The following is a 115,343-nucleotide window of genomic DNA, read 5'->3' as shown; positions in this document are numbered from 1 at the left end:
CGGCTTGTTGCGGAAAACCGACTGGCACATCAGCAGCTTGTAGAAGTCCGTGTCGATCAGGGACCGCACGATCGGGTCGATCTTCCACTTGTGGTTATAGACCCGGGTCGCGATGTCCACCATCGTCAGGGCTCCAGCACGATGGTGGCGTCCAGCATGGTGGCGCGCGCATCCTCAAGCGAGCCGTTGAGGTCGATGCCGCGGCAGGCGCCCTCCAGCACGGTGACGCCATAGCCCAGGCGGACCGCGTCCAGCGCCGAGTAGAGCACGCAGAAATCCATCGCCAGCCCGACCATGGTCAGCTTGTCGATGCCGCGGGCCGACAGGTGGTCGTCCAGCCCCGTGGGGGTTTCGTGGTCGTTCTCGAAGAAGGCCGAGTAGCTGTCGATTTCCGGGCGAAAGCCCTTGCGCACGATATGGTCGGCCTTGGCCACGTCCAGATCGGGGTGGAACGCCGCGCCGGGGGTGTCCTGAACGCAATGCACCGGCCACAGGATCTGCGGGCCGTAGGGCATGTCGATCACCTCGTGCGGGTTGCGCCCGTCGTGGTTGGCGGCGAAAGAGGCGTGATCGGCCGGGTGCCAGTCCTGGGTAAAGACGCGGGTCTGAAACTCGCCCAGCAGGGCGTTGATGCGGGGCACGATCGCGTCCCCGTCGGGAACGGCCAGAGCCCCGCCGGGGCAGAAATCGTTCTGCACGTCGATCACGATCAGGGCTTCGTTGGCGGGTCGCATGGGCGGTCCTCCGGTCTGGGTCGTGTCCGGGTTACGCACCCGCACCCCTCAGGTCAATGGCCGCCCCTGTCGCGGCGGGCTGGACGGCGGGGCGCCCGGGCCTAGGTCAAGGGGACGTTTTCGCCTGTTTTCGGGGGCTGCCCATGTTGCATGTCATAACGCCGTCGACGGTATCCAACCGCTCTGCCCTGCGGATTCGCAAGGTGCCGCGCGGGCTGTTCGGATTCGGGCAGGGGATGCTGCCGGCGGGGTCGATGGGCGGCAAGATGTACTGGCGGATGCTGATGGAGATCAACTTTCTGCGCTACTGCGCGGCGCTGATCCCCTTTCCGGTGCTGATGATGTTCTTTCCCGAAAAGGCGTTGCTGATCGGGCAGGCGCCAGCGCTGATGTTCCTGGCCGTGTTCCTGGTGGAATCGCGGGTTTTGTCGGTGGACAACCCCGAACGCCGCCGCCGCCTGATGGACCCCGAAGAGGCCGAGCGCGGCGCCGATACCCTGGCGGTGCGCGGACGCGAGGTGCTGACCCGGATCGCGGCGAAGCGCGGCTTGGCGGCCGGAGAGTTGCACCTGGTGGTCGAGCAATCCGCGCTGGCGCGGCTGGCGCCGGTCACCTTTGTTTCGGTCCAGCGCGCCGAGCCGGAACCCGAGGTGCTGGACCTGTCCGAGGAAGAGCGCGCGATCATCGAGAGCGACCTGTTCGACGCCACCTTGACCGAAAAGCACATGCATACCTGTAGCCTGGCGCTGAACCGTTTCCTGCATGACGTGACGCTGGAGGCGCGCAGCGTTTCCGCCCACGCACGGCTGGCCGCGCTGGCCACTGCCTGAGCCGGGACGTTCCGCCCCAGCCGCCCCTTGCGGGGGGCATGTTACCCTTTCGCCGTGCAATCAGCGGGAGGGCAGGATGAGCGACACCAACGCCGCGGCCGCAGCCGCCTATTACGACACGGGCGAGGTCGCGGATTTTTACCGGCTGGTCTGGGGCGGGGCCGACATTCATATCGGGCGCTATGAGACCGGGCAGGAAAGCATCGCCCAGGCGTCCGCCGCGATGACGGCGCATCTGCTGGATCTTGCGGCGCTGAAACCGGGCGACCGGGTGCTGGATATCGCCTGCGGCTATGGCGGGACGCTGCGCATGCTGGCCGAACGGGGCTGCCGGCCCGCGGGGATCGACATATCCCGTGTCTGTGTCGAGGAGGCGCGCCGCGCGAATGCGGCGGCGGGGCTGGGCGACAGGATCACGGTCAGCCTGGGCGATTTCCACGCGCTGGACAGCGACGCCGCGACATGGGACGCGGTGATCTGCCAAGAGGCTATCATTCACTCCACCGACCGCCCGCAAGTCTTTGCCGAGGCGTTTCGCGTGCTGAAACCGGACGGCACCTTTGCCTTTTCTGACATCCTGACGGCGCAGGGGGCCGATCTGGACCTGGTCGATGCGGCCTTTGCCCGGCTGGGTGTGCGGGGCGGTGCCACCCCGCGCGACTATATCGACATGGCCACTGCCGCGGGGTTCAACGTGACCGTGGTTCAGGAACGCCCCGCGGACATCGCCACCCATTACGACAAGCTGGCCGAACGGTTGTCCCGCCCCGTGCCGGGGCTGGACCCGCAGGCCGCCGCACGCATCGCGGACAGCATCGCGCGCTGGCAAAAGGCGCTGGCCGGGGCAAACATCACCTGGGCCTGTTTCGTCGCGCACAAGCCGGGCTGAATGCGAATTAGGCCGCCAGGCTGAGGACGCGGCCATAGGGCGGGCCGTTTGCGGGCGGATCGCCGGGCACGGCCCACAGCACGGGCAACCCCTTGGGCGGTGGCGGGCCGAACGGGCCCTGCAAATCGGTCAGGATCACGATGGCAGAGGGCGTCAGGGCCAGTGCCTCTTCCATCACGGGGATAAAGGATGTGCCGCCCTGACGGGTGAACAGGATGTCGGTGATCTGGCGTTCCCACAGCCCGCCCGCGCCCAGCACGGCCCGGTTGCGTACCGCCGTGTCAAAGACCAGCAGATGGGTTTCCGCCCCGGTGCGCTTGGCGATTCCGGCGACCTCGGCCGCGAACCTGGCCAGCAGCATGGTTTCAACGGAGCCGGAACTGTCTACGCCGACGACGATACGCGGAATCTCGCGCTGGCGTTGCCAGCCGGATTCAAAGGCGGGGGTCGGTTCGCCCGCCAGGCGCGCCGCGCTGTCGCGCGCGATCCAGCGGCGGGCGGGGCGGGTGGCCTGCGGCTGGGGGGCTTGCAGCACCGCGCGCGACACCAACCCGCGCAGGGCGGTTTCCCAGGGCGTGCGCACCTTGGGTAGGTCGGCCAGCCGATGGCCCAACATGCCCAGCCCGTGCCCGGCCAGGCGCCCGGCCTCCAGCGCGCGGGCCAGGCGCTGGCGCCACTCGGCCTCTTCCTCGCCGCTGGCGTCCTGTCCCTGCGCTTTGCCGCTGTCGATATCGGGGGCAAAGCGTTGTTGTTCGGCGTAATCGCGTGCGGCCTGGGCCAAGTCGCCGCCGGGGCGGGGGCGGTCGCCGCCTGCGCCGCACTGCCCGGTGGCCTTGCCCGCGCCGCCCCTGTCCGATCCGCCCGCGCGGCCGGGCTGGCGCCGGGGGGGCGGGTCGTCCTGCAACAGGCGGATATACAGCCGTTCCGCGTCGTAGCGGGTTACCGCCTCTTCGCCGGTCATGTCCTCGCGCGTGGTGGATTTCAGCAGGCCCGTCAGCCGCACCGCGGGGCGGGGCAGGATATGGCCGGTCAGCATCAGGGTTTCGTTGACGATGGCATCGGTCGCCAGGTTGAACAGTTCGTCGTCATAACGATCCCCGAACCGCACATGCATCGCCTGCGCCCGGTTGGCGTGGCGAAAGGCGATGTGCAGGATGTGATGCGCGGCCAGCCCCACCTGTTCGGGCAGGCTGAGGCCCTCGAACGCGGGGCCGTAATGGATCGCCCGCCCATCGGTCCAGGCCGGGCCATCGCGCAAATCGCTGTCGGCATGGCGGCACCACAGGGCCAGCGCGGCAAAGGCCGGGTCCTGTTCGGCCAGCTTTTGCAGCGCGCGGGTGGCGCGGGCAGAGTGGCGAAGGGGGATCACGCCAGCCCGGCCTCTTGCCGTTCCTTGGCGTAGGTCTTGTAGGCGTCATGGGACAGGAAGCGTTCGCCCAGCCCCAGATCCAGCCCCTTGCGGATCAGCCCCTCAAAGCCATAGGTCGTCAACTCGCCCAGGGGCATGCGCTTGAACTCCGGTTCCTCGCGCAGGCGGGCCAGGTCGCGGATATCGGCCATCACCTCGATCACGCCGTTCACGTTGCGCGCGTCCAGGATGCCGATCAGCCCGTAGATCAAGGCGTTCAGCCCGTGCATGGATGCCGGGTACAGCGCGATGCGCGCCTTGCGGTCGGCCTCTAGCATATCCTGCACCTGCACGGTGGCGGCGATGTCGTCGGCGATCATGGCAAACTCGGCGGCCACGGCCTCGCCCACGGTGCCGGCGATCAACACGTTGCGGGTGCGCCGGTCGGGCACGGCGGCCATGATCTGGCTGACCCTTTCCCAACTGCGGGGCGTGGTGGCAATCAACTGCCCCTCTGCCAGGGCGCGTTCGGTGGTGTCCAGCAGGTCGGCCCGCGTGCGGATGAAGGCCACCACCGTCGGGTGCAGCCCGCGTGGTACCGCGAAATTGTCCAGCCAGTCGGCGGCGGCGGCGCGCACATGCAAATGGATCAGCCGGTCCGACAGGGCGGTGTTCATCTGATAGGCGATTGCGCCGTCCTCTACGGTGTTGCCCGCGGCCACGACGAACACGTTATCGGGCAGGCAGTGGCGCCCCACCCGGCGTTCCTGCAACAGGCCATAGACCGTGGGTTGCAGCATCGGCGATGCGGCGGTCAATTCGTCCAGGAACAGGATCGCGGGATGCGCGATGTCGTCGGGCAGATCCTCGGGGCGGTACCACTTGGTTTTCTGGGTGTCGTGGTCGTAATAGGGCAGGCCGCGCAGATCCTGCGGCTCGATCGTGGTCAGGCGCAGGTCGAACAGTCGCGCGCCGATCTCGTTTGCCAATTGCTCGACCACCTGGGTTTTGCCCACGCCGGGGCGCCCGTGCATCATGTAGGACGCCAGCATGTGCCCGGCCGCTTGCGCCTGCCACCCGGCGCGCAGCACCTCCAGCGCCTCGCCGGCCGATACGGTCATCGCGTTTACGCTCATCCTGCCTCCTGCATCGTTGTCTGCCTGCCCGGGCAACCTAGGGCGGGTTGGCGGCGGATCACGGGGGGGTGACGGGCCAATACATCCCAAGTGAAACAATCAGGCTTTACAAGTCCGACTAAATAAATCAGGTTTGAGGAAGAGATTCCCAGCCAGCCGCATGGCACAGCCCGGAAACCTTCGAACCGCGATGGAGGTGAGAATGCGACAGCACCGGACAACCGCAGAGCCTGCGACCCAAGCCCGATCCACGACGCCCATGTTGCGCGATTTCTGGAACGAAATGATCGCCACCGGCCTGTTCGAGGTGTCCACCGGCGAACGGTTCGTCGAGCACATGATCGACCGTATCGAACGACGCCCCTGATCGACCATGACCCAGGACACCCAATCCAGCCAGGCCCCCGCCCATGACGCCCGCGACCTGACGGGCGGCGGGGTCTGTGCCCAGATCGTGCTGGACGGCACGGCCTATACGCTGCGCATCACGCGCGCGGGCAAGCTGATTCTCACGAAATAGTCAGATCGCGCCCGGATGCGCGCCCTGCGACAATCGCTGCATTGCCGCCACGCGATTCAAACCTAACTAAAGAACTAATGTTTACCGCGACCCCCGCCGCACCGCTGCGCGGGCGGTCTTTTTCGTTCGAGAGATCGCCTATGCCCGAGAAGAAATATGAACCCCGCCCCCTTGCCGTGCCCAGCGGGCGCCTGTCGCGCCTGGCCCGTTTCGGCGGCATGGCCTCAAACATCGCGGGCTCCATGGCCGTGGACGGCGCGCGCCATCTGGCCCAGGGCAAGCGGCCCCGCGCCAGCGACCTGCTGCTGACGCCTGCCAACGCGCGCAAGGTGGCCGACCAGCTGTCCCACATGCGCGGGGCGGCGATGAAGGTGGGGCAGCTGATTTCGATGGATGCGGGCGACATGCTGCCGCCTGAACTGTCGGAAATCCTGGGCCGCCTGCGCGCGGATGCCCATTACATGCCCGGCGGCCAGCTGAAAAAGGTGCTGAACGAGAATTGGGGCGAGGGCTGGCTGGGCAAGTTCCAGAAATTCAACGCCCGGCCCATCGCAGCGGCCTCTATCGGGCAGGTGCATCGCGCACTGACCAAGGACGGGCGCGACCTGGCGATCAAGGTGCAGTACCCCGGCGTGCGCAAGAGCATCGACAGCGACGTGAACAACGTTGCGGCCCTGCTGCGTTACTCGGGCGCGATCCCCAAGGAACTGGACGTCGCCCCCATGCTGGACGAGGCCAAGCGCCAGTTGCACGAAGAGGCGGACTATGAGCTGGAGGGCAGCCACCTGCGCCGCTTTGGGGACTTGCTGGCAGCGGACGACGCCTATGTCGTGCCGGAATTGCAGGACGACCTGACCACCAAGAACGTGCTGGCCATGACCTTTATCGAGGGTGTGGCGGTGGAATCCCTGGTTGATGCCCCGCAAGAGGTGCGCAACCGGGTGATGGAATTGCTGATCGACCTGCTGTTCCGCGAACTGTTCGAGTTCAAGGTGATGCAGACCGACCCGAATTTCGCCAACTACCGCTACAACCCGGAAACCGGCCAGGTGATCCTGCTGGATTTCGGTGCGACGCGGGAATTCAGCGACCAGATGGCCGAAGATTTCCGCCGCCTGATGCGCGCGGGCCTGGATCAGGACCGCGACGCGGTGCGCCGGGCGATCCTGGATATCGGCTTCTTCGCAGAGGATACCCAGGACAAGCACCAGAAGGCGATGATCGACATGTTCGAAATGTCGATGGAACCGCTGCACCGCGAGGGTGCGTTCGATTTCGCCAATAACGACGTGGCGCTGCGGATGCGCGATGCGGGCATGCAGATCGGGCAGGATCGCGATTTCTGGCACATCCCGCCGATGGACACGCTGTTCATGCAGCGCAAGTTCGGCGGCGTCTACCTGCTGGCCAGCCGGCTGAAGGCGCAGGTGGATATCCGGGCGATCATGATGAAGCACATGTAGGCGGGCACGGTGGGTGGAACCCGCCGCCCGAAATCGGGGATCACCCGCCCCGTGCCAGCCTGGGGCGGGGCCGTGCCCCAGCCCCCGTTGCAACATGGCCCCCCTTTCTCTATGCCCACATCCCAAGCTGAGCCGTGACGAAAGGCATCCCCTTGGCCAATACCCTTTACAAGCGTGACCTGCCCGACGGGCTGGACTTGGGCCCCGTGGTGGCCATCGATTGCGAAACCATGGGTCTGAACCCGCATCGCGACCGGCTGTGCCTGGTGCAGATGTCGGGCGGCGACGGCAACGCGCATCTGGTGCAGATCGAGCAGGGCCAGACCGAGGCCCCCAACCTGGCGCGGATGCTGGCCGATCCCAATGTGCTGAAGCTGTTCCATTTCGGCCGGTTCGACATCGCCGCGCTGTACCACACCTTCGGCGTGCTGACCGCCCCGGTCTATTGCACCAAGATCGCGTCCAAGCTGGTGCGCACCTATACCGACCGGCACGGGCTGAAATACCTGCTGTCGGAAATGCTGGACGTGGATATTTCCAAACAGCAGCAAAGTTCCGACTGGGGGGCACCCGATCTGACCGATGCACAGATCGCCTATGCTGCCTCTGACGTGCTGTATCTGCACCGGCTGCGCGACGCGCTGGACGAACGGCTGGCGCGCGAGGGCCGGACCGAGATCGCGCAGGCGTGTTTCGACTTCCTGCCGACCCGTGCAAAGCTGGACCTTGCCGGCTGGCCAGAGATCGACATTTTCGCCCATTGAGGCCGCACATGAACCGCGACACATATATCACCATCGGCCGCCGCGTCCTGACCCGCGAGGCCGAGGCGCTGACCATGCAGGCCGAGGCGCTGGACGACAGCTTTGCCCAGGCGGTGGAACTGATCCTGTCGGCGACGGGCCGCGTGATCGTGTCGGGCATGGGCAAATCGGGCCATATCGCGCGCAAGATCGCGGCGACCTTTGCCTCGACCGGGACGCCCGCGCATTTCGTCCACCCCGCCGAGGCCAGCCACGGCGACCTGGGCATGCTGGGGCGCGGCGATGTCTGCCTGGTGCTGTCGAATTCCGGGGAAACGCCCGAACTGGCCGACATCATCGCCTATACCCGCCGCTTCGGCATTCCGCTGATCGGGGTGGCCGGGCGCGCGGGCAGCACCCTGTTGCGGCAGGCGGATGTGGCGCTGCTGCTGCCCCCGGCCGAGGAGGTGTGCCCGATGGGGCTGGCGCCGACGACCTCTACTACCATGACGCTGGCCCTGGGCGATGCGCTGGCCGTGGCGCTGATGGAACACCGCCAGTTCACGCCTGAACATTACCGTGCCTTCCACCCCGGCGGAAAACTGGGCGCGCGTTTGTCCAAGGTCGGCGACCTGATGCATGCCGGGGACCAGATGCCGCTGGTCGCCGCGGGCACGCCCATGTCAGAGGCGCTGCTGGTCATCAGTCAGCGCGGGTTCGGCGTGGTGGGCGTGACCGACGCCGATGGCCGGCTGGCCGGGATCGTCACCGATGGCGATTTGCGCCGCCACATGGAGGGGCTGCTGGACCGCACCGTGGATCAGGTTATGACCGCCAATCCCCGCACCATCGGCGCCGACGCACTGGCCGAGGCGGCGTTGGGCATCATGAACGACCGGCAGATCACCTGCCTGTTCGCGGTCGATGCGCAGGGCTGCCCGCAGGGCATCCTGCATATCCACGACTGCCTGCGCGCCGGGGTCGCCTGAGGTCATGGCCTCTTACGACAACGCCTATTCCCGCTTTGTCGCACTTGCGCGGATCGTGCTGCCGTTGGCCGCATTGGGGCTGTTGTCCACGCTGTTTCTGGTCTCGCGCGGCGAGGAAGAGGGCCCCAGCCTGCCCTTTGCCCGCGTCGATGTCGAGGAGATGGCCCGCGAACAGCGTGTCGGTGCGCCGGAATACGCGGGCCTGACCGATGACGGGTCCGCCATCGCCCTGACCGCCGACGCGGCACGCCCCGATCCCGTGCAGGCGGGCCGGGCCAGCGCCGAAACCCTGCACCTGCGGCTGGACATGCCCGATGGCGGCCATGCGGAACTGACCGCTGCGTCGGGCCTGCTGGACATGCAGGCCGGGCATACCGTGCTGGAGGGCGGCGTGCATATCGAAAGCTCGGCCGGGTACACCCTGGATACCGAACGCGCCACCGCCGCGCTGGACCGCACCGAAATCGTCACCGACGGCCCTGTCGAGGGCCTGTCGCCGGTGGGCCGAATCAGTGCCGGGCACATGCGGATCACCGAGCAGGCAGAGGCGCCGGGGCAGTATCTTCTGGTTTTCAAGGACGGTGTCCGGCTGGTATATGACCCCGAGGGTTAAGGAGGATTGGCAGTGTTGCTTCGTGTCGTCATGGTCGCGCTGGCCATCGCCCTTGCCCCCGCGGCGGCGCCCGCGCAGGGCACGCAGATCGCCCTGGGCCTGTCGGATCACGATCGCAGCCAGCCGGTAGAGGTGACAGCGGAAACGCTGCGGGTGGACCAGGGCGCGGGCACCGCGCAGTTCCTGGGCGATGTGCTGGTCCAGCAGGGCGCGCTGCGCCTGTCGGCCCGCCAGGTGACCGTCATCTACGGCCCGGCCCAAGAGGACGCCCCCCGCCGTATCGCCCGGCTGGAGGCAGAGGGCGACGTTCTGATGACCCTGCAGGCCGAGGCCGCCGAGGCCGACCGCGCGGTCTATACCGTCGACGATGCGCAGGTGGTGATGACCGGCAACGTACTGCTGACCCAGGGCGACGGTGCGGTGGCCGGGCAGCGTCTGGTGGCCGACCTGGCCCGCGGCACCGGCACGATGGAGGGTCGCGTGCGCACCGTGTTGCAGCCCGCGACCGGGGCGCAGTGATGCGTGCCGAGCCTGCGCCAGTTACCGCCGCCCACTCGGCACAGGGCCTGTCGGTGCAGAACCTGCGCAAGAGCTATCGCCGCCGCCCGGTGATCCGCGATGTCAGCCTGTCGCTGGACCGGGGCGAGGTGGTGGCCCTGCTGGGGCCGAACGGGTCGGGCAAGACCACCTGCTTTTACGCTGTGGCCGGGCTGGTGATGCCCGAGGGCGGGCATGTCCTGCTGGACGGGCGGGACGTGACCGGGTTGCCGATGTATCGCCGCGCGCGGCTGGGGCTGGGGTATCTGCCGCAAGAGGTCAGCATCTTTCGCGGCCTCAGCGTCGAGGACAATATCCTTGCGATCCTCGAAATCTCGGTTTCCGACCGGCACCGCCGCCGCGAACGGCTGGAAGAGCTGTTGTCGGAATTCGCCATCGAGCATCTGCGCCGCGCGCCCGCGCTGTCGCTGTCGGGCGGGGAACGGCGGCGCGTCGAGATCGCGCGCTGCCTGGCGGCGGAACCGGCCTACCTGCTGCTGGACGAACCCTTTGCCGGGGTCGATCCCATCGCCGTGGGCGAGATCCGCGCCCTGGTGGCCGAGTTGAAGACGCGCGGCATCGGGGTTCTGATAACAGACCATAACGTGCGGGAAACGCTGGAAATCGTGGACCGCGCCTATATCCTGCACGACGGCCAGGTGCTGATGAGCGGCACCGCCCAGGAGGTCATCCATGACGAGAATGTGCGCCGTGTCTACCTGGGCCAGTCCTTTCGGATTTCGTGATCGCGCGTGTGGCGATGCGGGCGTTGACAGTGGGGGCCGGTTGGATGCCAACTTGGCCGGTGATGTATCGGGGGCGAGTCGTTTCCCGTGTTGACCAAGGGGCACGCCGCGATGCGCCGCCATCCGAACCCCGTTGACCCCGGCGCCCCCCTTCTTTAACGGGGGGCAACCCTGCCGTCGCAGGCAATTCTAGGAGTCAAGATGCAGTACCAGATCAGCGGAAAACAGATCGACATCGGCGAAGCCCTGCAAACGCATGTGCGCGAGGAACTGGACGCGGCCGTGGCCAAGTATGCCGAACGCCCGACCGATGCCACCGTCGTCTTTTCGCGCAACGCGCATGAATACGTGTGCGAGGCCACCGTGCACCTGTCCACCGGCCTGACCGCCCAGGCCAAGGCGCATGCGACCGAGATCTATGCCGCGTTCGACAGCTGCTGCGACAAGATGGAAAAACAGCTGCGCCGCTACAAGCGTCGGCTGAAGGACCACCACCGCGACCGCAGCGAGCCGGTCGAGCTGATGGGTGCCTCTGCCTACGTGATCGCCGCGTCCGAGGAATCCGAAGACGATACCGCGGAAGCCTGGCAGCCCATGATCATCGCCGAGATGGAAACCCAGATTCCCACCGTTTCCGTCGGCGAGGCCGTGATGCAGATGGAACTGGCCGGCAAGGACGTGCTGGTCTTCCGCAACGAGAAGAACGGCAAGATCAACGTCGTGCACGCCCGCGAGGATGGGAACGTGGGCTGGATCGACACCTGACGCAAAGCGGATCCGACGCGAAAGCGAGAGGCCCATGCAGCTGTCCACCCTTCTGAAGCCAGAGGCCGTGCGCGTCTTTGGCAAGATGTCCAGCAAGAAACGCCTGTTCCAGGAACTGGGCGAGATCGCGGCGGGCGCCTACGGGCTGTCCGCCAGCGAGGCCGTCGAGGCGTTGCAGGACCGCGAAAGCCTGGGGCCGACCGGCGTCGGCCATGGCGTGGCCCTGCCGCATGCGCGGCTGGCCGGGCTGGAGCATGTGCGCGCCGCCTTTGTGCGGCTGGAAAAGCCGATCGATTTCGATGCCGTGGACCGTCAGCCGGTGGATCTGGTCCTGGCGCTGTTCGCGCCGCTGAACTCGGGCGTCGACCACCTGAAGGCCCTGGCGCTTGTGTCGCGCACGCTGCGCGATGCCACCGTCTGCGAAAAGCTGCGCGCCAATACCGATCCGGCGACATTGCACGCCGTCCTGACAGAGGCGCAGGCCTCCAGCCAGGCGGCGTGATCTAGCCGCGCCAGGCGCGATAGCCGAAAGCCAGGTAATCGCGCCTGTACGCCTCGTGCGCGGCGTCCTCTATCTCTTCGTCATAGATGTCGGCCAGGGGCATTGGTCCCGGTTCCGCGCATGGCGCGGGCGCCGCTGCCGCCTTGCCCATTTCGGCGGCCAGGAAGGCCAGTTCCTCGGCCAGCCGCTCCTCGCGCAGGATCATGTCGGGCAGGACCACCTGTGCCATCCCCTGCAGGATGGCGGACTGGCTGGCCCAACTGCCATCCACGCGCAGCGCCGTCTGCCCGCCAAGGTTGCCCTTGAGAAACCGCAAGAAGCCCAGGAACGCCGCGCGGTGCGCCGCCGCGTCGTAATCGGGGCCGGCCGCCTGTTGGGGCAGGGGCAGCTTGTAGCTGCCGCGCAGGGTTTCGCGGATGCGGGGAAAACCGTCGGGGCCCGTGGGCAGGATATGCCTGCAAAAGGCCCGGTGCGCGCGGGTCAGCGGGTGCGTCACGACCGAAAAGCAGCGATGCCCGGGATGCGACCGCTGCCACTGGCGCAGCGTCTTTTGGGTGAACCCGCGCCGCAGCGCGCCCGGATCCGCCCCGTCCAGTGCGGCCAGCCAGGATTCGACGGTTTCGACCGGCCCGCCCTTGACCGGCAGATACAGCAGCCCGCTGTCGGGCGCGGCGACATGGCCGGGCACGGCGGGCCCGCGGCGCGGTTCGAAATTCGGCGTGCGCGACAGGTCGAAGCGGTCCATCTCGGCCAGGGCCCGCTGCATTTCCTCGAAATTCGTCACCTTCTGGGACAGGGGTTCGGGGTTCTGCTTCTTCAGCCGGGCGGATACCGCGTCCAGCCGCGCCCCGACGCCCAGAAAGGCCAGCAGGCCGTTCAGAACCGCCAGTTCGTTGATATCGTCGTAGCCGATATAAAAGGCCGTCTGCCCACTGGTTTGCAGCGCGCGCAGCAGGGTCAGTTGAAACCCCTGGATACGGTCGAGGAAGGCGGCGAATTCCCCGGCGTCGAAATCCACCGCCGCGCGGCGGGCGTGTTTCATGTCGGTCAGCCGCCATTGCCCGGTTTCGCCCGCGATCTTGCGCGAGATGTACGAATCTACCGGATTGCGGGTCAGCACGATCTTGGCGCAGCGCCGGTCGTCCAGCACCCGGTCCAGCACACGCGCATCGTGGTCGTGGAAAAAGCGAAAGCCGGGTAGCCCGTCGGTTTCCCGGCGCATCGCCGCCAGCAGGCAATCGGGGTCGCGGTCGCGGTCCTGCTGCGACACGCCCAGCATCGCGGTCTTGTCCTTGTGGCCGACGAAATGCGGGTTGAACGCCTCGCCATAGCAATGCACGCCCGGCACCGCGTTCAGGTTTTCCTCCAGGAAATTGGAGCCGGTGCGCATTTCGGCGAAGATCACGAAACTGTCGAAAGGGGGCTGGGCGGGCACGTCACTTCACCAGATAGGGTTTGTGGGGCGCGCGTGTGGGCGGCAACGGGTCCGCGCCGACCGGGAAATCGCCCATCAGGTAGGGCTGCATCCCCTGGTTTTTCAGGTTTTGCAGGAACTGGCCGAACCCGTCCAGGTTAACCATCGTCGGGGCCTCGCTCAGCCGTCTTTGGGTGCGCGGGGCGATCTCGTCGATGATGGTTTGCAGGGGTTCCATCGGGTTCTGCACGAAATCGGCCATCGACCAGATGCGCACCCGCGCCCGCGTGTGGGGCGAACGCAGAATATCCAGGTGGCCCTGTTCCACCCGTTGCAGATGCGCGGCGCGCTTGCGCAGGTCGACAAAGCTTTGCCGGGAATGGAACAGCGGCACGGCCCAGGCGCCGGTGATGACGGAAATCTGCGCGTTGGGATCGCCCGCGATGAACCAGCTGATATCCTGCCGGTCGCGCGGGCCGAACTGGAAACACTGCCGCTCGCCCCGCGTCGCCCAGATCAGGTTCGTCAGAAAGGCGCGCGGGTTGTAGTCGCGCAAGGGCGCGCTGTCGCACAGCGCGCCGTTATAGATCGTCTCGCCGCCCGCGAATTCCACCCTGTCGGGGTGATACAGGTGCCCGTGCACCCGGGTGCCCAGCGTCTTGCCCAGCCAGGTTTCGAAATTCACGAACAGTTCTGCGAACCCCTCAAAGACCGAGTAGCGCGAACAGGTCCGGCCGTTTTCCCACCCCTCGTTCGGAAAGCGGCTTTGCATGTACAGCCCCGCCCGCCCGCGCGTGCGCCGGTCCACCGCCTTGGAAAACAGCCGGTCGATCTTGCCGGGGTTGGGTTCGGCGCGGTTCTTGATCCCCGCATCGGGCGCCAGGAACGCATCGTACAGCCGGTCCGCGCGCGGCCATATCTTGCGCGCCACGAAACAATCGGACCGGCGCAGCAATTGCAGGTGGTCGTCGTAAAAGATGTGCGGCTTGCCCTGGAAATCGAACTTGGACAGGGTCAGCGAGCGGCTTTCGATCTGGCCGCTATGCTTGCGCACCAGCGTCTGGAAATAGCTTTCGTCGGGAATCCAGACACGGCTGAAATAGCGTTCATAGATGTCCCGGTCCGGGTCTTTCAGGATCGTTTCCAGCGTGCGGCGGGTCAGGCACCACCATTGCGACCCCAGGTGCGGTTCCAGCCCGTCGGGAATGCGTCGGCGCACCTTCAGCCGCCGTTGCAAGGCGACGTAGCGGTCGAACAGCTTGCGATGGCGTTTCCACGAAAACGGAAAACGCAGGGTAAAACGTTCGTGGTCCAGCCCGCCGATGGTCCAGGGGACATCCTCGGTGGTGACGGATTCGATGAAATCGGTGCGCGGGCGCTCTGCCAGGTAGGCGCGCAATTCCTCGACCGGGCGCAGGGGCAGGCAGGCGCCAGAGGCCAGGTAGACATGGTTGATTTCGGGAAACTCGGTCAGCGCGGTCTGAACCCCCGCGATGGCGGCCTGCGCGATCGACCAGGTGCCCCATTCGCAGCGGTAGCGCCGACAAAAGCGCACGTTTTCCAGATCGGCCAGCCCCGCGCGGAATTTCTGGACCTGGTCGCGCTTGACCCGCCGGTCGACATGGATGACCACCGGGCAGTCATGGGTCGCCCAGTGCCGCGCGACCGAGGCCGCCCGGTCCAGCGCGGTATGCGCCAGCATGACGAAGCCCACGCTCATGCCCAGTTCCCCTTGGACATCAGGCCCAGAATTTCCAGTTGCCGCCAGTTGATGTATTTTTCGGACCACTTGCACCACAGGTCCGGGTCGTCCTTCAGCACCGCGTTATAGGCGCGGTATTCGTGGCTGTTGGCGTAATGCTGGCGGCGGGTCATCTCCTCTGCGGATTTTTCCACGAAGGTATGCAGGAACTTGGCATGCAGCAGCGCGCCGCTGGCCTTTTCGCCGCCCCATTCGTCATAGACCAGGTTCAGGCCCCGCGGCAGCAATTCGTGCGTGGATTTCACATAGGTATAGCCGGGCCGCCATTTCACCAGCGGGATCTTGTTCAGCGCGGGCGCCCGTTCCGGCCGGTCGGCAAAGAACGCCCGTGCGCGCGGGCCGCCCTGGATCCACAGGTTGCCGAAGCGCTTGTTCTTTTTGATGGTGTAGTTGCCGCTGTCGAACCAGTTTGCGATCTCGAACGGGCTTTGCCCCTCGCGGTAGGGCACCGCGTCGATGGGGCCCTTGGGATACATGTCGATCAGCATCGCCCCGAACGACTTGATCGAGGAGGCATCCAGCCAGTCGGTCAGCGCGTTGATCGGGCGCGTGTCGCAGAACGGGTAGATGAAGAATTCGTCCACATCGACGGTCAGGCACCAATGCCCCTTGCCATACCAGCGGGTCAGCCAGTTCAGCCAATCGACGCCGAAACGGGCGCGCTTGTAGCTGCGGTCGGTGGTCCACAGCGACACGTCGGGCTGTTCGGCCAGGTATTCGCGGGTGCCGTCGTCGGATCCGTTATCGACCATCAGGAAATGGCCCACACCCATGTCGCGGTAGTATTTCAGGAAATAGGGCAGGCGGATGCGTTCGTTGCGCAGGGTGGTAAAGCACAGCACATCATCGGGCCGGATCGCGTCGGTGCGCTGCGCGACCTTGCGCAACTCGCGCCGCTTGCGAAAGGCGCGGATGCGCCATCTCTGGCGTTGCAGGCGCAGCCGATAGGCAGACACGACACCCATTCACACGCCCCCCCATGCCAGGGGGGCTGGGGTGGCCCGGTCTAGCCGCCGGTGCTGAACAGGGTGTCGAAATGCGCCTGCCATGTCGGAATGTCCGGTCCCGCTCTGTCCTTGTCGCCGGGCCGGCCCCGGCCTTGCGCGAATTCAAGGATCGCTTGGCGCCAAGGATAGGCGTCCCGTCCGCTTAGGTAAACGGGGAAGGCCCCCAAAGTCTCGCGGTAGATGGGTAAATCGGTACAAATGACAGGGGTTCCCTGGGCTGCGGCCTCTAGCGGGGGCAGGCCGTAGCCCTCTGCCAGGCTGGGCTGCAACAGGGCCGCGGCACCGTCCAGCAGCGCAGCGATGGCGCCGTCGGACAGGTCCGCACGCTCGATAATCGGCAGGCCGCGCGCGCGGGCGGCGTCCAGCCGGGCAAAGGTCCGTTCGTTGCGCCAGCCGCGCCGCCCGGCGATGACCAGGGTCGGTACGCCGCCCGGCGGCAGGTCGTCGGCGAAGCCCTCCCATACATCCAGCAGCAGGGCGTGGTTCTTGCGCGGCTCTATCGTGCCCAGGGCGATGAAATAGGGCGCGGTCGGCGGCAGGTCCGGGGGCAGGGCGGCCGGGTCGGGCCGGGGCGGATCGATGCCCAGGGGCGCAACCAGGCCGGGGGGCACGCGGCCCATCCGTGCCATGTGCGCCTGTGCCCGCGCGCGCGTGTCGGCGGAATTATAGATGACCATGTCGGCGCGGGCGGATACCCGCGCCAGCTTGGCGGCAAAGGCCTGCGGCACGCCCGCGCGCGCATAGTCGGGGTAATCCAGTGGGATCGTGTCGTGGATCATCACCGCAAGCCGCCCGCCCGGCACCGCCGCCAGCCCGCGCAAGGTGCGCGCGGTCAGGTTGGCATGCCCGACATTGTAACAGGCGGTGCCCGGCGGCAGGTGACGGCGCAGCATTCGGGCCAGCCCCGGTGTCAGGCAACGCCCGACCGCGTGGCGGCGCAGCAGACCCTCTGCCCGCGCGCGATCCGGGTGCTGCGGGCGCAGGGCGCGGTCGAACGGGCGGGCAGGCGGCCAGGCCCCGGCGCGCAAGGCTACGGCCAGCGCGACCATCCCCGCGCGCGTCACAAGAACGTACCCGCCCCGCGTCCGGGCCAGTGCGAAAACCGGCGTATCAAGGCCGCACAGCCAGTCCAGATAGGCCAGTTCGACCCGGTCGATGCCTGTCAGCGCGCCCGGGCGCCCTGCGCGCGAGATCAGGCGCGTGACATCCAGCAGCCGTGCCGGGGGCGGCCTATCGCGAATAGGGGCCGCGTTGGTGCCATCTCCAGGCATCGGCGATCATGGTCTCCAGATCTGAGCGTTCGGGCCGCCAGCCCAGGTCGCGTTCGGCCCGGACGCTGCCCGACACCAGGCGCATCGCGTCGCCGCCCCGGCGCGGGCCTTCCACATGGGGCACCTGGCGGCCCGTCACCGCGCGGCAGGCGTCGATCACCTGGCGGACCGAGTATCCCGTGCCCGAGCCCAGGTTGAACACCCGGCTTTCGCGCCCCTCTTGCAGCCATTTCACGCCCTGAACATGGGCGGCGACCAGGTCCATCACATGGACATAATCGCGGATGCAGGTGCCATCGGGCGTGTCGTAATCGGTGCCAAAGACCGTTAGCGCCGGGCGCTGGCCGTCCAGCGCCTGCAGCATCACCGGGATCAGGTGGGTTTCGGGGCGGTGGCATTCACCCACCTGCGCATCCGGGTCGGCGCCGGCCACGTTGAAATAGCGGAAGATCACCGATTTCAGGCCGTGGCTGGCCTGAAAATCGCGCAGCATGTCCTCGATCGCGCGCTTTGAGGCGCCGTAGGCGTTCAGGGGGGCCTGGGCGCTGTCCTCGTCCAGGGTCACGCCGTCCTGATCGCCATAGACCGCGCAGGTCGAGGAAAAGACCATGTTCAGGCAGCCGGCCGCGACCGCGGCCTCGACCAGGGTCAGCGAGCCGCAGACGTTGTTGCGCCAGTATTTGCCGGGGTCGGTCATTGCCTCGCCAACCTGGCTGAACGCGGCGAAATGCATCACGGCCACGGGGGCGTATTGCGCGAACACCGCGTCCAGCCGGGCGCGATCCATCAGATCGCCCTGTTCGAAGGGGCCGAATTGCACGGCCTCTTGCCAGCCGGTGGACAGGTTGTCGTAGGTGACGGGGGTGTATCCTGCTGCCGCCAGCACCTTGCAGGCGTGCGAGCCGATATAGCCCGCACCGCCCGTCACCAGAACATGCGTCATCCCGGCGCCCTTGTTACTGCGCCGCCTCCGAGGTCGCGACGACCTCGCGCAGGTAGGTGAGCAGTTCGTCGTGCAGTTCCTCGCGTTCCAGCGCGAAGGACACGGTGGCCTGCAGATAGCCCGCCTTGGACCCGCAGTCGAAGCGCCGCCCGTCGAAGCGCAGGCCATAGACGCCTTCGCCGTCGATCTCTTCGGCGATGGCATCGGTCAACTGGATCTCGCCGCCCGCGCCCTGCTTCTTCTTGTTGAGGTTGGACAAGATCCGGGGCGTCAGGATATAGCGCCCGATCACCGCCAGGTTCGAGGGGGCCTGGTCAAGGGGCGGTTTTTCCACCATGCCGCCGACCTTGACCCGGTTTCCCATATCCTCGGCGATGTCGAGTATACCGTAGGCGCTGGCCTTTTCGCGGGGCACCTCCATGGCGGCGACCATGTTGCCGCCGGTTTCCTGATACGCCTCGACCATCTGTTGCAGGCAGGGCGTTTCGCCCGCGATCACGTCGTCGGGCAGGATCACCGCAAAGGGTTCGTCCGCGATCAGGCGCCGGGCGCACCAGACCGCATGGCCCAGCCCCAGGGCCTTGTGCTGGCGGATATAGGCGATCGCGCCGCTTTCCATGTTGGTGGCCTTCAAAAGCTCCAGCAACTGGTCCTTGCCGGACTTGCGCAGCGACGACTCCAGCACCGGGGCGGTGTCGAAGTAATCCTCCAGCGCGCCCTTGCCGCGCGAGGTCACGAAGATGAATTCCTTGATGCCGGCGGCCCGCGCCTCGTCGATGGCGTACTGGATCAGCGGGCGGTCGACCAGGGTCATGATCTCTTTCGGGATCGACTTGGTCGCCGGAAGGAACCGCGTACCCAGACCTGCCACCGGGAAGATTGCCTTAGTCACTTGCCGTTTCATGAATGCCTCGCTTGTCTAATCGCCAACTGTTGAAGAAGCGCCCCGCCGCGCTGGAAAAGCCTAAAGCAAATCCCGGTTATCGCAAAGGCAAAGCCGCCGCGTTTACCGCCCGGGGGCGCGCAGCGGGCGGACGGGTCGCAGGCGCGCGCATTCGTGGCGCAGGCGCGCGGGCAACGTGTACCAGCGGATCAGCGGGCCAGTGCGCTCGGATCGGCCGAACAGCCCGCCCGATTGCACCCAGTAGCCCGCCGGGGAAAAGCCCATCCGGTGGTAGCGCGCGGTATGGGTGAACAGAAACAGCGTTACCGGGTGGCCCTGCGCGGCCAGCCGGCGCGCCCGGCGGCGCAGCCATGGACGCCACCAGCCGCGCCCGGCCAGCACCTTTTGCGGGCGCGGCGGGGTGTCTGCAAAGGGCAGTAACGCGCTGTGGGTCGGGTGCACCGGGGCCGGGTCCGTTATCGTGTCGGCCAGGCCCGCGGCGATGCCATCCTCAAGCGTGCGCAACAGGCGCGTCAGGTCGCGCGGCTCTATCCGGCCGTCCACCAGGCGGGCCACCAGCGCGGCGTGCTGGCCCGCGCGCAGCTCTGCCAGGGCGGCGGGGTGCGCCTGGTCTGGGGCGAACTTGCGCAGGAACCGGACAGAGGACCGGCCGATATCGTACAGCGTGCGCGGGGTCCGGCAGGGACGGCGAAAGGGGCCGGGGGCAAAACCGTGATGCACCTGCGCGCAGGGTGCGATGGCCGTCACGGCACCCGCGCGCGCCAGCCGCATGTTCACGTCGGTTTCATCCAGGAAAAAGCGGTAGCCGGGGTCGAACCCGCCCAGCCCCAGCAGCGTATCGCGGCGATAGGCCATGTTCGTGCCCTCGGTCCGGATCGCGCGGTCGCGGTCGCCCCGGTGCAGGCTGGGCCGGTCGTCGGGCACATCCAGCGGAAAGTGCCGCGCGCAGTCATCGGTCCAGCGGGCCCGCCACTGAAAGGAAATGCCGTTGCGCCCCCGCACAAAGCCGCCCGCCGCCGCCACGCGGGCCTCGGCAAAGGGGGCGGTCAGTTCGCGCAGCCAGGTCGGTTCGGCCACCGCGTCGTCGTCGATGAAGGCCACGATATCGCCGGCTGCCAGGGCCAGCCCGGCATTGCGGGCCGCGGCGACGCCGGTTTCCTCGACATGCACGGTCTTGACGCGCGCGGCGAGGTCCAGTTCGGCCACCGCGTCCAGCCCGGCGCGGTCGGCGGCGACGATCACCTCGAACGGGCGGTAGTCCTGGAAACGCAGCGCGGTCAGGCAGAGTTTCAGCGCCGCGGGCCGCCGGTGGCTGGCAATCACCACCGAGACCGGCGGCGCGGCGCTCATTTTATCCCCATCTCGGCCATCATCGCCTCGATCCGGGCCACGTCGCTGGGGTTGTTCAGTTCCCAGAACTGGCGGCCGCGGGCCTCTACCTCGACGCATAGAACCGGGCGTTCGCGTTCCAGAAAGCGCAGTTGTTCCAGCCCCTCCAGCCCCTCCAGCGGGCCGGGCTGCCAGCGGGGATAGGCGGCCAGCGCCGAGGGGCGGTAGGCATAGACGCCGACATGGTGAAACACGGGTGTTTCCGCCTCGGGCGCGTAGTCCTGCCCGGTATAGGGGATCACCTCTTTGGAAAAATACAGCGCCCGGCGGTCCCAGCCGAAAACGGCCGTGGTGCCGCCCACCCGGCCCGCGCGGCGATCGTCCAGCAGCGCGGCCAGCGCGCGCCCGTCGCAGCGCAGCACGGGGGTTGCGACCTCTGCCACCGGGTCGGCGCGCAGGCCCTTGACCAGATCTTCGACGAACCAGGCGGGGGTCAGCGGTGCGTCGCCCTGCAAGTTGACGACGATGTCATACCCGCCCCCCAGGCGGTCGAACGCCTCGGCCACCCGCTCGGTCCCGTTGGCGCAGGATTCAGAGGTCATCACGACCTCGGCGCCAAAGGATTCCGCAGTGGTGCGAATGCGGTCGTCATCCGTGGCGACCACCACCCGGTCCACGCCCGCGACTGCCTGCGCGGCCTGCCACGAGCGCTGGATCAGCGTGCGCGCCTGTCCGCCCGCGCCCGTCAGCGCGACCAGCGGCTTGCCCGGATAGCGGGAAGAGGCATAGCGGGCGGGGATGACGACCAGGACGGACATCAGCCGGCCTTCAGCTCCACGCCCGGGGCATGGACGATGAAGAACGGGTTCTCATAGCCCGGCTTGCCATAGTCCAGCGGTGTGTGATCGTCGAAGCGCACGACCTGACCGCCCGCGCCGGTCACCACCGCGTGGCCCGCAGCGGTATCCCATTCCATGGTGCGGCCCAGGCGCGGGTAAAGGTCGGCCTCGCCGGTGGCGATCAGGCAGAATTTCAGCGAAGACCCGGCGCTGGTCATGTCCTTGACCGCGTATTTCGCGATGTAATCGTCGGTGGCCTGGTCGCGGTGCGATTTCGAGGCCACGACCATCAGCGCGCCGTTGTCGGGCGCGGACACCCCGATCGGTGCAACCGTCCCCACCGTGTCCAGTACCAGGTCGCCGGTTTCCTCTACGCTGCTGCCATCGGCGCGGGTGTAGAATAGCCGCCCCTTGGCCGGCGCATAGACCACGCCGCGCACCGGCTGTCCGTCCTCGACCCAGGCGATGTTGACGGTGAATTCGCCCCGGCGCTTGATGAATTCCTTGGTCCCGTCCAGCGGATCGACGATCAGGAAGTTCCGCGCGCTTTCGGCGTGGCTGTCGGCCTGTTCCTCGGTCACGATCAGCACGTCGGGGAAGGCCGCGGCCAGTTCGGCCGAGATCAGCGCATCGGCGGCCTCGTCGGCGGCGGTGACGGGGCTGTCGTCGGACTTGGCGCGCACGTCAAAGTCGTCGGCCTCGTAAATCTCCATGATCTTGGCTCCGGCCATCAGGGCGGTGCGGCGCATCACGGTCTCAAGCTTTCCGTAATCCAAATCGGCTCTCCTCAAGGGCGCGCGTTGTCAGCTTCGGTGAAATCCCTTATCGTGAGAGGGGGGCGAACGGCAAGAACGGGCAGGGCAGACCCGTAAAGGGCGGCATATATGTTTCAGCCGACACGACCTAAAACCGCCGTCGGCGGATTGTTCCAGATACTGGGCCTGATCTTTCACGCGACCGTGCGCAACCTGCGCATGGCCCACGGGAACGCGGTGATCGGGCTGTTGATGAACATCATGCAGGCCGCGGTGTTCGTGCTGGCCTTTTATATCATGTTCGCGGTGCTTGGGCTGCGCGGCTCTGCCTTGCGGGGCGATTTCGTCGTCTACCTGATGTCTGGGATCTTCCTCTACCTCACCCACATCAAGAGTGTGGGCGCCATCGTCGGGGCAGAGGGGTCGACCTCGGCGATGATGCTGCACGCGCCGATGAACACGATGATCACGATTACATCGGCGGCGCTGGGCGTGTTGTACATGCAGACGCTGTCGATGGTGGTGATCCTGTTCGTCTATCACGCGGCGTTCGGGCCGATCACGATACACGACCCGGTCGGGGCCTATGGTATGTTCCTGCTGGCGTGGCTGTCCGGTGTCGCCGTCGGGCTGGTGTTGTTGGCGTTGAAGCCGTGGTTGCCTGGCTTTGTCGACATGGCCAAGATGATCTACCAGCGGATGAACATGATCGCCTCGGGCAAGATGTTCGTTGCCAACACGATGCCGGGGTATGTGCTGGCCTTTTTCGACTGGAACCCGCTGTTTCACACGATCGACCAGGCGCGCGGCTTTGCCTTCATCAACTACAACCCGCATTTCAGTTCGATCAGCTACCCGATCTATGTCAGCCTGGCGCTGATCATGATCGGGTTGATGGGGGAATTCTACACGCGCAAATACGCGTCGAAAAGCTGGATGGCCGGGCGTTAATCCACCACCCGCAGCGTCAGGTTCAGCCGTCCGCCCTGTGTCAGCAGGCCCGACGATCCGGGCCGCAGCCGGTCGATGCCGTGATGCACCAGGCGTGCCGCGCCGCCCATGACCAGCACGTCGCCCGATGTCAGCCACAGGCTTTCGGTCTTGCCGCCGCGCTCCAGGTTGCCGATGCGGAACAGCGCGTCGTCGCCCAGGGAAATCGACAGCACCGGCCATTGGAAATCGGCCTCGTCCCGGTCCTGGTGCATGCCCATCCGGGCGCCTTCGGCATAGTAGTTTATCAGGCAGCAATCGGGGCGGCGGTCCAGTCCGGTGATCGCGTCCCACACCGCCAGCACCGAGGCTGGGATCGGCGGCCACGCCACGCCCGAGGGGTGCCGGGCGTCGTAGCGATAGCCGCGCCGGTCCGACACCCAGCCATAGCGCCCGGCCGAGGTCATGCGCACGCTCATCTTGCGGCCAAAGCGGGTTTCGGGCTGGAACAGGGGGGCGGCGGCGACCGCCGCGCGCAGGTCATCCACCATCGCGGCCTGTGCGGCGGGGGCCAGCCAACCCTTGTAGACCGCGACGCCGCGAACGGTCAGGTCGGGGGGTGGGGCGGTGTCGGGCATTGGAAAACCTCCTCACATTTCTGTCATGTGCTGCGCTTGCACGGTCTGGGGCCCCTCCTTATATACCCCGCAGACACGGGGTCCGGGGATGACCGGGCCTCTCTGGGATCGGGGGCAGGGGCCGCTGACGGGCCTGTTCCCACAACATCGCCGAAGAAGAGGTAACACAACATGGCCAAAGTCATCGGGATCGACCTTGGGACCACCAACTCTTGCGTCGCCATCATGGACGGTGCGCAACCCCGCGTGATCGAGAATGCCGAGGGCGCGCGTACCACGCCCTCTATCGTCGCCTTCACCGACAACGAACGCCTTGTCGGCCAGCCGGCCAAGCGCCAGGCGGTCACCAACCCCGACAACACCGTCTTTGCGGTCAAGCGCCTGATCGGGCGCCGCGCCGATGATGCCGAGGTGGAAAAGGACAAGAAGCACGTCCCCTATTCCATCGTCGACGGCGGCAATGGCGACGCCTGGGTCGAGGTGAAGGGCGACAAGTACAGCCCCAGCCAGATCTCTGCCTTCATCCTGCAGAAGATGAAGGAAACCGCCGAGAGCTATCTGGGCGAAACGGTCGAGCAGGCGGTCATCACCGTGCCGGCCTATTTCAACGACGCCCAGCGTCAGGCCACCAAGGATGCCGGCAAGATCGCCGGCCTGGAGGTTCTGCGCATCATCAACGAACCGACCGCGGCCGCGCTGGCCTATGGCCTGGACAAGAAGGACAGCAAGACCATCGCGGTCTATGACCTTGGCGGCGGTACCTTCGACATCACCATCCTGGAAATCGACGACGGCCTGTTCGAGGTGAAATCCACCAACGGCGATACCTTCCTGGGCGGCGAAGATTTCGACATGCGCATCGTCGCCTATCTGGCGGATGAGTTCAAAAAGGAACACGGCGTCGATCTGTCCAAGGACAAGATGGCCCTGCAACGCCTGAAAGAGGCGGCGGAAAAGGCCAAGATCGAGCTGTCCTCGTCCAGCCAGACCGAGATCAACCAGCCGTTCATCTCTATGGATGCCAATACCGGCACGCCGCTGCACATGGTGATGAAGCTGACCCGCGCCAAGCTGGAAAGCCTGGTCAGCGACCTCATCAAGAATTCGATCAAGCCGTGCCAGGCCGCGCTGAAGGATGCGGGCCTGTCCACCAGCGACATCGATGAGGTCGTTCTGGTCGGCGGCATGACCCGCATGCCCCGCGTGATCGAAGAGGTGACCAAGTTCTTTGGCAAGGAACCGCACAAGGGCGTGAACCCGGACGAGGTCGTCGCCATGGGCGCCGCGATCCAGGCCGGCGTGCTGCAGGGTGACGTCAAGGATGTCGTGCTGCTGGACGTGACGCCGCTGTCGCTGGGCATCGAAACGCTGGGCGGTGTGTTCACCCGCCTGATCGACCGCAACACCACGATCCCGACCAAGAAGAGCCAGATCTTCTCGACCGCCGAGGACAACCAGAACGCGGTGACGATCCGGGTTTTCCAGGGTGAACGGGAAATGGCCGCCGACAACAAGCTGTTGGGCCAGTTCAACCTTGAGGACATCCCGCCCGCGCCCCGCGGCATGCCGCAGATCGAGGTGACCTTCGACATCGACGCCAACGGCATCGTGAACGTGTCGGCCAAGGACAAGGGCACCGGCAAGGAACAGAAGATCACGATTCAGGCGTCGGGCGGTCTGTCGGACGACGAGATCGACCAGATGGTCAAGGACGCCGAGGCCAATGCCGAGGCCGACAAGACCCGCAAGGAACTGGTCGAGACCAAGAACCAGGCCGAAAGCCTGATCCACGCGACCGAAAAGTCGATCCAGGATCATGGCGACAAGGTCGATCCCTCCACGGTCGAGGCGATCGAACTGGCCGTGGCCGCGCTGAAGGACACGCTGGAAACCGAGGATGCCGGCAAGATCAAGGGCGGCATCCAGAACGTGACCGAGGCCTCGATGCGGCTGGGCGAAGCGATCTACAAGGCCCAGCAGGAAGAATCCGGCGAGGCCGATGCCGATGACGCCGACGAGCCCAGCAGCGTTGACGACGATATCGTCGATGCCGAGTTCGAGGATCTCGACGACGACAAGAAGCGTTCGTAAGGGCGCGCGACGCCGAATATGGCCGGCCCGGACCCCGGGCCGGTCGCGTGTTTCCGACAATAAGGACAGCTGATGGCAAAGCGCGATTATTACGAGGTTCTGGGCATCTCCCGCGGCGCCACGGCCGAAGAGATCAAGAAGGCCTACCGCCGCAAGGCCAAGGAGCTGCACCCCGACCGCAACGCCGACAACCCCGACGCCGAGGCCCAGTTCAAGGAAGTCAACGAGGCGCATGACGTTCTGAAAGACCCCGAGAGGAAAGCCACCTACGACCGCTTCGGTCATGCGGCCTTTGAGGGGGGCATGGGCGGTGGGCCGCGCGGCCCCGGTGGCATGGGCGGTATGGGGCAGGGCGATTTCGCCTCTGCCTTTTCCAACGTGTTCGACGACCTGTTCGGCGATTTCATGGGCGGCGCCCAGGGCGGGCGGCAGCGCGCCACGCGCGGGTCCGACCTGCGCTATAATCTGCGGATCACGCTGGAAGAGGCGCACCAGGGCCTGCACAAGACGATCAACGTTCCCGGCTCTATTCCGTGCGACGTATGCAACGGCACCGGGGCAGAGGGCGGCGCGGAACCGACCACCTGCCCGACCTGTTCGGGCATGGGCAAGGTGCGCGCGCAGCAGGGCTTCTTTACCGTGGAACGGACCTGCCCCACCTGCGGCGGCCTGGGCCAGATCATCAAGAACCCGTGCAAGGCCTGCGGCGGTGCAGGCCGGGTGGAAAAGGACCGCGCGCTGAGCGTGAATATCCCCGCGGGCGTGGAAACCGGCACCCGTATCCGCCTGGCCGGCGAGGGCGAGGCCGGGCTGCGCGGCGGACCGCCGGGCGATCTGTATATCTTCATCGAGGTGGCCCAGCACCCGCTGTTCGAACGCGACGGGCTGAACCTGTTCTGCCGCGTGCCGGTGCCGATGGCGACCGCCGCCCTGGGCGGCGAGATCGAGGTGCCCACCATCGACGGCGGCCGGTCGCGCGTGAAAATCCCCGCCGGCAGCCAGTCCGGCCGCCAGATGCGCCTGCGCAGCAAGGGCATGCCGCCGCTGCGCGGGACGGGGGCGGGCGACATGTTCATCGAACTGGCGGTGGAAACCCCCGTCAACCTGACCGCGCGCCAGAAAGAACTGCTGCGCGAGTTCGAGGAACTGAGCGAGGAAAACAACCCCGAGGGTTCGTCCTTCTTCAAGAAGGTCAAAAGCTTCTGGGACGGGATGAAGAGCTGACGCAGCCGCGTTAACCGTCTGTTCATCCCGCTGCGGCACCCTGCGGGGCATGTGCCCTGGCCCCGATACCGATTTTGGCGAACCGCCCCTGCCGCTTTTCGCGGTGGGGGCGGCGCCGGTTCAGGCTGGGGGATCGCGTCTGCCATCCTACATCCGCGATCATCGCAAGCGGCTGCGCGACCGTTTCATGCAGGGCGGCGCCGCGGCCCTGCCCGATTACGAATTGCTGGAACTGGTGCTGTTCCGTGCCATGCCGCGCCAGGATGTCAAACCGCTGGCCCGCGCGTTGCTGGATCGGTTCGGGGATTTCAACGGCGTGCTGTCCGCCCCCGCCCCCCGCCTGGAAGAGGTGCCGGGCCTTGGCCCCGCCGTTCTGGTGGAATTGAAGCTGGTGGAGGCCGCCGCGCACCGCCTGGCGCGCAGCTGGGTGATGCAGCGCCCGGTGATCTCTGGCTGGGACGCGCTGATCGATTACTGTCGTGCCGCGATGGCACATCGCGAAACCGAACAGTTCCGCATCCTGTTCCTGGACCGCAAGAATGTGCTGATCGCCGACGAGGAACAGGCGCGCGGCACGGTGGATCACGTCCCCGTCTACCCGCGCGAGGTGGTCAAGCGCGCGCTGGAACTGAACGCCTCGGCGTTGATCCTGGTGCACAACCATCCCTCTGGCGATCCCACGCCGTCGCAGGCCGATATCGCCGTGACCGGGCAGGTGCGCGATGCCTGCGGCGTGCTGGCGCTGACCCTGCACGACCATATCATCGTGGGCCGGGCGGATGTTCTCAGCTTTCGGGCAGAGGGGTATCTGTAGGCGGCGCCTCAGCGCAGCCAGACCTCGACCCGGCGGTTTATCAGGCCGCCCCAGTCGCTTTGATCGCAGGCGATCGGCAGCGCCTCGCCAAAGGCGGCGACCCGCAGGGCCACGGCCGCAGGGTCGGCCGCCGTGGCCCGCGCGCGCACCGCGTCGCGCACCGCCTCGGCCCGGTCGCGGGCGATCCGGCGGTTCACCGTGGCCGCCCCGGCCCCGTCGGTGAACCCCACGAAGATCAGCGTACGCCCGTTGAACAGCCCCGCCTCCAGCGCGCGGGCCAGGGCCGCGACATTGGCATGGGACTGCGCGTCCAGTTCCGTGGCCCCGTTGCGAAAGCGAAAGGTGCTGGTCAACCGCTCTGCCCCGTCAAGGATGCGCACCAGCCGCTTCAATTCGGACAGCGGAACCTCTGTCCCGGCGGTGGAAATGGCCTGGGCCAGGCGGTCGCCCTGCTGGCGCAGCGGGATACGGTCGCGCATCAGATCGACGAACCCCGCGCGGCGCACGACCAGCTGCGCGGTCGGGCTTTGCAGGTAGTCCAGGAACTCGCGGGCGAACAGCGGTAGGCGGCGGGCGGGCGTATACAGAAACAGCGGCGCGACGAAGGGGTAATCCTCGGTCTTGATCGTTTCGCGGGTGGCCAGCAGGCGCATGCCGCAGCCCCCGATCAGCGGCAATTGCCGCGCCGCGCGCGTGGCGGAATGGCGTGTCAGTCCCAGCCCCAGTGGATCGCGGGCCACGGCCCTGTCCAGTGTGCGGGCGTCGGGGTGGCGCCGGGCGCCCTCTGCCGGCGGTGTGTCGCCCAGCAAGCGGCGTGCCGCGGCCTGTTGCAGCCCGTCCCGCGCACCCAGCAGGTGTACGGATACCGGCGCCTCGGGGCCGTTCAGCGCGGACCAGTCGGTGATGTCGCCGCGCAGCAGGGCGATCATGTCGGCGATTTCCAGCGCCTGCACCGGGTGGCCGGGGGCAACCACCGGCACGATGGCATCCAGGGCCACGACATGGCGCCGCTCTGGCTGGGACAGATCGCCCAGCCCGGCCTCGCGCGCGCGGCGCAGTTCCTGGGCAAAGGGTTCGCGCGCGGCCATGACGATATCGGCCTCTTCGGCCACCAGATCGGCAAAGCCCTCGTCGGTGCTGCCCAGCCGCAGGCCGATTTCCGCGACCAGGTGGCCGTGTTCGCGATCGCTGAGGCGGAATAGCGTCAGCCCCTTGCCCGCGGCTGTGCGGGTCAGTTGCAGGCCGCGGCGGGCGGCGTGTGCCTCGATCAGGGCGGGCATCAGCACGGCGCCCAGGGCAGGGCTGCCCGACAGGGTAAAGCGGGCGACATAGGCCTCCATGTCGGGGCAGCCGGGGCCGGTGCAGATCACGCCCTGGCTGTCCAGGGTCAGGGGGCCGTAAACCGTGTCGACCCGGTAGAATTCGCCGTCAAAGCTGAGAAGCGTGCCGCTGACCGCGAACGCGCCATCGCGCGAGGTCAGGGTGACATCCTGCGCGGGGGCCATGGCGGGCAGCCCAAGATGAAACAGCGCGGCGAGAACCGCCGCGCGAATGAGAAACCGCATCCTGCACCGAACCGGGTGACGTTACCGTGCGGCGAGTGTCCAGTCTGGCGAGAGGTTTTTCAACACCAGAAATTCGCCCACTGCGCCGCAGTCCGGAACGGTCAGGTTCAGCGGATGCGCGGTCAGGGTATCGCCGGTGCCGGGCAGGGCGATCATGGCCGTCACGTCGCGCCCGCAATTGGCCGGTGTGATCTCCATCTCTATCGACAGGCGGGCGGTGGGCGCTGTCGCGCGGGTGGCATAGAGCTGGGCAATGCCGGTGCCGGGCAGGTCCATGCTATGGATGCGTCCGGTGCCGGTGGCCTTGCCGGGTCGCAGATGATCCACCGCGCCGCTCGCGGTGTCACCCTCGTGGACATGCAGTTGCACCCCGGCATCCGCCGGCGCGATCAGCCCGGCGCGCAGGTGCAGGGCGTCGGGGCCGGTCGGGGCGGGCAGGTCCACGCCTGTATCGTCGGCAAAGGCGATGCGCGTGGCGGGCCCGGCCAGGGACGGCAGTGTCAGCATCAGGCGTCCCAGATGATCCGTGCGGGCGGACAGGCGCAGTGCGCCCAGCGTGATGTCCGCCCTCTGGTTCAGGTGGCAGGGCGCGGCCAGCGTCAGGTGCAGGCCCTGCCTGTCGGCAGGGGCAAGGATAAGGTCCGGATCGCAGGGCAGGCCGAACGGCCCAAGCCGGGGCAGGGGGGGCGCGGCCGCTTGATCGGCCGGCAGGCGCGGCGCGGCGGGAACGCGCAACTGTCCACGTGTCCGGGTCGGGTCCGGCGCCTGGGGCAGACGGGGCATCCCGGCATCGGCGGGGGGCAGCGATACGATCGGGCTGAGGCGGGGCGTTGCGGGGCCGGGGGCTGGCGCCGGGGCCAGAAGGCCGATCAGGCTCTTGGTGCCGAACACGATGACCATGCTCAGCCCGATGGCCACCAGCCTCTGATGCCTTGGGTGCAGCTTCACCCGATCCTCCGAAAATACCGTTTCACCGTCCAGCGATAGCGCCCGATTTGGGCAGTGGTATGGCATCGAGGCGCCCTCCATGTGCGCGGCGGCGGTTGCATGCGGCGGCCCGAAAGTGTGACACTCGGGCCATGGCCCGCCCGGCCCCAGACCCGCAACACCGGAGAGCGACGTGACCGACCGGCCGATCCATGCCCAGAGTGCCGAGGATGTCCTGCGCATCGCGGGGGACAATCCATGGCGCAAATACCCCGCGCCCCAGTCGCAGGGCGACCGGCTGTATCCCATCGCCCGCCCGCGCCCGCGCCCGAGCTTTGCCATCGCGCCGGGGGACAGCATCTATGCGATGGGCTCGTGCTTTGCCCGCAACCTGGAGGGGGCGCTGGATCAGCTTGGCCTGGAGGTGCTGAGCCGCAGGCTGAACTATGCCGACATGGTGCCCGAGGACCGGCTGGCGGCGAATTTCCTGAACAAGTATTCCATCCACTCGATGCTGAACGACCTGGAATGGGCGCTGGACCCGTCCAGCTATCCGGGCGAAACGGCAGTATTCCACCTGCCGCGCGGCGCGAACATGATCTTCGACCCCCAGTTGGGCATTCCCAAGCTGCCGGGGCCGGTGGCCGATGTTCTGGCCTTCAAGGAGCGGTATTTCGCGTCGGTCGGCCAGATCTTTCAGGCCGACGTCATCATTCTGACGCTGGGCTATGTGGAAACCTGGTTCGATATCGGCCTGGGGCGCTACCTGAACCTTGCGCCGCCCCGGCAGGTGGTCGAGGCCCATCCGGGCCGGTTCGAGTTTCGCGTGCTCAGCTACGAGGATGTGCTGGCGGGCTTGCGCCGGTTCCACGCGTTGCTGGTGGCCCACCGCGACCGGCCGCTGCGGTTGCTGGCGACGGTCTCGCCTGTGCCGATGGCGGCAACCTTTCGCGATTGCGATGTGCTGACCGCGAACGCCTATTCCAAGGCCGTGCAGCGGGCCGCGCTGGAACAGTTCGCCGCCGAAACAGAGGGCGTCGATTACTTTCCCTCTTACGAAAGCGTTGCCCTGTCGGACCCGGCGGTGGCCTGGCGGGCGGATGATTACCGGCATGTCTCTGGCGACATGGTCATGCAGATCATGGACAGCGTGCTGCGCGCCTATATGGGCGAAGAGGTGGCCGCGCAGACCCGCGAGGACACCCATCCCGACGCGACCATTCTGGCCGAGGCCCGCCTGCTGAGCCGTGCCGAGAACTGGACCGAACTGGCCGCGCTGCTGGATGCGGACCCTGCGGTGATGGACCGCCACCCCAACCTGATCGGCATGCGGGCCACCGCCTGCAAGGCCCTGGGCGATCTGGACGGCTGCTATGCGATCCTGCATCGCGGCCACAGCATCGCCCCGGAGCAGCCCGGTTTCGTGGAACGGATGGTCTGGGTGTCGGTGCATGCGGGCGAAACCCTGCGGGCGCAGCAGTGGTTCCGCTATCACCGCGACAATTTCCCTGACCGGCACGCCGATTTCCGGGCGCAGATCGGTGCATCGCTGGATGTGGCGTAGGCGCCCGCGCGCAATCGGCGCGAGCGCCCGCGTTCAGGTGCGGAAGATGCGGTAGATCGCGGGGATCACCAGCACCGTCAGCGCGGTGGAGGATGCCAGCCCGAACAGCAGCGAGATCGCCAGCCCCTGGAAGATCGGATCGGCCAGGATGACCGAGGCCCCGATCATCGCTGCCAGTGCGGTCAGCAGGATCGGCTTGAACCGGGTCGCCCCGGCCTCGACCAGCGTGTCGACCGTCACCTTGCCGTCCGGGTCGGCGTTTCGGATGAAATCTACCAGCAGGATCGAGTTGCGCACGATGATACCGGCCAGCGCGATGAAGCCGATCATCGACGTGGCCGAAAAGGGGGCCGAGAACAGCCAGTGCCCCAGCATGATCCCGAGGAAGGTCAGCGGCACCGGCGTCAGCACCACCAGCGGCAGCCGGAACGATCCGAACTGCGCCACCACCAGGATGTAGATCCCCACCAGTGCCACGCCAAAGGCCGCGCCCATGTCGCGGAAGGTGATATAGGTCACCTCCCATTCGCCATCCCACAAGAGCACGCTGTCCTCGGATGACAGGGGTTGGCCGTGCAGCTTGATCTGGGGCTTGGGCAGATCTGCCCAGTCCATTTCGTCGATCCGGTCCTGGACGGCCAGCATGCCGTAAAGCGGGGCCTCGAATTCACCGGCCAGTTCGGCCGTCACCATCTCGGTATAGCGGCCGTTGTGGCGGAAGATCGGGTAGGACGCGTGTTCCTCGGTGATCTGCACCACGTCGCCCAGTTCCACCACGCCGCGCCCGCCGGGCAGGGCGTTTGCCGGGACCGGGGTGGACAGGACGCGTTCGTCGATCACCCGGTCGGACTGGTCCCGCGCCACCACGATGGGGATCGGCACGCGCCCCTCGCCCCGGTGGGAATAGCCCACGGTGGTTTCGCCGTTCAGCAGGCGCATCGTGTCCAGCGCGTCCGCCTCTTGCACGTCGAAAAAGGCCAGGTCCGAGGGGCTGAGTTCCGCGCGCAACCGCCGCGGCTGCACGCCAAAGCTGTCATCCACATCCACGATGAAGGGCGTATCCTCGAACGCCTGGCGCACCTTGGCGGCCACCGCACGGCGGGTTTCGGCGTCGGGGCCATAGATTTCGGCCAGCAGCGTGGCGATCACCGGCGGGCCGGGGGGCGGCTCGACCACCTTCAGCGAACTGCCGGGTGGCAGGTCCAGGGGGCGCAGCCGCTCGCGCAGGTCCAGCGCGATGTCGTGGCTGTCGCGCTCGCGGTCATGTTTGGGGGCCAGGTTGACCTGCACATCGCCCTGTTCGGGGTATTCACGCAGGAAGTAGTGCCGCACCAGCCCGTTGAAGTTGAAGGGCGCCGCCGTGCCCGCATGGGTCTGCGCCGAGATCACCTCGGGCATGTCCAGCGCGATATGGGCGACCGATTGGGCGACCGCATCCGTTGCCTCGACCGACGATCCCTCGGGCAGGTCGATGACCACCGACAGCTCCGACTTGTTGTCGAAGGGCAGCAGTTTCACCGTCACGTCCTTGGTATAAAGCGCGGCCATCGACCCGAAGGAGACCACCACCACGGCCAGCAGGAAGGTCAGGCTGATCCATTTGCGCGACAGGATCGGGCGGACCACGGCGGCATAGATGCGCCCCAGCGTGCCGCCGGGATGGGCGGCGTCGCCCTCGTGGTCATGTGTGGGGGCGCGGCCTGCGATTTTCACCATCAGCCAGGGCGTGATCATCACCGCCACGAAGAAGGAGAAGATCATCGCCGCCGAGGCATTGGCGGGAATGGGGCTCATATACGGGCCCATCAGGCCGGACACGAACAGCATTGGCAGCAGGGCCACGACCACGGTCAGGGTCGCGACGATGGTCGGGTTGCCGACCTCGGCCACGGCCTCGATCGCGGCCTGAACGCGGGTTCTGCCGGTGCCCTTCATGGCCCAGTGGCGGGCGATGTTTTCAATGACGACGATGGCGTCGTCCACCAGAATTCCGATGGAGAAGATCAGCGCGAACAACGACACCCGGTTCAGCGTGTAGCCCATGATATGGGCGGCAAACAGGGTCAGCAGGATCGTCACCGGGATCACGATGGCCACGACGATGGCCTCGCGCCAGCCGATGGCGAACAGCACCAGTGCCACGATGGAAATCGTCGCTAGGCCCAGGTGGAACAGCAGTTCGTTGGCCTTTTCGCTGGCGGTTTCGCCGTAATCGCGGGTGGTTTCCACCTCGATGGAATCGGGGATGATGCGCCCCTCCATCTCGTGCAGGCGATGCAGGACGTGTTCGGCCACGACCACCGCGTTGGCGCCCGCGCGCTTGGCCAGGGCCAGGGTCACGGCGGGGCGGCGGATGACCTCGCCATCCTGGCCCTTGATCAGGCTGGCGACGTGGTGTTCGTCCAGATCGTGGACAAAGGCCACCTCGGCCACGTCGCGGACATAGACGGTGCGCCCGTCGCGCGCGGTCAGTTCCAGATTGCCGATTTCCTCGGGGGTGGACAGGGTCTGGCCCAGCACCAGCGCGATCTGTTGCCCGCTGTCGCGCACCCGCCCCGCTGGCGCGGCGGAGTTCGCGCTTTCGACCTTGGCGACAAGCTGTTGCAGGGTGATCCCGTAAAGCGCCAGCTTTTCCGGATCGGGGGCCACGCGCAGGGCCTCTTCGGTTTCGCCGACCAGGTAGGTCAGGCCGACATCCTCGATCTTGGTCAGTTCGACCTCGACCTCGCGGGCGACGCGGGTCAGGTCGGCGGCGGTCAGGGCTGTCTGCCCCGCCGCGGGGCTGAAGGTCAGCGCCACGATGGCCACGTCGTTGATGCCCCGGCCCACGACCAGCGGTTCGGGAATGCCCGTGGGAATGCGGTCCAGGTTGGCAAGTATCTTGTCGCGGACGCGCAGGATCGCGGTGTCCTGGCTCAGCCCCACCTCAAAGCGGGCGGTGACCATCACCTGATCGTCGCCGGTCTGGGAATAGACGTGCTCGACCTCGTCGATGCCCTTGACGATGGTTTCCAGCGGTTCGGTCACCAGCTTGACCGCGTCCACCGCGCGCAACCCGTCGGCGCGGACATGGATATCGACCAGCGGCACGGAAATCTGCGGCTCTTCCTCACGCGGCAGGGCCATCAGCGCGATCAGGCCCACGGCCAGCGCGGCCAGCAGCAGCAGCGGCGTCAGCGGCGAGCGGATAAAGCCGCGGGTCAGGTTGCCGGCGATGCCCAGCGGTGTCTTGCGCGGGGTGTCCCCGCCAGCCTGCGGTTCAGTCATTTTCGGTCACCACACGGTCGCCGGCAAACAGGCCGGACAGGATTTCGCGCCATTCCTGGCCGTCGTGGCGGACCAGTTCGCCCGGCACCACGCTGCGTTCCATCATGCCCTGGGGTGTGCGGACGGTGACGAAGTCCAGCCCCGCGCGGCGGGTCAGGGCGCTGTCAGGCACCAGCAGGGCGCTGCGCGACCCCACCGGCAGGCGCACGGGCACCCGCCGCCCGACAAAGCGGCCATCCAGCCCCGCAACCTCGACATCGGCCAGAACGCGGCCGCCCTCGATCTGCGGATAGACCTTGGCCAGCCGTCCGGTCGTGCCCTCCATCCCCGATCCGGCGCCCAGGGTGATCTCTCCGCCCTGTTGCAGGGTGGTGGCGTGGCGTTCGGGGATGGACAGGCGCAGGAACACGCCGCCGCCGCCGATCTCGGCCACGGTTTCGCCGGGGTTGATGACCGAGCCCAAGGAGATCGGCACCGACAGCACGACGCCATTATCGGGCGACAGGACCGCGCCCTCGGTCACCTGCTGTTCGATCACGCGGCGTTCGGCGCGGGTGCTTTCGATCTGGCCCTGCAATACCTCGACCTGGGTGCGCAACTGGTCCAGCCGCTGCTGGGTGATGACCCCGCGTTCGCGCAGGGCCGCGCCCCGGTCCAGATCGGTCTGGGCGGTGTCCAGCTGATTTTCCAGCGAGGTCAGCTGCGCATCGAGCGCCCGAAGCTGAAATGCCAGCTTGTCATCCTCGACCCGGGCGATCTGCTGGCCGGCCTCGACCCGGTCGCCCTCGGTCACGGTCAGTTCTACGACGGTGCCACCGATGCGGGCGCGGGCGGGGACGCGGTCGCGGGTTTCCACCTCGCCATAGACGGCTTTCCATTCGGTGATTTCGACGGGTTCCAGAACCAGCGTCTCGGCCGTGGCCGGCAGCGCCGCAAGGGCGGCCAGCAGCATGAGGATCGGTCTCAACATCTCTCGCTCCTTCTAGGGGTGGCCCCGATGATGCCCTGTCGCCCCTTTTCTGTGACACGATTCTGCGTGTGGGACGAACAAATGCAAATTTTTGAATGTATGGCCGTGAATCACCTGTTTGGCAAGGGGCAAGGACGATCGCCAAACAGGGGGGCGTGGTCAGCCAGTTCGGCGGGTCGGCCAATCGGTGCCGGATGCGCGCGCCGATCCTGCCCTTGGCGGCTGGGTCGAATCCGTGGCGCGATCGGACGCGCTGCCCAATTCGTGGGCGTGGGCCGTTGCCATGGCGCCCCACTGGGCGAAAACCGGCGGGAAACCCTTTGCAATTGCAGCAAGGGGGCCGCATCTTCGGGGCGCTGATACAGCCTTTAGCGCTACTGCGACCAAGCTATTTTGCCGTTATTTCCCTCTGGGAGTCCGCAACCCTGATGCCCATAACCGGTTTTTTCCGTTTCGATCCGCAGCTTTTGCACCTGTCCCCCGAGGTTTGGGCGCTTTTGCTGATCTCGGCGCTGGCAACGGTCATCGTGGCCCTTGCGGTTGTCGCGAATCGCCGCCCCCTGTCTCGCCTTATGCGGGAGCGCGATGACGCGCAGGCGGTGCAAAGTTCCCATACAGGCAATCCTCTGCGGTTGGGCGGGGTCGCGATCTTTGCGGGGCTGGGCGCCGGGATCCTGATCGGCGATTGGGAGGATGCGACCTTGCCCGCGCTGCTGTTGATGTCGGCGCTGCCTGCCCTGCTGGCGGGCCTGTGGGAGGATCTGGGCCATCGGGTTTCGCCGTTTCGCCGCCTGCTGGCCTCGTTCGTGGCGGGCGCGGTGGCGGTTGCGGCCCTGGGGTCCTGGGTGATGCGGGCGGATCTCCCCGGGCTTGACGGACTTATGGCATTTGCGCCGTTGGCGATCCTTTTGACGGTGTTCGTTTCGGCGGGGTTCTGCCACGCCACGAACCTGGTGGACGGGATGAACGGTCTGGCCGGGGTCATCATCATTTCGGCCAGCATTGCACTGGCCTTGCTGGCGCAGGGCGCCGGGCAGGGGGATCTGGCGCTGATGGCGGCCCTGCTGGGCGCGGCAATGGTCGGGTTCTTTCTGTTGAACTGGCCTTTCGGGACCATTTTCATGGGCGATGCGGGATCCTATGGCGTGGGGCATACGCTGATCTGGATCGCCTTTCTGTTGGCAGCCCGTGAACCGGACATCGCCGTTCCCGCGCTGTTGCTGATCCTGTTCTGGCCCTTTGCGGACACGCTGCATTCCATCGCGCGGCGCCTGTCCAGCCGCGCCCCGGTGTTCGCGCCTGACCGGATGCACCTGCACCAGAAGATGCGCCGCTTCATCGAGATCGTGTGGCTGGGCGGTGCGCATCGCCAACGGTCCAATCCGATGGCGACGCTGGCCCTGGCGCCGATGATCGTGATGCCTGTGATCGCAGGGGTACTGCTGTCCCATGACGCCCGGGCTGCGTGGATTGCGCTGGCCGTGTTCGGCGGGTTGTTCGCGGTGACCAATGTCGCGATCACCCGCATGGCCGTGCGGCGGCGGCGCAAGTTCCGGCAGGAAACGGAGACCGTGGCGCAGACCTCGGAATGTTCGCCCCTGTCGCATACATATACCGGCTATGGCCGCACCATGCTGGTGCGGATCTACCGCAAGACGGGCGAAAAGGACTGGCGGCTAGCGATCATAGACCGCGACAATGCCCCGGTTGAGTGGGCCAATACCTTTGCCACCGATGCCGCGGCCGCGGCCGAATTCCAGGCAACGGTGGAAAATGGCATGATCGGTGGGCTGCTGACCGACAACCCGCCACCGCGGAAGGACGCTCAGCCCATCAGCGCGGACAGGTAGCGGCCATATTCGTTCTTGGCGAACTGGGCGGCGCGCTTGGCCAGATCCTCGGCGGTGATCCACCCCTTGGCAAAGGCGATCTCGTCCAGGCAGCCGGTTTGCAGGCCCTGCCGCTGTTGTAGTGTGCGCACGAAATTGCCCGCGTCCAGCAGGCTGGCATGGGTGCCGGTATCCAGCCAGGCATACCCCCGGCCCATCCGTTCCACCTGCAACTTGCCCGCGGCCAGGTACATTTCCAGCAGCGTGGTAATCTCCAGCTCGCCGCGGGGCGAGGGCTGCACCTCACGCGCCAGGCGCGGTGCGTCGCCATCCAGGAAATACAGCCCCGTCACCGCGTAGCGCGAGGGGGGAACCGTCGGTTTTTCCACGATCTCGCGCACCTTGCCATCCGCGTCGAAGCCGACCACGCCATAGCGTTCGGGATCCGAAACATGGTAGCCGAACACCGTGCCGCCGCTATCCTGCGCATCCGCCTGGGCCAGCATGTCGGGCAACCCGTGCCCAAAGAAGATGTTGTCGCCCAGCACCATGGCCGAGGGGGCGCCGTCCAGGAAATCCTCTGTCAGGGTATAGGCCTGGGCCAGCCCGTCCGGGCTGGGCTGAACCACGTAATGCAGCGCAAGGCCCCATTGGCTGCCATCGCCCAGCACGCGGCGGAACTGGTCCTGATCCTGGGGGGTGGTGATGATCGCGATTTCCCGGATACCGGCCAGCATCAGCACGCTGAGCGGGTAATAGATCATCGGTTTGTCATAGACGGGCAGCAACTGCTTGGACACGCCCATGGTGATCGGATACAGCCGTGTGCCCGAGCCACCGGCCAGGATGATGCCCTTGCGCGTGGTCATGGTCCGTCCTTTCCAACGTCTGCGATGATGTCCGGCAGGGCGGCGCGCCAGTCCGGCCGGGCAATGCCAAAGGCCCGTTCCGTCGCGCTGCAATCCAGCCGGGAATTCAGCGGCCGCGCCGCCGGGGTGGGGTAATCGCGGGTCGGGATGCCGTGCACCGCGACATCGCGCCCTGCCGCGGCAAAGATCGCCTGGGCAAAGCCTTTCCAACTGGTGTCGGGTGTGCCGGAAAAGTGGTAGGTTCCCGCCTTGTCCGGGGATCTGGCCAATTCCTCGGCGATGGTCAGGCAGGCCGCGGCGATGGCCCCGGCGGGGGTGGGGCCGCCGATCTGGTCGTCCACGATGCGCAGGCTGTCGCGGGTTTCCGACAGGGTCAGCATCGTTTTCAGAAAATTCCGCCCGTGGGCTGACACCACCCAAGAGGTGCGCAGGATCGCAAAACGCCCGCCCGCTGCGGCAATGCCGCGTTCGCCGGCCAGCTTGGTCCGGCCATAGGCGTTGCAGGGGGCGGGCCCCTCTTCGGGGTGGCGGGGCAGGGTGCCGCTGCCATCGAACACGTAATCGGTGGAAATATGGACAAATGGTACGTCCAGCGCCGCGGCCGCGCGGGCCATCGCGGCGGGGGCATCACCATTGATGCGCAGGGCCAGGGGTTCATCCGCTTCGGCGGCATCGACGGCGGTATAGGCCGCAGCGTTGATAATGGCCGAGGGGGCGGCCTGGCGGATCAGCGCCGCGCAGGCGTCAGGATCGGACAGGTCGGCCTGATCCCGCGACAGGTAGCGGGCCAGCGGCGCCCGGCGCTGCAATTCCGTGGCGACCTGCCCGGTCGCGCCAAAGACCAGCATGCTCATCCGCCCAGCCCCACGCGCGTTTCGACACCGCCCTCGGCCAGAAGCGGATGCCACCACTCGTCATTGTTCAGGAACCAGTCCAGCGTGCGGGCCAGCCCCTCCTCGACCGAGACCGAAGGCTGCCAGTCCAGTTCGCGCTGGATACGCGCCGGATCGATCGCATAGCGCGCATCGTGGCCGGGCCGGTCGGCGACGAATTCCACCAGGTCACGATGCGGCCCCGCCGCCCGCGGGCGGCGGTCGTCCAGCAGATCGCAGATCGTGTGCACCAGGTCGATGTTGCGCCGTTCGTTATGGCCGCCGATGTTATAGCTGCGGCCCACCTGGCCCTTTTCCAGCGCCAGCAGCAGCGCCTCGGCGTGGTCCTCGACATACAGCCAGTCGCGCACGTTTTCACCGCGCCCGTAGACCGGGATCGGGCGACCGGCCAGCCCGTTCAGGATCACCTTGGGGATCAGTTTTTCGGGGAACTGGAAGGGGCCGTAATTGTTGGAACAGTTGGTCAGCACAACCGGCAGGCCATAGGTTTCGTGCCAGGCCCGCACCAGGTGGTCCGAGGCCGCCTTGGACGCCGAATAGGGGCTGCGCGGATCGTAGGGGGTGTCCTCGGTGAACAGGCCGGTCGCCCCCAGGCTGCCGTAAACCTCGTCGGTGGAGATGTGGTGAAAGCGGAAGCTGTCCGGCCGACCCTGCGCCTGCCAGTGGGTGCGGGCGGCCTCCAGCAGATTACAGGTGCCGGTGACGTTGGTTTCCACGAAATCCAGCGGCCCGTCGATGGATCTGTCCACATGGCTTTCGGCGGCCAGGTGCATGATTGCGTCCGGCGCGTGCGCGGCGATGATCCGGTCCAGCGCGGGGCGGTCGCGCAGGTCGGCATGTTCGAAACGGTAAAGCGGGCTGTCGGCGACGCTGGCCACGTTTTCCGGCCGCCCGGCATAGGTCAGCGCGTCGAGATTGATGATCTCATGCCCGCGCGCGATGGCCAGGCGCACCACCGCAGAGCCGATGAAACCGCAGCCGCCGGTTACGAGAATGCGCATCAGGCCCCACCCCACGCAAAGGGGGTGTCGATGTCGCGCAGCCAGGGGGCGGCGGCATCCTTGTCCGACAGCACGGCCGGGCCGGTCAGGCCCCAGTCGATGCCGATATCCGGGTCGTCATGGCGCACCGCACCTTCGCAGTCCGGGGCATAGTAGTCGGAACACTTGTAGATGATTTCGGTTTCCTCGCTGCGGGTGGCAAAGCCATGCAGGAAACCCGCCGGGATCAAGAGCTGGCGACCATTTTCAAAGCTCAGCTCGGCCCCGACCCATTGGCCATAGGTCGGGCTGCCGCGGCGAATGTCGACGGCCACGTCGAACAGCACCCCGCGCCCGCAGCGCACCAGCTTGGCCTGGGCGTGCGGCGGGGCCTGAAAATGCAGCCCACGCACCGTGTTCGCGCGGACCGAGAAGGAGTGATTGTCCTGCACGAAATCCAGGTCGATACCATGATCGGCAAAGCGCTGGCGGTTCCAGCTTTCGCAAAAGAATCCGCGCGCATCGCCGAACCGCGCGGGTTCGATCAGCAGCACACCCGGAAGGGCGGTTTCGGTTACCTGCACGACCTTGCCTCCGCTTTAATTCGCCCTTGCCATAGCAAGAGGCAGGGGCGTTGTCACGGGAAAGGGGGGTGCGTGATCGGGCCGTTCTGCACCCAGGTAAAACTGATGCACGCAGACATCCTGGGGGGCGCATCAAGACATTGAAAAAGTGCCTTTCCCAACGGCATTGTATTACGATGGGCGATATGTCCTCCTCGGGGTGGGTCGATCGCTGAGGAAAGAGTGCGACCACAAACGGTGGAACCAGCCGAGGAAGGATCGACGACCAGATGAAAAAGGCACTGATCACGGGCATCACCGGGCAGGATGGCAGCTACCTGGCAGAGCTTTTGCTGGAAAAGGGCTATGAGGTGCACGGGATCAAGCGCCGGGCGTCGCTGTTCAACACCCAGCGGATCGACCATGTGTACCAGGATCCGCACAGCAATCACCAAAGGCTAAAGCTGCATTACGGCGATCTGACAGACAGTTCCAACCTGACCCGCATCCTGCGCGAGGTTCGGCCGGACGAGGTCTACAACCTCGGCGCGCAGTCCCATGTCGCCGTCAGCTTTGAATCGCCCGAATACACCGCCGACGTGGACGCCATCGGCACCCTGCGCCTGCTGGAGGCGATCCGCTTTCTGGGGCTGGAAAAAAGCACGCGGTTCTATCAGGCCTCCACCTCCGAGCTGTACGGACTGGTGCAAGAGGTGCCGCAGCGCGAAACCACGCCGTTCCACCCGCGCAGCCCCTATGCGGTGGCCAAGCTTTATGCCTACTGGATCACCGTGAACTATCGCGAGGCCTACGGGATGTATGCCTGCAACGGGATCCTCTTCAATCACGAAAGCCCGCGCCGCGGCGAAACCTTCGTCACCCGCAAGATCACCCGCGGCCTGTCCAACATCGCCCAGGGGCTGGAGGATTGCCTGTACATGGGCAATATCGACGCGCTGCGCGACTGGGGGCATGCCAAGGATTACGTCCGCATGCAGTGGATGATGCTACAGCAGGACGCGCCAGAGGATTACGTGATCGCCACCGGCAAGCAGTATTCGGTGCGCGACTTCATCCGCTGGACGGCCGAGGATCTGGGCATCACCCTGCGGTTTCAGGGCGAAGGCACCGACGAGGTCGGCATCGTCGAAACCGTGACCGGCGACCGGGCGCCTGCGCTGAAACAGGGCGATATCGTGCTGCGGATCGATCCGCGCTATTTCCGCCCCGCCGAGGTGGAAACCCTGCTGGGCGATCCCACGAAGGCCCGCGAGAAACTGGGATGGCAGCCCGAGATTACCGCCCGCCAGATGTGCGCCGAGATGGTTGCCGAAGACCTGCAAACCGCCCGCCGCCATGCGTTGCTGCGTGAACACGGCATGGATTTCCCCGTCAGCCTGGAGGGCTGAGCCATGAAATACTACGTCGCCGGCCATCGCGGCATGGTGGGCAGCGCGATCCTGCGCCAGTTGCAGGCCCTGCAGGCCCAGGGCGCGGCGCTGGATCTGCTGACCCGTACCCATGCGGAACTGGACCTGACCGATCAGGCCGCCGTGCGCGCCTTCATGCAGGCCGAACGGCCGGACGTGGTGATCCTGGCCGCCGCCCGCGTGGGCGGCATCCACGCCAACAACACCTATCCGGCCGATTTCATCTACGACAACCTGATGATCCAGGCGAACGTCATCCACCAGGCCCATGCCGCCGGGGTGGAACGGCTGTTGTTTCTGGGGTCTTCCTGCATCTACCCGCGGGCCGCGGTCCAGCCGATGGCCGAGGATGCGCTGCTGACCGGGGTGCTGGAGCCCACGAACGAGCCCTACGCGATTGCCAAGATCGCCGGGATAAAGCTGTGCGAAAGCTACAACCGGCAACACGGGGTGGATTACCGGTCGGTCATGCCCACGAACCTGTATGGGCCGGGCGACAATTTCCACCCGGAAAACAGCCATGTTCTGCCCGCCCTGATCCGCCGCTTTCACGAGGCGGCACAGGCCGGTGCGTCAGAGGTGACGATCTGGGGCACTGGCACGCCCCGGCGCGAATTCCTGCATGTCGACGACATGGCCGAGGCCAGCCTGTTCGTGCTGGACCTGCCCCATGACACCTACGAGGCCAACACCCAACCGATGCTGAGCCATATCAACGTGGGCACCGGGCAGGACATCTCGATCCTGGAGCTGGCCCAGATCGTGGCAGAGGTGACCGGGTTCACGGGCCGCATCGGCACCGATCCGACGAAACCGGACGGCACCGCGCGCAAGCTGATGAACGTGGACCGCCTGGCCGCGATGGGCTGGCGGGCCAGGATCGGCCTGCGCGAGGGGATCGAAGGGGCCTATCGCTGGTTCCTGGACAACCGAGAAAATCTGCGCGGCTGAGCGCCCGCCATTCCCGCCATTCAGGAGTGTTTCGACCATGATCCATCCCGTCCTACTCTGCGGAGGGTCCGGCACCCGGCTCTGGCCGTTGTCACGCAAAAGCTATCCCAAGCAATTCACCCGGCTGGTGGGCGAGGAAAGCCTGTTCCAGGCCTCTGCCCGCCGCCTGACCGGCGAGGGTTTTGCCGCCCCGCTGATCGTGACGGGCGATCCGTTCCGCTTTATCGTGACCGAACAGCTGGCCGCCATCGAACAGGCGCCGCAGGCCGTCCTGATCGAGCCCGAGGGGCGCAACACCGCCCCCGCGATCCTGGCCGCCGCGCTGTATCTGGAACGGACCGATCCCGATGCCCTGATGCTGGTCGCGCCCTCGGACCATGTCATCCCCGACCCCGTGGCGTTCCGCGCCGCCGTGGCCACGGCCACGGATCGCGCGCGGGCGGGCCTGATGGTGACCTTTGGCATCACGCCCAAGCACCCTGAAACCGGCTATGGCTATCTGGAACTTGCCGCAGGCAGCGATCCCAAGGCCCAGACACCGCAACCCCTGGCCCGCTTTGTCGAAAAACCGGATGCCGCGCGCGCGGCCGCGATGCTGACCGCGGGCAACTACCTGTGGAACGCCGGTATCTTCCTGTTCTCGGCCCGCACGGTGCGCGCCGCGTTCGAGCAGCACGCCCCCGATCTGGTCGCGGGCGTCACCGCCGCGCTTGACGGCGCGGAGCTCGACCTCGGCTTTACCCGGCTGGCACCGGAGCCCTGGGCCGGGCTTGCTGACATCTCGGTCGATTACGCGGTGATGGAAAAGGCCACGAACCTGGAGGTGATGCCCTATCACGGGCACTGGTCCGATCTGGGCGGGTGGGATGCCGTCTGGCAAGAGGCAGGGCCAGACGCCGATGGCAATGTCTGTTCAGAGCGCGCCTCGGCCATCGATTGCCGCGATACCCTGCTGCGCTCGGAAACCGAGGACCAGCAGATCGTCGGCATCGGCCTGTCCGACACCATCGCCATCGCGATGGGCGATGCGGTTCTGGTTGCCCACAAGACCGACGCCCAACGCGTGAAAGAGGCCGTCGCGATCCTGAAGGAAAAGGGCGCCAGGCAGGCCACGGAATTTCCCCGCGACCACCGCCCCTGGGGCTGGTTCGAAAGCCTGGCCATGGGCGCCCGCTTTCAGGTGAAACGGATCGTCGTCCATCCCGGCGCATCGCTGTCGCTGCAATCCCACCATCACCGCTCGGAACACTGGATCGTGGTGCAGGGCACCGCGCGGGTCACCATTGATGACGAGGTGAAACTGGTGGCCGAGAACCAGTCCGTTTACATCCCCCTTGGCGCCGTACATCGCATGGAAAACCCGGGCAAACTGCCGATGGTCCTGATCGAGGTTCAGACCGGCAGCTATTTGGGCGAGGACGATATCATCCGCTACGAGGATCTGTACGCGCGCCGCTAGAGGGGTCCGCAGCGGCCCCTACCGCGGCGGCGACAGGACGGGATCGGGCGCGCCGTCTGAACGTGGGTGCGCGTCTGCGATCATGTATTGCGATTGGGGGGGGGGCGGGGTTCGGCGCTGCGGCGCCCGTGCGTTCCGCCGCGCTGCCCGGCAGATTGGCGGGATGGCGCCGGGCCGGTGTTTCGCACACCGGTCCGGCGCTGTTCATCAATCGTTGAAGTTCCTTGCGACGTCACGCGCCCGCAACAGGCCCGTGGCCGGCAGCAGCACACGACCCACAGTGTCGGACCAGCGGGTAACCGGATCCTTGGTCACGAAGATGATGTCCTGCGGCATGATCGGGAAGGATTTCATCATGATCAGCGTCGAGGCGTCTGTCAGGTCGAACTGAAAGACCACGTCGAACCCGCCGCTGCTGGCGTTGGTGCGGCGGAACACGAACACGCCCCTGGCGTTGGCGCGCTGGCGATCGATCCCGCCGACCTTGGCCAGGATCTCGGTCAGCGACTGCTTGCCGTTTTCCAGTTGCAGCGACCTGGTCGCGATCTCGCCGAAGATATAGACTTGGTTGCCGCGCAGTTCGGGCACATGCACGGTGTCGCCGGGCAGCAGCACCGGGTTATGCTGAAGCTGACCCTGTTCCAGGAACAGCCGCGCATTGATGGTGTATTCAACGCCGCGGCGGCGCAGCTTGATCCGTGACAGGTCGGATTCATTGCCCACGCCCGACGAGTTCAGCAGGTCGACCAGATGCAGCGGGACGTTGGTCAGGACGGTCGGCCCCGGATTGCCGATCGCGCCGGTGATCATGACGCTGTGCGCGCGAAACTTTTCCACGGCGACCTCGACCTGTGGGTCGCGCAGATAGGCCTGCAAACGTTCCGTCAGTTCGGCCCGGATTTCACGCAGGGTGCGGCCACGGCCGCGCACCTCTCCGACGAAGGGATAGAAGAACATGCCGGTTTCGTCGACGATCGGTCCCTCGCCCTGCGGCAGGCTGGGTTCGCCGCCGGTGGTGGTGCGCTCGGGCGTGGTCCAGACCTGAACGCGCAACTGGTCGCCGACCCCCACGCGGTAGGTATAGCGCGCCGGGCTGGGCGGCGGCGAGCCGATGTATTCCGCGCGCGGGCTGTAATACATCCCGACCGCATGTTCGATGTTTTCCGGCGTGACGCGCAGGACTGTCAGATTCGAGGGCAGTTTTTCCTGCGCGTTGCGGCTTACGGGGAACCGCATGTGCTCTCCACAACTGGCCAGGACCAGAAGGCAGCCAAGCATGAACGGGGCAAATTTCATTCCGGGTATGTCTCTGCTCTGTCGCTTTGCAAATTCCCCGGCCGCAAATGCCGGGCCGGTAGTTGGACGCACTCTAAGCGGGCATGTGCCCCGTTCCAAGGCCAACCTTCCCCCCGGTGCGGGATTTTCCGGCACGGTGTTGCATCAAAGGGTCGGGCGGCGAAAACGCCGCCATAGTGGCCCGATCACAACGATCAGGCCGCAGCACGCGCGGGCGACGCATTTTTCGTCTACCTACAGGCGTGCGAACGGGGTAGACGAGAGACATGTTGCACCGTCGCGCAGGACAGGCCGGGATTGTTGCGCTTGCCGCGCTTGTGGCAGGGGCATTGCCCGCGCCGTGGCCCGCCGCGCGGGCCCAACCGGTCATCACCACCGGGTTCAACACCTACGGCTATCCCGGTCTGATCGACATGCCCACGGCGCACAGCCGGCCTGATGGGGAACTGGCCTTCACTTCCAGCTTCTTTGCGGGGCAGTTGCGCAATACGGCGACCTTCCAGTTGTTGCCGCGTCTTTCGGGCAGCTTCCGCTACTCCAGCATGAAGGACATCCGCCCCAATGTCGGGGGCGCTGTGGTGAATTCCTATTTCGACCGCAGCTTCTCTTTGCATTACCGGCTGATGGATGAAACGCCGTCGCGTCCGGCGGTGGCGGTGGGCCTGAACGATTTCCTGGGTACGGGGCTGTATGCCTCTGAATACCTGGTGGCCAGCAAGACACTGAACGACAGACTGCGCCTGACCGGCGGGATCGGCTGGGGGCGGCTGGCCGGGGTGGGCGGCTTTGACAATCCGCTGGGGGTGTTTTCCGACAGTTTACGCACCCGTTCCGCCAAGGCGAAACCGCTGGGCGGGCGGGTCAATACCGGGAACTGGTTCCAGGGCGACGCGGCGCTGTTCGGCGGGGTCGAGTGGCAGGCCACCGAGCGGCTGTCTTTCGCGGTGGAATATTCCTCGGACGCGAACCCGAATGAATCGCCCTCGGCGTTCAAGCGTGAATCGCCCTTCAATTTTGGCGCGACTTACGCCCTGCGCCCCGGTGTCGCGCTGTCGGCGCATTATCTGTACGGCTCGGAACTGGGCGCGCAACTGACCATGACACTGAACCCCAAGTCGCCGCCGGCCTATGGGGGACGTGACAATGCCCCGCCGCCAGTGGTGCCGCGCGACAGCCTGGCCGCACTGGGATGGCCCGACGATGTGGTGGCCGAGGGTGGATTGCGGCAGAAGGTGGCCTCTGCCCTGGCGGCGCAGGGGATCGGCCTGCACGCCATGCAGTTGCAGGGCGACGCAGTGCGGCTGGAGATCGAGAACAACACCTACCCGCGCGAGGCGCAGGCGATCGGGCGCACCGCCCGCGCGCTGACCGGCCTTATGCCGCCGGGGGTGGAACGTTTTGTGATCGTGCCCGTTACCGCAGGGATGGCCGCGTCCGAGGTCGAGATCGCCCGCGGCGACCTGGAAACGCTGGAACACGACCTGCAAAACGGTTGGCGCAGCTACCAGCGCAGCCAGATCGGGGCCGCCGCTGCGGGGGCGCCGCCCGCCGTGCCCGGCCGATACCCGGCGTTCCAGTGGTCGCTGAAGCCCTACATCACGCCAAGCCTGTTCGACCCCGACAACCCGCTGCGCGCCGATCTGGGCGCCGAAGTGTCGGCGATGTTCCAGCCGATGCGCGGGGTCGAGGTTTCGGGCACCTTCCGCAAGAAGATCGTCGGCAACCTCGACCAGTCCACCCGGGCGTCTACCTCGGTGCTGCCGCGTGTGCGCAGCGATTTCAACCTGTATGACCGCGCCGGCGACCCCGAGGTCACCAGCCTGACCGGGGCCTATTATTTCAAGCCCGGCCAGGACATCTATGGCCGCGTGACCGCCGGTTACCTGGAACCGATGTTCGGCGGCGTCTCGGCGGAACTGCTATGGAAACCCGTCGACAGCCGCATGGCTCTGGGCGTGGAGGTCAACTATGCCAAGCAGCGCGATTTCAATCAGCTGTTCGGGTTTCAGGACTACGATGTGATGACCGGGCATGTGTCCGCCTACTGGGATATCGGCAACGGTTTCCATACGCAGGTAGATGCGGGGCGTTACCTGGCCGGGGACTGGGGGGCGACCTTTTCGCTGGACCGGGAATTCGAGAATGGCTGGCGGGTCGGGGCCTTTGCCACGCTGACCGATGTGCCCTTCAGCGATTTCGGCGAGGGATCCTTTGACAAGGGGATCCGCGTGACGGTGCCGATTTCGTGGCTGTCGGGTCAACCGACCAAGGACGCCTATACCGCCACCCTGCGCCCGGTCACGCGCGACGGCGGTGCCCGGCTGAACGTGGACGGGCGCCTGTATGACCGGGTGCGTCCGCTGCACCAACCGGAACTGAGCGACGGCTGGGGGCGTTTCTGGCGATGAGACATCCAGCCCCCAAGGCCGCCATCGCCGCGGCACTGTCCCTGGCCCTGGCCGGGTGTTCCAGCCTGCCCTTGCCGCGCTCTGCCGGCCCCGCACCCGACGCGCGGGCGCAACTGACGCGCGCCGCGTTGCAGGAACAGGGCCACCCGGTGATGTATGTCGCACTGCCCGCCATGGGCACCTCGGCGCTGCTTGCACCCAGCGGGCGCAACGGCGATGTCACGACCTGGAGCCAGGCAAACACCGTTTCGCTGTCCTTCGAGGCCGGGATACTGACCGCCACGCGGGGGCTGGGCGCAGACATGATGAGTGCCGAGTTGTCGGGCACCCGCGCCATGATGAACGGGGCCAGCCCCGAACGCGGCTATCCCCGACATATCGGCTATCTGGACGGCGAGTATCGCCAGCGGTTCCGTGGCTACCTGTGCAAGCCGGGCACACGGGCCGGCGAAACGATCACGATCATGGACCAGCCCCACCGCGTTACCCGCATCGAAGAGCGCTGCACCTCGCCCGAGGGCGGGTTCACCAATGTCTACTGGCGCGGCGCCAACGGCACGACGTGGAAATCGCGCCAATGGATCAGCCCTGAAATCGGCTATCTGGAGACTGAGTTGCTGGTTCGCTGAAACAGCGCTGCGAACTCCGGCAACTCTCGTCACCGCTGTAAATGCGCTGGACATCGGACGCCCTGAAGGGGGGCGCAGCCCCCCCCACATTGCACGGGCGGCGTTTATTTCCCGTAATACTCGCGGAACCAGGCGACGAATTGCGCGATCCCGTCGCGGTAATCAGTGCGCGGGGAATACCCTGTCAGCCCCTGCAACAGGCTGGCATCGGCCCAGGTGGCGGGCACGTCCCCCATCTGCATAGGCATGTAGTTGCGTTGTGCGCGAATACCCAGCGTGTCCTCGATCGCGTCGATGAAATCCAGCAGCCGGATCTTTTCCGAGTTGCCGATATTCACCACGCGCCACGGCGCCACCGGCGACAGGCTGTCGCCCTCGGGCACCTCGGCTGAGGAGGCCGGGCGCACCGGCACCGCGTCCATCAGCAGGCGGATACCGCGCACAAGATCGTCCACATAGGTGAAATCGCGGTACATGTCGCCGTTATTGTAGATGTCGATCGGGCGACCATCCAGGATAGCGTCGGTGAACTTGAACAATGCCAGGTCCGGCCGCCCCCAGGGGCCATAGACCGTGAAGAAGCGGAACATCGTCGTTGGCAGGTTCCACAGATGCGCATAGGCATGGCCCATGCTTTCGTTTGCCTTCTTGGTGGCCGCGTAGATCGTCAGTTGCGTATCGGCCTTCTCGGTCTCGGTGAACGGCATGTCCTCGTTCGCGCCATAGACCGACGAGGTGGAGGCCATCAGCAGGTGGCGCACCTTCAGGCGGCGCGCGGCCTCCATCACGTTGAAGGTGCCAATCACGTTCGCGTCGATATAGGCACGGGGGTTTTCAAGGCTGTAGCGTACGCCGGCCTGGGCGGCCAGGTGCACGATTTCCTGCGGGTCGCAAGCCTCGATCGCGGCGTCCAGCGCGGGTTGATCCTCCAGCATGGCCTCGGTCGCGGTAAAGCCGGGGTAGCCTTTCAGGATTTCGTGCCGTTTCTGTTTCAGACCGACATCGTAATAATCGGTCATCCCGTCGAACCCGTGGACGGTCACGCCCTCTTCCAGCAGCAGCCGGGCGAGATGAAAGCCGATGAACCCGGCTGTGCCGGTGATGAATACCCGTCGCGTCATGCGGAATTGCCCTAATTGTAGTGGTATTTGTAGCCGCCGTAGTAACCGTATTTGTGGCCGTAATGGCCATAGCGGCTGGCCGAGGCATCGAACTGGGTGAGGATGGCGCCGGACAGCGTCACGCCGCTATTGGCCAGGATTTTGCGTGAGGATTGAATCTCGGCCTTGGTGGTTTCCAGGTGTTTGATCACCAACAGCGACATGCCCGTCGCCTGGCCGATAATGCCCGGATCGGTCACCGCCAGCACGGGCGGGCAATCGACGACGACAAGGTCGTAATAGCCTGTTGCCTCTTCCATCAGTTTCTTGAACTGCGGGGCGGTCAGCAGGTCGGCGGGGTTGGGCGGGTAGCTGCCGGTGGGGATGAAATCCATCCCCGTTTCGGGGTCGGTGACCAGCACCTCTTCGATCCCGGCGCGACCGGACAGCAGGTCCGACAGGCCGGCGTGCCTGCGGGGCAGGCCGAACTGTTTGCGCAGCTTGCCCTTGCGCAGGTCCGCGTCAATCAACAGCACGCGGTTGCCCGCCTGTGCCGATACGATCGACAGGTTGAGCGAGATGAAGGATTTCCCCAGGCTCGGCGCGGGCGAGGTGATCATCAGGCTTTTGTTGGGGGCCGTCGCAAGCGAGAATTGCAACCCCGTGCGCAGCCCGCGCAGGGATTCAACCACGATGTCGTTGGGCTGCGTGCGGGCCAGCGAATACAGTGCGGTGTTGGTGTCGTCCGTGCGCAGCCCCTCGACACGATTGACCGTTGCGAACAGGGGCAGGCCCAACTCCTCGATAGAGCGGCTGTCGTCGATGCCCCGGCGCATGAAGTTCAGGCCAAGCACGGCCAGAACGCCCAGAAACAGCCCCCCCAGCAGCCCGGCCACGATCGGCGTGCGGCGATCCGGCCCGATGCGCCGGGACCGGACGGCCGGTTCCAGAAGGTTGATGTTGCTGACGGCGCTGGCGCGCACGATGTTCAACTGCTCGGCCCGGCTGGACAACTGGCGCTCGATCTCGATCGAGCGTTCAAGCTTTTGTTGAAGCGCCAGGAGCTGCTGTTCGATGGGCGGCAGTTCGGCGGACTCTGCGCGCAGCTCTTCCAGCCGTTCCTCCAGCCGTGCCTTGCGGTCCAGCAAGGTGCGGTATTCGGGGTGGTTGGGGGTCAGCCGCTTGGCCAGATCCTCCTCGCGGAAGCGCAATTCCTCCAGATCGGCCTCGATGCCGACGATGCGTTGCAGCAATTGCTGCGACCCGACGGTCAGGTCGCTGACATCGTTTTCCTGCCGAAAATCGGCCAGTTCGGCCGCGGCGGCGGCGGTCTGGGCGCGCACTTCGGGCAACTGGGTTTCGATGAAGGCAATCGATCGGTCGATTTCCGCCGCACGGCGGTTCAGCGTCTGCCGCTGATAGGATCGGACGACGCCGTTGACGATCATGATCGTCAAATCGGAATCCGTGCCCTGGTAGGAAAAATCTGCGATCCCGCTATTGCGCGGCGGGCGCTCTCGCACGCTCAGCCCAGAGCGCGCGGCGGCGACGGCTTGCAGCTTGTTGCTGCGCCAAAGGGTGAATTCCCGCCCCGGCGGCACGTCCAGCTGTGACAGCCGGAAACGAAAGCCGGGGGCCAGTTCAACGATTTCGCCGACCCTGCCGCTGACCGGTTCTCGCTTGGGAAGGTTGGCGCTGAACGCGCCCTCGCCGGTGACGACAATCCTGGCCCTGCGGTTGATAAGGTGATCGTCCACCTCCAGCAGGTCCAGTTCGTAGGCGTCGCCGTGGCGCGTATAGCCGGGCAGGATCCAGTTGGGCACCTGCGGCCAGGACCGCCGCACCACCATATGCCCGATCACCGGAAAGCGCTGCGGCTCCAGCCGCCAGTCCAGGTTCAGTTCATCCGCCACCGGCCCCAGCGTGAAGCTGGATCGGATGATGTGGGTTTCGGTGGTGATCTGCGCCAGTGACAGATTGCCAAAGCGCTCGCCGACCAGGATTTCGGGCAGTTCGATGCCCTGCGACCGACGCTCGATATGAACAAGCGCGCTGGCGGAATACTTATCCGGGGGCAGTTGCCCGCTAAGCGTACCCAGGGCCAACCCGACCAGCGCGCAAGAGGCCACCAGCCATTTCCGGGCCAGAATCTGGGTTCCCAGATCGGCCAGGTGGAATTCGTTGCCGTCGTCCTCGTCGGGGATGGTGGGGTTGGGAGTGTTCGTCATGCGGTCATCTGCTTCAGGTGCCGAGTCCAGGACTGGGTGCACTGGGCGATGATTTCCACCGCGCGCTCATGCATGCCGATCGGTTGGCGATAGGGGTCGGGCACCTCGCGCGTGCTGTCGAAATGGCCCAGCAGGAAGGTTTTGCCCAGGAATTGCGGCCAGCGCGCTGCAATTTCCTGCCTGTGATGCGTTTCCATGACCAGGATCAGATCTGCGCCGCGCCCGATGACCTCGTCGAACTGGCGGGCGGAATGGGGGGCCATCACGATGCCCTGCCGCGTGGCTGCCGCGGCGCTGTCGGGATCGGTGTCCTGCCCCACCAGCGCATGCAGCCCGGCCGACCCGATGGTCATGCCGGGCAGTTCCATGCGCAGCGCCGCCTCGGCGACGGGCGAGCGGCAGATGTTTCCGGTGCAGACCGTCAGAACGCTTTTGACCATGTCATGTCCCGCTGCGCGTGCCCGGCGCCCCTTGGTCGTGGGCTTGCCGTGCGCGTTTCCTGTTCCGTTCGGGCGTGTGCAGCGCCCGGTTGCTTGTCACTGCCCGCAATGCATCCGAACGGTATTCCGGCCTCCGTTCCGCAGCAAGCATGCTATGTTCGGTATCCGTTACGGCCCGGTGCGGCAAGCCCTCTGTGGGTGCGTGGCCAGCCCGGCGCAGGTTTCGCAATAGGTGTTGCGCGTGCGGCGCGTTCGCGTGACCGGCGCGGCAATCTCACCCCCCTTTTTTGCGTTGACCGGGCCGGGCTGGAACACGGCTGTATGTCTGGCACGCTGCCGCGTTCGCGTTGTGTTATTGCCCGGTTAAATCGCGCATCCGGTCCAGCGCCGCGCTGAATCCCCACAGCGAGATCGGGATGGCAAAGCTCTCGCCGGTGCGGGTGATGCCGCGCACCTCGCCTTCGGCCCCGGCGCGCATCTTTCGCAGTTGCTTTTCGTCGAACCGCGCAAGAACGATACAGCCGTTCGACAGGCAGGTTTCAAAGGGGTAGGTCCCGATCTCGGTATCCTCGATCACGACGGTGACGCCCTCGGGCAGGCGCAGCCCGAAGGGGGTGATCATCACGCTGACCGCGTTGCCCTCGGCGTCGAAGCTGAGCGTGAAGACCAGGATGCTGCTGCGGCTTTCCTCGTGATTGACACGCTGGAGCATTTCGCAGACGCGCCCCTGCTCTTTGCGGGTTTCACATTGCACGGTCCAGTCCCGAAAGGTTTCGCGCAGGGCGTCGGGCGCGGTGTCCTGTTGGGCGGTGGCGGGTCCGGGCAGGGCGCCAGCCAGCCCCAGGGCAAGGGTCAGGGCGGGGATCGGGTGACGTGTCATGGGAACCTCTGTCTTGGCGTGGGACCGGCCCCGGCGGGACGAACCGGCTGTGCGCATGGTGGTCAATCGCGCGCGCCATGGCAATGGTCCGGTGACCTAGTCCGCGGCACCGTGGGGGAACAGGTTGCAATCGTGGCGCGGCAGGAAAAGCTGTGCCTTGTCGCGATCCGCGGCGCAGATGTCGCGCGGCTCGACGTTAAAGGCAAACGCGACGCCGTTGTCGCGCAGCGCCTTCAGCGTGGCGGCGTCGAAGGAATGAAAGCCGCCATAGGGGTGGGCATAGCTGCGTGTCCCGCTGCCGCAGATCGCGTCCAGGCAGGCGAAGCAATCGCCGATCTCGCGCTGCTGCTGGGCGGGGTCCAGTTTGCTCATGACCGGGTGGCTGACCGTGTGTGCGCCGATGGCCATACCGGCGGCGGCCATCTCGCGCAGCTGGTCGGGGGTGACGTAGAAACTGTTGCAATCGAAGGCGACGCCGAAATCGCGGCCCAGCGTGTCGATCACCTGGCTGCGGCAGTTTTCGTCGATGAAGTAGTTCAGCAGGCGCTTGACCTCGGTCACGCCGGGCCGGTTGGTCTGGCTGGTATAGGTTTCCTGGCGAAAGGCGGCGCGCCGGGCATGGGGGATCATGTCCTCGCTGACCAGGGCGCGCGTGCGGGCATAAAGTTCGGTGCCCTCGACCGTGCCGCACAGCAGGTGAATCCGGTGCACGTCCAACATCCGGCCTGTCGCGTAAGGCTGCGTCGACACGTAGAACAGCCCCCACAGGCCACGCGCGGCCAGTTCTGGAAAGACATGGGTATAATGGCACGACATCGCGTCGTCGAAGGTCAGGATCACCTTGCCGGGGATGTCCGGCATGCGCCCGTGCGCCAGGAAATCGTCCCATTCCGCGCGGGTGACGAAGCCGCCCTCTTGCGCGAAAAGGTCCAGTTGCCGGCGGAAATTGGCGATGTTGAGAAAGCGGAAATGGGGCCGTGCGGGATCGAACTCTCGCACATAATGATACATGATCGCCCTCATGTCCGCGGCTCCAGTGCGGGATTGACCACCAGGGGCGGGATGTCCGCGGCAAGCTGCCCGGCCATATAATCCTCGATCATGCCGTCGCGAAAGTTGCGGTACATCCGCGCGCAGGCCGCAGCGTCGAAATCCTTTTGCAGGTAAAGCCGCCCCGCCGCCGGATCGGGTTGGGGCATCTCTGCCAGGTCGTCGAAACGGGCCACAAGGTCGGCATAGACGCCGGTCATCTTGCGGATCACGCGGTTGCCGATGCTGTGCGGGCTGTCGCCCAGAACGATATCGGCGCGGATCTGGTGCAGGATGCGGCCGGTGTCGATCCCGGCGTCGATATGCATAAAGGTGGCGCCCACCATCTGCGGCCTGCCCTCGATCAGGGGCCAGACATTCGTGCCGCTGCCACGATACCACGGCGACAGGCCCAGGTGCACGTTCAGGAACCGCCCGTCAAAATGGTCCAGCAACGCCCCCTTGATCAGCGAGGCGCCGTAGCAGACCAGCAGGTCGGGTTGCAGGTCGATGATGCGCGCGGCCTCTTGGGGGGTGTTGATCGCGCCCTTGGCAATCCGGTGCGGGTGGGAACGATCCTCCAGCCCGGCTGCGATCTCTCCGAAGAAATCGGCCTCGGCCTGATCGCGTGCGGCGACGTGCCAGCGTTCCAGGTCGCTGGCATCCGGCCGCGCCTGCGTGCGGGCGGCCAGGCTCTTTTCCGTTCCCTCACACACCGAGGAAACCACTGTGAAACGGGGATCCTGCGCCATGCGCAGCCGAAAGTAGCGATGGCGCAACTCGTCCCCGGTCAGGATGACGATCCGCTTCATGCGTCAAGCCCGGACAATGCGGTGCGTGCCGGGCCACGGGTCGGCGATAAATCTTGGAAACGCAGCGTGGGCCGTGTCATGGATCCGGATAGCGACCTGTTTCTGAAATACACGCAACCCATGCCATAGTTCGAAAAGCGATACCACCACGTCGTGACAAGGCACGGTTGCGTTTACAGCGTTGCGGTGGTCGATGCTGATGCGCGGCGACGGCGCGGATGCCCCATGTCACCGGCAAGACCGGGGGGGGCGATCCGCAACAGGCGCTGGTGGCGAAATACATGATCTGCGGCGCGGCGGATGACATTGCGCAGAATTCGCAGCGGGCGCCTGGCCCCGGCAACGCATCACGCCAGCGCCGGGTGTATATCTGTCAGGGAAGGGATCTGGTGGAGCCGAGGGGAATCGAACCCCTGACCTCGTCATTGCGAACGACGCGCTCTCCCAACTGAGCTACGGCCCCGGTGCGCGCTGATGTGGCCCATGCGCGGTGCGATGTCAAGCGCCCAACGTTACGTTCTGGCGCACGAATGCCTCGATATCCGCGGCGGGGCGGGCGCCGGTTAGGCGGGCAACCTCGCGCCCCTTGTGGAACAGGATCAGCAGCGGAATGCCACGGATGTTATAGCGCACAGTGGCGTCGGGGTTGGACTGGGTATCCACCTTGGCAAGGCGGGCGTGGGGGGCCAGGGCCTTGGCAGCCTGGGCGAATTGCGGGGCCATCATCCGGCACGGCCCGCACCACGCGGCCCAGAAATCGACCAGCAGGGGCAGGTCGTCGGACTTGGCGCTTTTCTCCATCGTTCTGAAATCGATGTCGCGGACCTTGCCGTCGGTCAGCTTGGCCCCGCAGGTGCCGCATTTGGGGGCGGCGCCTAGCTTTTCGGGGGGCACGCGGTTGGTGCTGCCGCAATCGTGGCAAACAAGCTTCAGTCCGGCGGTCATGGCGCCCTCCAAGTATTCGTGTGTTTGAATATATTGTCTTGCGGGCGTCACCTTGCAAGGGCAAATTGTGCCCATGACCAACGCTGACACCGATCACCTGCGCCCCTGGGCCAGCCTTGACCCGGCCGAGCAGACGCGCCTGCGCGAAGCCTATGCCGCCGATCCGTTCTGCCTGACCGGCACCTGTTCGCTGGAGGCCAAGACCGCCCATTTCACCGCCTGGCTGGTCGAACGCGGCGTCGCGTTTACGCCCGAGGATCTGCACCCGAGCCGGGCGCGCTAGGGTTTTCCATGTGCGCTGCCGTGCTAGGCTGACCCTGACCGTCAAGGGGAACGCCGATGCAATCGAAACGCCTGTGGACCCTGATCCGCCTGTCCCGGCGCCTGTGGGTGCGGGCGGCGCTGATCGCGCTGCTGGCGATCCTGGCTGCCGTTGCCGCCGCGCTGTTCGACCCGATCATTCCCGCCGCCCTGGCCGCGCGGATCGGGGAAAACGCGGTGATGCCGGTGCTGAACGTGCTGGCCTCGTCCATGCTGGCGGTCACGACCTTTTCGCTGTCGGTCATGGTGTCCGCGCATCAGCAGGCCTCCAGCCAGGTGACGCCGCGTTCGCATCGGTTGTTGCTGGAGGATACGACGACCCAGACGGTGCTGGCGACCTTTCTGGGGGCGTTCATCTTTGCGCTGGTGTCCATCATCCTGTTCCGGGCAGAGCTGTATACAGGCGCCGGGCCGGTGGTGTTGTTCCTGTTCACGGTGCTGGTGGTGGGTCTGGTCGTGCTGGCGATCCTGCGCTGGATCGACCACCTGTCCCGGCTGGGCAGCGTGGATCAGACCATCGCGCAGCTGGAGGGGCGGGCGCGCGCAACCCTGGCGCAGACCCGTGCCGCCCCCAGCCTGGGCGCGCGGCCCCTGTCCGGCGCCGATGCGATCCCGCCTGCGGCCCGGCCGGTGCCCGCGCCGCGCGGCGGGCATGTGCAGTTCATCGACATGGGCGCGCTGTCCACAATTGCAGAGCGGGAAGGCGCGGAAATCTACATCGCCGCCCTGCCGGGGGATTTCATCGTGGCGGGCATGCCGCTGGTCCATGTCCTGTCTGCCGGATCGCCCGAGGCAGAGCCGATCCAGGCGGCCTTTGGCGTGCAGGCGCTGCGCAGCTTCGATCAGGACGCGCGGTTTGCCCTGATGGTGCTGGCCGAGATCGCCTCGCGCGCATTGTCGCCGGGGCTGAACGATCCGGGCACCGCGATCGATGTGATCGGCCGGTTGGAACGGCTGTTGGCCGAATGCGACCCGCCGGCGGACGAGGTGCGCTATCCCCGGCTATGGGCGCGCGCCATCACGGCGGATGAACTGGTGCAGGGGGCCTTTGCCGCCATTGCGCGGGACGGGGCCGGGCTGGCCGAGGTCGCGCAGCGGCTGGTCGCGGCGCTGCACACCCTGCGCGCGGGCGACGATCCGGGGCTGGCCCGCGCGGCGCAGGCGATGACGTCCCGCGCCCTGGCCCACGCCGAACAGGCCCTGGTGCTGGAGGAAGACCGCGCCGCCCTGCGGGCGCAGGCGCGGCTGCCCGCAGGGCAGGGGGCCTAGCCGACCACCCGCAGGCTGGGGCGCGTGCCGCGCTGGCCCAGCATCGCGGCGACCAGTTCGCGGCCATTGCGCGTCGGTTGGCCCTGTGCATCCAGCCAGCCACGCCGCCGGGCGGTGGCGATGGGGTTTGTCGGGTCGCCTTCGTGCCGGGCAATGGCGATCAGGCGGCGGGACAGCTCGCGATGGGTCATGGATTTCCTCCCTTTGATGATCCTACGCGGAAACGGTCTGCGCGGTTCTGTCGCAGTGCTCACAGCTGCGTGAGGGTCGCAAGGGTTGCACGAGGGGCGCGCATACAGCCGAATGCAGGGCTTGCCGGGGGCGGGGCGCGGCGTAGACTGGCCCCATGACCGCGCAAGAGATCATCCAGGCGCTGAACCTGTCGCCGCATCCAGAGGGCGGCTGGTATCGCGAAACATGGCGTGCGCCCGCCGAAAACGGTGCCCGGCCCGCGGGCACGGCAATCCACTATTTGCTGGAGGCCGGGCAGCGCAGCCACTGGCACCGGGTCGATGCGGATGAAATCTGGCATTTCCACGCGGGCGGCCCGCTGGAACTGCGCATCGCCGCCGATGCGGCGGGACCGGCGCGCGCGCATCTGCTGGGGGCGGATCTGGGCGCGGGTCAGCACCCGCAACTGATCGTGCCCGCCCATCATTGGCAGGCGGCGCGCCCCCTGGGCGACTGGGTGCTGGTCGGCTGCACCGTCAGCCCCGGTTTCCTGTTCGAGGGGTTCGAGATGGCGCCGCCCGGTTTCGATATCCCCGGACCTGCCGACGGCTGAGGCGCCGCCGGCGCGCACCTTATTCCGCGGCCGCGGCCATGTCCTCGACCGGGGGGCAGGTGCAGACCAGGTTGCGGTCGCCAAAGGCGTTGTCCACCCGCCCCACCGGCGGCCAATACTTGTCCACCCGGAAAGCGCCCGGCGGGAAACAGCCCTGTTCGCGGCTATAGGGGCGGTCCCAGTCGGCGACCAGATCCTCGACCGTATGCGGGGCCTTCTTCAGGGGATTGTTGCCCTTGTCGATCTTGCCCTCGGCGATCTGGCGGATCTCTTCGCGGATGCCCAGCATCGCGGCGATGAAACGGTCCAGTTCGGCCTTGGTCTCGCTTTCGGTGGGTTCGATCATCAGGGTGCCCGCGACGGGCCAGCTCATCGTTGGGGCATGAAAGCCGCAATCGATCAGCCGCTTGGCGATGTCGTCCACGGTCACGCCCGCGGTATCGACGAAATGGCGCGTGTCCAGGATGCATTCATGGGCGATGCGCCCGTTCTGCCCCGTGAACAGCACATCATAGGCGCCCTCCAGCCGCTTGGCGATGTAGTTGGCGTTCAGGATTGCCACCTTGGTCGCCTGGGTCAGGCCCGCGCCGCCCATCAGCAGGATATAGGCATAGCTGATCGGCAGGATCGAGCCCGAGCCATACCGCGCCCCGCTGACCGCGCCGCTTTCCCCTTGCGCCGGATCGCCGGGCAGGTGGGGCGCCAGGTGCGCCTTGACCCCGATCGGTCCCATGCCGGGCCCGCCGCCGCCATGGGGAATGGCAAAGGTCTTGTGCAGGTTCAGGTGGCTGACATCGGCGCCGATCTCGCCCGGTTTGACCAGCCCCACCAGGGCATTCAGGTTCGCCCCGTCCAGGTAGACCTGGCCGCCGAATTCGTGGGTGATCGCGCAGACCTCGCGCACCGTCTCCTCGAACACGCCGTGGGTCGAGGGGTAGGTAATCATGCAGGCGGCCAGGTTTTCACCCGCCTTTTCGGCCTTGGCGCGGAAATCGTCCAGGTCGATATCGCCGTTTTCCGCCGATTTCACCGCCACCACCTTCATCCCGACCATATGGGCCGAGGCGGGGTTGGTGCCGTGGGCAGAGGTCGGGATCAGGCAGATGTTGCGGTGCCCCTGACCCTGTGCCTTGTGATAGGCGCGGATCGTCAAAAGGCCCGCATATTCGCCCTGCGCGCCGGAATTGGGCTGCATCGACATCGCGTCATAGCCGGTGATCTGGCACAGCTTTTCCGACAGGTCGGTCAGCATCTTGGCGTACCCCTCCACCTGGTCGGCGGGGGCCAGCGGGTGGATGTTGGCGAATTCCGGCCAGGTGATCGGCATCATCTCGACCGCGGCGTTCAGCTTCATCGTACACGACCCCAAGGGGATCATCGCGCGATCCAGTGCCAGGTCGCGGTCGGCCAGACGGCGCATGTAGCGCATCATTTCCGTTTCCGCCCGGTTCATGTGGAACACCGGATGGGTCAGGAAATCGCTGGTCCGAACCATCCCGTCGGGCAGGCGGTACTGTCCATCGCCGCCGGTATCCTTGCGGTCGATGCCAAAGGCGCGCCAAAGCCCCTCGATGCTGGCGGGCCGGGTGGTTTCGTCCAGCGAAATTCCCAGCTTGGTCGTGCCGATCTTGCGCAGGTTGATCCGTTCGGCCAGCGCGGCCTTGTAGATGACGCCCTGCATCGGGCCGACATCCACGGTGAAGGTGTCGAAGAATTCCGCCGGTTCCACCTTGAACCCGGCCTCTTCCAGGCCTCGGGCGGTGCGCACGGCCTTGCGGTGGATGCGCTGTGCGATGGCGCGCAGGCCCTTTGGCCCATGGAACACCGCGTAGAAACTGGCGATCACCGCCAGCAGCGCCTGCGCCGTGCAGACGTTGGAGGTCGCCTTTTCCCGGCGGATATGCTGTTCGCGGGTTTGCAGCGACAGGCGATAGGCCTTGTTCCCGCGCGAATCCACGGACACCCCGACGATGCGGCCGGGCATTGCGCGTTTATACAGGTCGCGGCAGGCCATGTAGGCGGCGTGCGGCCCGCCATAGCCCATTGGCACGCCGAACCGCTGGGTCGAGCCCACGGCGATATCGGCGCCCATCGCGCCCGGTTCCTTCAGCACGACCAGCGCCATCGGGTCGGCCACGACGATGCCCAGGGCCTGCGCCTCGTGCAGGGCGGCGATGGGGGCGGTGAAATCGCGGATATGCCCGTAGGTGCCGGGATACTGGAACAGCGCGGCAAAGACCTTCTCGGGTTCCAGATCCTCGAACGGATCGCCCACGATCACCTCGATCCCCAGGGGTTCGGCCCGGGTGCGCACCACCGCGATATTCTGGGGGTGGCAGTTTTCATCGACGAAGACGGCCTTAGCCTTCGATTTCGCCACCCGCTGGGCCATGGTTACCGCCTCGGCGCAGGCGGTGGATTCATCCAGCAGCGAGGCATTGGCAATCTCCAGCCCGGTCAGGTCGCTGACCATGGTCTGAAAGTTCAGCAGCGCCTCTAGCCGGCCCTGGCTGATTTCCGGCTGATAGGGGGTATAGGCCGTGTACCAGGCTGGGTTTTCCAGGATGTTGCGCTGAATCGCCGGGGGCGTGACCGTGCCGTGATAGCCCTGCCCGATCAGCGTGGTGAAGGGTTTGTTCTTCTTGGCGATCTGCCGCATGAACCACAGCATCTCGCGTTCTGATTTCGGTGCGCCGAAATCCAGCGCCTCGGCCTGGCGGATGCTGGCGGGTGCGGTTTCGTCGATCAGTTCTTCAAGGGTGGTCAGCCCCAGCACCTCCAGCATCTCGACCATTTCCTCGGGCGAGGGGCCGATATGGCGCCGGTTGGCGAAATCGTAGGGCAGGTAGGTGCTGGGGGTGTAAGGCATGTGTCGATCCGTTTACCCGATGAATTTCTTGTAGGCGCTTTCGTCCATGAACTCGTCCAGGGCGGCCATGTCCTCGATCTTCATCTTGAAGAACCAGGCCTCGCCCAGGGGGTCGTCGTTCACCTGACCGGGATTGTCGGGCAGCGCCTCGTTCACCTCGATGATCTCGCCGTCCAGCGGGGCCAGGATGTCGGACGCGGCCTTGACGCTTTCGATCACCACGACCTCGTCATCCTTGGAAACGGTCGTGCCCGCCTCGGGCAGTTCGACAAAGACGATATCGCCTAACTGCTCGGCCGCGTGTTCGGTGATGCCGACGATGACCAGATCGTCCTCGACCCGCAGCCATTCATGTTCTTCGGTGAATTTCATGTCGATGTCCCTCAACGTTTGTAGCCCTGTTTCACGAATGGCAGGGCGCAGACCGTGACGGCCAGGCGCTTGCCCCGCAATTCGCCCCAAAGTGTGCGCCCATTTCCCGCCAGATCAACCGGCACGTAGCCCATGGCGACCGGGCCGCCCACGCTGGGGCCGAACCCGCCAGAGGTGACCGTGCCCACCGGCGCGCCGCCGGTTTCGCTGGCATAAAGTGGCGTGCCCGCCCGCATGGGCGCCCGCCCCTCGGGGCGCAGCCCCACGCGCAGGCGGTCCGGCCCCTTTTCCAACTCGCCCAGGATGCGGTCGGCGCCGGGGAACCCGCCCGCCCGGTCGCCACCGTCGCGGCGGACCTTTTGGATGGCCCATTGCAAACCGGCCTCTACCGGGGTGGTGCCGGTGTCGATGTCGTTGCCGTACAGGCACAGCCCCGCCTCCAACCGCAGGCTGTCGCGCGCGCCCAGGCCGATGGGTTCGACGGCCTCATCGGTCAGCAATGCGCGAGCCAGATCGGCGGCGCGGTCGTTCGTTACCGAAATTTCGAACCCGTCCTCACCCGTATAGCCAGAGCGTGAAACCCACAGCGGCCCGAAATCGCTGTCCAGAACCGCCACGTCCATGAACCGCATCGCCGCCGCGCCGGGGGCCAGCGTCTGTAGCACGCGCTCGGCCTCGGGGCCTTGCAGGGCCAGCAGGCCGCGATCGGTGATTTCCTCGATCTCGCAGATGTCGGACAGGTGGGCGCGCAGATGGGCGATGTCGTCTGCCTTGCAGGCGGCGTTGACCACCAGGAACAGGTCGTCGCAGCGGCGCGCGACCATCAGGTCGTCCAGGATGCCGCCATCGTCAGCGGTGAACATCGCATAGCGCTGCCGCCCCTCTGCCAGCCCGGCGATGCTGACCGGCACCAGCGTTTCCAGCGCCAGCGCGGCCTGCGCCGGAGCGCCCGATTTTGCCCGGATCGTGACCTGTCCCATGTGCCCGACATCGAACAGCCCGGCCCGCGCGCGGCAGTGCAGGTGTTCCTTGAGCACGCCCAACGGGTATTGCACGGGCATTTCGTATCCCGCGAAGGGCACCATTTTCGCGCCCAGTTCACAATGCAGATCGTATAGCGCGGTGCGCTTCAGTTCCGGCATGCCGCCCCCCTGCGCCGGACGCTGCTGCGCCCTGGCATCGTTTCCACGGCGGCACGATGCCGCCAGACCGATGCCCCCTCTGTCCTTTCGCCTGAGATCGCTATCCCTTCGGCGGGCGCGCCTGCGCCTCTCTCCAGAGTCTGTCACACGTCCGCGGTCCTGTGGCCTGAGAGTTTACCGGGGCGGTTGCTCCTTCGGCACCGGCTTGCGCCGGATTCTCCCGTGAACGTGCGCCGACACATAGGCCAAGCCCGCGCGTGCGGCAAGGGCTTGCAATCGGAGCCGTGGGCCGCGATTTGTGATGCCATGCAGGATCCGTTCTTTTTCGGCTATGGCTCGCTGGTGAATCGCGCGACCCATGCCTTTCCGCGCGCCATGCGCGCGCGCATCACCGGCTGGCGCCGGGCCTGGCGGCATACCCATCTGCGCGAGGTCGCCTATCTGACCGCCGAACCCGCGCCGGGTACGGTGATCGAGGGGCTGATCGCCGCGGTGCCGGGGCATGACTGGGATGCGCTGGATGCCCGCGAACACGCCTATGACCGGCACGCGGTGGGCCATGCGGTCCAGCACGCGGCGCCCGCCGCGCTGGACGTTCATATCTATGCCGTGCCCGACAGCCATTCCGCACCGCCGGATGTGACCCACCCGATCCTGCTGAGCTATATCGACGTGGTGGTGCAGGGCTATCTGCGGGAATTCGGCCCCGAGGGCGCACGCCGGTTTTTCGAGACGACCCACGGGTGGGAAGCGCCGATCCTGAACGACCGCGCCGCCCCACGCTATCCGCGCCACCAGGCCCTGAGCGGGGAAGAGCGCCGGTTTGTCGATCACGAGCTGGGCAAGCGCGCGGTCAACGTGATCGAACGGGCCTGACGCGCCCAATCCGGGCGGGGCGCGACGGGGACCGTTCCGACATGGGTATTTTTCCCAAGAATAAGGGAAAGCGCGCGCGATTTCCCGGCCGCGCGCGCTGGTCTGCGTGGTGTCAGCCCAGCATGAACTGATAGCTGGCCGGTACATAGCGGTAGCCGCTATCGCGCGCCTCGACAAAGCCGATGCCGGGGAAGGGCATGTGGTAGCCGATAAAGGGCACCTTGTCGGCGGCCATCATGCCCAGCATGCGCTTGCGCGTGGCCGCGGCCATTTCCTTGTCCCGGTCGTACAGTACCTCCCATTCGGGGTGGGCCAGCGACCAAACGTAATGGTTGGCGAAATCGGCGCCCAGCACCAGCTGCGCGCCATCGCTTTCCAGCATGTAGGCCATGTGGCCCGGCGTATGCCCGAAGGCCGCCATCGCGGTTACGCCAGAGGCCACCGCGCCGCCATCGTCCAGGAAGGTGGTCTTGTCGGCCAGCGGGCGAACCTTGGCCTCGAACCCCTCGTTGCCGGACATGTCCCAGGCGTCGAATTCCGTGGCGCCCGTGTAATAGGCCGCATTGGCGAAGGTTTCCCCAGCCTCGCCCGACAGCCCGCCGATATGGTCGCCGTGCATGTGGGTGATGACCACCTTGTCCACCTGGTCGGGGCTGTAGCCGGCGGCGGCCAGCGCATCGGTGATGCCGGCCGGGTTCAGGCCGGTGTCGAACAGGATCAGATCAGACCCGGTGTTCACAACCGTCGGTGTAAAGAAGAATTGCGCCTTGTCGGTGGGGATCATCGCCGCCGCGGACGCCGCGGCGAAGGTTTCGGGCGTCACGTTCAGGCCAAAGATCTTTTGCGGCTCTGGCACGGTGCGGGTGCCTGCCAGCAGTGTCGTCACCTCGAACCCGCCCAGGCGGAAGCGGTGATAGGGGGCCATCCCGGCGCCCATCATCGGGGCGGCGGCGCGGGCGGGGCTGCCCATGGCGGCGGCCAGCGGCACGGCGGCACCCGCCGCCAGCGCCTGGCGGCGCGTCAGCTTGGTCATCGGTTCTCTCCCTGTTAGTTCCCGGCGAAAATGGTAGCCGACGGCGCGCCGCTTTCCATTTCACGTCCCTGCGAGGATGCGCAGACGGTGTGCGTCTATTCCCACCAGCGGTCCACGCTGGCGATATCGGCGTCCGACCAGCCGAAGTGATGGGCGAATTCATGCACCAGCACATGGGCCACCAGTTCGGGCAGCGGCACATCCTCGCGTTCCACCCATTCGTCCAGGATCGGGCGGCGGAACAGCCAGATTGTATCGGGGCGGTCGGGCTGATCCAGGACCGAGCGTTCGGTCAGCGGGATACCATCGTAAAGGCCCGTCAACTCGAACGCGTTGTCGATGCCCATCTCTGTCAGGATGTCGTCGGGGGCGAAATCCTCTACCCGGATCGCCACGGCGCGGGCGGGGCCGCGGAACGGCTCTGGCAGGGCCTCGCGCGCCTCATGCGCCATGGCGGCGATCTGGTCCAGGCTGGGCGGCAGAGGGGCGGCATCGGCGCGTGTCATGCCCCCCATATGGACAAAACCGTGCGTCTGTGAAAGAGCGTCCCGCGAATAGGAGGCATCCCATGACCACCGTCACCCGTTTCGCGCCCTCGCCCACCGGCTATCTGCATGTCGGCAACCTGCGCACCGCGCTGTTCAACTTTCTGATCGCCCGCAAGGCCGGCGGCACGTTCATCCTGCGGCTGGACGATACCGACCCGGAGCGGTCGAAACAGGAATATGTGGACGCCATCAAGGAAGACCTGGACTGGCTGGGCCTGACCTGGGATCGGGTGGAGCGTCAGTCGGAACGGCTGGACCGCTATGCCGCGGCCGCCGACACGCTGCGCGACAAGGGGCGGTTCTACGAATGCTTTGAAACGCCGACCGAACTGGACCTGAAACGCAAGAAGCAGCTGAACATGGGGCGCCCCCCGGTCTATGACCGCGCGGCCCTGGCCCTGTCAGAGGCGGAAAAGGACGCGCTGCGCGCCGAGCGGCCGGGGCATTGGCGGTTCCTGCTGGATCAGGAGCGGATCGAGTGGGCCGATGGCATCCTGGGCGATGTGTCGATCGACGCGGCCAGCGTGTCAGACCCGGTGTTGATCCGGGGTGACGGGCAGGTGCTGTATACCCTGGCCTCGGTCGTGGACGACACGGAAATGGGTGTGACCCATGTCGTGCGCGGGTCCGACCACGTCACCAACACCGCGACCCAGATCCAGATCATCCGCGCATTGGGCGGCAGCGTGCCGGATTTTGCGCACCATTCACTGCTGACCGGCCCGCAGGGCGAGGCGCTGTCGAAACGGTTGGGCACCCTGTCCCTGCGCGACCTGCGCGCACGGGGGGTAGAGCCAATGGCGCTGCTGTCGCTGATGGCGCGGCTGGGATCGTCCCGGCCGGTGGAACTGGCCGCCGACATCGACGAGTTGGCCGAGGGCTTTGACATCGACAGCTTTGGCGCGGCGCCGACCAAGTTAGACGAAAACGATCTGATGCCGCTGACCGCCCGTCACCTGCATGGCCTGCCGCTGGACGCGGTAAAGGGTGAAATCGCCGCCCTGGGCGTGCCCGATGAACTGGCCGAGCGTTTCTGGTCGGTGGTGCGCGAGAATATCGAGACGCGCGCCGACATGGCCGACTGGTGGGCGCTGTGCCGTGACGGCGCAACGCCCGAGATCGACGAGGCCGACCGCGATTTCGTGGCCGAGGCGCTGACCCTGCTGCCCGAGCCGCCCTATACGGATGCGACCTGGGGCGAATGGACCGCCGCCGTCAAGGAAAAGACTGGGCGCAAGGGCAAGGGCCTGTTCATGCCGCTGCGCAAGGCGCTGACCGGGCGTGCGCGCGGCCCCGAGATGGGCGACCTGATGCCGCTGTTGCAGAAGAAGCCGGGCTGAGGCGCCGCCACCCCGGCGGCCCGCCGGGGACCAGCCGTTTCAAATGGGTATTTTGACCAAGAAGAAGTGGCATCGCGCCGTTCCGGTGCGACGCCTGGACACTGCGGTCGTGTTTGGCGCGTCGCGGGGCGGGGTTTGAACGGGCTTGGCCTCGGCGCGCGGGGGTGGCACTCTGCCCCGCGCGAGACAAGAGCCAGAGGCCCGATGCAGGATATCCTGACCGTCACCCTGAACCCGACCGTCGATCTGTCGACCGGGGTCGGCCATGTCGTGCCCAACGAAAAGCTGCGCTGTGATGCGCCGGTGACCGATCCGGGCGGCGGCGGGATCAACGTGTCGCGCGCGATCCGCCTGCTGGGCGGCGAAAGCCGCGCGCTGGTCGCCCTGGGCGGGCATAACGGCGACAAGCTGCGCGCCCTGCTGGAGGGTGAGGGCATCCGCCTGATCCCGCTGATGGCGCCGGGGGAAACCCGGCTGAGCCTGGCGGTCACCGATGGCGCCAGCGGTCAGCAGTATCGTTTTGTGCTGCCGGGGCCGGAATGGAACGCCGCCGGGTTGCGGGCGATCCTGGCGGCGATCACCACGGCGGTTCCGCATACGGGTTATGTCGTGATCTCGGGCAGTGTGCCCCGGGGGCTGCCGGACGATTTCACCGAACGGGCCTGTGCCAAGCTGGGCGCGCGGGGGGCGCGGGTGGTGGTCGATACCTCGGGGCCGGCGCTGGCGCGGGTGGCGCGCGGGTCCGATTGCCCGCCCTTTGCGCTGCGGATGGACCAGCGCGAGGCCGAGGTCATGGCCGGGCGCCCGCTTGCGGATCGGGCCGACAGCGCGGCCTATGCGGGCGAACTGGTGGCCGCGGGCGTGGCTGACGTGGTGATTGTTGCGCGGGGCGCCGATGGATCGGTGCTGGCGGCAGAGGGGGTGCGGCTGCATGCCGCGGCCGCGCAGGTGCCCGTGCGATCCAAGGTGGGGGCGGGCGACAGTTTCGTGGGCGCCTTTACCCTGGCCCTGGCGCGTGGGGCCGATCTGGCGCGCGCGTTGCAGTGGGGCGTGGCGGCGGCCAGCTCTGCGGTAATGACCGATGCGACGGCGCTGTGCACGTTGTCGCAAACAGAGGCGCTGTTCGATCGCTGCCCCGTCACAGAGCTGAACTGAAGGGGCTCAAACCCCTTTCTGGCATGCCCCGGCGGCGGTCTTGGCCCGGGGTTCGGGGTGGTCTGAGGGGCGGGAAATAGCCCTTCTTTTCGTGCTGGCGTTATGCAATTATCCGCCCAAAGTTGTTGTTGCCGAGAGAGCGCCATGAAAGACCAATCGCATTACTCCGAGAGCGCAGCCACGGGGTTCGTGGCACGTCGTGTGACTGTGGCGACCGATGCGGATCGCCGGGCGCATGTCGTTCAGTGGATTTCCAAGCATCAGAAGAAACTGGCCGCGGGCCTGGGGTCGGTCGTGATGGCGCTGCCTCTTGTCGCGCAGGCGCAGGGCACCGGCGAGTTGGTGAACGTTTCCGATATTGCCGGTGTCCAGGGGGCAGAGTTGATGGCTGATGGCAGCCTGCAACTCACCCTGGAGAACGGCCGTGTCCTTTCGATCGCCGCGCAGGATGTCGTGGTCGGTGCGGGGGGGCGCGCTGCAGATCAGCGCCGCCGCCGCCGAGATCGTGGCAGAGATGGCCGCCCTTGGGGCGGCGGGCGCGGGGGCTGGGGCCGGTGCGGCCGCGGCCGCAGGCGCCGCCGGTCTGGGCATCGCGGCTGTGGCCGGGGGCGGCAGTGACGGCGGGGGGCAGCCGCCGCTTGTCGTGCTGAATGCCGCCGATGTGGATGGTGGCCCGCTGCTGGAGGATATCTTTGGCGAAAACCCCGACCCCGATGCCGACCGGGTCATCGTCACCCTGGGCGAGGATGAGGATGCCGTCGATGTCGAGGCCGTGAAGGATCTGGATGGCAACTGGTCGCTGCCCGCGGACTTCACCGATCGGGAGGGTGAATATAACGTCACCTACACCGCGCTGGATGACGGTGGCGACGAGATCGAGACGGGCGATGGCCGCGTCCTGCTGGACCAGACGCCGCCGACGATCACGATCGACGGCCCGCTGGCCGTGGATGACGTTCTGAACGCCGCCGAGCAGGGCGAAGACCTGACCCTGACCGGCACCACCGATGCCGAGGACGGGCAAGAGGTCACCGTTACCCTGAACGGCGTGACCTACACCACCACCGCCGAGGGGGGCACCTGGGAAATCACCGTGCCCGCCGCCGATCTGGCTGCGCTGCCCGATGGGGATACCCTTGGCGTGACCGCCGATGTGTCCGATGCCGCAGGTAACCCGGCCGCCACGGCGCTGGATTTCCTGGATGCGGATTTCACCGCGCCGACCGTCGCCATCGACACCGTGTCCGGCGACGACAAGCTGACCAAGGCCGATGAGGCCACCGGCTTCGACATCACCGGCACCACGGATGCCGAGGATGGGCAGGTCGTTACCGTCACCTTCAACGGCAGCACCTACACCACCGCTGCTGCTGGCGGGGCGTGGACGGTGACCGTTCCGGCCGCGGATTTCGCCGGGCTGGACACCGGCGATACGCCCCAGGTGACCGCCGCCGTCAGCGATGCCGCCGGTAACCCGGCGACCGCCGCCACCCGCACGCTGAACGTGGATCTGACCGGGCCGACTGTCGCCATTGACGTGATTGAGGGCGATGATGTCGTCAATATCGCCGAGTTTGAGGATCGCGTGCAGGTTTCCGGCACCGCGACCGGGGCCGAGGGGCAGATCGTGAACCTGACCTTGGTTGGCCCTGGTCAGGATGCGTTCGGTGGGACCACGGTCGTCGATGGCGTTTGGAGCGTGACGTTCAATGCGGTTGGTGGACTGACAGACGGTGCCGAGTATACGTTCACGGCAAATGTCACCGATGCCGAGGGCATCCCCGCGCCCGAGGTCACGCGCGCCTTCACCACCGATTTCACCGCGCCTTCGATCACGATCGACACGCCGATTTCCGAGGACGGTGTGCTGAGCGGGGTCGAGCAGGGCGAAGGCCTGACCATCACCGGCAGCACCCCGGATCAGACCGGGCTGGCGGTCACGGTGCACGGCCAGACCTATGACGGCGACGACATCACCTATGATGGTGACGATTGGACGCTGGTGATCCCGGCCGCCGATCTGGCCGGTCTGCCCGATGGGACCACCATCGACGTGACCGCGGATGTCAGCGATGCGGCGGGCAACCCTGCGCCGCAGGCGACCGCCGGCTTCGACACGGATTTCACGCCGCCGACCATCGCCATTGATACGATCTCGGGCGATGACAAGCTGACCCGCTTCGACCAGACCAACGGCTTCGACATCACCGGCACCACCGATGCCGAGGATGGCCAGCAGGTCGTCGTCACCTTCGAGGGGACGGACTATTTCGGGCTTGCCGCGGGCGGGGCTTGGTCCGTGACCGTGCCTGCCGCTGATCTGGACGGCCTGGAAACCGGCGACACCCCCACCGCCAGCGCCGTGGTCAAAGATGCCGCCGGCAACCCGGTGGCCGCCGCGGCCACCCGCACGGTGGATGTGGACCTGACCGGGCCGACCATTTCGGTCGATGCCGTCACTGGCGACGATGTCATCAACATCGCCGAAAGCGGATCTGACGTGACGATTTCGGGCACCGCGACCGGCGCCGAGGGACAGACTGTCACCGTTCAGGTGATCGTTGCGGGGCCCAGCGTGGTTCTGACCGATACTGCCACCGTTACCGGCGGGGCCTGGTCGGTCACGCTGCCCGCGGCCACCGCCGCGGCCCTGCCGGATGGCGGCGGAATGAACGTCTGGGCCGACGTCAGCGATGCCGAGGGCACGCCTGCCCCGCGCGCGGTGCACCCCTTCACCACGGACTATTCGGCGCCCACGGTGACGATCGACACGCCGATTTCCGGCGACGATGTGCTTAACGTGATCGAACAGGGGCAGACACTGGACATCTCTGGCACCTCCACCGCCGAGGATGGCCAGATCGTCACCGTTACCCTGAACGGCGAAACCTACACAGGCTCTGTCGATGGCGGGAACTGGTCCGTTTCGGTGCCGCCTGCCGATCTGGCCGTTCTGGCCGATGCGGATACCGTCAGTGTCACCGCCGACGTGGACGATGCGGCCGGTAACCCCGCGCCGCAGGCGGGCACGACCTTCGATACCGATTTCACCGCGCCCACCCTCACAATCACCGATCTGGCCGGGCTGACGGCCGGTCAGGAACTGACCGCCGGGGCGCTGGTGGACGGCACCGGCACCGATCTGCCGGCCCTCGCCGTCAACGGAATCTCGGACGCCATCGGCCAGACCGTGACTGTGACGATCGGCGCCCTGGTCGAAACGGCCGTTGTTCAGGGCGACGGAACCTGGGTCGTGAACGCCACGCCCGATGACCTGCGCGGGGAACTGGACGGGCTGTCCAGCTTCTCTGTTCAGGCAGAGGTTGCGGACCCGGCCGGGAACACGACCGACAGTTCGCTGAACCTGGACGTGAACCTGAACCTGCCGACGATCGAGATTACCGACCCGGCCGAGGGGCCGATCACCCTGGGCCTGGATCAGGCCGAGGACGGCTATCAGGTGTCCGGCACCACGACCGAGGTGCCGCAAGGCGCCATCGTCACGGTCGCGCTGGACAATGGCGGCCCCAGCGGTACGGGATCCGTGCAGGCCGATGGTACCTGGACGGTCATCTTCTCGGGCAAAGACATTTCCCCGCTGGCTGACCAGACCGGCTATACCGTGACGGCCTCTGTCTCCAATGGCGACTGGCCGCTGGATGTCGAGGACAGCTTTGCCGCCAATACCGATTTCGAGCCTGAAATCTCCTTCGTGCCGTTCCCGAACGATGGCGTCATTCCGGTGGCCGATCTGGACCCCAACGACACCTCTATCGACGGTACGACCCGCGGGGTCGAGGACGGGCAGGACGTGACCGTGACCATCTACGATGAGGATGGCGCGCTGTTCTACACCGGCACGACCCAGGTGCAGATCGATGGAACGTGGGAACTCTTCCTGCCCCCGGCCACGGTAGAGGCGTTCGAGGCCGGCCAAAGCTATGACGTAGAGGCCGATGTCAGCAACGCGTCGGGCCGGGCCGCCGTGACCGCCGAGGAAACGGCGATCATGTATGAACCGGCGGCGAACCTCATGGTGGCCCTGTCGGGGTCTACGACGGAACTGACCGGGCTGATCTATCTGGATCCGCGGACCGAGCTGCCCGACGATAACGGGTACGCGTTGGGCGAAACGTTGACCTTCGATCCGGCGCTGTTCGCCTATGATGACACGTCTGACGGCTATACTCCGCCGCTTTTCGGACTTACCAACGAAAGCCAGGCGGCGACAGGTGAGGTCGTGTTCGGTGGGTTCGGGGTTCTTAACGGCTTCGACCCCACGGATCCGCTGGTTTATTTCCGCGGGTTCGAGCCGACCCAGGATGTCGGCGTGATCCAGTTCGATGTCGAAAGCACCGAGGGCGGCAATTACAGCGCCTTCGCGGGCACAGCTGGTGACGACACCATCGTCGCCAACAATGTCGATGCGGCGATCTACGGCGCGCGCGGCGACGATGCGATCGACGTGTCCGGTGCGGGCGTGAACACCCTCATCTTCGACGTCAACGCGATCATGAACGGCTTTGATACCGTGACAGGCTTCTCGCTGGACGGGGCCCTGCCCGACCGGATCGGGTTCAACGCGTTGCAAAACGACTCGCTGCGCGGCGCGGGCACCCAGTTCGAGATGTTGGCCACCGGCGATACGGTCGGCGCCGATACCGGGCTGATCGTCTTTACCACCGCGCTTGCCGATTTTGACGCGGCCACGGTAGAGGCGGCCGCCGAAAGCCTGGCCGGCCTGAGCGATGGCGACCGCCTCTACTTCATGGCGTCCGATGGAACCGATACGCAGCTGTCGCGGCTTGAGATTCAGGCCGGTGAGGTGAGCGATATTCAGGATCTGGCGCTGTTCAGCGGGTTGGGCGATCTGTCCACGGCGAGCGATGTCAACTTCCTGGGCTTCGACGCATACGCCACGACTTGATCGGCGCCGCCCCCGCCGGGGGCGGTAACCGGACAGGCGCGGGGCGACCCTCGCGCCTGTCCCAGGACGTGACCGGAGCAGCCAGATGAGCACAGACGACCCCGCGGGGACCGCATCCCGCGCCGACGCGCCCGTGCCGATCAGCCCCGAGCGCCACGGCGCCCGGTTCTGGCGCCGGTTCACCTCTTTCGATTTCGCGCGGGCCTGGCGGATGGTGCCCGTTGTGCTGGGCGAACATGAACAGGTCGCCGCCAGCCTGCCGTTCTTTTTCGTGCGGACCCATGACGGGCTTTGGCCGGTGGCACTCTTGCGGCTCAGCGCGGCGGGGCCCTGTGCGCTGGTGGCGCCGAACGGAACCTGGCGCGGCGCTTATGTGCCCTCGATTCTGCGGGTGCATCCCTTTACCGCCCGGCGCCGTGGGGATGGGCAGATGGTGCTGCTGGTGGACGAGGCCAGCGGCCTGGTCACCGACGATCCGGCGGATGAGGCGTTCTTTACCCCGCAGGGCGACCCGGCGCCGGTTCTGGAAAAGGTGATCGACTTTTTCCGTACCCGCGCGGGCGCGGAAACCGACACGCGCGCGGCGATGGCCGAAATCGCGGCGCGCAAGCTGCTGATGCCGTTCGTCCCGCCCCAGGGCTTGGGCGACCTTGACGCGACGGGCCTGCTGGTGCCCGATCGGACCCGGCTGGCGGCCCTGGCGCGCGCGGATATCGCGGCGCTTTATCGTTGCGGTGCGTTGGGGCTGATGCAGGCGCAGGCGGTGTCGGTGCATCACCTGGCCTTTCTGGCCTCGGCCGAGGCGCAGCTTTCCCAGGGGGATGCCGGGGCGGCCACGCAGCAGGCTGCGGCGCCGACATCCGCGCCAACCGATGCGGCGGTTTCGGGGTTCCTGGATGCGGTGGCCGCGGCGCACAGCCTGGACATGGGCAGCATTCCCGGCCCGCAGGGGCGCGACGATGGGTCCGACCAGGCTGACGATGCCGAGCCCCCTTCGCAAGGGCAGGTCTGATAGCGTATGACAGGGGAAACGGGGGGCGACCCGAAACGGGCAGGCCGCATGTTGGCCGCCCTCGCGGGCCTGGATCGGAAAGACACAGACGATGAGCAGAGCGACCACCGCAGGCAGGACCAGGCGCGCGGCCACATGGGGGGTGGTCGCGCTGGTGCTTGTTCTGGGGGGCTGCACGGCCTCGCCCGACCTTAGCGCGCTGGAGGCAGAGTTCGACGCGCCGCCCGAGCAGCGCGCCGTGCGTGTATCCGCTGCCGTGGCCGAAACCGGATTCGGCCGTCAGGTGGCCGCGGCTGTCAGCAGCAGCCCCCGGCTGAACGCGGCAAATGCCGACCTGCGCGCCGCCCGCGCGCAAGAGGATGGCGACCGTCGCGCCTTCATGCCGCGGTTTTCGCTGGGGGCGACGCTGGGCACCGGCGTTGGGGGCGGCAACACGGGGCTGTCGCCGCTGCTGCAGGTGCTGCAACTGGTCTATGACGGCGGGGCCTCTGCCAGCATCCGGATCGCCGCGCGCGCCCGCGTCTTCGAAAGCCGCGGCGCCCGGTTGGAGGTGGCCTCGGCCCTGGCGCTGGAGGCGGTGGAGGCCTGGCACGGCCTGATCGCGGCGGGCGACCTGTACCGCCTGGCACGCCAGAACGAGGCGGTGCACCGCAAGCTGTATACCCAGGTTCAGGACCGGGCAGAGGCCGGGGCCGGCACGCAATCGGACCTGCTGACCGCGCGCGCGCGGCTGGCCGATGCGACCTCGCGCCGGGTAGAGGCCCTGTCGCGGCAGGACCGGGCGCAGGCCATCTTTCGCGAGGTGTTCGGCCATGCCCCCGGCGATCTGGCCGTCCCGCCGGCCGCCCCGACCCTGCCCCGGCTGGCCGATGCCGAATTGATCGCCTCAAGCCCGCGTATTCGGGGCCTTGAGGCACGGGTCAAGGCCGCCGAGGCCGATCTGGCCGCGACCCGCGCCACCTGGTTCCCGCGCGTGCAGTTGCAGGGAACCGCCGAACGGTCCGCGGGCGGCGGCACCGATAGCGATCTGGACATGCTGCTGGATTTCGAACCCGGCGCCCCCGGGCAAAAGGCCGCCGCGATCCGCGCGTCCGAGGCCCGGCTTGCCGCGCTGCAGGCCGAACGCGAAAGCCTGTCGCGCGAAATCCGGCGCGCGCTGGATGTGGTGCGGTCCGATCAGCGGGCGGGCGCGGCGCGCCTGCAGGCCGCGCGCGCCTCGGTCGCGGCCAACCGTGCGACCGTTGACGCCGCGCAGGAACAGTTTTCCATCGGTCGGCGCAGTCTGATCGGGCTGCTGGACGCGCAGCGTGACCTGTACGATGCCAGCGAAACGCTGATTGCCGCGCGGCAGGAACTGGCGCTTAGCGGTTATGCCGCGCTGGCCCTGACCGGGGATATCCTGGACGCCTTTGCCATCACCCTGCCCGCCGGGGCAGAGGATGCGGAACAGCCCGTCCAGGCCGCCCAGGCACCGGCGACGGAGGATCCCCCGACATGAGCGACAGCCCCGTCGCCCGGCTGGGTGGCTCTGTGCAGGGCGAGGCCGCGAACGACCTGACCCCGCTGGAGGCCTGCCTGCTGCACGCCGCCGAAACGCTGGAGCGGCCGATGACCGTGGCCGCGTTGCATGCCGCGCAATCGGGGGCGCAGGGCAGCCTGACCGTGCGCGACGCCATCGTCGCGGCGGAACGGGCGGGGCTACAGGCGGGTTTCGGCAAGCGGCGGCTGCGCGATTTCGACGATACGCTGACCCCGGCCATCCTGATCCTGGAAAACAACCGCGCCGTTGTGCTGTATCACCGCCTGCCCGGCGAGCGGCTGGCCGTTTTCGACCCTGCCCTGGGCGAAGGGATGGGCGAGGTGGACGCCGCCACGATCGAGGCGGCCTATACGGGTTACGCGCTGTTGTTGCGCGCCGAACACCGCGCGGATCTGGCCGCGCTGGCCAGCGGGCGGCGCGGGCACTGGTTCTGGTCCACCCTGGCGCAGAACCGTTGGGCCTATACGCAGGTGGTGCTGGCGGCGATGCTGGCCAACTTTCTGGGGCTGTCGACCTCGCTGTTCATCATGGTCGTCTATGACCGCGTCCTGCCGAACGAGGCGATGGAATCCCTGATCGCGCTGACCGCGGGGGTCGGTGTCGCGCTGCTGTTCGATTTCCTGATAAAGACGTTGCGCGCGGGGTTCATCGACCGGGCCGGTCAGCGGGCCGATATGGCGATGGGGCGGCGCATCTTTGACCAGTTGCTGGACATGCAGATGCGGGCGCGAAAGGGCTCTACCGGGGCGCTGGCCAGCACGCTGCGCGAGTTCGAGACGCTGCGCGAATTCTTCACCTCGGCCACGCTGGTCGCGGTGGTGGACCTGCCCTTCATCATCCTGTTCATCGGGGTGATTTCCCTGATCGGCGGGCCGCTGGCCTTGGTGCCCGCCATTGCCGTGCCTGTGGTGCTGGCGGTCGGTATCGCGGTGCAACCGATCCTGTCGCGGCTGGCGGAAAAGAACTTTGCCGACGGGCAGTCGAAACAGGGCGTGCTGGTCGAAACCGTGGCCGGGCTGGAAACCATCAAGGCCGCTGGGGCGCAGCGGCGCATGCGCGCACGGTGGGAGGATGCCATCGCGCGCCAGTCCGATCACGGGCTGCGCAGCCGCGCGGTCACGCAATTCGCGATCAACGCCACGGCCTTTACCCAGCAGGCCGCGCAGGTGATGATCGTGTTCTACGGCGTGTTCCTGATTACCGACGGCAAGGCCAGCATGGGGGCGCTGATCGCGTCCGTTATCCTGACCGGGCGCACCCTGGCCCCGCTGGCGCAACTGGCCCAGACCCTGACCCGGTTCAACCAGGCGCGCACGTCCTACCGCAGCCTGGACCGGCTGATGAAGGCCGACAGCGAACGCCCCGAGGGCCGCAACTGGATTTCCCGTCCGCGGCTGGAGGGCGAGATTACCTTCGACGATGTGTCCTTTGCCTATCCCGACCAGACGGTGGACGCGTTGCGCAATATCTCGTTCACCATCAAGCCGGGGGAAAAGGTGGCGATCCTTGGCCGGATCGGGTCGGGCAAAAGCACGGTCGCCCGCCTGATGCTGGGCCTGTATGAGCCGCGCCAAGGCTCTGTCCGGGTGGACGGGATCGACATCCGCCAGATCGACCCGGGCGATCTGCGCCGCAACGTGGGGTCGGTGTTGCAGGACGTGTGGCTGTTTTCCGGCACCGTGCGCGAAAACATCGCCATCGGTGCCATGCGCCCGCGCGACCACGAAATCCTGGACGCCGCCCGCATCGCCGGGGTGGAGGATTTCGTGAAACGCAACCCTGCGGGTTATGACCTGATGCTGGCCGAACGGGGTGAGGGGCTGTCGGGCGGGCAGAAACAAGCGATCTCGCTGGCGCGTGCGCTGGTGGGCCGCCCGCCGATCCTGTTGATGGACGAACCCACCAGCGCGATGGACGTCCAGAACGAGGGCGAGGTGATCGCCCGGCTAAAGACCGAATGCGCCGACCGGACCGTGGTGATCGTGACCCACCGCACCAGCCTGCTGGAGCTGGTGGACCGGGTCATCGTGATTGACCAGGGCCGGGTCGCCGCCGATGGCCCTAAAAGCATCCTGAACCGCCGCAGCGCAGGCGCGGCAAGGGCCGGGGGGCAGGATGGCGCGTGACAACGATCTGGAACGCCTGGCGCGCGAAATGCGGGGCACCTCGCCGCTGAAAGGGTCGATCCTGCTGGGGGTGATCCTGCTGTTCCTGATGGTGGCGGTGGTCTGGGCCGCGCGGACGGAACTGGACGACGTGACCCGGGCCGAGGGGCGCATCGTGCCCTCGCGCGATGTGCAGGTGATCCAGGCCACCGAACCCGGCGTGCTGAAGGCGCTGTATGTGTCAGAGGGGCAGGTGGTCGCCCAGGGCGACGTGCTGATGGAACTGGACGGCACGCAGCTGGACAGCCAACTGGATCAGGAACAGCAGCGCGCCTATGGCCTGATGGCCCGGATCGAACGGTTGCAGACCGAAATCGACGGGGGCGATCTGACCTTTTCCGCCATGCTGCTGGACCGCGCGCCGGACGTGGTGCGATCCGAAACCGCGCTGTTCCATGCGCGCAAGGCCGAACTGGCTGACGAGATCGACATTCTGGAACGCCAGCGCCTGCAACGCCGCCAGGAATACGAAGAGGGCCGCGTCGATCTGCAAACCGCTGAGGAAACCCTGGGCGTGCTGGCCGAGGAACGCGCGATGATGGCGCCGCTGGTGGAACGCGGGGTGGAACCGGAAACCACCCTGCTGTCCCTGCGCCGGAACGAGGCCGAGTGGCAGGGCCGCAAGACCCGCGCGCAGGCTGCGCTGGCCCGGTTGCAGGCCGCACTGGACGAGATCGACGATCAGATCCGTGCGCGCCGCTCGCGCTATCGGGCCGCGGCGCTGTCGGATCTGGCGTTGGCGACGGCGGAACTGGCGGCGCTGAAACCCTCTCTGCCCGCGTTGCAAAGCCGGGTGGAACGCGCCCGCCTGCGCGCGCCGGTGCGCGGGGTGGTCAACCGCATCCATCGGTCCACCCTGGGCGGGCTGGCCCGCGCCGGCGAGGATCTGGTAGAGATCGTGCCGCTGGACGATACCCTGCTGGTCGAGGCCTATGTCAGCCCCAAGGACATCGCCTTTGTCTACCCGGGCCAGCCGGTCAAGGTGAAGGTCACCGCCTATGACTTTTCCCGCTATGGCAGCCTAGACGGTGAAATCGTGCGCATCGGTGCCGATGCGGTCACAAGGTCCGAGCGTGACGACCAGGAATTCTTCGTGGTGGAAATCCGCACCAGCGATAACATTCTGGATGCCGCAGGCGTGGCGGTGGAAATCATCCCCGGCATGGTCACCCAAGTCGATATCCTGGCCGGGCGCAAGACGATCCTTGAATACCTGACGCGCCCCGTGGTGCGGGTGAAGGAAAACGCCCTGCGCGAATGATGCCGCCGCCTATGCGGTGTCGCCGATATTGCCCAGCAGGATGCCGGTTACGGACAGATCCTGCGCCGGTTCCAGCCCGGCCAGTGTAACGCCGGTTTCATAGGCCACATTGCGCGCGTCGATGCCGTTCAGATCGGCGGCGCTGTCCACGAACACCCAGTGCGGCGCATGATCGCTGTCCAGCCCGACCGCGTGGCGCAGCACCCCCAGCGCGTCGGCGGCGGTGACCTGCCCGCTGCCGTCGATATCGGCGGCGATGAAATCCTGCGGCCGCGCCGCCCCGAAAGAGGGCGCCAGGCCGACGGCCATGCGCAGCACCTCCAGCGCGTCGGCGGCGGTGATGGCGGGGTCGCCGCCGGTGTGAAACCGGGTCAGGTCCAATGTTCCCGCCGCGTTGTCCGGCAGGGTAAATCCCCCCGCCGCATCCGTTTCGATCAGAACCGGCGTGCCCCCGTCGTCGGGCTGAAAGACGATCATGGTTTCCCCCAGGCCCGCCCCGTCGGGGCCCAGCACATGGGGGCCGTCCAGCGGTGCGGGCGGGTCGCTGCCGCCGCTGGCCCCGCCCGCGGATTGCCCGCCCCCCGTCAATTCCCCATCAACGAAAAACAGCCGGTCGGGCCAGGGAAAGGTGGCGCCGAACAGATCCGCCGCCGACAGCGACATGCCGTCGAAGGACAGGATTTGCGCTGTAAAGCCGCGATACCCGATCAGCGCGCCATCCACGGTCGGGGTGATGTCCAGTTGTCCGGGGGCGCGCAACATCGGCAGGTCCGACAGGTCCAGCCGGTCCAGGCCGGGCTGGAAATCGCTGACCATCACCGGCCCTTCCTGCATCCGCAGGACGAACACACCCGCCCCGCCGCCGCCGGTCAGGATCGGGGTATCGGGCGTCGCGATCAGGATGTCGTCGTCCGGCCCGCCCATCGCCTGTTCCCCGACCAGCCCCAGCCCGTCCAGCGCGGCGGTCACGATGGCAAGCCCCGGATCGCGCTGCGACCCGGCGGTGACGACCAGCGTGTCGCCCGTGACCGTCGCCGACAGGGTCGTGATGTTATAGAGCGTGTCGCCCGTGGGATCGGCCAGGCTGTCCAGCCAGATCAGCCGCCCGGCCTCTGACAGCAGGAACAGCGTCAGGCCCTGGTCGCTGCCCCCGGCCACCACCAGATTGGCCGCGCCATAGCGGACGCTGGCCAGCGCCTGCACCCCGGCAAACCGCGTGCCCAGCGTGTCCAGGACATGGTCGGTCGCGCGCACCGTGCCATCGGCCTGCAGTTCCAGGACGGACAGCGAACCGCTTTCTGCCCCGGCGACGATGGCCCAGCAGCCCTGGTCGGTTTCCACCACCTCCAGCGCGGTCGGGGCTGCGATGCCCAGCCCGTGGATCGCGCCATAGCGGGTGAGGGTTCCGCTGCCGTCGCGTGCCATCACGGCCAGGTTGTCGTCAGCCCCGCTCAGCGCCAGAACGCGCGCGCTATCGCCCTGCTGCGCGACATGCAGGCCCACGGTCCCCGTCTGCCAGTCGCCTGTGGGCAAAAGACCCGTGCCCGCATCGCCCTGCAGCGACCAGGCCCGCAGTAGCGCATCATCGCCCGCCGCGATGCGGTCGCGGGCGGTGTCGCGGTCCAGGGTGACAACATCCCCCAACTGCCCGTCCGCGCCCACCCGATAGCCGATCAGCGCGGTATCGCCGCCGCCCACGAACAGCACCGGCCCCCGCTCGTCAGCGGCCAGGGCCAGCCGCCCGGTGACGCTGTCCGCGACGGCGGGGGCAAAGGGCAGGGCCTGCATCGGATCCAGCGTGCCGTCCGTGCGAATGGCAAAGGACAGCAGCCCGCCATTGCGGTCCGTTCCGGCCAGCAGGACGCTGCCCGCCGCCGTTTCCAGCAACACCGAATCCGTCACCCCGGACCCGAACATGCCGCGCCCGGTGCCGGCCCTGCCCTGCACCTGCAGTTTCATGGCCCACCTCGCCTGATCCACCGCGCGGAAGGCTGCGCAGGCAGGCGGTCGGGGCCTTGGCCCGGGTCATGGCCAAAGCGGGGCGTTTAGCGCCGATTTTCGAAAAATGCGGGCGGTCCCGCTGGGGGCCACCCGGATCGAAAGGGTGGGCCGGGGCGCCTTGGCGCCCCCGCAAATGGGTCAGGCGGGAATGCTGACCTCGTCCATGTTGCCGATCAGGATGGCAGTCATGGGTGCCTCCAGGCTGGTGGCCAGCGCGGCGATATCGGCGCCGGTTTCCACCGCCGAATTGCCCGCGTCCAGGCCCAGCCCGTCCCAATCGGTGTCGGAATCGAAGAATTCCCAACGCGGCGCATTGTCGGTGTCCAGCCCGACCGCAAAGCGCAGCACGTCCAGCGCGTCGGCCGCGGTGACACGGCCATCGCCGTTGACATCGGCCGCAACGAAGTTCTGCGCCTGCGCCGCCCCAAAGGACGGGGTCAGCCCCACCGCAAGGCGCAGCACGTCCAGCGCGTCGGCGGCGGTGATCGCGGGATCGCCGGCGCTGTCATAATCGCGCGTGCCGTCCAGATGGCCGCTGGCGCCGTTGACCAGGTCGAAGGCATAGTCGCCATTGCCCTGAGTCACGTCGATCAGGTTCACGCTGCGCCCGGTGGGCTGGAACGTGATGGTCGCATCCGGCAGGTCGGCGCCCTGGGTGTCGCTGATCGTGCCCGACAGGACCACCAGCCCGTCCAGCCCGCCGCCATCGGTGTCGGGCTGATCGACCGGCGGTGCCTCGCCCGGGCGGTCGTCGATGACCTGCTGGGCGCCCTGGGCGCTGTCGATATAGGACTCGTCCCCGGTCAGCAGATAGTCCAGCACCGCCTGCTGAAAGGCGACCGTGCCCGGCGTCAACCCGCTGCCGGCAACGGCGGCCTCGGCGGCGTCGATCTGATCCTGGGTAAAGTCGTCCAGCCCGGTCATGCCGGTGGGGTAGTCGGGCAGGTAATAGCTGTCCGGTCCCAGCCCGGCGCCATAGGTGAACAGGCTTTCGCCCTCGCTGTCCACGCGCCAGTCGTCGCGATACTGGCCGTAGAGGTCGTCAAAGGCCAGCGGCCGGGCCAGTGCCGTGCCATCGGCCAGGGCCACATCGTCGGCCTGGTTGCCATTGGCATTGCCCAGCAGGCCCTCGACATTGCCGGCCCAGTAGCTGTCCAGCGCAACGGTGATGTCCACGCGGTCATCGACCACGGTAACGACAACGGCGCTGTAGCCGGTTTCCAGATCGCCGTCGCGGGTGTGGATCAGGGTGTAGGTGTCCCCCTCACGATAGATGCGGTCGTCCCCGACAAAGGTCATGCTGCCATCGGCGATCGTCGTTGCCGCGCCGTTCACGGTCAGCACGCTGTCGGCCAGGGGGTCGATCATCACCGCGCCGCCGTCCAGTTGCACCGCGGCGGCCACGTTGGCGGTGACATTGGGGCCGACCGGGCTCATCCGGGCTTGCACCTCGAAATCCGACCCATCGGTTGCCCGCGTCAGCACGTATTCGCCCGCCGCGTGGAAGTCGTAGGCGACCCCGTCCAGCGTCAGCAGATGCGGGTCGCCGCTGTTCAGGCCCAGCAGATCGTCGGGCAGCGGCGGCAGGCCCAGGGCCTCCAGCACGTCGCTGATCTCGTCCAGCAGTTCCTGCAATTGCCATTCGCTGGTGATCGGCGTTTCGGGGATCGACAGGATGGTTTCCCCGTCCGGGTCGGTCATCGTGATCGGCCCCAGGGCATACCCCTCGAATTGCCAGGGCGGCTCCCAGAAGCCCCACATGAAGAAGGAATAGGTTTCCCCCTGCTCCAGGTCGACATAGACCCAGTCGCGGTCGCCCTCGCCGTAGATCAGCCCGCTATAGGCCCCCCAGGACGGCACGTAGTAGGGCGTGCCCATGTTGGCCGGGGCATCGGCATCTTCAACGATGCTTTCGGGGTCGAGTTCGGGACCGCCGCTATAGTTCAGGTCGTAGAACCCGACGCCGATGTCGTTCACCGATGCGGCGGACAGGTAATAGCGCCCGGTTTCCGGGGCGACGAAGTCCTCGATCAACGCCATGCTGCCATGCCCGGCGGGCATGTCGGGATCGGGCAGGGCCTGATCAAGAAGGCTGCCATCAGGGCCGTAAAGCCGCAGATGCGGCATATCCAGCCCGCCCTCGCCCCAATCCATGTCCAGTGCGATCAGCGTTTGCAGCAGATCGGGCAGCGGCGGGGTGGTAATGGCGGCATCCAGCGTATAGCCGCCCGCCGTGACCGCAAAGGTGCCGGCATCGAAATCAAAGGCGATCTGGGCGATCTCGGCCGTGCCATCGTAAAGCGTGACCTCGGTGATGTCATACTTCATCAGCGGCGCGACGAAGGCCGCGCGCTCGGCGCCGTCCATGTAGATGATGTCGTCCATACGATCCATCATCGAGACTAGTTCGCCGAAATCGGCCAGCGACGTGGGGAAGGTACCGACCAGTTCCAGGGACTGATTGCCGGACACCAGCGAATAGCTGTCCGCCGCCACGTCCAGCGACATGATCTCGGTGCCCTCGTAATCCAGCGTGACCTCGTCGATCACGCCGGTTGCGACGCCCTCCATGATGGCCTGTTCCAGCTCGTCCAGGGTGCTGACCGGGCCGATGCCGCTACCGCCGAAGGACAGGGTATACAGGCCGGAATAGTCCGGATCCTGCCCCTGTTCGAAGATCTGCACCAGCGTACTGGTCAGGCTATAGCCGGGGGTTGCGCGAACGGTATCGTCCAGGCCCTCGATCTCGCCCAGGAAATCCAGGGTGAAGTTCTTCAACTCGGGCAGGATGGCATCGTTTTCAAGCAGATCCTTGAAGCCGGGTGTGATGATGATGTCGCTCATCTGGAGCTCCTGTCAGTAAAGGGCGCCGCGGGCGGGAAAAACCTGAACCCGGGCCGTTGGGTGCGTGTTCCTGCCTGTCGCCACCGCATGAATCGGTGCCTTGTTTTCGGGGAAAAAATCCACAAGATACGGCATGATAGAACACTCCTCGCCGATATCGTCCGGCCTTCGCGAGGTGGTAACCATGATCTGGATCAACCCCCGCGGCCCTGGTGGTGCGGCGTGTCGGCGCCCTGCCGTGCGGGGGCGTCGCCACGCCCTGGCCGGGGCGGTTGCCGCGGGCCTGGCGGCAGCGGGCTGTTCCGGCCCGGATCTGGATTTGCGGCCCGAAATCGGCCTTGCGCAAGAGGATCAGGCCTATGCCCCCGCCGCGCTGGACCACGCGGTGCGCAGCTTTGTCGGCGATGGCGGTAGCCTGCTGGGGGGCGCTGGCAGCGGCGGTGCCGGTGGCGGTGGCGGGCTGCTGGACGGGACCGTCGCCTATACCACGCGGTCATCCTGGGAAACGACGCTGGGGCTGGTGGCGCAGCGGCCGCTATCCCCCGGCTGGCAGGTCGAGGGGCGGCTGCGCACGGGCCAGGGGCGCGGGCGGCATTTCCTGCCCGCCGGGGCCGGGGTGTTCAAGGATCCGATCGATATCGTGGCCGACACCCGCTTTGCCGAGGCCGAGGCCGTGCTGGTCCGTCGTATCGGGCAGAGCCTGCTGCCGGGCGATCTGTCGGTCGCCGCCGGGGTGGGGACGCGCTATGTCGATTCCCGCCTGCGCATCGACTCGGCGCTGCTGGCGCTGGACACGCGGTATCGCCAGCGGCTGGACTATGCCACGCTGGGGACGCGCTATCACGTGCCGGTGATGCGGGGGCGCGCGGCGCTTGCGCTGTTTGCCGAGGGCCGCAGCCACGGCGACGACACCGCCTTGCTGCGCGGCGGCGCAGCGCTGAGCATGGCACTGCCGCGGGGGCGCTGAGCGCGGCCAGCGCCGGCATAACGGGCTTTACCGTCATTGGCAGAGCAGGCATCATCGTACCCGTCTGCGTAACGCCGCGACCGCCGAAACGGAGAGATGCGCATGCCGCTGCTGCTGGAACCCGACGCCCGCGAGCAGTTGTTCCTGGAATTGATCAACCGGGCGCGCCTGGACCCCGCAGCCGAGGCGGCGCGCTATGGCATCGGCCTGAACGACCCGACCCCCGGCAAGCCCGACGATACCCCCGCCAGCCATTCCGGCGAAGATCTGACCCCGGATGCCAAACAGCCGCTGGTCTATGACGCGTTTCTGGCGCTCGCCGCAGAGCGGCATTCAGATGACATGCTGGACCGCGACTATTTTGCCCATAACGCGCCCGATCCGGCCCCTTATGGCAGTTCGCCCGGCGACCGGATGGACAGTGCGGGCTATGTTTTCGAGGGGGCGTGGAGTTGGGGCGAAAACATCGCCTGGATCGGCACCTCGGGCAGCCTGGATGCAGATGCGGCGACCCTGTCCCACCACGAGGGCCTGTTCCTGAGCGCCGGTCACCGTGTGAACCTGCTGGCCGCCCAGTTCCGCGAAACCGGCATCGCGCAAGAGTTGGGCCAGTTCTATGCCCAGAGTACCGACGGGCAGTATTACAATTTCAACGCCTCGATGCTGACCCAGGTCTTTGCCCTGTCGGGCACTGACCTGTTCCTGACCGGCGTTGCCTATGACGACACGGACGGCAACGATTTCTATTCTCTGGGCGAGGGGGCGGCCGGTATCGGCGTGTCGACCTCTGGCGCCGCGACTGACACGCTCGGCGCGGGCGGTTATGCGCTGGCCCTGTCGGGGGCCAGCGACGCGGTGACCGTGACCTTCGATCAGGGGGGCGCATCGCTGAGCGCGACGGTCTGGATGGATGGGCAGAACGTCAAGCTGGATCTGGTGAACGGCACGCGGCTGCTAAGTTCGGCCGATATGGTGCTGGGCACAGGCGCGACAGAGGCCGCGCTGCTGGGTGTCGCGGACCTGAGCCTGACCGGCAACGACCTGGACAATCTGCTGATCGCCGGGCGCGGCGACAACGTGATCGACGGGGCAGGGGGCGACGATATCGTCGTCTTCAGCGGTAATCTTGCGGATTACGACATCTCTGTCCTGTCCGATGTCGTGACCGTCACCGATCTGCGCACAGACACCACCAACCAGGGCACCAACACCCTGAGCAATGTCAGCACGCTGCGTTTTGCCGATGGCGACCATACCCCGCCGGGCCTGGGCGACCCCGAGCTGGAGCCGGGCGACGGTCCGATCGCGCTGACCGGGCATCTGGGCACACTGGCCGACGATGACGTTGCCGGGGCGCAGGTGGCCTTTACCCCCGCGGGCAGCGACTGGCCGACCCACGGCATGATGAGTGGGCCGGACGGCCTGTTCGCCCTGGGGCTAGAGGTTGGCGATGCCGGCCATCTGGATGCATCGCGCCCGCACAACGCCGCGACGGACCCGGCCATCACTGCCGCTGACGCGCTGGACGTGCTGCGTATGGCCGTGGGGCTGGCGCCGTCCTTCGGACCGGCGGAATCGCAGAACTTCGTCGCGGCTGACGTGACCGGCGATGGCCGTGTCACGGCTGCCGACGCGCTGGACGTGCTGCGCTACGCCGTCGGGCTGGATACTGAAAACGCGCCGCACTGGGCATTTTTCGATGCCGCGACCGATTGGGGCGGGCTGGGCCTGGATGCGGGCAATGCCGCGGTGGAAACGGGAATTCAGATTGCCGCGTTGGGCGCCGATCTGGACGTGTCGCTGACCGCCATCCTGATCGGGGACATGGCGGCGGTCTGACCCGCCGCCGGGCGGCCCGCGCCGGGGGCGCAGGCCGCAAGGATCATTTCTGCACTTCGCCGGTGATGATCTGGCGAAAGAACTTGCTGATCGGGTCGCTGCCGCCGGTGGCGCCGCCGCTGCCGGTCTGCAACTCGCCATCGAACATGGTCGGCTTGTCGCTGAGCAGCGGCCATTTCATCATCGCGGAGAACGGCGTCGGGTTACCCGTCATCAGTTCCACGTTGGAGCCGCGACCGCTGAGCAGGGGCAGCTTCAGCCAGGACGAGAACGGCGTCGGATCGACCGAATTCAGGCTGACCACGGTTGCGCGTTTTTCCGACAGCAGGGGCCAGCCCAGGATGTTGGAAAACGGCGTGGGATTGCCTGTCTTCAGCTCGACATTCGATTTGCGACCGCTGAGCAGCGGCCACCCCATGCGGCTGGACAGCGGCGTCGCGTCGGAGGTGAGCTTGTCGGTCATGGTATCCTTCCTGTTCATGGTTGTCCTGCATGAACAGATGGTTTGCCAATGCCTTGGGGCAAGCCATGCGCCCCCTGCCGCCCCCACGGGTCAAGCGATTGTGAGAGTGCCCGCCGACCCCCGCCCGTGTTGACAGGATCGTGGGGCGGGCCTATCGCGGATGCGGTCAACGCCCAGCCGGAGAGTTCCATGAGCGACAGTTGCAGCCCCACCGATCCGCCCCTGACCTCGCTGTCCCACGGGGGCGGCTGCGGCTGCAAGATCGCGCCGGGCATCCTGGCGGACCTGCTGAAGGGCACCGCAGGCATGGTCATGCCCGAGGAATTGCTGGTGGGGGCGGCCACGTCCGACGACGCGGCGGTGTATCGGCTGAACGACGAACAGGCGCTGGTCGCCACCACCGATTTCTTCATGCCCATCGTCAACGACCCCTTCGATTTCGGGCGCATCGCCGCGACCAACGCGATCAGCGATGTCTATGCGATGGGCGCCCGCCCGATCCTGGCGCTGGCGCTGGTGGCGATGCCGCTGGCGAAACTTTCGCGCGGCGCCATCGCCCGAATTCTTGAGGGTGGCGCTGCGGCCTGCAACGCCGCGGGCATCCCCATCGCGGGCGGGCACACGATCGATTCCGTCGAACCGATCTATGGGCTGGTTGCCCTTGGCACGGTGCATCCCGACCGGGTGCGCAAGAATGGCGGCTCGCGCCCCGGCGATGTGTTGGTGCTGGGCAAGCCGCTGGGCACCGGCATCCTGGCTGGCGCGCTGAAAAAGGGCCGGCTGACCGAGGACGGCTATGCCGAGATGCTGGCCACCACCACCGCGCTGAACACCCCCGGCCCCGATCTGGCCGCGCTGGAGGGGGTGCACGGGCTGACCGATGTCACCGGCTTTGGCCTGGCCGGGCACGGGCTGGAAATGGCGCGGGGGTCGGGCTGCACCCTGTCCATCGACTGGGATGCGGTGCCGGTGATGGGGCCGGTGCGCGAGTTGCTGGCCGATTTCGCCACTGGGGCGGCGCGCAACAACTGGGAAAGCTACGGTCAGGACGTGGTGCTGCCAGAGGGCTTTTCCGATCTGGAGCGCGCGCTGCTGACCGATCCGCAGACCAGTGGCGGGCTGCTGGTCAGCTGCGCGCCGCAGGCGGTGGGGCAGGTGATGGACATCTTCCGCGACCACGGCTTTGCCCGTGCGGCCGTCATCGGCGAAAGTGCCGCCGCCGGGGCCGAGGGGCCGCGCGTCATCCTGCGCTAACCGTTCCCGTCTACCCCGTCCCAGCCGCGCGCGCGGATCGCCGGGCCATCGGCGTCCAGCCGCGGGGCGGACCGGTCCAGTGCCAGCGCGCTGTCGGAAAAGACCAGCGGCGTGCGCACGCCCGCGATACCCTCTGGCGTGACCTTCAGCCCGCGCGAAATCACCTGCGGATCGGCGAACACGTCGGCCATGTCGTTGATCGGGGCCGAGGGGACCACGGCCGCCTCCAGCCGGACCAGCAGGTCGGACCGGGTCCAGCCCGCCAGGGCCTGCGACAGCGCGTCGATCAGTGCGGCGCGGTTTTCCACGCGGTCGCGGTTGCTGCGGAACCGGGGATCGCTTGCCAGCTCGTCGCGTTCCAGCACCTCGCACAGGCGCTGGAACTGGCCATCGTTTCCGGCGGCGATGATGACGGCGCCATCGGCCACGGCAAAAACCTGGTAGGGCACGATATTGGGGTGCTGATTGCCCATCCGCCCCGGCGGGTGGCCGGTGGCCAGGTAATTCATCGCTTGGTTGGCCATCATCGCGGTCGCGCAATCCAAGAGCGACATATCCACATGCTGCCCCTTGCCGGTTTGCGCCCGCTGCGCCAGCGCGGCCTGGACGCCGATCACGCCATAAAGGCCCGTCACGATATCGGTGACGGCAACGCCCACCTTCATCGGTTCGCCCTCGGGCGTGCCGGTGACCGACATCAGCCCGGACATGCCCTGGATGAGATAGTCGTATCCCGCCCGCGCCGCGTAGGGGCCATCCTGGCCGAAGCCGGTGATCGAACAATAGACAAGGCCGGGATTGGCGGGCGCCAGGCTCGCATAGTCCAGCCCGAATTTCGCCAGCCCCCCCAGCTTGAAGTTTTCCACCAGCACGTCGGCCTGCGCCGCCAGATCGCGCACCAGTGCCAGGTCGTCGGGGTTGCGGAAATCGGCCGCGATGGACCGCTTCCCGCGATTGGCCGCATAGAAATAGGCGGCAGAGGGATGATCCTCGCCGCCCTGGGGGCGGTCGATGAAGGGCGGGCCCCATGTGCGGGTGTCGTCGCCCGCCGGGCTTTCGACCTTGATGACGGTGGCCCCCAGATCGGCCAGCACCTGCCCGATCCAGGGACCGGCCAGGATGCGGGCCAGTTCCAGAACCTTGATGCCTGCCAGCGGCCCGCTCATGCGAAGGCCTGCAGCCCCGTCTGCGCCCGGCCCAGGATCAGCGCGTGGATGTCGTGGGTGCCCTCGTAGGTGTTCACGGTTTCCAGGTTCTGGGAATGCCGGATGACATGATAATCGGCCATGATCCCGTTGCCGCCATGCATGTCGCGGGCCATGCGCGCGATATCCAGCGCCTTGCCGCAATTGTTCCGCTTGATCAGGCTGATGGTTTCCGGGGCGGCCTGCCCCTCGTCCATCATGCGGCCCACGCGCAGGGCCGCCTGCAGGCCCAGGGCGATTTCGGTCTGCATGTCGGCCAGTTTCTTTTGGAACAGTTGGGTCTGCGCCAGCGGGCGGTTGAACTGGGTGCGCTCCAGCCCGTAGGTGCGGGCGCGGTGCCAGCAATCCTCGGCCGCGCCGATGACGCCCCAGGCGATGCCATAGCGCGCGCGGTTCAAACAGCCGAACGGCCCTTTCAGCCCCTCGACGCCGGGCAGCAGCGCGTCTTCGCCGACCTCGACCCCGTCCATGACGATTTCGCCGGTGACAGAGGCGCGCAGGGACAGCTTGCGCTCGATCTTGGGGGCGGACAGCCCCTTCATTCCCTTTTCAAGGACAAAGCCCTTGATCTTGCCGCCATGGGCCTCGGATTTGGCCCAGACGACAAAGACATCTGCAATGGGGCTGTTGGAAATCCACATCTTGGCACCCGACAGGACATAGCCGTCGTCCACCTTTTTTGCGACGGTCTTCATCCCCGCGGGGTCGGACCCGGCATCGGGTTCGGTCAGGCCGAAACAGCCGATCCATTCGCCCGAGGCCAGCTTCGGCAGGTATTTCGCGCGCTGCTCCTCGGTGCCGTAGGCGTGGATCGGATACATCACCAGCGACGATTGCACGCTGAGCATCGAGCGATAGCCGGAATCCACCCGCTCCACCTCGCGCGCGACAAGGCCATAGGTGACATAGCCCGCGCCCAGCCCGCCGTATTGTTCGGGGATGGTGACGCCCAGCAGGCCCATTTCGCCCATCTCGGCGAAAACCTCGGGGGTGACGGTTTCGTTCAGATAGGCCTCGGTCACACGGGGGGCCAGCTTGTCGGCGGCATAGGCGGCGGCGCTGTCGGCCACCATGCGCTCATCCTCGCTCAGTTGCGTGCGCAGCGCGAAAGGGTCCGCCCAGTCGAATTGCGCAAGCGAAGGGCCAAACCCCGGGGCCTGTGCGTCAGCCATCTTTCCATCTCCTCGTCCGAAATTACAGCAACGGATATGCCATGCGGTCGAGTGTGACGATAGGGGGCTTGGGCAGGGGATGCCATGCCCCTTGGGGCAGGGGCGCCATGCGCCGACCAGAGGCGGGGCAGATGCCATTCCCCCTTTCCTTTTGCCCGGCCCCGTGGGATAGGGACGTGCCAAACGAAACCTCCCGAGGAGACCGCCCCATGGAGATTCGCGAGGCCCTGACCTTCGACGATGTCCTGCTCGTTCCGGCTGCCAGTTCGGTGCTGCCCAACCAGGCCGATACCGCCACGTGGATCACCCGGTCGATCAGGCTGAACATTCCGCTGGTCAGTTCCGCGATGGACACGGTGACCGAACACCGGATGGCCATCGCCATGGCACAGACCGGCGGCATCGGGGTGATCCACCGCAACCTGGACGTGGATGAACAGGCGCGCGAGGTGAGCCGGGTCAAGCGGTTCGAATCCGGGGTTGTCTACACCCCGATCACTCTGACCCCCGATCAGACCCTTGCCGACGCCAAGGCCCTGATCGAACGCTATAATTTCACCGGCTTCCCGGTGGTGGACGAACGCGGCCATGTCGTCGGCATCCTCACCAACCGCGACATGCGCTTTGCCACCAGCGACGCGACCCCGGTCAGCGCGATGATGACCTCGGACAACCTGGCGATCCTGCGCGAACCCGTTGACCGGACAGAGGCGCTGAACCTGATGAAGGAGCGCCGGATCGAGAAGCTGCTGATTACCGACGGCGCGGGCAAGCTGACCGGCCTGCTGACGCTGAAGGATACCGAGCAGGCGGTGATGAACCCGCAGGCCTGCAAGGACGATCTGGGCCGGCTGCGTGTCGCGGCGGCAAGCACCGTGGGCGATGCGGGCTTTGAACGCTCAGAGGCGCTGATCGACGCGGGCGTTGACCTGATCGTGATCGATACCGCCCATGGCCATTCCGAAGGCGTGGCCAAGGCGGTGACGCGGATCAAGCAGGCCAGCAGCGACGTTCAGGTGGTGGCGGGTAACGTGGCCACGGCCGAGGCCACCCGCGCCCTGATCAATGCGGGTGCCGACGGCGTCAAGGTCGGCATCGGGCCGGGGTCCATCTGCACGACGCGCATGGTGGCGGGCGTGGGCGTGCCCCAGCTGACCGCGATCATGGATTGCGCGCAGGCGGCGGGCGACGTGCCGATCATCGCCGATGGGGGCATCAAGTTCTCGGGCGATTTTGCCAAGGCGATCGCGGCGGGCGCGTCCTGCGCGATGGTGGGGTCCATGCTGGCGGGCACCGAGGAATCCCCGGGCGAGGTGATCCTGTACCAGGGCCGCTCGTTCAAATCCTATCGCGGCATGGGCAGCCTGGGCGCGATGGCGCGCGGCTCTGCCGACCGCTACTTCCAGAAAGACGCCGCCAGCGACAAGCTGGTGCCCGAGGGGATCGAGGGCCAGGTGCCCTACAAGGGCGCGGCAGGTGCGGTGATCCACCAGCTGGTGGGCGGGCTGCGGGCCGCGATGGGCTATACCGGCTGCGCCACGGTGGACGCGATGCGCACCAACTGCCGCTTTGTGCGGATCACCGGCGCGGGGCTGAAGGAAAGCCACGTCCACGACGTGCAGATTACGAGAGAGTCGCCTAACTATCGCGTTATGTAAAAAGGATAAAATTTTCGAGTGGATGCAGTTTTAGGGCAGAACTGACCAGAACAGCGCAAGAACAGAGCAGAAACATGGATGCAAAGTGGATGCATTGTGAGGAGCCCTGCATCCCTTCCTGCTTGGGTATTCTAATAATATTTTAGGAAGGGGATGTGCCCGTTCCCTTGCAACCCTCAGTTGCTCCGTGTTGTCCGCCGACACAATAATCATAAGCGAGCCTTTGCTTCCTAGCACTTGACTGGACCTGTTCTTTCTGGGGCGCTTCGGCGAACCTGTTACGCATCGTCAAGTGTTCCCTACGGTGATGTCCTGGATCACAGACAAGTACGGCAGGGGGAAGGAATGGCGAACCGGACGTTTGAGCCCTCAAGGACTTGGGGCTTTGGAGACTTATCCCCTTAGCATATCTGCTGCTTCGGATCGGATCGTGTGTCTCATGCTCGCGTCGTTGTCGCCACCGTATACAATCAAGAAAGCGAAACCTCGTGTGCAATAATGGGATTGGCCGCAGAAGGCCAACTCGTAATCGGGTGCCGGGTCTGCATCTCGACCTCTATGAGAGATAGGTCATGGGTATGCATGTCCGGGGCTTTTTCATTCTTGTCGTCTTTGGAGTCCGGCCTTTCCCTCTTCACCTCTCAGATTCTCCCAGGTTTGAAAGACATGGTCCTTGTCCCTCGTTCTCAGACAGTAGCTTTGTCCTGGGGCGGAACAGCCATCATTGCCGGGGCGGAAGGTGTCTTCCGCCCCGGTCCGCTTGAGCAAACAGAATGCAGCGTTTCAGGTGCGGCCGAGGAGAAAGCGTTCCGCGGCCTGCCGGTCGAAGAGGCTCTGGCGCGTGGCAATAACCGCTTCAAGGTGCTCCACGAGTGCGGCGAGCTGGTCGCCACGGTCCGTGTATACCGGCGTCTCGCACACGATACCGACGTCATCGCCCTCCGGGTCCAGAAAGCCCCTGAAGTCCCGGCGCCGGTAGATCTCCTCGCCATCGCGAAGGGCGCGGAGCCTTGTCAGGGCCGTGTCGAACCCGCCGTCGTACCGGCGGCTGAAAACCCGGCTGTCGCCCAAAGGGGCGAGACAGCGCTGCAGGAACGCCGCGTCATGCGAGTCCGCGCCGGGGCGCAGGTCGCGGACCATTGCCACCACGTTCCGCCCGAGGCGGAGCGCGGATGCTGCCATCTCTTCCAGTGGTTCTGTTTGAGTGTTGTGGTGCATGTTTCCCTCCATGCGTGCTGCCGCCCCATGCGACAGCGTCAATGCCGGGAGTGCCTCCTTTCCTGATCCGGGGGTTCGGGGATCGCCGCGCTTCTTTTGCAGCAGTATGGGGTGTGTCTTGCGCCGATCCGGTTGCGTTTTCGCGCGGTGGGTGTCCGTCGCGGTCTCGTCAGAGGGGCCGCGACGGACACCCACCGCGCTGCCAGGCCCCGGGCTGGCCGATTGGCATGATCTGTCGGGCGTCATCCGGTGGGGATCCGGGTCTTCCCCCGGGCCGTGTCAAGCCGCGTCCGGCCTTTGGGCAGGCGTTTGACGGCGGTTGCGGCGATGGGCGGAAATTGTTGAAGACGGGTGCCGTCCATCCCATGCGGGTGATCCTGCCCCATTCTCAACACGCATCGGAAAAAGCAGCGATTACGGCGGTTTGCGGCGGCCTGCGGAAGCGGCCGTCAGACCAGGAGGCGGGGCCGCTTGCTCTGCCGTTTCGTGATGAAATCGGCAAGAGTGCGGGTGGCCTTCAGGCCCTCGGCGTGGTCGTAATGCTGCTTTGTGGTCGCGTCCGACGTGTGATCGAGCAGGGCAGGGGCAAGCCGTCCGCCATGCAGCATCTCTTCGGAGGCTTCCGTGGCCACATAGTCGCGCAGATGATGAATCGTCCCGTTCACGCCAAGATGCCTGTTCAGAATCGCGGCGGCCAGACGGCCGATCTGCTTTTCCGAAATCGCCGCGCCGGGCGCCTTGACTGACGGGAACAGGCATGTCCCGTCATCGAACAGCGGGCGGAACTTGCGCCGGTAGAGGTCGAGCGCCGCCCACAGCCGGTCGTTTTCGAACGTGGCTGAATAGGGCCGTGCCTGTTTGCGGTGTTCGCGCCGTTTCAGAACCGTGCCGGGCAACCGGATCGCGATCAACGGCCTGTCAAGCAGACGGCAGGTGGTTGAGAAATCGAACGCCGAAAGGGCTCGCGCCCGCTGCGGGACGGCGGTGCCGACGCTCAGGATCAGGCCGTTGCGATAGCTGCGGGCCGCGCCGATCCCGTAAAACGGCTGCGCCTCCGCGGCCGTCATCAGCGTGAATCCGAGCTCGTAGACCTCTGTCGCTGGAACGATGTCGGCGGTGCGCTTGGTGGGCGTCCCCTCGCATTTCCCGCGCTGTTCCCAGTCCGCGATGACGTAATCACAGGCGTCGGAGGCGAACCCCGGCTCCAGAACCATGGCGAAGCCGGACCGGATCCGGTCCATGTAATCTGCGACAGACGATACCGAGACGCCCTCGGCCTGTTTTGCCTGGGCGAACCGTTCCAGGGTCTCACCGGTCGGACGATGGGGGCAGCCGGAGGCCGCGCAGAAGGTCGCCCAGTACCGCAGCGCCAAAGCGACCGCCTCGCTATGGCTGGCGCTCCAGATTTCGGACCGGCGGTGGCCGTTCGGCTTGTCGCGGGACCGCGCAAGATGCGTGTGGAACGGCGCCTGCCAGTCGTCGGGCAGGGCCGCGATCGCCCGCTCGGCCCGCTCCCATTCGGTCTTTCGGGCCGGCTTGATGCTGCATCGGGCCTCGCGCTGGACCCGCGCAAGATGCGCGGTTTCTGCCCGCCCCCATATCATAGCGGCCGCCGGCAACAGGAAGCCGAAGACGCGATGGGCCGATTTATCACCCAGGCGCCCGCGCAGATCGGCAAGATAGGCCTCGGCCTCCGACCGGTCGGGAACAGGCGTGAGCGTGCCCCGCCACGCCAGGAAGTCCCTGGCGGCGGCCAGGACATCGGGCTGATCGCCGGCCAAGGCCTCACGCAGCGAGGCGAGCGCGCAATCGATCGGGTCTTTTCTGTCTTTCATTGATGTGATCCTGCCATCTCTGCAATGCAAGCGACTCGTCGAGCGCGATGTAGAATTTGAGCGTGGTCTCCAGGCGCTTGTGGCCCAGCAGCTTCTGCACCTCCGGCAGGCGATCGGGGTCTTCCCGCAGCCAGATCCAACCGATCAGGTGCCTGTAGAGATGCGGGTTGATCCGGACCCCGATCCGGACGTGCACCTCGCGGCACAGCCGGTCAAGGAGCGCCTTGTACGGCTGGTTGCGACGGGATCCGCCAATGTCCTGGATGGGAAAGAGGAACGGGTTTTCCTCGTCGCCGTCCAGCAGGGCCTTGGCGCGAATCCGGTCGATGAACACGCGCAGCAGGTCGCTCTGTGCCGGTCCCAGCGGGATAAGCAGATCCGGGTCCTGTCCGTCGCGACCCTTTACTCCGATGCTCGGCACGACGATCGTCGCACAGCCCTCGCGCCAGCGGATCCAGTCCAACCGGATCGCGGTGACGTTCCCGCGCCGTGGCGCGCGTGTCAGCAGGATATCATGTGCGAGAACGAGCATGACCCGCTGCGCGAGCGCGCGGTCATAGACCTCGAGGCGCGCCGGCCGGCGACCCGTTTCCCGTTTCTGCTGTCGCCGCCGGCGGTCGACCTCCGCGTTGAGGTCATTCAACATCTTGCTGGACAGGTCGAGAAACGCGCCGATCTGCGTTTCGGTGAAGGCGCGCAGCTTTGCGAGGTTGCGCTCGGACATGGCGGTTTCGTCGGTCGCATGGGCCTCGATCAGCTCCGACAACGCGTCGAGATCGGCCGCTTCCCGGCCGACCAGCCCCACGGCTATCTTGCGGATCGTCTTGAGGACAACGGCAACGTAGGAACTGGGGAACTCGCCGGCATTGATCTCCGCCAGGATGTCGGCGGCTTCCTCGACAACATCCGGGTCGGTGAGGTCCTCAAGGGTGTCGATCACGTAGCCTGTTTCTGCCGCCAGCGCCTTGGCCAGGGCCACGATCTGCGCGCGGCGCGTGGCGAGCGTCCGTTCGGACCATTGCTGGTTCGGCAGCAGAAAGCCGGATTCTGACAGCTTCTCGTTGCGGCGGGCGTCTTTCGACCGCTTGCCCCGCGCCCGTTTCCGTGCCTGCAAGCGCGCCTTGCGTGGATCCTCCTCGACCACCGCGCGGTCGAGCACCGCAATGAATTCTGCGCGTGACAGCCCGTCCCGGGACATCTCGCCGAGGACCCAGGGGGCCACGCGCCTGTCGAATTCCGCTATCAGCGGCGCAATGGTGGCCTCGGAGATGCCGAACTTGTCGCGGGTGTCGGGAAACGGGTGAGGCGGGGCGGCAAACCCGTATTCTGCGAAATCCGGGTCGCGGGTGAGCCGGGCCAGAAGGGCCGCGACGCGTTTCACGTGTTTCCGGCAGGTTTTCTCGGTCGTCCGCGCCACGGACAGCCGGTGTTCGAAATAGGCGGCCAGCGTGTCGGTGGTGATCTCACCCGGCGCGATGCCCTCGTCATGCAGATAGACGAAAAAGCTGCCGGCATTGTTCTTCAGATCCAGCGGCAGGTCGCTTTGCCGGACGCGATCCTGGATCGCGCGATAGGGTCCGGCGATGTCGTCGATGGTCCGTTTCCGGCCGCGCCCCGTGGCGGTGTCGATCACCTCAAGGATATCGTACTTGTAGGTGGCATAGCTGCTCTTCTTCAGGCCAAAGGTGGCGGGAGTGTTCGCGGCAAAGAACGCGATGACGGCCTGACGATCGACCATCGTCGTCTCCGCGATCCAGTTCGCGTTCCGCAGCAGCCAGGTGAGGCGCGAGATGCGCCGCTCGGCCTGTTTTGCCGCGGCCTCGTCCCTGGCCCCCTCACGCAGGGCCCGGAACAGCGCGGCGTAGGTCATGCGCTGCTCAGGCTCCGGGGCGGGCAGCGGCGTACCCGTGGCATCGGTAAGCGCGGCGACGGTGCGCGGGGTCGGATAGCGGGACTTGCCGGACAGGATATCGGCAACCGCTTTTGCGCCGAGTCCGGCGCGAAGCGACAGGGACCGCATCGACTCGCCACTGGTGTCGAGATAGGCGCGCAACGCGTCTTGCAATGTCATGGGGCATCCTCCGGAAATCAGTCCTCCGGCTCGTCGACATCGAGAGCCGGCCTCGTCTGCCGGGGCCGGACTCGATGTTCGAAGAGCAGGAGGTCCTCGCCGCGGATCTTCCACCCACGTCCGAATTTCGCGGCCGGGAGCTTCACGCGTCCCTGCGGCGTCGGGCAACCTTTCTCGATCCAATCCCGGATCGTCCTGGGGCTGACGCCGTATCGCTTTGCAACCGTCGCTGTGTCGTGCAGGGGCTCTTCGATCATGCCATCCTCCTCGCAGGGTCAGGGAGGATATTCGTTCGGTGCCCCCGGCCCGGAAGCGGATTGCAGGTGAAAGGCTGGAACTTTCACCGGAAAGAGGCGTCGGGCTGCCGATGGGGGCCGGGCATGGCACCGTGATGTCGCCGTGGGTGAATGTAAGTCATTGAATTTAATATATTCCAGGGTGAGGCAACTTGGGCGCTGATTGCCCTGCCGCCGGGCGCCCGGATCTGCTCTGGACATGGCATGGCCGGTTTCGTGCGTCCCGTTTGCGGTCTCGTGCGTCCCGTCGCCGGTCTCGTGCGTCCCGCTTGCGGTTTCATGCGTCCCAAGTCCGGTCTGGTGCGTCCCAGCCCCGGTTTCATGCGTCCCGGTCTCTGTAAGTGTCTGTAGCCATGCGTGAAATTCGCCCGGAAACGTTAGAAACGAAGAGAAACAGAAGAACAAGAATTGAAAGGGCGCTGCCGCGCCGCTTTGGTGTTTTTTCTCGGAGAGGAGGTGCCGGTGCGCCTGGCACCAGCGAGGCTCATCCCCGAGGTGAACAGCGTTCAGAGCTACACCCACGTTTCGACATGCGGCAGCGGATGGATTTTCCTGTTCGAAGAGGAAGGAGGAAGCCCTCTGATCAAGGCCCGAACTTTTTTCTTCCGTCGTAGGCAAGCCGACCAATGTACTTCTTGCCCGGCCGGCGTTTCCTACGGCCGGCAACCACGATTCCAGGGTTTGTCAAAGCGCGTTTGACAAACCGTATGACATACCTCTCGAGGCAAAGAGGACAGCAAAGATGAGTCAGAATACCAGGGGCGGACGCAAGCGCTCGTATTCGAGCGACGATCTCGGAAAAGCGGTTGCGATTGTCGAAGCTTCCTGCAACGAGGTGAATTCGCAGACGATCATCGCGGCGCTGAAAGACGAACTCGGACTCCAGACGACGCCGCGAAAAGAGACCCTGGAGCGCGAGCTTGAGGCTTTCCTCGAAAGGCGCACCGAAGAGCGCAATGCCGTTCTCGTATCGCAGCTTCCACCCGTGATCCGCGAGATGGTCGGCGGGTTTGTCGCCGGCATGGAAGCGCAGTTTCTCCTGGCTTCGGCGAACGCCTACCGGATCCTAACGGATGAAAACCGCAAACCGCTTGAAGCGGTTCAGCGGTATGTTGCGCTTCTCGAGAACCAGAATGCTGATCTCAAGCGGTCGGTTGAATCACAGCAGGAACAAATCCAGACCTTGCAGGATCAGGTTGCGGCGAAGGATGCGGAGCTGCGCAAAAAGGACGATGCCATCGACGGGCTGAACCGGCAGGTGGAGGATCTCGCGAGAAATGCGGATTTGGAACGAATGTTCGAGGCATTGATCGAGAAACGCATTTCGGCTTTTTCGAAGCGCGAAGCTCCCGCCGAAAGACCGTAGCGGGAGGGTCTTTCACGCATTCGGCTTCCGAAAACAGCCCGCATGATCGTCCCGGCACAGGCGCGTGAGAGCTGTGGTGAAACGCGCGGTGCCTGAGCTTTTTGCCGATTTCCGGGCCCCGTCCTTGCGGCGCAGGCGGCGTTCCGGTAGCTGGCCCTCCCGGCCCTTACAAGGACACATCCCATGACCGCGCCCGCGCTTGCCCTGGATTTCGGCACCTCGAATTCCGCCGCAGCCCTTCTCGTCGAGGGCAAGGTCCACCGCCTGCCGATCGAGGCGGGCGCCGATACCCTGCCAACGGCGGTGTTCCTGCCCTCGGATGGCGGCCCCATGCGGATCGGGCGGGCCGCCGAGGCCGCGCTGACCGGCGGTGAGGACGGGCGGTATATGCGCGCCTTGAAAAGCGTCCTGGGCACGTCGCTCTTCCATGAAGAGCGCCGGATCGCGGGGCGGCGGGGGGCGCTCGCCGGGATTGTCACCGCGCTGCTGGCCGAGGTGAAGAGCCGGGCCGAGGCCGCCGCGGGCACCCGGTTTTCCCGCGTTCTGTCCGGCCGGCCGGTGCATTTCCATTCCGGCGATGCCGCGCGCGATGCCCAGGCCGAGGCCGATCTGCGCGCCTGTTACCGTGCCGCGGGCTTCGACGATGTGGCCTTCCTGGCCGAACCCGAGGCGGCGGCCCTTGCCTCCGGCGGGGATGCCCCGCATGCCGAAACCCGGCTGATCGTCGATATCGGCGGTGGCACCTCGGATTTCTCGGTGGTGCGGAGCGGTGCGGCGGGGGTGGAAATCGTCGCCAGCTACGGGATCCGACTGGGCGGCACGGATTTCGACCAGGCCCTGTCCATGGCCCGGGTGATGCCCCTGCTGGGCCTTGGCGGGCAGTTGCGGCGTACCCTGGGCGACGGCCTGCTGCCGATGCCTCGGGCGCTTTACGCCGATCTCTCGACCTGGGCGATGATCCCCTTCCTCTATTCCCGGGACACCGAGCGCGCGGTGGCGGACCTGCTGCGCCATGCGGTCGACCCCGTGCCCCTGGAACGGCTGGCGGCGGTGATCGAGCACCGCCTCGGCCATGACCTGGCCTTCGCCGTCGAGCGCGGCAAGATCGCGGCCAACGGGGCCGAACCCGGGGCCTGCATCGACCTCGGGATCGTGGAACCCGGCCTGAGCACCCCGGTCACCCCCGGCATGCTGAACGCCGCCCTCGCCCCGGCCCGTGAGAAGCTGCGCGCCGCGATCTACGACACCCTTGTCCTCGCCCGCGTGCCCCCGGCCGAGATCGGGGCGGTGGTGCTGGTCGGCGGCTCCAGCCTGATGTCGCTGGTCGCCGAAGAAGCCCGCGCCGTCTGCCCCGCGGCCCGTATCGACCGGTCGGACGCCTTCACGGCGGTGGTCGACGGGTTGGCCCTGGCAACTGCCGGGCAGGGGTGAGAGGCAGGGAAAGGGTTCCCGGTGCGGCCTGCCGACACCCCTCGCCCCCTTTCACCCTGGCACTCGTGACACATGACGAGGGTTGGAATCGCATCGACAGGCCGCGTTATCGGGCTTAGCCTTTGGCCACGTCAGTTCCTGTCACGGTGCCTCCATGTCCTTCGCCAAGGCCTCCGATCTGCTCCGCCTCGCCGAAATGGCCGCCGCCCGGCATCGGGGTGTCGCGTTGAGCGAGATCGAGGCGGAATTCGGCGTCGACCGGCGCACCGCGCAGCGGATGACGAAGGCGCTGGAGGATCTGTTTCCCGCCACCGAGACCAGCACCGACGAGATGCGGCGGAAATACTGGCGGCTCCGGGGCACGGATGCGCGGCTGATGCTGACGCAGGGGATCCGCGACAGCGAGCTGGCCGCGCTGGAGATGAGCATCCGCCGGGCCGAGCGCGAGGGTGCCGCGACGGATGTGAAGGCCTTGAAATCCCTGCGCGACCGGCTGCTGGCCGCGATGCCCGGGCCGCATGCCCGCCGGGCCGAGGCCGATGCCGAGGCGGTGCTGGAGGCCCATGGCTTCGCCTCGCGCCCCGGGCCGCGGGTGCGCAGCGACCCGCGCCTGCTGGCCACCATCGCGGAGGCGCTGAAGGCGCCGTTCATGTTGACGATCAGCTACCTGGGCCGCCGCGACAACGCCCCCCGCGAGCGGCTGGTCGCGCCCTATGGCCTGCTCTTGGGCGCGCGGCGCTACCTGGTCGCTAAGGAACAGGGCGGCGACGGCCGCTTCCGGCATTTCCGGCTGGACCGGATGCAGGGCGCGCGGCTGATGGCGCAGTCTTTCGCCCGCGACCCCGATTTCGACCTGGAGGCCCACGCCGCCCGCGCCTTCGGCTCTTTCCATGCCGCAGAGGAATACGGCCCCGTCGCGTGGCGCTTTGCCCCGTCGGCCGCGTCGGTGGCCCGCGAGTTCGTCTTTCACCCCGACCAGCACGTGACCGAGGAGGCGGACGGATCGCTGACCGTGCGGTTCCAGGCCTGCGGCTGGCTGGAAATGGCCTGGCACCTCTATCAATGGGGTGATGGTGTCGAGGTGCTGGAACCGGAGGGTCTGCGCGCGTTGGTGGCACGTCATCGCAGGTCGGATTTCCCGGCCTTGCCGTGAGGGCTGACAGGATTTGTCATGGCCGGGCGCTAGCAAGGGACATGACCCGCACCCCATGCGGGATTCGCCCGACCAGAAGGAGACACCCGATGTGTCGTTTCACCTACAGTGCCAATCTGCGAAGGGGCAGGCATCCCAGCCAAGCCATGCCCCGTCGGTGCAAATTGCATGCTCGGTCTGGAGGGTGACATGGACATGTTGGTTTGGCCCGGAAAAAGCGCCTCTGATCTGTCCGAAACAGAGCATCCGGCAGTCTATCACATGCTGGATGTGGCGGCAGTGGCCGAGCGGCTGATCGAACCCTTCGGCTTCGACCGGCAACTGCGTGACGCTCTGATCCTGCTTGTCGGCTTGCACGACCTTGGCAAGATCAGCGACAGCTTTCGAGACATGCTGCGCGATGGCGTGCCGCAATCGTTCCGTCATTGGGAATTGACAGAGGCGCTGCTGTTCGAACTGGACCCGGTTCTTGTCCCGCAGATCGGGGGCGATCCATGGCCTCGGCAAACCCTTTATGCCGCGGTTGCAGGCCATCATGGGCGCCCGCCAAAACGCAATATGGGTGGACTGGCCTATTCCGGGCGGCGATCGCGCGATTATCGTTCGGCTTTGGATGCCGTCGGTTCGGGCCTCGACGATGCCCGGCAAGCGGTTGGGGCGTTCTGCGCCCTCTGGCCGGACGCGTGCCTTGATGGATTGGGAGAAGATCGGGCGACGGCCCTGTCATGGTGGTTGCCGGGCTTGTGCACGGCTGCCGATTGGATCGGGTCGAACACGCGCTGGTTCGGGCCGCAGGCCGCCGGTCCCGGACTGGCCGAGTATCTGGCCCGCGCGCGGGATATTGCAGGCAAAGCCGTGGACGATGCAGGCCTTGCATCCGGCAAGGCGCGCGACACACAGTTGTTCGATTTCTCCCTGCGGCCCATGCAGGGCGCCTGTGCCGAGGTGCCCCTGACCGATGGCCCGATGCTGGCCGTCATCGAGGACGAGACCGGCGCGGGCAAGACCGAGGCCGCCCTGCTCCTGGCCCAGCGGATGCTGCTGGCGGGCAAGGGGCGGGGGCTGTTCTTCGCATTGCCCACGATGGCCACGGCGGATGCGATGTTCCGCCGGGCCGCCGGATCGGTTGGCCGACTGTTCGACAGGCACACGACCCTAACGCTGGCCCATGGTCGGGCGGGTCTTTCCGTGGATTTCCGTGATCTCGTGAATGACGGCCCGCGCGGCGAGGAGGATGCCACTTGTACGGACTGGTTGGCCGAAAACCGCCGCCGCGCTTTGCTGGCCGATGTCGGTGTTGGGACGATTGACCAGGCGTTGTTGTCGGTCCTGCCGGTCAGGTTCCAGGCGCTGCGCCATTTTGGGCTGTCATCCAAGATCCTGATCGTGGACGAGGTGCATGAGCTGGGCGAACCTTATATCGGGGCCGAGCTTGCGGCGCTGTTACGGATGCATCGTGCGGCCGGGGGATCGGCGATCCTGCTGACGGCGACTCTGCCACTGGCGCAGCGCAAACGGTTGCTGGAAATCTACGGCGGTCTGTCGGACAGCCCGGCCTATCCGGCCTTGACGGTAGCGGGGGCGGCATCCCCGATTGCCCTTTCGCAGGCGGCGGGGCCACGGGGCGCGGTCCGGGTCCAGCGGCTGTCGCGTGCCGATGAGGCGGTCGACCTTCTGGCGGAGTCTGCGCAACATGGCGCGGCCTGCGTCTGGGTGCGCAACGCCGTCGATGATGCTATCGCCGCGGTTGAGATGCTTCACGCTCGGGGCGTTGAGGCGCATCTGCTGCATGCGCGATTTGCCCTGTGCGACCGCAAGCGGATCGAGGCCGAGGTTCTGGCGCGCGTGGGGAAGGACGGGCAAGGGCGAGAGGGCTTCGTGCTGGTCGGAACGCAGGTTCTGGAATCTTCGCTCGATCTCGATTTCGACGTTATGGTGTCCGACCTTGCACCGATGGCCGCCCTGATTCAGCGCGCCGGGCGGTTGTGGCGGCACATGGACCTGCGCCCGGCCGCGACGCGCCCGGTGCCTGCGCCGGTTCTGCATGTGCTGTCGCCCGATCCGGTGCAGGTGGCCGATGATCGCTGGTTGCACGGCACGCTGGATCGTGGCGCCTGGGTCTATCCGGTGGCCGATCAGTGGCGCACGGCGGATGTTCTGTTCCGGGTTGGCCAGATCGAGGCGCCTTCGGGCCTGCGTGCGCTGATCGAGCCCGTGCATGGCGACGAGGCTGGACTGCTCCCGGAGGTGCTGCAGGCCGCCGAGGTCAGGGCCGAGGGCGAGGGGGCCGCGGCCCGCGGACATGCGGCGCAGAATATCGTCGATCTGGCTGCGGGCTATCGCGCGGGCGGGCAGGCCACTGACGATGCCAGTTACCCGACGAGATTGGGCGAGGCGCAACGCAATCTGGTGCTGGCCCGGCGCGAGGCCGGCGCATTGCGGCCTTGGGCGGGGGATAAGGGCGATGATGCCTGGGCGATGTCCGAGGTTGCGGCCCGCCTGACGCGCCTGGACGCGCTGCCGCTGCCGGACCAATCCGCGCCAGAGATCGCCGCCGTTACCCGCGACTGGCCCGAATGGAAGTGCGCCGAGTACCGGCTATGCCCCGTCGCCGAGGACGGGACGATCTGTGCGGGGTTGCGGTATGACGCGGGGCTTGGGCTGATTTTTGGTGACAATTCCTGACACCCCCGGCGTTTGACCGGCTTTACAGCGGGGATGCTGAGTGCTCTCTTTTCACCCGTGGATTGTGTGGAGATTTTCATGCCCCTCAATTTGATCGAAGATCCTTGGATTCCGGTTCTATGTGCCGATGGCACTCGGCGGGTGATCGCCCCCTGGCAGATGGCCGGACCGGGCATTCTGCGACCTGACTGGCCACGCCCCGATCTGAACATCGCCTGCTACGAATTCCTGATCGGCCTTGTCTTTCTGGCCGATCCGCCTGCGAACAATGGCGCATGGCAGCGCCGCGTCGCCCCCGATCCGCAGCGCCTCAAGGACCGGCTTGCCCCGTTTGCGCCGGCCTTCAACCTGCTGGGTGAGGGGCCGCTGTTCCTGCAGGATCAGGAGCCTCTGCCGGGACAGCCAGGCCCCGTGGACATGCTGTTCATCGACAGCGCCGGGGTGAGCACGGCGAAGAACAATGCCGATCTGATGGTCCACCGACATCGTTACGGGCGGCTTGACCTGCCGCTGGCGGCGATGGCGCTTTATGCCTTTCAGGCGCATGCGCCGTCGGGCGGCGCGGGAAACCGTACCTCGATGCGCGGCGGCGGTCCGTTGGTGACGCTGGTCGATCCGGGTGATGGCCTGTGGGCGCTGGTCTGGGCCAATGTCCCCTGCGGCACGCCCGGCACAATGAACGATTTGCCCTGGATGCGCCCGACGAATGTTTCCGAAGAGGGGCAACAGACCTTGCCACCGGAGGGGCGCGTTTTTGGGGCCGAGGCGTTCTTTGGCATGCCGCGGCGGCTGCGCCTGGCCGGGGACGATGCAGGGGTCACCGGTATCGTTCAAAAGCCTTGGGGCACGAATTATGCCAAGTGGAAACATCCGCTGAGTCCGCACTACCGCACCAAGGCGGGTGAGGAATGGCTGCCCCGGCATCCGCGCCCCGACCGGTTCGGCTATCGCAACTGGTTGGGTGTCGTGGCCCAGGAGGTGGGCGGCGAGACCTCTGAACGCGCGCTTTCCCTGCGCGATTGGGGGCAGCGCGGCGGCGACGCGTCGGTCATGGTCGCCGGCTGGGCCATGGACAACATGAAGCCGCGCGATTTCACGCTGTCGGTGCAACCCCTTCTGAACCTGCCCGTCGAAGCCGAGGACCGCTTGGTGGGAATGATCCTTGCCGCCGAGGCCGCCGGTGTGGCGCTGCGTGGGGCGCTGGAACCCGTTCTGGCAGGCGGCGAGGCGCGTGAAGCCGAGCGCGAGGCGTTCTTTGCCGCGACCGAGGATCGATTCCTGCACCGGGTGCAAGAGCTGAAGGCGGGGCATGATCCGCGCCCCGCCTGGCTGGCCGATTTGCGCGCGCAGGCCCTGGGGCAGTTCGATGCGCTGGCGGTGCCCGGGCTGGACCGGCGCGAAACCGATCGGATCGCGCAGATCGTCAAGGCGCGGAACGGCCTAGCCGCCGTGTTCGCGGGCTATGGCAAGTATGGACGTGAGATCTTCACGCAACTCGGGATGGAACTGCCGGCAAGGAAGAAGGGGAAAGCAGCATGAGCGATCAGGCCAGGACGCCGGGGGCCATCGCCCTTGGCTGGTGGAGCACGCATATCGGTGCGCGCGACAGCGCCGCGGCCCGCGCGCTGGCGGCCCGGCTGCGGCGGGCGGCGCCGATGGCGGTCTTGTGCGAACCCGCCGTGCAGGATCTGGCGCGCGCGCTGGGGATCGGGCCTGCACGGGCGCAGGATCTTGTTCGGTTGGCCGGTCTGTTGGCCGAGGTGCGCGAACATGACAGCGCACCGCTTGCGCGGCGGCTGGGCGGGGCAGAGCCGGTCCTGTCCCATCTGCGGTTCCAGCGCCTGATGCGGGCCGAGGGCGACGAGCTGACCGCGCTGATGCGGCGGGCGATCATCATGGCGGACCGGCGCTGCAACGTGGCGGCGCTGGCGGGTGATTTGCTGCACTGGGAGGCCGCCCGGCCGCGCTGGTGCTTTCATTATTTCGGCGCCGATGCGCCCAGGGACGAGTCGAAGGAGACGATTGAATGAGTACCTTTCTGCAATTCCACTTGCTGACCAGCTATGGCCCCTCGAACCCGAACCGCGACGATCAGGGGCGCCCGAAACAGGCGATGGTCGGGGGCAGCCCGCGGCTGCGCATGTCCTCGCAATCGGTCAAGCGCGCCCTGCGCGAAAGCGCCTTCTTCGCGCTGGATCTGGAGGGCAACATGGGCACGCGCACCAAGCGCATCTATGGCGAACTGGTCGAGCGTTTGTCGCGGCAAGACGCCCCGGAAAAGACGGTGCGCGAGGCCGCCGAGCAGGTGGCGGCAATCTTCGGCAAGCTTGAAACGCCGAAAAAAGGCGAAGAGAGCCGGGTCGCGACCACGTTGGCCTTCATCTCTCCCGAGGAATGGCAACTGGCCGAGGACCTGGCCGCCAAGATCATCGCGGGCGAAGACCTGCCCAAGGACAAGGATCTGAAAAAATTGGTCCTGCGTCATGCCGATGGCGCCGTGGATATCGCGATGTTCGGCCGGATGCTGGCCGATGACGCCGATTATAACCGCGACGCGGCGGTGCAGGTGGCCCATGCCATCACAACTCATCCCGCGCAGGCCGAGGAGGACTGGTATTCTGCCGTCGATGACTTGAACAAGGCCGAAGAGACCGGCGCCGGCCATCTGGGCGAGACCGCCTTTGGTTCGGGCGTGTATTATCAGTATGTCTGTGTGAACTGCGACCTGCTGATCCAGAACCTTGCGGGCGACAGGGACCTTGCCACCAAAGGGGCTGAGGCGCTGGCGCGCGCCGTCGCACAGACGACCCCACGGGGCAAACAGAACAGCTTTGCCCACCACCCGCGCGCCCATTACGTTCTGGCCGAAAAGGGGGCACAGGCCCCGCGTGACCTCTCGGGCGCCTATTTCGAACCGGTCAGGAAACCGCCTTTCCTGGAAAACTCCGTGGCCGCATTGACCAAGGCCCGCGCCGATATCGATGCGGCCTATGGCCCGGCCTGGGAGGCCGACTGCGCCCTTCATGTGGGCGTTGGCGGCACGCTGGACGATATCGTCCGCTTTGCGGGCGATGCGGTGCGGGGGGCGTGATGCGGCCCTATCTGGTATTCGGCCTGACCGCCACTCTCGGGTCGATGGGCGAGCTTGCCGGGCACGAACGGCGCGGGTCGTTGGCCTGGCCTGGCCGCTCTGCGATCCTGGGGCTTCTGGGCGCTGCGATGGGGATTGAAAGGGGCGGCGACTTTTCGGAACTGGATGCGTTGGACCTGGCTGTGGCGGTGTTCGACAGGGGCGCCCCCTTGCGCGACTATCACACCGTGCAAACCGTTCCCTCTGCAGCCGCAAAACGGCCCAATTCCCGCCCCGAGGCCTTGGCCGCGGCGCGCGGGCGGCTGAACACCGCGATCACCCTGCGCGATTATCGCTCGGGCGTGTTCTACGGCGTCGCTGTCTGGGGGGACGGCCTGGAGGCGCTGGAGGCCGCGTTGAACCGGCCGCACTACACGCTGTATTTCGGGCGAAAATCCTGCCCCCTGGCGGCGCCACCGGGCGCAAAAGTGGTGCAGGCCGTCAGCCCCGAGGCGGCGCTGGCGCATCTAACCCCGCCGCCCTGGCGTTGTGCAGAGTCGGCAGCGATGGACTGCGTGCTGGTCTGCGACGCGGCCGAGGGCGACGCGCTGCAAGAAGAGGTTCAGGACGTGCCCCGTGACCGGGCGTTGTGGCATTTCGGCCGGCGCCGTATTGCCCTGCGCGATGTCACGATTACCCTGGGGGGCGCAGCATGACCCTCTATTTCAGCCGGATCAGGCTGGCGCGCAACCCTTCGACACAGGCGTTGGCGAGTCTTCTGACGCCATCCGAAGCGGGTCCGCGTCACTCGGCTCAGCACAAGCTGCTTTGGGCTGCCTTCGCCGACGGTCCCGACAGGCGGCGTGATTTCCTGTGGCGTGAAGACCATGATGGAACGTTCCTGACATTGTCTGCCCGCCCGCCCCAACCGATGGACCTGTTTGCCCCCCATGAGGTCAAGCCATTCGCGCCGGCCTTGGCTCCCGGCCAAATGCTGGACTTCGTGCTTCGCGCCAATGCGACCCGGATGAAACGGGATACAGGACGCCGCGTGGACGTGGTGATGGATGCACTGCACGATCTGCCCAAGGGCACACGGGCACCCGAACGGTTGGCAGCCGCCAGCCGCGAAGGCGCGGCCTGGCTGGGGCGCCAGGGGGCGGCGGCGGGGTTTCGCGTCGACTCTGCCGTGGCCGGGGACTATGCCACCGTGGCGCTGCCAGGGCACCGCGGCCCGCGCAAGGGGCAGCCGCAATTCGGCATTCTCGACCTCGAGGGTCGGATCGAGGTGACCGATCCGGCGGTGTTCCTGTCACATCTGGCCCGTGGTTTCGGGCGCGCCAAGGCGTTCGGTTGCGGACTGATGCTGATCCGCCGCGCGCCATGACCGGCGGTGGCCTGCCCGGCCTGCCGCCGCCGCGGCCGATCCCGCTGAAGGATCGCGCCTCGCTGGTGTTTGTCGAACGGGCCAAGCTGGACGTGGCCGATGGCGCCTTCGTCGCGCTGAATGCTGATGGCACGCGCACCCAGATCCCGGTTGGCGGGCTGGCCGGGATCATGCTGGAACCCGGCGCGCGCATTTCCCATGCCGCCATCGCGCTGGCAGCGCGGGCCGGCACGCTGATCACCTGGGTCGGCGAGGGCGGCGTGCGGCTCTACTCTGCCGGACAGCCGGGCGGGGCGCGATCGGATCATCTGCTGTGGCAGGCATCCATCGCGCTGGACCCGTCCGCGCGGCTAAGGGTCGTGCGCAAGATGTATGCGATGCGGTTCGGCGAGGATGCCCCCTCGCGCCGGTCCATCGACCAACTGCGCGGGATCGAGGGCGTCCGCGTGCGCGAATCCTATGCGCTGTTGGCCCGGCAATACGGGGTAAACTGGAAACGCCGCGCCTATGACCCTGCGGATTGGCAGGCCGCCGATGTTCCCAACCGTTGCCTTTCGGCCGCCACCGCCTGTCTGCACGGCCTGAGCGAGGCCGCGGTTCTGGCCGCGGGCTATGCCCCGGCAATCGGATTCCTGCATACGGGCAAGCCGCTCTCCTTCGTCTATGACATTGCCGATCTCTTCAAGATCGACACAGTCGTCCCCGAGGCGTTCCGGATCGCCGGGCAGGCGGCCAAGGGCAAGCTGGACATGGCGCCCGACCGCGCCGTGCGGCTGGCCTGCCGGGACGCATTCCGCCGCACCGGGCTTCTTGGGCGCATCATCCCAGCCATCGAAGAGGTCCTGTCAGCCGGCGATCTGCCGCGTCCCGATCCGTCACCCGAGGCCCTGCCCCCGGCTTTCTCCGACGCGCCGCCCTCGGGCGACCCGGGACACAGGTGATCCATGATGGTCGTGGTCGTCACGAATGTGCCGCCCAGGCTGCGCGGTCGCCTTGCCGCCTGGCTGGTCGAGATCAGGGCTGGCGTCTATGTCGGGAATTATTCCGCCCGCACCCGAGAGATGATCTGGAAACAGGTTCTGGCGGGGCTGGATACGGGTGACGCAGTTATGGTCTGGAAGGCCCCTACCGATCAAGGCTACGATTTCCTCACGGCGGGAAAGAACCGTCGGATGTCGGTGGAATTCGACGGTTTGAAGCTGGTTAGCTTCTTTCCCCAAAAGCCGCGGTAAGGGCGCTCGAACGCCCTTATTGCCGGTGCGCTCTTTGACATCGTGATTTTCTTGGTGGATCAATGGCCTGCAGGAAGACTGTTCCCCGCCCACGCGGGGATGAACCGACTTACGTCGAGGTTACGAAGGAAGGTGGTGACTGTTCCCCGCCCACGCGGGGATGAACCGGCTTGGTGCGGGCGGGTCACTAGTTCCGGCTCCTGTTCCCCGCCCACGCGGGGATGAACCGACAGACAGACTCGGGGTCATCGGCCTGTTGCTCTGTTCCCCGCCCACGCGGGGATGAACCGGGATAGGGGCGACCGTGAACCGCCTGATAGGCCTGTTCCCCGCCCACGCGGGGATGAACCGGGCGATACCGGCAGCCGCTATCAGGCCGATAACTGTTCCCCGCCCACGCGGGGATGAACCGTTCGGCCTGGCGATCCGGCGTGCGGAAAGCCTCTGTTCCCCGCCCACGCGGGGATGAACCGGTCATGCCCTTCGATGAACAGTTTGATGGCGCCTGTTCCCCGCCCACGCGGGGATGAACCGATCAAGCGCCCGACGCGCATCGAGTATAGCGTCTGTTCCCCGCCCACGCGGGGATGAACCGAGGACGAAAACGGCCTTTTCGTCAAGGGCCGACTGTTCCCCGCCCACGCGGGGATGAACCGGCTCGCCCTGATCTTTCAAGGACTCCAGACAACTGTTCCCCGCCCACGCGGGGATGAACCGAGGGCAGAATGAAATCTGATGATGTAACCGAACTGTTCCCCGCCCACGCGGGGATGAACCGGCTTTCCGCGCCGCGTCTTTGCCGACCTTGCGCTGTTCCCCGCCCACGCGGGGATGAACCGCCTTTCGAGAGCGGCAGCGTCCTGGCGGTGCGCTGTTCCCCGCCCACGCGGGGATGAACCGGTCAGCCGCGCCAGTATCGAAACCACGAACTACTGTTCCCCGCCCACGCGGGGATGAACCGTGCACCACGAGGTGTTCGCAGATCAGCTGTCCCTGTTCCCCGCCCACGCGGGGATGAACCGTCGGCCACCCGCTATACTCTGGTTGCGCCGGACTGTTCCCCGCCCACGCGGGGATGAACCGTCCTGCGCGATGCGGCGGAAATAGTCGAAAGCCTGTTCCCCGCCCACGCGGGGATGAACCGCCGTTCGGCTATGTCGGTGCCGGCGATTATGCCTGTTCCCCGCCCACGCGGGGATGAACCGCTTACTGCCCGTCCTGCATATGGCGCAGCGACCTGTTCCCCGCCCACGCGGGGATGAACCGGCGTGGATCACCCGGTGCCGCTGACGCAAGCCCTGTTCCCCGCCCACGCGGGGATGAACCGTTGATCGTGTCGGGGGTGATGAGCTTCATTCCCTGTTCCCCGCCCACGCGGGGATGAACCGGCCTATATGTCCGTGGCGGATGTGTCCGGGCACTGTTCCCCGCCCACGCGGGGATGAACCGCGCCTCTTTCACGTCGCCGATCTTGTTGCTGACTGTTCCCCGCCCACGCGGGGATGAACCGGTCGCGGACGGCGCCGAGTTCACCTACGGCAGCTGTTCCCCGCCCACGCGGGGATGAACCGGCCATGCAGCCGTCAATGAAGGTGGTCCCCCCCTGTTCCCCGCCCACGCGGGGATGAACCGCTGTTTGCGATCACCCGGCAGACCATCATCAACTGTTCCCCGCCCACGCGGGGATGAACCGAGAGGATCAGAGAGAGCAATCGTGCTCGTCTCCTGTTCCCCGCCCACGCGGGGATGAACCGGACGCTCACACGCGCATCAAGCTCGCCTGCGCCTGTTCCCCGCCCACGCGGGGATGAACCGAGGTTTCCGATCTCGACCCCGCCGACGCCCTGCTGTTCCCCGCCCACGCGGGGATGAACCGATCCCGCGCCACCGCCCACCCAGGACGCGCCGCTGTTCCCCGCCCACGCGGGGATGAACCGAGAAGCAGGGCCACGTCAGGGTCGAGGATGGCCTGTTCCCCGCCCACGCGGGGATGAACCGGCCGATTGGCAGCATGTCCACCCGGACATAATCTGTTCCCCGCCCACGCGGGGATGAACCGTTGACTGGGGCGGTGATTGGGCGTTTTACGATCTGTTCCCCGCCCACGCGGGGATGAACCGCGTTTCCGCTGTCTCCGCCATTTCAACGCGGACTGTTCCCCGCCCACGCGGGGATGAACCGAAATCGGCGCGAAACGACAGCCGATACATGACCTGTTCCCCGCCCACGCGGGGATGAACCGACCGCGTTCCCGCAGTTTTCCAGCTATGATGACTGTTCCCCGCCCACGCGGGGATGAACCGGACGGGGGTCCCCGCTTTAGCGGGGGTGTCCGCTGTTCCCCGCCCACGCGGGGATGAACCGTGCGGTCTGGCCCCGGATGAATTTCATATTCACTGTTCCCCGCCCACGCGGGGATGAACCGCCTTTCCGGCGGGCGGTGACCCCGCCTTTGATCTGTTCCCCGCCCACGCGGGGATGAACCGTCCCGAATATCCGCGTAACAGAACATGGACGCCTGTTCCCCGCCCACGCGGGGATGAACCGTAGAACCAACCGATGGGCGGTTTTTTGGACATCTGTTCCCCGCCCACGCGGGGATGAACCGAATAAGAGGAACCTCGGAGCCGCTTTTGTAGACTGTTCCCCGCCCACGCGGGGATGAACCGATGCCAGCGCCGCCGCCCTGGGCAATCGCGGCCTGTTCCCCGCCCACGCGGGGATGAACCGGTGCATTCACAATTCTGATTGCATCGAAGGCACTGTTCCCCGCCCACGCGGGGATGAACCGAAAAAGAGCGTCGGCTTCTTGGGTTTGCGGATCTGTTCCCCGCCCACGCGGGGATGAACCGCGTAACGGACATCGTAGTTCCGGCCAGCTCGCCCTGTTCCCCGCCCACGCGGGGATGAACCGGACGAAATCCTGATCGGCGTGCATCAGGCCGCCTGTTCCCCGCCCACGCGGGGATGAACCGACGACATCAACGACCTGCTCCTTCTGGACGACCTGTTCCCCGCCCACGCGGGGATGAACCGTATGCGGACCTCGCCAGCGTCATGGATGCCTGCTGTTCCCCGCCCACGCGGGGATGAACCGGAACAGGGGCTGCCGGTCCTGCCGCCGGATAGCTGTTCCCCGCCCACGCGGGGATGAACCGGCGTCCAGCTTACCCCGCCGTTTGTGATGTATCTGTTCCCCGCCCACGCGGGGATGAACCGGCTGGCCGTTGACGCGGATCGTGTCGAGCAGGCTGTTCCCCGCCCACGCGGGGATGAACCGGTGACGGGAACCCCCGCAAAAACAAGCGTTTCCTGTTCCCCGCCCACGCGGGGATGAACCGGACATGCCTTCAACTCGATCCGTCGCAGGGGGCTGTTCCCCGCCCACGCGGGGATGAACCCTGCGCAAATTCGTTGAAAGCGTCGGCGGCCTCCTGTTCCCCGCCCACGCGGGGATGAACCGGCCGCGGTTAATGGTGCCCCCGACCGCATCACCTGTTCCCCGCCCACGCGGGGATGAACCGTTGTCATCTTTGGTGACAATGACCCGAAATTCCTGTTCCCCGCCCACGCGGGGATGAACCGGACTACGTTGGCCGCAGCCTGTGCGAAGCTGCCTGTTCCCCGCCCACGCGGGGATGAACCGGCGGCTTTCAAATTGATCGGCAACCTCCGCACCTGTTCCCCGCCCACGCGGGGATGAACCGCAGGTGTCCGACACGCCGTCCCAAAAGCTGCCCTGTTCCCCGCCCACGCGGGGATGAACCGTGCGAGGAGATGATCGCCTATGGTTATGTGACCTGTTCCCCGCCCACGCGGGGATGAACCGCCGACCGGCTGGCACGGATCGACCTGGACACGCTGTTCCCCGCCCACGCGGGGATGAACCGTCGTCTAGGCCCGTGCTCGCCTATGGCTGCGCCTGTTCCCCGCCCACGCGGGGATGAACCGCCCGGACCCTGAAAATCCGTTTCAATGATGTACTGTTCCCCGCCCACGCGGGGATGAACCGCTGGGTCAGATCGCAATCCGAATAAAGGATGCCTGTTCCCCGCCCACGCGGGGATGAACCGACGAATCCCAGACCAGCGCATCCATGTTGAACCTGTTCCCCGCCCACGCGGGGATGAACCGCGACTGGCCGCGCCGGGATGCGCGCGCCTGGCCTGTTCCCCGCCCACGCGGGGATGAACCGACCCAACTCCTGAAATACATCTCGGACACCAACTGTTCCCCGCCCACGCGGGGATGAACCGGGCCTGCCGTTGGCGTGGCGATCCTTGCCCTTCTGTTCCCCGCCCACGCGGGGATGAACCGGACCATGCACGGTGATCGTCATCGGGGAGCCGCTGTTCCCCGCCCACGCGGGGATGAACCGCTGATAGAGCGGGTCTGACGGCTCCAGGTTCGCTGTTCCCCGCCCACGCGGGGATGAACCGCTGGTTGAGGCTGGCCGCAAGCGGAATGTGCCCTGTTCCCCGCCCACGCGGGGATGAACCGAAATTTTCGGCGCTCGCGTATTCGCCCAGGATCTGTTCCCCGCCCACGCGGGGATGAACCGATGACCAGCTTGGCCTGAACAGCTACGGCGAACTGTTCCCCGCCCACGCGGGGATGAACCGCCATAGGGCCTTGTCCTTGCCGGGGTGCGAGCCTGTTCCCCGCCCACGCGGGGATGAACCGGGCCGCTTGCCATCGTTCGGCCTCGGGCGTGCCTGTTCCCCGCCCACGCGGGGATGAACCGATGACCAGCTTGGCCTGAACAGCTACGGCGAACTGTTCCCCGCCCACGCGGGGATGAACCGCCATAGC

General features: G+C 66.6%; 94 protein-coding genes, 1 tRNA gene, 1 CRISPR repeat array and 1 riboswitch (1 of these 97 only partly in view). Of the genes, 49 read left to right on the top strand and 46 right to left on the bottom strand.

What is annotated here, in order from left to right; genetic code table 11:
• Window positions 1-123, bottom strand: partial view of a nicotinate phosphoribosyltransferase gene (gene pncB, locus EV656_RS01370; protein ID WP_132598687.1) — the 5' portion only. Its footprint begins 1,170 nt before the window's first position; the window shows 123 of its 1,293 coding nt (coding positions 1-123); its start codon is at window positions 121-123; its stop codon lies beyond the left edge, outside the window.
• Between the two features lie 2 nt (window positions 124-125).
• The gene (pncA, locus tag EV656_RS01365) at window positions 126-734 is read right to left on the bottom strand and encodes a bifunctional nicotinamidase/pyrazinamidase (protein WP_132598685.1); all 609 of its coding nucleotides are present in this window, start codon (window positions 732-734) and stop codon (window positions 126-128) included.
• A 143-nt stretch (window positions 735-877) separates the two neighbouring features.
• Here pncA and EV656_RS01360 point away from each other — a divergent pair, with 143 nt between their 5' ends.
• Window positions 878-1,564, top strand: a complete 687-nt coding sequence (locus tag EV656_RS01360) for a hypothetical protein (protein ID WP_242469005.1) — start codon at window positions 878-880, stop codon at window positions 1,562-1,564.
• Between the two features lie 76 nt (window positions 1,565-1,640).
• Complete coding sequence (locus tag EV656_RS01355; protein ID WP_132598683.1) at window positions 1,641-2,453, top strand: class I SAM-dependent methyltransferase; 813 nt, start codon at window positions 1,641-1,643, stop codon at window positions 2,451-2,453.
• 7 nt (window positions 2,454-2,460) lie between these two features.
• On the opposite strand, the gene EV656_RS01350 is transcribed toward EV656_RS01355, so the two are convergent.
• Together EV656_RS01350 and EV656_RS01345 are read right to left on the bottom strand one after the other, a co-directional pair.
• A complete protein-coding gene (locus EV656_RS01350; RefSeq protein ID WP_243695664.1) occupies window positions 2,461-3,822 on the bottom strand; it encodes a vWA domain-containing protein in 1,362 nt (453 codons plus the stop codon).
• Complete coding sequence (locus EV656_RS01345; protein WP_132598681.1) at window positions 3,819-4,937, bottom strand: AAA family ATPase; 1,119 nt, start codon at window positions 4,935-4,937, stop codon at window positions 3,819-3,821. Before EV656_RS01345 ends, EV656_RS01350 begins: the two co-directional genes overlap by 4 nt.
• Window positions 4,938-5,139: 202 nt before the next feature.
• On the opposite strand from EV656_RS01345, the gene EV656_RS16690 reads away from it, so the two are divergent.
• The 10 genes from EV656_RS16690 (at window position 5,140) to EV656_RS01300 (ending at window position 11,815) form a co-directional block, all read left to right on the top strand.
• Window positions 5,140-5,304 (top strand): hypothetical protein, encoded by a 165-nt coding sequence (locus EV656_RS16690; protein WP_200276542.1) that lies wholly within the window; start codon window positions 5,140-5,142, stop codon window positions 5,302-5,304.
• Between the two features lie 6 nt (window positions 5,305-5,310).
• Window positions 5,311-5,457: a hemin uptake protein HemP gene (locus tag EV656_RS01340; protein WP_132598679.1), complete on the top strand. Its 147-nt coding sequence runs from the start codon at window positions 5,311-5,313 to the stop codon at window positions 5,455-5,457.
• Window positions 5,458-5,597: 140 nt separating this feature from the next.
• Window positions 5,598-6,920 (top strand): ABC1 kinase family protein, encoded by a 1,323-nt coding sequence (locus EV656_RS01335; protein WP_132598677.1) that lies wholly within the window; start codon window positions 5,598-5,600, stop codon window positions 6,918-6,920.
• 152 nt (window positions 6,921-7,072) lie between these two features.
• A complete protein-coding gene (locus EV656_RS01330) occupies window positions 7,073-7,684 on the top strand; it encodes a ribonuclease D (protein WP_132598675.1) in 612 nt (203 codons plus the stop codon).
• 8 nt (window positions 7,685-7,692) lie between these two features.
• Window positions 7,693-8,652 carry a KpsF/GutQ family sugar-phosphate isomerase gene (locus EV656_RS01325; RefSeq protein WP_132598673.1) on the top strand — a complete coding sequence of 320 codons (960 nt, stop codon included), beginning with the start codon at window positions 7,693-7,695 and terminating at the stop codon, window positions 8,650-8,652.
• A gap of 4 nt (window positions 8,653-8,656) precedes the next feature.
• Window positions 8,657-9,265 carry an LPS export ABC transporter periplasmic protein LptC gene (gene lptC / locus EV656_RS01320; protein ID WP_132598671.1) on the top strand — a complete coding sequence of 203 codons (609 nt, stop codon included), beginning with the start codon at window positions 8,657-8,659 and terminating at the stop codon, window positions 9,263-9,265.
• A gap of 12 nt (window positions 9,266-9,277) precedes the next feature.
• Window positions 9,278-9,784, top strand: a complete 507-nt coding sequence (locus tag EV656_RS01315; protein WP_322790428.1) for an LptA/OstA family protein — start codon at window positions 9,278-9,280, stop codon at window positions 9,782-9,784.
• On the top strand, window positions 9,784-10,548 hold the full coding sequence (gene lptB, locus EV656_RS01310) for an LPS export ABC transporter ATP-binding protein (RefSeq protein ID WP_132598669.1): 765 nt from the start codon (window positions 9,784-9,786) through the stop codon (window positions 10,546-10,548). Before EV656_RS01315 ends, lptB begins: the two co-directional genes overlap by 1 nt.
• A gap of 201 nt (window positions 10,549-10,749) precedes the next feature.
• Window positions 10,750-11,313, top strand: a complete 564-nt coding sequence (hpf, locus tag EV656_RS01305) for a ribosome hibernation-promoting factor, HPF/YfiA family (protein ID WP_132598667.1) — start codon at window positions 10,750-10,752, stop codon at window positions 11,311-11,313.
• 34 nt (window positions 11,314-11,347) lie between these two features.
• Window positions 11,348-11,815 (top strand): PTS sugar transporter subunit IIA, encoded by a 468-nt coding sequence (locus tag EV656_RS01300; protein ID WP_132598665.1) that lies wholly within the window; start codon window positions 11,348-11,350, stop codon window positions 11,813-11,815.
• A 1-nt stretch (window position 11,816) separates the two neighbouring features.
• Here the strand turns inward: EV656_RS01300 and EV656_RS01295 are convergent, their stop codons facing one another.
• From EV656_RS01295 to cysQ, 9 genes are all read right to left on the bottom strand, one after another.
• Complete coding sequence (locus tag EV656_RS01295) at window positions 11,817-13,250, bottom strand: nodulation protein NodH (RefSeq protein WP_322790427.1); 1,434 nt, start codon at window positions 13,248-13,250, stop codon at window positions 11,817-11,819.
• Window position 13,251: 1 nt separating this feature from the next.
• Entirely contained in the window at window positions 13,252-14,949 is a 1,698-nt protein-coding gene (locus tag EV656_RS01290; RefSeq protein ID WP_132598663.1) for a DUF5927 domain-containing protein, read from the bottom strand.
• A complete protein-coding gene (locus EV656_RS01285; RefSeq protein ID WP_132598661.1) occupies window positions 14,946-15,956 on the bottom strand; it encodes a glycosyltransferase family 2 protein in 1,011 nt (336 codons plus the stop codon). Before EV656_RS01285 ends, EV656_RS01290 begins: the two co-directional genes overlap by 4 nt.
• Before the next feature lie 41 nt (window positions 15,957-15,997).
• Window positions 15,998-17,269, bottom strand: a complete 1,272-nt coding sequence (locus EV656_RS01280; RefSeq protein ID WP_132598659.1) for a glycosyltransferase — start codon at window positions 17,267-17,269, stop codon at window positions 15,998-16,000.
• Complete coding sequence (galE, locus tag EV656_RS01275) at window positions 17,229-18,212, bottom strand: UDP-glucose 4-epimerase GalE (protein ID WP_132598657.1); 984 nt, start codon at window positions 18,210-18,212, stop codon at window positions 17,229-17,231. Before galE ends, EV656_RS01280 begins: the two co-directional genes overlap by 41 nt.
• 13 nt (window positions 18,213-18,225) lie before the next feature.
• Window positions 18,226-19,116: a UTP--glucose-1-phosphate uridylyltransferase GalU gene (gene galU / locus EV656_RS01270; protein WP_132598655.1), complete on the bottom strand. Its 891-nt coding sequence runs from the start codon at window positions 19,114-19,116 to the stop codon at window positions 18,226-18,228.
• A 102-nt stretch (window positions 19,117-19,218) separates the two neighbouring features.
• Window positions 19,219-20,466, bottom strand: a complete 1,248-nt coding sequence (locus tag EV656_RS01265; protein ID WP_165918914.1) for a glycosyltransferase family 2 protein — start codon at window positions 20,464-20,466, stop codon at window positions 19,219-19,221.
• Window positions 20,463-21,263 carry a 3-deoxy-manno-octulosonate cytidylyltransferase gene (locus EV656_RS01260; protein WP_132598651.1) on the bottom strand — a complete coding sequence of 267 codons (801 nt, stop codon included), beginning with the start codon at window positions 21,261-21,263 and terminating at the stop codon, window positions 20,463-20,465. Before EV656_RS01260 ends, EV656_RS01265 begins: the two co-directional genes overlap by 4 nt.
• Window positions 21,263-22,033, bottom strand: a complete 771-nt coding sequence (gene cysQ, locus EV656_RS01255; RefSeq protein WP_132599455.1) for a 3'(2'),5'-bisphosphate nucleotidase CysQ — start codon at window positions 22,031-22,033, stop codon at window positions 21,263-21,265. The genes EV656_RS01260 and cysQ overlap by 1 nt, the downstream gene beginning before the upstream one ends.
• A 135-nt stretch (window positions 22,034-22,168) precedes the next feature.
• On the opposite strand from cysQ, the gene EV656_RS01250 reads away from it, so the two are divergent.
• Window positions 22,169-22,990, top strand: a complete 822-nt coding sequence (locus EV656_RS01250; RefSeq protein ID WP_132598649.1) for an ABC transporter permease — start codon at window positions 22,169-22,171, stop codon at window positions 22,988-22,990.
• On the opposite strand, the gene EV656_RS01245 is transcribed toward EV656_RS01250, so the two are convergent.
• Complete coding sequence (locus tag EV656_RS01245) at window positions 22,987-23,607, bottom strand: alpha-ketoglutarate-dependent dioxygenase AlkB family protein (protein WP_132598647.1); 621 nt, start codon at window positions 23,605-23,607, stop codon at window positions 22,987-22,989. The two genes, EV656_RS01250 and EV656_RS01245, sit on opposite strands and share 4 nt — an antisense overlap.
• 171 nt (window positions 23,608-23,778) lie before the next feature.
• On the opposite strand from EV656_RS01245, the gene dnaK reads away from it, so the two are divergent.
• The 3 genes from dnaK (at window position 23,779) to radC (ending at window position 27,736) form a co-directional block, all read left to right on the top strand.
• The gene (gene dnaK, locus EV656_RS01240) at window positions 23,779-25,698 is read left to right on the top strand and encodes a molecular chaperone DnaK (RefSeq protein WP_132598645.1); all 1,920 of its coding nucleotides are present in this window, start codon (window positions 23,779-23,781) and stop codon (window positions 25,696-25,698) included.
• 72 nt (window positions 25,699-25,770) lie between these two features.
• On the top strand, window positions 25,771-26,922 hold the full coding sequence (dnaJ, locus tag EV656_RS01235) for a molecular chaperone DnaJ (RefSeq protein ID WP_132598643.1): 1,152 nt from the start codon (window positions 25,771-25,773) through the stop codon (window positions 26,920-26,922).
• Between the two features lie 49 nt (window positions 26,923-26,971).
• On the top strand, window positions 26,972-27,736 hold the full coding sequence (radC, locus tag EV656_RS01230) for a RadC family protein (protein WP_132598641.1): 765 nt from the start codon (window positions 26,972-26,974) through the stop codon (window positions 27,734-27,736).
• Window positions 27,737-27,744: 8 nt separating this feature from the next.
• On the opposite strand, the gene EV656_RS01225 is transcribed toward radC, so the two are convergent.
• Together EV656_RS01225 and EV656_RS01220 are read right to left on the bottom strand one after the other, a co-directional pair.
• Window positions 27,745-29,301, bottom strand: a complete 1,557-nt coding sequence (locus EV656_RS01225; RefSeq protein WP_132598639.1) for a phosphate ABC transporter substrate-binding/OmpA family protein — start codon at window positions 29,299-29,301, stop codon at window positions 27,745-27,747.
• 21 nt (window positions 29,302-29,322) lie between these two features.
• The gene (locus tag EV656_RS01220; RefSeq protein ID WP_132598637.1) at window positions 29,323-30,315 is read right to left on the bottom strand and encodes a hypothetical protein; all 993 of its coding nucleotides are present in this window, start codon (window positions 30,313-30,315) and stop codon (window positions 29,323-29,325) included.
• A 106-nt stretch (window positions 30,316-30,421) separates the two neighbouring features.
• On the opposite strand from EV656_RS01220, the gene EV656_RS01215 reads away from it, so the two are divergent.
• Window positions 30,422-31,792 carry a GSCFA domain-containing protein gene (locus EV656_RS01215; RefSeq protein WP_132598635.1) on the top strand — a complete coding sequence of 457 codons (1,371 nt, stop codon included), beginning with the start codon at window positions 30,422-30,424 and terminating at the stop codon, window positions 31,790-31,792.
• Window positions 31,793-31,825: 33 nt separating this feature from the next.
• Here the strand turns inward: EV656_RS01215 and EV656_RS01210 are convergent, their stop codons facing one another.
• Together EV656_RS01210 and EV656_RS01205 are read right to left on the bottom strand one after the other, a co-directional pair.
• Complete coding sequence (locus EV656_RS01210) at window positions 31,826-35,059, bottom strand: efflux RND transporter permease subunit (protein WP_132598633.1); 3,234 nt, start codon at window positions 35,057-35,059, stop codon at window positions 31,826-31,828.
• The gene (locus tag EV656_RS01205) at window positions 35,052-36,029 is read right to left on the bottom strand and encodes an efflux RND transporter periplasmic adaptor subunit (RefSeq protein WP_132598631.1); all 978 of its coding nucleotides are present in this window, start codon (window positions 36,027-36,029) and stop codon (window positions 35,052-35,054) included. Before EV656_RS01205 ends, EV656_RS01210 begins: the two co-directional genes overlap by 8 nt.
• Window positions 36,030-36,457: 428 nt before the next feature.
• Between EV656_RS01205 and EV656_RS01200 the strand changes: the two genes are divergently transcribed.
• Entirely contained in the window at window positions 36,458-37,879 is a 1,422-nt protein-coding gene (locus EV656_RS01200; RefSeq protein ID WP_165918913.1) for an MraY family glycosyltransferase, read from the top strand.
• Here the strand turns inward: EV656_RS01200 and rfbA are convergent.
• From rfbA to rfbC, 4 genes are read right to left on the bottom strand one after another with little or no spacing between them, the layout of a single operon-like run.
• Window positions 37,855-38,727, bottom strand: a complete 873-nt coding sequence (rfbA, locus tag EV656_RS01195) for a glucose-1-phosphate thymidylyltransferase RfbA (RefSeq protein WP_132598627.1) — start codon at window positions 38,725-38,727, stop codon at window positions 37,855-37,857. The two genes, EV656_RS01200 and rfbA, sit on opposite strands and share 25 nt — an antisense overlap.
• Window positions 38,724-39,581, bottom strand: coding sequence for a dTDP-4-dehydrorhamnose reductase (rfbD, locus tag EV656_RS01190; protein WP_132598625.1), 858 nt, complete (start codon window positions 39,579-39,581; stop codon window positions 38,724-38,726). The genes rfbA and rfbD overlap by 4 nt, the downstream gene beginning before the upstream one ends.
• Window positions 39,578-40,621 (bottom strand): dTDP-glucose 4,6-dehydratase, encoded by a 1,044-nt coding sequence (gene rfbB, locus EV656_RS01185; RefSeq protein ID WP_132598623.1) that lies wholly within the window; start codon window positions 40,619-40,621, stop codon window positions 39,578-39,580. Before rfbB ends, rfbD begins: the two co-directional genes overlap by 4 nt.
• A complete protein-coding gene (gene rfbC, locus EV656_RS01180; protein WP_132598621.1) occupies window positions 40,621-41,184 on the bottom strand; it encodes a dTDP-4-dehydrorhamnose 3,5-epimerase in 564 nt (187 codons plus the stop codon). The genes rfbB and rfbC overlap by 1 nt, the downstream gene beginning before the upstream one ends.
• Window positions 41,185-41,453: 269 nt before the next feature.
• Between rfbC and gmd the strand changes: the two genes are divergently transcribed.
• From gmd to EV656_RS01165, 3 genes are read left to right on the top strand one after another with little or no spacing between them, the layout of a single operon-like run.
• The gene (gene gmd / locus EV656_RS01175) at window positions 41,454-42,572 is read left to right on the top strand and encodes a GDP-mannose 4,6-dehydratase (RefSeq protein ID WP_132598619.1); all 1,119 of its coding nucleotides are present in this window, start codon (window positions 41,454-41,456) and stop codon (window positions 42,570-42,572) included.
• 3 nt (window positions 42,573-42,575) lie between these two features.
• Window positions 42,576-43,544 (top strand): GDP-L-fucose synthase, encoded by a 969-nt coding sequence (gene fcl / locus EV656_RS01170; RefSeq protein WP_132598617.1) that lies wholly within the window; start codon window positions 42,576-42,578, stop codon window positions 43,542-43,544.
• Window positions 43,545-43,581: 37 nt separating this feature from the next.
• Complete coding sequence (locus tag EV656_RS01165; protein ID WP_132598615.1) at window positions 43,582-45,003, top strand: mannose-1-phosphate guanylyltransferase/mannose-6-phosphate isomerase; 1,422 nt, start codon at window positions 43,582-43,584, stop codon at window positions 45,001-45,003.
• Window positions 45,004-45,210: 207 nt separating this feature from the next.
• Here the strand turns inward: EV656_RS01165 and EV656_RS01160 are convergent, their stop codons facing one another.
• Entirely contained in the window at window positions 45,211-46,239 is a 1,029-nt protein-coding gene (locus tag EV656_RS01160; protein ID WP_165918912.1) for a polysaccharide biosynthesis/export family protein, read from the bottom strand.
• 326 nt (window positions 46,240-46,565) lie between these two features.
• Between EV656_RS01160 and EV656_RS01155 the strand changes: the two genes are divergently transcribed.
• Both EV656_RS01155 and EV656_RS01150 read left to right on the top strand, forming a co-directional pair.
• Window positions 46,566-48,707 carry a YjbH domain-containing protein gene (locus tag EV656_RS01155; RefSeq protein ID WP_132598611.1) on the top strand — a complete coding sequence of 714 codons (2,142 nt, stop codon included), beginning with the start codon at window positions 46,566-46,568 and terminating at the stop codon, window positions 48,705-48,707.
• Window positions 48,704-49,336 carry a YjbF family lipoprotein gene (locus EV656_RS01150; RefSeq protein ID WP_132598609.1) on the top strand — a complete coding sequence of 211 codons (633 nt, stop codon included), beginning with the start codon at window positions 48,704-48,706 and terminating at the stop codon, window positions 49,334-49,336. The genes EV656_RS01155 and EV656_RS01150 overlap by 4 nt, the downstream gene beginning before the upstream one ends.
• 104 nt (window positions 49,337-49,440) lie before the next feature.
• Here the strand turns inward: EV656_RS01150 and EV656_RS01145 are convergent, their stop codons facing one another.
• From EV656_RS01145 to trxC, 8 genes are all read right to left on the bottom strand, one after another.
• Window positions 49,441-50,457, bottom strand: a complete 1,017-nt coding sequence (locus EV656_RS01145; RefSeq protein ID WP_132598607.1) for an NAD-dependent epimerase/dehydratase family protein — start codon at window positions 50,455-50,457, stop codon at window positions 49,441-49,443.
• Window positions 50,458-50,468: 11 nt separating this feature from the next.
• Complete coding sequence (locus EV656_RS01140; protein ID WP_132598605.1) at window positions 50,469-52,664, bottom strand: polysaccharide biosynthesis tyrosine autokinase; 2,196 nt, start codon at window positions 52,662-52,664, stop codon at window positions 50,469-50,471.
• Window positions 52,661-53,104, bottom strand: coding sequence for a low molecular weight protein-tyrosine-phosphatase (locus tag EV656_RS01135; RefSeq protein ID WP_132598603.1), 444 nt, complete (start codon window positions 53,102-53,104; stop codon window positions 52,661-52,663). Before EV656_RS01135 ends, EV656_RS01140 begins: the two co-directional genes overlap by 4 nt.
• A 352-nt stretch (window positions 53,105-53,456) precedes the next feature.
• A complete protein-coding gene (locus tag EV656_RS01130; RefSeq protein WP_165918911.1) occupies window positions 53,457-53,984 on the bottom strand; it encodes an invasion associated locus B family protein in 528 nt (175 codons plus the stop codon).
• A gap of 96 nt (window positions 53,985-54,080) precedes the next feature.
• Entirely contained in the window at window positions 54,081-55,007 is a 927-nt protein-coding gene (locus tag EV656_RS01125) for a polysaccharide deacetylase family protein (protein WP_132598599.1), read from the bottom strand.
• Window positions 55,004-55,825, bottom strand: a complete 822-nt coding sequence (locus EV656_RS01120) for a formyltransferase family protein (RefSeq protein ID WP_132598597.1) — start codon at window positions 55,823-55,825, stop codon at window positions 55,004-55,006. The genes EV656_RS01125 and EV656_RS01120 overlap by 4 nt, the downstream gene beginning before the upstream one ends.
• 387 nt (window positions 55,826-56,212) lie before the next feature.
• Window positions 56,213-56,288: transfer RNA gene (locus EV656_RS01115), tRNA-Ala, on the bottom strand.
• Between the two features lie 35 nt (window positions 56,289-56,323).
• The gene (trxC, locus tag EV656_RS01110; protein ID WP_132598595.1) at window positions 56,324-56,770 is read right to left on the bottom strand and encodes a thioredoxin TrxC; all 447 of its coding nucleotides are present in this window, start codon (window positions 56,768-56,770) and stop codon (window positions 56,324-56,326) included.
• A gap of 73 nt (window positions 56,771-56,843) precedes the next feature.
• Here trxC and EV656_RS01105 point away from each other — a divergent pair, with 73 nt between their 5' ends.
• Together EV656_RS01105 and EV656_RS01100 are read left to right on the top strand one after the other, a co-directional pair.
• A complete protein-coding gene (locus tag EV656_RS01105; protein ID WP_132598593.1) occupies window positions 56,844-57,053 on the top strand; it encodes a hypothetical protein in 210 nt (69 codons plus the stop codon).
• A 56-nt stretch (window positions 57,054-57,109) separates the two neighbouring features.
• On the top strand, window positions 57,110-58,360 hold the full coding sequence (locus EV656_RS01100; protein WP_132598591.1) for a DUF2254 domain-containing protein: 1,251 nt from the start codon (window positions 57,110-57,112) through the stop codon (window positions 58,358-58,360).
• Here the strand turns inward: EV656_RS01100 and EV656_RS01095 are convergent.
• Window positions 58,357-58,551: a hypothetical protein gene (locus EV656_RS01095; RefSeq protein WP_132598589.1), complete on the bottom strand. Its 195-nt coding sequence runs from the start codon at window positions 58,549-58,551 to the stop codon at window positions 58,357-58,359. The genes EV656_RS01100 and EV656_RS01095 overlap by 4 nt on opposite strands.
• Window positions 58,552-58,706: 155 nt before the next feature.
• On the opposite strand from EV656_RS01095, the gene EV656_RS01090 reads away from it, so the two are divergent.
• Window positions 58,707-59,144, top strand: coding sequence for a cupin domain-containing protein (locus EV656_RS01090; RefSeq protein ID WP_132598587.1), 438 nt, complete (start codon window positions 58,707-58,709; stop codon window positions 59,142-59,144).
• Window positions 59,145-59,163: 19 nt separating this feature from the next.
• Here the strand turns inward: EV656_RS01090 and gcvP are convergent, their stop codons facing one another.
• From gcvP to gcvT, 3 genes are read right to left on the bottom strand one after another with little or no spacing between them, the layout of a single operon-like run.
• Window positions 59,164-62,013: an aminomethyl-transferring glycine dehydrogenase gene (gcvP, locus tag EV656_RS01085; protein ID WP_132598585.1), complete on the bottom strand. Its 2,850-nt coding sequence runs from the start codon at window positions 62,011-62,013 to the stop codon at window positions 59,164-59,166.
• A gap of 12 nt (window positions 62,014-62,025) precedes the next feature.
• Window positions 62,026-62,385 (bottom strand): glycine cleavage system protein GcvH, encoded by a 360-nt coding sequence (gene gcvH, locus EV656_RS01080; protein WP_132598583.1) that lies wholly within the window; start codon window positions 62,383-62,385, stop codon window positions 62,026-62,028.
• 11 nt (window positions 62,386-62,396) lie between these two features.
• Window positions 62,397-63,527, bottom strand: coding sequence for a glycine cleavage system aminomethyltransferase GcvT (gene gcvT / locus EV656_RS01075; protein ID WP_132598581.1), 1,131 nt, complete (start codon window positions 63,525-63,527; stop codon window positions 62,397-62,399).
• A gap of 144 nt (window positions 63,528-63,671) precedes the next feature.
• Window positions 63,672-63,760: riboswitch (glycine riboswitch) on the bottom strand.
• 73 nt (window positions 63,761-63,833) lie between these two features.
• On the opposite strand from gcvT, the gene EV656_RS01070 reads away from it, so the two are divergent.
• The gene (locus EV656_RS01070) at window positions 63,834-64,403 is read left to right on the top strand and encodes a gamma-glutamylcyclotransferase family protein (protein ID WP_132598579.1); all 570 of its coding nucleotides are present in this window, start codon (window positions 63,834-63,836) and stop codon (window positions 64,401-64,403) included.
• Between the two features lie 112 nt (window positions 64,404-64,515).
• On the opposite strand, the gene EV656_RS01065 is transcribed toward EV656_RS01070, so the two are convergent.
• Window positions 64,516-65,436: an MBL fold metallo-hydrolase gene (locus EV656_RS01065; protein WP_132598577.1), complete on the bottom strand. Its 921-nt coding sequence runs from the start codon at window positions 65,434-65,436 to the stop codon at window positions 64,516-64,518.
• A gap of 95 nt (window positions 65,437-65,531) precedes the next feature.
• Window positions 65,532-65,942 (bottom strand): metallopeptidase family protein, encoded by a 411-nt coding sequence (locus EV656_RS01060; protein WP_132598576.1) that lies wholly within the window; start codon window positions 65,940-65,942, stop codon window positions 65,532-65,534.
• A 62-nt stretch (window positions 65,943-66,004) separates the two neighbouring features.
• On the opposite strand from EV656_RS01060, the gene gltX reads away from it, so the two are divergent.
• The 7 genes from gltX to EV656_RS01025 all read left to right on the top strand — a co-directional run bounded on the left by gltX (window position 66,005) and on the right by EV656_RS01025 (window position 79,384).
• Window positions 66,005-67,324, top strand: coding sequence for a glutamate--tRNA ligase (gltX, locus tag EV656_RS01055; protein ID WP_132598575.1), 1,320 nt, complete (start codon window positions 66,005-66,007; stop codon window positions 67,322-67,324).
• A 204-nt stretch (window positions 67,325-67,528) separates the two neighbouring features.
• Window positions 67,529-68,479, top strand: a complete 951-nt coding sequence (locus tag EV656_RS01050; RefSeq protein ID WP_132598574.1) for a 1-phosphofructokinase family hexose kinase — start codon at window positions 67,529-67,531, stop codon at window positions 68,477-68,479.
• 448 nt (window positions 68,480-68,927) lie between these two features.
• Window positions 68,928-73,406 (top strand): Ig-like domain-containing protein, encoded by a 4,479-nt coding sequence (locus EV656_RS01045; protein ID WP_165918910.1) that lies wholly within the window; start codon window positions 68,928-68,930, stop codon window positions 73,404-73,406.
• A gap of 85 nt (window positions 73,407-73,491) precedes the next feature.
• A complete protein-coding gene (locus tag EV656_RS01040) occupies window positions 73,492-74,418 on the top strand; it encodes a SapC family protein (RefSeq protein WP_132598572.1) in 927 nt (308 codons plus the stop codon).
• 91 nt (window positions 74,419-74,509) lie between these two features.
• Entirely contained in the window at window positions 74,510-75,916 is a 1,407-nt protein-coding gene (locus tag EV656_RS01035; RefSeq protein WP_132598571.1) for a TolC family protein, read from the top strand.
• On the top strand, window positions 75,913-78,084 hold the full coding sequence (locus EV656_RS01030) for a type I secretion system permease/ATPase (RefSeq protein ID WP_132598570.1): 2,172 nt from the start codon (window positions 75,913-75,915) through the stop codon (window positions 78,082-78,084). The genes EV656_RS01035 and EV656_RS01030 overlap by 4 nt, the downstream gene beginning before the upstream one ends.
• Complete coding sequence (locus EV656_RS01025) at window positions 78,074-79,384, top strand: HlyD family type I secretion periplasmic adaptor subunit (RefSeq protein WP_132598569.1); 1,311 nt, start codon at window positions 78,074-78,076, stop codon at window positions 79,382-79,384. The genes EV656_RS01030 and EV656_RS01025 overlap by 11 nt, the downstream gene beginning before the upstream one ends.
• A gap of 9 nt (window positions 79,385-79,393) precedes the next feature.
• Here EV656_RS01025 and EV656_RS01020 read toward each other — a convergent pair whose 3' ends face one another.
• The gene (locus EV656_RS01020; protein ID WP_132598568.1) at window positions 79,394-81,343 is read right to left on the bottom strand and encodes a hypothetical protein; all 1,950 of its coding nucleotides are present in this window, start codon (window positions 81,341-81,343) and stop codon (window positions 79,394-79,396) included.
• 180 nt (window positions 81,344-81,523) lie between these two features.
• Window positions 81,524-84,229 (bottom strand): VWD domain-containing protein, encoded by a 2,706-nt coding sequence (locus EV656_RS01015; protein ID WP_132598567.1) that lies wholly within the window; start codon window positions 84,227-84,229, stop codon window positions 81,524-81,526.
• A gap of 184 nt (window positions 84,230-84,413) precedes the next feature.
• Between EV656_RS01015 and EV656_RS01010 the strand changes: the two genes are divergently transcribed.
• Window positions 84,414-85,196 carry a hypothetical protein gene (locus EV656_RS01010; RefSeq protein WP_132598565.1) on the top strand — a complete coding sequence of 261 codons (783 nt, stop codon included), beginning with the start codon at window positions 84,414-84,416 and terminating at the stop codon, window positions 85,194-85,196.
• Between the two features lie 102 nt (window positions 85,197-85,298).
• Window positions 85,299-87,035, top strand: a complete 1,737-nt coding sequence (locus EV656_RS01005; protein WP_165918909.1) for a CAP domain-containing protein — start codon at window positions 85,299-85,301, stop codon at window positions 87,033-87,035.
• 43 nt (window positions 87,036-87,078) lie between these two features.
• Here EV656_RS01005 and EV656_RS01000 read toward each other — a convergent pair whose 3' ends face one another.
• The gene (locus tag EV656_RS01000; protein WP_132598561.1) at window positions 87,079-87,498 is read right to left on the bottom strand and encodes a hypothetical protein; all 420 of its coding nucleotides are present in this window, start codon (window positions 87,496-87,498) and stop codon (window positions 87,079-87,081) included.
• A 189-nt stretch (window positions 87,499-87,687) separates the two neighbouring features.
• On the opposite strand from EV656_RS01000, the gene selD reads away from it, so the two are divergent.
• Window positions 87,688-88,752, top strand: a complete 1,065-nt coding sequence (gene selD, locus EV656_RS00995; RefSeq protein ID WP_132598559.1) for a selenide, water dikinase SelD — start codon at window positions 87,688-87,690, stop codon at window positions 88,750-88,752.
• Here selD and EV656_RS00990 read toward each other — a convergent pair.
• Complete coding sequence (locus EV656_RS00990; RefSeq protein WP_132598557.1) at window positions 88,749-89,918, bottom strand: CaiB/BaiF CoA transferase family protein; 1,170 nt, start codon at window positions 89,916-89,918, stop codon at window positions 88,749-88,751. The genes selD and EV656_RS00990 overlap by 4 nt on opposite strands.
• Window positions 89,915-91,129: an acyl-CoA dehydrogenase gene (locus EV656_RS00985; protein WP_132598555.1), complete on the bottom strand. Its 1,215-nt coding sequence runs from the start codon at window positions 91,127-91,129 to the stop codon at window positions 89,915-89,917. Before EV656_RS00985 ends, EV656_RS00990 begins: the two co-directional genes overlap by 4 nt.
• 209 nt (window positions 91,130-91,338) lie before the next feature.
• Between EV656_RS00985 and guaB the strand changes: the two genes are divergently transcribed.
• Window positions 91,339-92,787 (top strand): IMP dehydrogenase, encoded by a 1,449-nt coding sequence (gene guaB / locus EV656_RS00980; RefSeq protein WP_132598553.1) that lies wholly within the window; start codon window positions 91,339-91,341, stop codon window positions 92,785-92,787.
• 783 nt (window positions 92,788-93,570) lie between these two features.
• On the opposite strand, the gene EV656_RS00975 is transcribed toward guaB, so the two are convergent.
• From EV656_RS00975 to EV656_RS00960, 4 genes are all read right to left on the bottom strand, one after another.
• On the bottom strand, window positions 93,571-94,005 hold the full coding sequence (locus EV656_RS00975) for a hypothetical protein (RefSeq protein WP_132598551.1): 435 nt from the start codon (window positions 94,003-94,005) through the stop codon (window positions 93,571-93,573).
• 449 nt (window positions 94,006-94,454) lie between these two features.
• Window positions 94,455-95,786, bottom strand: coding sequence for a hypothetical protein (locus EV656_RS00970; protein ID WP_132598549.1), 1,332 nt, complete (start codon window positions 95,784-95,786; stop codon window positions 94,455-94,457).
• 4 nt (window positions 95,787-95,790) lie between these two features.
• Complete coding sequence (locus EV656_RS00965; RefSeq protein WP_132598547.1) at window positions 95,791-97,911, bottom strand: site-specific integrase; 2,121 nt, start codon at window positions 97,909-97,911, stop codon at window positions 95,791-95,793.
• Window positions 97,912-97,928: 17 nt separating this feature from the next.
• Complete coding sequence (locus EV656_RS00960; RefSeq protein ID WP_132598545.1) at window positions 97,929-98,168, bottom strand: helix-turn-helix domain-containing protein; 240 nt, start codon at window positions 98,166-98,168, stop codon at window positions 97,929-97,931.
• Between the two features lie 781 nt (window positions 98,169-98,949).
• Between EV656_RS00960 and EV656_RS00955 the strand changes: the two genes are divergently transcribed.
• The 11 genes from EV656_RS00955 (at window position 98,950) to cas2e (ending at window position 110,531) form a co-directional block, all read left to right on the top strand.
• Entirely contained in the window at window positions 98,950-99,573 is a 624-nt protein-coding gene (locus EV656_RS00955; RefSeq protein ID WP_132598543.1) for a hypothetical protein, read from the top strand.
• A gap of 183 nt (window positions 99,574-99,756) precedes the next feature.
• Window positions 99,757-101,004 (top strand): Hsp70 family protein, encoded by a 1,248-nt coding sequence (locus EV656_RS00950; protein ID WP_132598541.1) that lies wholly within the window; start codon window positions 99,757-99,759, stop codon window positions 101,002-101,004.
• A 154-nt stretch (window positions 101,005-101,158) separates the two neighbouring features.
• Window positions 101,159-102,157, top strand: coding sequence for a helix-turn-helix transcriptional regulator (locus EV656_RS00945; RefSeq protein ID WP_132598539.1), 999 nt, complete (start codon window positions 101,159-101,161; stop codon window positions 102,155-102,157).
• Window positions 102,158-102,346: 189 nt separating this feature from the next.
• Window positions 102,347-104,842 carry a CRISPR-associated helicase Cas3' gene (gene cas3 / locus EV656_RS00940; protein ID WP_242468950.1) on the top strand — a complete coding sequence of 832 codons (2,496 nt, stop codon included), beginning with the start codon at window positions 102,347-102,349 and terminating at the stop codon, window positions 104,840-104,842.
• Between the two features lie 78 nt (window positions 104,843-104,920).
• A complete protein-coding gene (gene casA, locus EV656_RS00935) occupies window positions 104,921-106,381 on the top strand; it encodes a type I-E CRISPR-associated protein Cse1/CasA (RefSeq protein ID WP_165918908.1) in 1,461 nt (486 codons plus the stop codon).
• Window positions 106,378-106,872, top strand: coding sequence for a type I-E CRISPR-associated protein Cse2/CasB (gene casB, locus EV656_RS00930; RefSeq protein WP_132598535.1), 495 nt, complete (start codon window positions 106,378-106,380; stop codon window positions 106,870-106,872). Before casA ends, casB begins: the two co-directional genes overlap by 4 nt.
• A complete protein-coding gene (cas7e, locus tag EV656_RS00925; RefSeq protein WP_132598533.1) occupies window positions 106,869-107,933 on the top strand; it encodes a type I-E CRISPR-associated protein Cas7/Cse4/CasC in 1,065 nt (354 codons plus the stop codon). Before casB ends, cas7e begins: the two co-directional genes overlap by 4 nt.
• Entirely contained in the window at window positions 107,933-108,628 is a 696-nt protein-coding gene (cas5e, locus tag EV656_RS00920) for a type I-E CRISPR-associated protein Cas5/CasD (protein ID WP_132598531.1), read from the top strand. The genes cas7e and cas5e overlap by 1 nt, the downstream gene beginning before the upstream one ends.
• Window positions 108,625-109,299, top strand: a complete 675-nt coding sequence (gene cas6e / locus EV656_RS00915; RefSeq protein ID WP_132598529.1) for a type I-E CRISPR-associated protein Cas6/Cse3/CasE — start codon at window positions 108,625-108,627, stop codon at window positions 109,297-109,299. Before cas5e ends, cas6e begins: the two co-directional genes overlap by 4 nt.
• Entirely contained in the window at window positions 109,296-110,240 is a 945-nt protein-coding gene (gene cas1e, locus EV656_RS00910) for a type I-E CRISPR-associated endonuclease Cas1e (protein WP_132598527.1), read from the top strand. The genes cas6e and cas1e overlap by 4 nt, the downstream gene beginning before the upstream one ends.
• A gap of 3 nt (window positions 110,241-110,243) precedes the next feature.
• Window positions 110,244-110,531: a type I-E CRISPR-associated endoribonuclease Cas2e gene (cas2e, locus tag EV656_RS00905; RefSeq protein WP_132598525.1), complete on the top strand. Its 288-nt coding sequence runs from the start codon at window positions 110,244-110,246 to the stop codon at window positions 110,529-110,531.
• A 78-nt stretch (window positions 110,532-110,609) separates the two neighbouring features.
• Window positions 110,610-115,336: direct repeats of the CRISPR family, unit length 29 nt; unit sequence CTGTTCCCCGCCCACGCGGGGATGAACCG.
• Window positions 115,337-115,343: the final 7 nt, after the last annotated feature.

The organism is Rhodovulum adriaticum (assembly GCF_004345735.1).
In the GTDB taxonomy this organism is placed as follows: domain Bacteria; phylum Pseudomonadota; class Alphaproteobacteria; order Rhodobacterales; family Rhodobacteraceae; genus Rhodovulum; species Rhodovulum adriaticum.
Note: the sequence above shows the minus strand (reverse complement) of the source record. Positions and strands in the feature narration are given on the sequence as shown.

Bases quoted from the DNA above. Each gene is read 5' to 3' on its own strand.
- gcvT (WP_132598581.1), bottom strand. From the start codon at position 63,527: ATGCCGGAACTGAAGCGCACCGCGCTATACGATCTGCATTGTGAACTG.
- EV656_RS01290 (WP_132598663.1), bottom strand. From the start codon at position 14,949: ATGAGCGTGGGCTTCGTCATGCTGGCGCATACCGCGCTGGACCGGGCG.
- EV656_RS01220 (WP_132598637.1), bottom strand. From the start codon at position 30,315: ATGCCATACCACTGCCCAAATCGGGCGCTATCGCTGGACGGTGAAACG.
- lptC (WP_132598671.1), top strand. From the start codon at position 8,657: ATGGCCTCTTACGACAACGCCTATTCCCGCTTTGTCGCACTTGCGCGG.
- EV656_RS01035 (WP_132598571.1), top strand. From the start codon at position 74,510: ATGAGCAGAGCGACCACCGCAGGCAGGACCAGGCGCGCGGCCACATGG.
- EV656_RS01140 (WP_132598605.1), bottom strand. From the start codon at position 52,664: ATGACGAACACTCCCAACCCCACCATCCCCGACGAGGACGACGGCAAC.
- EV656_RS16690 (WP_200276542.1), top strand. From the start codon at position 5,140: ATGCGACAGCACCGGACAACCGCAGAGCCTGCGACCCAAGCCCGATCC.
- EV656_RS01325 (WP_132598673.1), top strand. From the start codon at position 7,693: ATGAACCGCGACACATATATCACCATCGGCCGCCGCGTCCTGACCCGC.
- EV656_RS01015 (WP_132598567.1), bottom strand. From the start codon at position 84,229: ATGAGCGACATCATCATCACACCCGGCTTCAAGGATCTGCTTGAAAAC.
- EV656_RS01335 (WP_132598677.1), top strand. From the start codon at position 5,598: ATGCCCGAGAAGAAATATGAACCCCGCCCCCTTGCCGTGCCCAGCGGG.
- EV656_RS01090 (WP_132598587.1), top strand. From the start codon at position 58,707: ATGACCGCGCAAGAGATCATCCAGGCGCTGAACCTGTCGCCGCATCCA.
- EV656_RS01040 (WP_132598572.1), top strand. From the start codon at position 73,492: ATGAGCACAGACGACCCCGCGGGGACCGCATCCCGCGCCGACGCGCCC.
- EV656_RS00990 (WP_132598557.1), bottom strand. From the start codon at position 89,918: ATGAGCGGGCCGCTGGCAGGCATCAAGGTTCTGGAACTGGCCCGCATC.
- EV656_RS00985 (WP_132598555.1), bottom strand. From the start codon at position 91,129: ATGGCTGACGCACAGGCCCCGGGGTTTGGCCCTTCGCTTGCGCAATTC.
- EV656_RS01155 (WP_132598611.1), top strand. From the start codon at position 46,566: ATGTTGCACCGTCGCGCAGGACAGGCCGGGATTGTTGCGCTTGCCGCG.
- EV656_RS01065 (WP_132598577.1), bottom strand. From the start codon at position 65,436: ATGACCAAGCTGACGCGCCGCCAGGCGCTGGCGGCGGGTGCCGCCGTG.
- gcvH (WP_132598583.1), bottom strand. From the start codon at position 62,385: ATGAAATTCACCGAAGAACATGAATGGCTGCGGGTCGAGGACGATCTG.
- EV656_RS01265 (WP_165918914.1), bottom strand. From the start codon at position 20,466: ATGAGCGCCGCGCCGCCGGTCTCGGTGGTGATTGCCAGCCACCGGCGG.
- guaB (WP_132598553.1), top strand. From the start codon at position 91,339: ATGGAGATTCGCGAGGCCCTGACCTTCGACGATGTCCTGCTCGTTCCG.
- EV656_RS01280 (WP_132598659.1), bottom strand. From the start codon at position 17,269: ATGCCTGGAGATGGCACCAACGCGGCCCCTATTCGCGATAGGCCGCCC.
- EV656_RS01135 (WP_132598603.1), bottom strand. From the start codon at position 53,104: ATGGTCAAAAGCGTTCTGACGGTCTGCACCGGAAACATCTGCCGCTCG.
- cas6e (WP_132598529.1), top strand. From the start codon at position 108,625: ATGACCCTCTATTTCAGCCGGATCAGGCTGGCGCGCAACCCTTCGACA.
- EV656_RS01210 (WP_132598633.1), bottom strand. From the start codon at position 35,059: ATGACTGAACCGCAGGCTGGCGGGGACACCCCGCGCAAGACACCGCTG.
- EV656_RS01125 (WP_132598599.1), bottom strand. From the start codon at position 55,007: ATGAGGGCGATCATGTATCATTATGTGCGAGAGTTCGATCCCGCACGG.
- EV656_RS01250 (WP_132598649.1), top strand. From the start codon at position 22,169: ATGTTTCAGCCGACACGACCTAAAACCGCCGTCGGCGGATTGTTCCAG.
- EV656_RS01010 (WP_132598565.1), top strand. From the start codon at position 84,414: ATGATCTGGATCAACCCCCGCGGCCCTGGTGGTGCGGCGTGTCGGCGC.
- EV656_RS01225 (WP_132598639.1), bottom strand. From the start codon at position 29,301: ATGCGGTTTCTCATTCGCGCGGCGGTTCTCGCCGCGCTGTTTCATCTT.
- rfbB (WP_132598623.1), bottom strand. From the start codon at position 40,621: ATGCGCATTCTCGTAACCGGCGGCTGCGGTTTCATCGGCTCTGCGGTG.
- hpf (WP_132598667.1), top strand. From the start codon at position 10,750: ATGCAGTACCAGATCAGCGGAAAACAGATCGACATCGGCGAAGCCCTG.
- cas7e (WP_132598533.1), top strand. From the start codon at position 106,869: ATGAGTACCTTTCTGCAATTCCACTTGCTGACCAGCTATGGCCCCTCG.
- cas5e (WP_132598531.1), top strand. From the start codon at position 107,933: ATGCGGCCCTATCTGGTATTCGGCCTGACCGCCACTCTCGGGTCGATG.
- galU (WP_132598655.1), bottom strand. From the start codon at position 19,116: ATGAAACGGCAAGTGACTAAGGCAATCTTCCCGGTGGCAGGTCTGGGT.
- rfbD (WP_132598625.1), bottom strand. From the start codon at position 39,581: ATGAGCATGCTGGTCTTTGGCGCGACCGGGCAGGTCGCCACGGAATTG.
- radC (WP_132598641.1), top strand. From the start codon at position 26,972: ATGTGCCCTGGCCCCGATACCGATTTTGGCGAACCGCCCCTGCCGCTT.
- EV656_RS01100 (WP_132598591.1), top strand. From the start codon at position 57,110: ATGCAATCGAAACGCCTGTGGACCCTGATCCGCCTGTCCCGGCGCCTG.
- EV656_RS01050 (WP_132598574.1), top strand. From the start codon at position 67,529: ATGCAGGATATCCTGACCGTCACCCTGAACCCGACCGTCGATCTGTCG.
- dnaJ (WP_132598643.1), top strand. From the start codon at position 25,771: ATGGCAAAGCGCGATTATTACGAGGTTCTGGGCATCTCCCGCGGCGCC.
- cas2e (WP_132598525.1), top strand. From the start codon at position 110,244: ATGATGGTCGTGGTCGTCACGAATGTGCCGCCCAGGCTGCGCGGTCGC.
- trxC (WP_132598595.1), bottom strand. From the start codon at position 56,770: ATGACCGCCGGACTGAAGCTTGTTTGCCACGATTGCGGCAGCACCAAC.
- EV656_RS01130 (WP_165918911.1), bottom strand. From the start codon at position 53,984: ATGACACGTCACCCGATCCCCGCCCTGACCCTTGCCCTGGGGCTGGCT.
- EV656_RS01260 (WP_132598651.1), bottom strand. From the start codon at position 21,263: ATGTCCGTCCTGGTCGTCATCCCCGCCCGCTATGCCTCTTCCCGCTAT.
- gcvP (WP_132598585.1), bottom strand. From the start codon at position 62,013: ATGCCTTACACCCCCAGCACCTACCTGCCCTACGATTTCGCCAACCGG.
- EV656_RS01020 (WP_132598568.1), bottom strand. From the start codon at position 81,343: ATGAAACTGCAGGTGCAGGGCAGGGCCGGCACCGGGCGCGGCATGTTC.
- EV656_RS00975 (WP_132598551.1), bottom strand. From the start codon at position 94,005: ATGCACCACAACACTCAAACAGAACCACTGGAAGAGATGGCAGCATCC.
- EV656_RS01340 (WP_132598679.1), top strand. From the start codon at position 5,311: ATGACCCAGGACACCCAATCCAGCCAGGCCCCCGCCCATGACGCCCGC.
- EV656_RS01025 (WP_132598569.1), top strand. From the start codon at position 78,074: ATGGCGCGTGACAACGATCTGGAACGCCTGGCGCGCGAAATGCGGGGC.
- galE (WP_132598657.1), bottom strand. From the start codon at position 18,212: ATGACGCATGTTCTGGTGACGGGCGGTGCGGGCTATATCGGCTCGCAC.
- dnaK (WP_132598645.1), top strand. From the start codon at position 23,779: ATGGCCAAAGTCATCGGGATCGACCTTGGGACCACCAACTCTTGCGTC.
- EV656_RS01160 (WP_165918912.1), bottom strand. From the start codon at position 46,239: ATGCGGTTCCCCGTAAGCCGCAACGCGCAGGAAAAACTGCCCTCGAAT.
- EV656_RS01120 (WP_132598597.1), bottom strand. From the start codon at position 55,825: ATGAAGCGGATCGTCATCCTGACCGGGGACGAGTTGCGCCATCGCTAC.
- EV656_RS01060 (WP_132598576.1), bottom strand. From the start codon at position 65,942: ATGACACGCGCCGATGCCGCCCCTCTGCCGCCCAGCCTGGACCAGATC.
- EV656_RS01005 (WP_165918909.1), top strand. From the start codon at position 85,299: ATGCCGCTGCTGCTGGAACCCGACGCCCGCGAGCAGTTGTTCCTGGAA.
- EV656_RS01345 (WP_132598681.1), bottom strand. From the start codon at position 4,937: ATGAGCGTAAACGCGATGACCGTATCGGCCGGCGAGGCGCTGGAGGTG.
- EV656_RS01070 (WP_132598579.1), top strand. From the start codon at position 63,834: ATGCAGGATCCGTTCTTTTTCGGCTATGGCTCGCTGGTGAATCGCGCG.
- EV656_RS00950 (WP_132598541.1), top strand. From the start codon at position 99,757: ATGACCGCGCCCGCGCTTGCCCTGGATTTCGGCACCTCGAATTCCGCC.
- cas3 (WP_242468950.1), top strand. From the start codon at position 102,347: ATGGACATGTTGGTTTGGCCCGGAAAAAGCGCCTCTGATCTGTCCGAA.
- casA (WP_165918908.1), top strand. From the start codon at position 104,921: ATGCCCCTCAATTTGATCGAAGATCCTTGGATTCCGGTTCTATGTGCC.
- cas1e (WP_132598527.1), top strand. From the start codon at position 109,296: ATGACCGGCGGTGGCCTGCCCGGCCTGCCGCCGCCGCGGCCGATCCCG.
- EV656_RS01095 (WP_132598589.1), bottom strand. From the start codon at position 58,551: ATGACCCATCGCGAGCTGTCCCGCCGCCTGATCGCCATTGCCCGGCAC.
- EV656_RS01200 (WP_165918913.1), top strand. From the start codon at position 36,458: ATGCCCATAACCGGTTTTTTCCGTTTCGATCCGCAGCTTTTGCACCTG.
- EV656_RS01205 (WP_132598631.1), bottom strand. From the start codon at position 36,029: ATGTTGAGACCGATCCTCATGCTGCTGGCCGCCCTTGCGGCGCTGCCG.
- EV656_RS01300 (WP_132598665.1), top strand. From the start codon at position 11,348: ATGCAGCTGTCCACCCTTCTGAAGCCAGAGGCCGTGCGCGTCTTTGGC.
- lptB (WP_132598669.1), top strand. From the start codon at position 9,784: ATGCGTGCCGAGCCTGCGCCAGTTACCGCCGCCCACTCGGCACAGGGC.
- EV656_RS01000 (WP_132598561.1), bottom strand. From the start codon at position 87,498: ATGACCGACAAGCTCACCTCCGACGCGACGCCGCTGTCCAGCCGCATG.
- EV656_RS01165 (WP_132598615.1), top strand. From the start codon at position 43,582: ATGATCCATCCCGTCCTACTCTGCGGAGGGTCCGGCACCCGGCTCTGG.
- EV656_RS00945 (WP_132598539.1), top strand. From the start codon at position 101,159: ATGTCCTTCGCCAAGGCCTCCGATCTGCTCCGCCTCGCCGAAATGGCC.
- EV656_RS01245 (WP_132598647.1), bottom strand. From the start codon at position 23,607: ATGCCCGACACCGCCCCACCCCCCGACCTGACCGTTCGCGGCGTCGCG.
- pncA (WP_132598685.1), bottom strand. From the start codon at position 734: ATGCGACCCGCCAACGAAGCCCTGATCGTGATCGACGTGCAGAACGAT.
- gmd (WP_132598619.1), top strand. From the start codon at position 41,454: ATGAAAAAGGCACTGATCACGGGCATCACCGGGCAGGATGGCAGCTAC.
- rfbA (WP_132598627.1), bottom strand. From the start codon at position 38,727: ATGACCACGCGCAAGGGCATCATCCTGGCCGGTGGCTCGGGCACACGG.
- EV656_RS01285 (WP_132598661.1), bottom strand. From the start codon at position 15,956: ATGGGTGTCGTGTCTGCCTATCGGCTGCGCCTGCAACGCCAGAGATGG.
- EV656_RS01145 (WP_132598607.1), bottom strand. From the start codon at position 50,457: ATGACGCGACGGGTATTCATCACCGGCACAGCCGGGTTCATCGGCTTT.
- EV656_RS01105 (WP_132598593.1), top strand. From the start codon at position 56,844: ATGACCAACGCTGACACCGATCACCTGCGCCCCTGGGCCAGCCTTGAC.
- EV656_RS00960 (WP_132598545.1), bottom strand. From the start codon at position 98,168: ATGATCGAAGAGCCCCTGCACGACACAGCGACGGTTGCAAAGCGATAC.
- EV656_RS00965 (WP_132598547.1), bottom strand. From the start codon at position 97,911: ATGACATTGCAAGACGCGTTGCGCGCCTATCTCGACACCAGTGGCGAG.
- EV656_RS01030 (WP_132598570.1), top strand. From the start codon at position 75,913: ATGAGCGACAGCCCCGTCGCCCGGCTGGGTGGCTCTGTGCAGGGCGAG.
- EV656_RS01355 (WP_132598683.1), top strand. From the start codon at position 1,641: ATGAGCGACACCAACGCCGCGGCCGCAGCCGCCTATTACGACACGGGC.
- EV656_RS01150 (WP_132598609.1), top strand. From the start codon at position 48,704: ATGAGACATCCAGCCCCCAAGGCCGCCATCGCCGCGGCACTGTCCCTG.
- selD (WP_132598559.1), top strand. From the start codon at position 87,688: ATGAGCGACAGTTGCAGCCCCACCGATCCGCCCCTGACCTCGCTGTCC.
- EV656_RS01045 (WP_165918910.1), top strand. From the start codon at position 68,928: ATGTCGTGGTCGGTGCGGGGGGGCGCGCTGCAGATCAGCGCCGCCGCC.
- cysQ (WP_132599455.1), bottom strand. From the start codon at position 22,033: ATGCGCCGCACCGCCCTGATGGCCGGAGCCAAGATCATGGAGATTTAC.
- fcl (WP_132598617.1), top strand. From the start codon at position 42,576: ATGAAATACTACGTCGCCGGCCATCGCGGCATGGTGGGCAGCGCGATC.
- casB (WP_132598535.1), top strand. From the start codon at position 106,378: ATGAGCGATCAGGCCAGGACGCCGGGGGCCATCGCCCTTGGCTGGTGG.
- EV656_RS01360 (WP_242469005.1), top strand. From the start codon at position 878: ATGTTGCATGTCATAACGCCGTCGACGGTATCCAACCGCTCTGCCCTG.
- EV656_RS00955 (WP_132598543.1), top strand. From the start codon at position 98,950: ATGAGTCAGAATACCAGGGGCGGACGCAAGCGCTCGTATTCGAGCGAC.
- gltX (WP_132598575.1), top strand. From the start codon at position 66,005: ATGACCACCGTCACCCGTTTCGCGCCCTCGCCCACCGGCTATCTGCAT.